Source organism: Cryobacterium sp. Sr8 (assembly GCF_004403225.1).
Taxonomy (GTDB): domain Bacteria; phylum Actinomycetota; class Actinomycetes; order Actinomycetales; family Microbacteriaceae; genus Cryobacterium; species Cryobacterium psychrotolerans.
Genome location: NZ_SOHO01000043.1, coordinates 54,670 through 167,395 on the forward strand (window position 1 = coordinate 54,670; position 112,726 = coordinate 167,395).

102 protein-coding genes, 4 tRNA genes and 2 riboswitches (2 of these 108 running past the window's edge) are annotated in these 112,726 nt (G+C 69.5%); of the genes, 43 read left to right on the forward strand and 63 right to left on the reverse strand.

Features of this window, described 5'->3' with window-relative positions:
- On the forward strand, positions 1-86 hold the 3' portion of the coding sequence (locus tag E3T54_RS08760; RefSeq protein WP_241977138.1) for a GNAT family N-acetyltransferase. 397 nt of this gene lie to the left of the window's left edge; the window shows 86 of its 483 coding nt (coding positions 398-483); the start codon falls outside the window, past its left edge; its stop codon occupies positions 84-86.
- 112 nt (positions 87-198) lie between these two features.
- On the opposite strand, the gene E3T54_RS08765 is transcribed toward E3T54_RS08760, so the two are convergent.
- Complete coding sequence (locus E3T54_RS08765; RefSeq protein ID WP_092322430.1) at positions 199-786, reverse strand: NUDIX hydrolase family protein; 588 nt, start codon at positions 784-786, stop codon at positions 199-201.
- 161 nt (positions 787-947) lie between these two features.
- Between E3T54_RS08765 and E3T54_RS08770 the strand changes: the two genes are divergently transcribed.
- Positions 948-1,607: an alpha/beta hydrolase gene (locus E3T54_RS08770; protein WP_134475358.1), complete on the forward strand. Its 660-nt coding sequence runs from the start codon at positions 948-950 to the stop codon at positions 1,605-1,607.
- Here E3T54_RS08770 and E3T54_RS08775 read toward each other — a convergent pair.
- A complete protein-coding gene (locus tag E3T54_RS08775) occupies positions 1,604-2,068 on the reverse strand; it encodes a DUF5997 family protein (RefSeq protein ID WP_166784356.1) in 465 nt (154 codons plus the stop codon). The two genes, E3T54_RS08770 and E3T54_RS08775, sit on opposite strands and share 4 nt — an antisense overlap.
- A 66-nt stretch (positions 2,069-2,134) precedes the next feature.
- Here E3T54_RS08775 and E3T54_RS08780 point away from each other — a divergent pair, with 66 nt between their 5' ends.
- Entirely contained in the window at positions 2,135-2,926 is a 792-nt protein-coding gene (locus E3T54_RS08780) for a LysR family substrate-binding domain-containing protein (RefSeq protein ID WP_134475359.1), read from the forward strand.
- A 30-nt stretch (positions 2,927-2,956) separates the two neighbouring features.
- On the opposite strand, the gene E3T54_RS08785 is transcribed toward E3T54_RS08780, so the two are convergent.
- The 3 genes from E3T54_RS08785 to E3T54_RS08795 form a co-directional block, all read right to left on the reverse strand.
- On the reverse strand, positions 2,957-3,742 hold the full coding sequence (locus E3T54_RS08785; protein ID WP_092322435.1) for an ABC transporter permease: 786 nt from the start codon (positions 3,740-3,742) through the stop codon (positions 2,957-2,959).
- Between the two features lie 38 nt (positions 3,743-3,780).
- Positions 3,781-4,779, reverse strand: coding sequence for an ATP-binding cassette domain-containing protein (locus tag E3T54_RS08790; protein WP_134475360.1), 999 nt, complete (start codon positions 4,777-4,779; stop codon positions 3,781-3,783).
- Between the two features lie 83 nt (positions 4,780-4,862).
- Positions 4,863-5,378: a hypothetical protein gene (locus tag E3T54_RS08795; protein ID WP_134475361.1), complete on the reverse strand. Its 516-nt coding sequence runs from the start codon at positions 5,376-5,378 to the stop codon at positions 4,863-4,865.
- A 170-nt stretch (positions 5,379-5,548) separates the two neighbouring features.
- On the opposite strand from E3T54_RS08795, the gene E3T54_RS08800 reads away from it, so the two are divergent.
- On the forward strand, positions 5,549-5,728 hold the full coding sequence (locus E3T54_RS08800) for a hypothetical protein (protein WP_134475362.1): 180 nt from the start codon (positions 5,549-5,551) through the stop codon (positions 5,726-5,728).
- A gap of 96 nt (positions 5,729-5,824) precedes the next feature.
- Here the strand turns inward: E3T54_RS08800 and E3T54_RS08805 are convergent, their stop codons facing one another.
- The 3 genes from E3T54_RS08805 to E3T54_RS08815 form a co-directional block, all read right to left on the reverse strand.
- On the reverse strand, positions 5,825-7,234 hold the full coding sequence (locus E3T54_RS08805) for a chromosome partitioning protein (protein ID WP_134475363.1): 1,410 nt from the start codon (positions 7,232-7,234) through the stop codon (positions 5,825-5,827).
- A 114-nt stretch (positions 7,235-7,348) separates the two neighbouring features.
- Positions 7,349-7,690: a hypothetical protein gene (locus E3T54_RS08810; protein WP_134475364.1), complete on the reverse strand. Its 342-nt coding sequence runs from the start codon at positions 7,688-7,690 to the stop codon at positions 7,349-7,351.
- A gap of 67 nt (positions 7,691-7,757) precedes the next feature.
- A complete protein-coding gene (locus E3T54_RS08815; RefSeq protein ID WP_241977153.1) occupies positions 7,758-8,975 on the reverse strand; it encodes an acyl-CoA dehydrogenase family protein in 1,218 nt (405 codons plus the stop codon).
- A gap of 133 nt (positions 8,976-9,108) precedes the next feature.
- Between E3T54_RS08815 and E3T54_RS08820 the strand changes: the two genes are divergently transcribed.
- Positions 9,109-9,717: a TetR/AcrR family transcriptional regulator gene (locus E3T54_RS08820; RefSeq protein ID WP_241977139.1), complete on the forward strand. Its 609-nt coding sequence runs from the start codon at positions 9,109-9,111 to the stop codon at positions 9,715-9,717.
- A gap of 105 nt (positions 9,718-9,822) precedes the next feature.
- On the opposite strand, the gene E3T54_RS08825 is transcribed toward E3T54_RS08820, so the two are convergent.
- The 10 genes from E3T54_RS08825 to thiO all read right to left on the reverse strand — a co-directional run bounded on the left by E3T54_RS08825 (position 9,823) and on the right by thiO (position 20,936).
- The gene (locus E3T54_RS08825) at positions 9,823-11,298 is read right to left on the reverse strand and encodes an HNH endonuclease signature motif containing protein (protein WP_134475366.1); all 1,476 of its coding nucleotides are present in this window, start codon (positions 11,296-11,298) and stop codon (positions 9,823-9,825) included.
- Between the two features lie 169 nt (positions 11,299-11,467).
- Positions 11,468-11,710, reverse strand: coding sequence for an acyl carrier protein (locus E3T54_RS08830; protein ID WP_092323437.1), 243 nt, complete (start codon positions 11,708-11,710; stop codon positions 11,468-11,470).
- Positions 11,707-13,143: a dihydrolipoamide acetyltransferase family protein gene (locus tag E3T54_RS08835; RefSeq protein WP_134475367.1), complete on the reverse strand. Its 1,437-nt coding sequence runs from the start codon at positions 13,141-13,143 to the stop codon at positions 11,707-11,709. Before E3T54_RS08835 ends, E3T54_RS08830 begins: the two co-directional genes overlap by 4 nt.
- The gene (locus E3T54_RS08840; RefSeq protein ID WP_134475368.1) at positions 13,136-14,116 is read right to left on the reverse strand and encodes an alpha-ketoacid dehydrogenase subunit beta; all 981 of its coding nucleotides are present in this window, start codon (positions 14,114-14,116) and stop codon (positions 13,136-13,138) included. Before E3T54_RS08840 ends, E3T54_RS08835 begins: the two co-directional genes overlap by 8 nt.
- Before the next feature lie 13 nt (positions 14,117-14,129).
- The gene (gene pdhA / locus E3T54_RS08845; RefSeq protein WP_241977140.1) at positions 14,130-15,131 is read right to left on the reverse strand and encodes a pyruvate dehydrogenase (acetyl-transferring) E1 component subunit alpha; all 1,002 of its coding nucleotides are present in this window, start codon (positions 15,129-15,131) and stop codon (positions 14,130-14,132) included.
- Complete coding sequence (acsA, locus tag E3T54_RS08850) at positions 15,128-16,933, reverse strand: acetate--CoA ligase (RefSeq protein WP_134475369.1); 1,806 nt, start codon at positions 16,931-16,933, stop codon at positions 15,128-15,130. The genes pdhA and acsA overlap by 4 nt, the downstream gene beginning before the upstream one ends.
- A 520-nt stretch (positions 16,934-17,453) precedes the next feature.
- Entirely contained in the window at positions 17,454-18,623 is a 1,170-nt protein-coding gene (gene moeB, locus E3T54_RS08855) for a molybdopterin-synthase adenylyltransferase MoeB (protein WP_134475477.1), read from the reverse strand.
- Between the two features lie 35 nt (positions 18,624-18,658).
- Entirely contained in the window at positions 18,659-19,450 is a 792-nt protein-coding gene (locus tag E3T54_RS08860; protein WP_092323445.1) for a thiazole synthase, read from the reverse strand.
- Positions 19,451-19,452: 2 nt separating this feature from the next.
- Positions 19,453-19,707: a sulfur carrier protein ThiS gene (gene thiS / locus E3T54_RS08865; protein WP_134475370.1), complete on the reverse strand. Its 255-nt coding sequence runs from the start codon at positions 19,705-19,707 to the stop codon at positions 19,453-19,455.
- Positions 19,704-20,936, reverse strand: coding sequence for a glycine oxidase ThiO (gene thiO, locus E3T54_RS08870; protein ID WP_134475371.1), 1,233 nt, complete (start codon positions 20,934-20,936; stop codon positions 19,704-19,706). Before thiO ends, thiS begins: the two co-directional genes overlap by 4 nt.
- A gap of 70 nt (positions 20,937-21,006) precedes the next feature.
- On the opposite strand from thiO, the gene thiE reads away from it, so the two are divergent.
- On the forward strand, positions 21,007-21,651 hold the full coding sequence (gene thiE / locus E3T54_RS08875; protein WP_241977141.1) for a thiamine phosphate synthase: 645 nt from the start codon (positions 21,007-21,009) through the stop codon (positions 21,649-21,651).
- A gap of 14 nt (positions 21,652-21,665) precedes the next feature.
- On the opposite strand, the gene thiD is transcribed toward thiE, so the two are convergent.
- The 4 genes from thiD to E3T54_RS08895 form a co-directional block, all read right to left on the reverse strand.
- Entirely contained in the window at positions 21,666-23,189 is a 1,524-nt protein-coding gene (gene thiD / locus E3T54_RS08880; RefSeq protein WP_134475373.1) for a bifunctional hydroxymethylpyrimidine kinase/phosphomethylpyrimidine kinase, read from the reverse strand.
- A riboswitch (TPP riboswitch) is annotated at positions 23,181-23,279 on the reverse strand. It overlaps the preceding gene by 9 nt.
- Before the next feature lie 37 nt (positions 23,280-23,316).
- Entirely contained in the window at positions 23,317-25,632 is a 2,316-nt protein-coding gene (locus E3T54_RS08885) for an ATP-binding cassette domain-containing protein (protein WP_166804871.1), read from the reverse strand.
- Between the two features lie 55 nt (positions 25,633-25,687).
- The gene (locus tag E3T54_RS08890; RefSeq protein WP_134475375.1) at positions 25,688-26,239 is read right to left on the reverse strand and encodes an ECF transporter S component; all 552 of its coding nucleotides are present in this window, start codon (positions 26,237-26,239) and stop codon (positions 25,688-25,690) included.
- Between the two features lie 202 nt (positions 26,240-26,441).
- A riboswitch (TPP riboswitch) is annotated at positions 26,442-26,546 on the reverse strand.
- A gap of 389 nt (positions 26,547-26,935) precedes the next feature.
- Positions 26,936-27,025 (reverse strand) — tRNA-Ser (locus tag E3T54_RS08895).
- Positions 27,026-27,128: 103 nt separating this feature from the next.
- Between E3T54_RS08895 and E3T54_RS08900 the strand changes: the two genes are divergently transcribed.
- On the forward strand, positions 27,129-27,935 hold the full coding sequence (locus E3T54_RS08900; protein WP_241977142.1) for an SGNH/GDSL hydrolase family protein: 807 nt from the start codon (positions 27,129-27,131) through the stop codon (positions 27,933-27,935).
- A gap of 10 nt (positions 27,936-27,945) precedes the next feature.
- Positions 27,946-29,307: a DNA repair protein RadA gene (radA, locus tag E3T54_RS08905; protein WP_134475377.1), complete on the forward strand. Its 1,362-nt coding sequence runs from the start codon at positions 27,946-27,948 to the stop codon at positions 29,305-29,307.
- Here radA and E3T54_RS08910 read toward each other — a convergent pair.
- The 5 genes from E3T54_RS08910 to E3T54_RS08930 all read right to left on the reverse strand — a co-directional run bounded on the left by E3T54_RS08910 (position 29,304) and on the right by E3T54_RS08930 (position 35,468).
- Complete coding sequence (locus E3T54_RS08910) at positions 29,304-30,890, reverse strand: diguanylate cyclase (RefSeq protein WP_134475378.1); 1,587 nt, start codon at positions 30,888-30,890, stop codon at positions 29,304-29,306. The genes radA and E3T54_RS08910 overlap by 4 nt on opposite strands.
- A 181-nt stretch (positions 30,891-31,071) precedes the next feature.
- On the reverse strand, positions 31,072-31,482 hold the full coding sequence (locus E3T54_RS08915; protein ID WP_241977143.1) for a dehydrogenase: 411 nt from the start codon (positions 31,480-31,482) through the stop codon (positions 31,072-31,074).
- 88 nt (positions 31,483-31,570) lie between these two features.
- A complete protein-coding gene (locus E3T54_RS08920; protein ID WP_134475379.1) occupies positions 31,571-32,209 on the reverse strand; it encodes a hypothetical protein in 639 nt (212 codons plus the stop codon).
- Between the two features lie 63 nt (positions 32,210-32,272).
- Entirely contained in the window at positions 32,273-32,800 is a 528-nt protein-coding gene (locus E3T54_RS08925; protein WP_370255268.1) for an amino-acid N-acetyltransferase, read from the reverse strand.
- A 142-nt stretch (positions 32,801-32,942) separates the two neighbouring features.
- Entirely contained in the window at positions 32,943-35,468 is a 2,526-nt protein-coding gene (locus tag E3T54_RS08930; protein ID WP_092323461.1) for an ATP-dependent Clp protease ATP-binding subunit, read from the reverse strand.
- Positions 35,469-35,685: 217 nt separating this feature from the next.
- On the opposite strand from E3T54_RS08930, the gene E3T54_RS08935 reads away from it, so the two are divergent.
- A complete protein-coding gene (locus E3T54_RS08935) occupies positions 35,686-37,074 on the forward strand; it encodes a hypothetical protein (RefSeq protein WP_134475381.1) in 1,389 nt (462 codons plus the stop codon).
- Positions 37,075-37,085: 11 nt separating this feature from the next.
- Here the strand turns inward: E3T54_RS08935 and cls are convergent, their stop codons facing one another.
- The 16 genes from cls to tilS form a co-directional block, all read right to left on the reverse strand.
- The gene (gene cls / locus E3T54_RS08940) at positions 37,086-38,549 is read right to left on the reverse strand and encodes a cardiolipin synthase (RefSeq protein WP_092323464.1); all 1,464 of its coding nucleotides are present in this window, start codon (positions 38,547-38,549) and stop codon (positions 37,086-37,088) included.
- Between the two features lie 6 nt (positions 38,550-38,555).
- Positions 38,556-38,741, reverse strand: coding sequence for a hypothetical protein (locus E3T54_RS08945; RefSeq protein WP_092323466.1), 186 nt, complete (start codon positions 38,739-38,741; stop codon positions 38,556-38,558).
- 90 nt (positions 38,742-38,831) lie between these two features.
- Positions 38,832-38,975, reverse strand: a complete 144-nt coding sequence (locus E3T54_RS16785; protein ID WP_166784453.1) for a hypothetical protein — start codon at positions 38,973-38,975, stop codon at positions 38,832-38,834.
- 7 nt (positions 38,976-38,982) lie between these two features.
- A complete protein-coding gene (gene lysS / locus E3T54_RS08950; protein ID WP_134475382.1) occupies positions 38,983-40,509 on the reverse strand; it encodes a lysine--tRNA ligase in 1,527 nt (508 codons plus the stop codon).
- A 56-nt stretch (positions 40,510-40,565) separates the two neighbouring features.
- Complete coding sequence (panC, locus tag E3T54_RS17080) at positions 40,566-41,444, reverse strand: pantoate--beta-alanine ligase (RefSeq protein ID WP_198414454.1); 879 nt, start codon at positions 41,442-41,444, stop codon at positions 40,566-40,568.
- The gene (locus E3T54_RS17085) at positions 41,441-42,181 is read right to left on the reverse strand and encodes a Rossmann-like and DUF2520 domain-containing protein (RefSeq protein ID WP_092323469.1); all 741 of its coding nucleotides are present in this window, start codon (positions 42,179-42,181) and stop codon (positions 41,441-41,443) included. Before E3T54_RS17085 ends, panC begins: the two co-directional genes overlap by 4 nt.
- Positions 42,178-43,722, reverse strand: a complete 1,545-nt coding sequence (locus tag E3T54_RS08965; protein WP_134475383.1) for a PH domain-containing protein — start codon at positions 43,720-43,722, stop codon at positions 42,178-42,180. Before E3T54_RS08965 ends, E3T54_RS17085 begins: the two co-directional genes overlap by 4 nt.
- Positions 43,719-44,216, reverse strand: a complete 498-nt coding sequence (locus E3T54_RS08970; protein ID WP_092323471.1) for a PH domain-containing protein — start codon at positions 44,214-44,216, stop codon at positions 43,719-43,721. The genes E3T54_RS08965 and E3T54_RS08970 overlap by 4 nt, the downstream gene beginning before the upstream one ends.
- Positions 44,209-44,709 carry a DUF3180 domain-containing protein gene (locus E3T54_RS08975; protein ID WP_134475384.1) on the reverse strand — a complete coding sequence of 167 codons (501 nt, stop codon included), beginning with the start codon at positions 44,707-44,709 and terminating at the stop codon, positions 44,209-44,211. Before E3T54_RS08975 ends, E3T54_RS08970 begins: the two co-directional genes overlap by 8 nt.
- Complete coding sequence (gene folK / locus E3T54_RS08980; RefSeq protein ID WP_134475385.1) at positions 44,706-45,242, reverse strand: 2-amino-4-hydroxy-6-hydroxymethyldihydropteridine diphosphokinase; 537 nt, start codon at positions 45,240-45,242, stop codon at positions 44,706-44,708. The genes E3T54_RS08975 and folK overlap by 4 nt, the downstream gene beginning before the upstream one ends.
- Positions 45,239-45,598: a dihydroneopterin aldolase gene (gene folB / locus E3T54_RS08985; RefSeq protein WP_092323474.1), complete on the reverse strand. Its 360-nt coding sequence runs from the start codon at positions 45,596-45,598 to the stop codon at positions 45,239-45,241. The genes folK and folB overlap by 4 nt, the downstream gene beginning before the upstream one ends.
- On the reverse strand, positions 45,595-46,401 hold the full coding sequence (gene folP, locus E3T54_RS08990) for a dihydropteroate synthase (protein ID WP_092323475.1): 807 nt from the start codon (positions 46,399-46,401) through the stop codon (positions 45,595-45,597). The genes folB and folP overlap by 4 nt, the downstream gene beginning before the upstream one ends.
- Positions 46,398-46,967 carry a GTP cyclohydrolase I FolE gene (gene folE / locus E3T54_RS08995; RefSeq protein ID WP_134475386.1) on the reverse strand — a complete coding sequence of 190 codons (570 nt, stop codon included), beginning with the start codon at positions 46,965-46,967 and terminating at the stop codon, positions 46,398-46,400. The genes folP and folE overlap by 4 nt, the downstream gene beginning before the upstream one ends.
- Positions 46,968-46,975: 8 nt before the next feature.
- Positions 46,976-48,979, reverse strand: a complete 2,004-nt coding sequence (gene ftsH / locus E3T54_RS09000; RefSeq protein ID WP_134475387.1) for an ATP-dependent zinc metalloprotease FtsH — start codon at positions 48,977-48,979, stop codon at positions 46,976-46,978.
- Positions 48,980-49,052: 73 nt separating this feature from the next.
- On the reverse strand, positions 49,053-49,625 hold the full coding sequence (gene hpt / locus E3T54_RS09005) for a hypoxanthine phosphoribosyltransferase (RefSeq protein WP_134475388.1): 573 nt from the start codon (positions 49,623-49,625) through the stop codon (positions 49,053-49,055).
- Positions 49,606-50,646 (reverse strand): tRNA lysidine(34) synthetase TilS, encoded by a 1,041-nt coding sequence (tilS, locus tag E3T54_RS09010; RefSeq protein WP_134475389.1) that lies wholly within the window; start codon positions 50,644-50,646, stop codon positions 49,606-49,608. The genes hpt and tilS overlap by 20 nt, the downstream gene beginning before the upstream one ends.
- Before the next feature lie 47 nt (positions 50,647-50,693).
- Here tilS and ppa point away from each other — a divergent pair, with 47 nt between their 5' ends.
- The gene (gene ppa, locus E3T54_RS09015; protein ID WP_092323482.1) at positions 50,694-51,185 is read left to right on the forward strand and encodes an inorganic diphosphatase; all 492 of its coding nucleotides are present in this window, start codon (positions 50,694-50,696) and stop codon (positions 51,183-51,185) included.
- A 96-nt stretch (positions 51,186-51,281) separates the two neighbouring features.
- Here the strand turns inward: ppa and E3T54_RS09020 are convergent, their stop codons facing one another.
- Positions 51,282-52,649 carry a M23 family metallopeptidase gene (locus E3T54_RS09020; protein WP_241977144.1) on the reverse strand — a complete coding sequence of 456 codons (1,368 nt, stop codon included), beginning with the start codon at positions 52,647-52,649 and terminating at the stop codon, positions 51,282-51,284.
- A gap of 259 nt (positions 52,650-52,908) precedes the next feature.
- Here E3T54_RS09020 and E3T54_RS09025 point away from each other — a divergent pair.
- From E3T54_RS09025 to E3T54_RS09060, 8 genes are all read left to right on the forward strand, one after another.
- Positions 52,909-52,981: transfer RNA gene (locus E3T54_RS09025), tRNA-Glu, on the forward strand.
- Positions 52,982-53,026: 45 nt separating this feature from the next.
- Positions 53,027-53,100: transfer RNA gene (locus E3T54_RS09030), tRNA-Asp, on the forward strand.
- 68 nt (positions 53,101-53,168) lie between these two features.
- A tRNA-Phe gene (locus tag E3T54_RS09035) sits at positions 53,169-53,241 on the forward strand.
- A gap of 250 nt (positions 53,242-53,491) precedes the next feature.
- Positions 53,492-55,120, forward strand: a complete 1,629-nt coding sequence (locus E3T54_RS09040; protein ID WP_241977145.1) for a sugar transferase — start codon at positions 53,492-53,494, stop codon at positions 55,118-55,120.
- On the forward strand, positions 55,120-55,761 hold the full coding sequence (locus tag E3T54_RS09045; RefSeq protein ID WP_134475392.1) for an acyltransferase: 642 nt from the start codon (positions 55,120-55,122) through the stop codon (positions 55,759-55,761). Before E3T54_RS09040 ends, E3T54_RS09045 begins: the two co-directional genes overlap by 1 nt.
- Before the next feature lie 392 nt (positions 55,762-56,153).
- Positions 56,154-57,701, forward strand: a complete 1,548-nt coding sequence (locus tag E3T54_RS09050) for a sugar transferase (RefSeq protein ID WP_134475393.1) — start codon at positions 56,154-56,156, stop codon at positions 57,699-57,701.
- Between the two features lie 32 nt (positions 57,702-57,733).
- Complete coding sequence (locus E3T54_RS09055; protein ID WP_092323487.1) at positions 57,734-58,189, forward strand: adenylyltransferase/cytidyltransferase family protein; 456 nt, start codon at positions 57,734-57,736, stop codon at positions 58,187-58,189.
- 199 nt (positions 58,190-58,388) lie between these two features.
- Positions 58,389-59,348, forward strand: coding sequence for a family 16 glycosylhydrolase (locus E3T54_RS09060; RefSeq protein ID WP_134475394.1), 960 nt, complete (start codon positions 58,389-58,391; stop codon positions 59,346-59,348).
- 53 nt (positions 59,349-59,401) lie between these two features.
- Here E3T54_RS09060 and E3T54_RS09065 read toward each other — a convergent pair whose 3' ends face one another.
- Positions 59,402-60,337, reverse strand: coding sequence for a glycosyltransferase family 2 protein (locus tag E3T54_RS09065; protein WP_134475395.1), 936 nt, complete (start codon positions 60,335-60,337; stop codon positions 59,402-59,404).
- Positions 60,337-61,632, reverse strand: coding sequence for an O-antigen ligase (locus tag E3T54_RS09070; protein WP_134475396.1), 1,296 nt, complete (start codon positions 61,630-61,632; stop codon positions 60,337-60,339). Before E3T54_RS09070 ends, E3T54_RS09065 begins: the two co-directional genes overlap by 1 nt.
- A 139-nt stretch (positions 61,633-61,771) precedes the next feature.
- Between E3T54_RS09070 and E3T54_RS09075 the strand changes: the two genes are divergently transcribed.
- The 5 genes from E3T54_RS09075 to E3T54_RS09095 all read left to right on the forward strand — a co-directional run bounded on the left by E3T54_RS09075 (position 61,772) and on the right by E3T54_RS09095 (position 68,677).
- A complete protein-coding gene (locus E3T54_RS09075; RefSeq protein ID WP_134475397.1) occupies positions 61,772-62,593 on the forward strand; it encodes a WecB/TagA/CpsF family glycosyltransferase in 822 nt (273 codons plus the stop codon).
- Positions 62,590-64,122 (forward strand): polysaccharide biosynthesis C-terminal domain-containing protein, encoded by a 1,533-nt coding sequence (locus tag E3T54_RS09080; protein ID WP_166784509.1) that lies wholly within the window; start codon positions 62,590-62,592, stop codon positions 64,120-64,122. The genes E3T54_RS09075 and E3T54_RS09080 overlap by 4 nt, the downstream gene beginning before the upstream one ends.
- A 186-nt stretch (positions 64,123-64,308) precedes the next feature.
- Positions 64,309-65,010, forward strand: coding sequence for a hypothetical protein (locus E3T54_RS09085; protein WP_134475399.1), 702 nt, complete (start codon positions 64,309-64,311; stop codon positions 65,008-65,010).
- Positions 65,011-65,054: 44 nt separating this feature from the next.
- A complete protein-coding gene (locus E3T54_RS09090; protein ID WP_134475400.1) occupies positions 65,055-67,904 on the forward strand; it encodes a fibrinogen-like YCDxxxxGGGW domain-containing protein in 2,850 nt (949 codons plus the stop codon).
- 11 nt (positions 67,905-67,915) lie between these two features.
- Complete coding sequence (locus E3T54_RS09095; RefSeq protein ID WP_134475401.1) at positions 67,916-68,677, forward strand: CDP-alcohol phosphatidyltransferase family protein; 762 nt, start codon at positions 67,916-67,918, stop codon at positions 68,675-68,677.
- A 27-nt stretch (positions 68,678-68,704) separates the two neighbouring features.
- On the opposite strand, the gene E3T54_RS09100 is transcribed toward E3T54_RS09095, so the two are convergent.
- From E3T54_RS09100 to recQ, 7 genes are all read right to left on the reverse strand, one after another.
- A complete protein-coding gene (locus tag E3T54_RS09100) occupies positions 68,705-69,580 on the reverse strand; it encodes a neutral zinc metallopeptidase (protein WP_092323500.1) in 876 nt (291 codons plus the stop codon).
- Positions 69,581-69,589: 9 nt separating this feature from the next.
- On the reverse strand, positions 69,590-70,546 hold the full coding sequence (gene pip, locus E3T54_RS09105; RefSeq protein WP_134475402.1) for a prolyl aminopeptidase: 957 nt from the start codon (positions 70,544-70,546) through the stop codon (positions 69,590-69,592).
- A 39-nt stretch (positions 70,547-70,585) separates the two neighbouring features.
- Positions 70,586-71,425 carry an ABC transporter permease subunit gene (locus E3T54_RS09110; protein WP_134475403.1) on the reverse strand — a complete coding sequence of 280 codons (840 nt, stop codon included), beginning with the start codon at positions 71,423-71,425 and terminating at the stop codon, positions 70,586-70,588.
- Complete coding sequence (locus E3T54_RS09115) at positions 71,422-72,369, reverse strand: ABC transporter ATP-binding protein (RefSeq protein ID WP_134475404.1); 948 nt, start codon at positions 72,367-72,369, stop codon at positions 71,422-71,424. The genes E3T54_RS09110 and E3T54_RS09115 overlap by 4 nt, the downstream gene beginning before the upstream one ends.
- Positions 72,370-72,521: 152 nt before the next feature.
- Positions 72,522-74,639 carry an acyl-CoA dehydrogenase gene (locus tag E3T54_RS09120; protein WP_134475405.1) on the reverse strand — a complete coding sequence of 706 codons (2,118 nt, stop codon included), beginning with the start codon at positions 74,637-74,639 and terminating at the stop codon, positions 72,522-72,524.
- 179 nt (positions 74,640-74,818) lie between these two features.
- Complete coding sequence (locus tag E3T54_RS09125; protein WP_134475406.1) at positions 74,819-75,403, reverse strand: trans-aconitate 2-methyltransferase; 585 nt, start codon at positions 75,401-75,403, stop codon at positions 74,819-74,821.
- A gap of 3 nt (positions 75,404-75,406) precedes the next feature.
- Positions 75,407-77,278: a DNA helicase RecQ gene (gene recQ / locus E3T54_RS09130; RefSeq protein WP_241977155.1), complete on the reverse strand. Its 1,872-nt coding sequence runs from the start codon at positions 77,276-77,278 to the stop codon at positions 75,407-75,409.
- Between the two features lie 330 nt (positions 77,279-77,608).
- On the opposite strand from recQ, the gene E3T54_RS09135 reads away from it, so the two are divergent.
- The gene (locus tag E3T54_RS09135; protein ID WP_134475407.1) at positions 77,609-78,265 is read left to right on the forward strand and encodes a fasciclin domain-containing protein; all 657 of its coding nucleotides are present in this window, start codon (positions 77,609-77,611) and stop codon (positions 78,263-78,265) included.
- Between the two features lie 162 nt (positions 78,266-78,427).
- On the opposite strand, the gene E3T54_RS09140 is transcribed toward E3T54_RS09135, so the two are convergent.
- On the reverse strand, positions 78,428-82,162 hold the full coding sequence (locus E3T54_RS09140) for an ExeM/NucH family extracellular endonuclease (protein ID WP_134475408.1): 3,735 nt from the start codon (positions 82,160-82,162) through the stop codon (positions 78,428-78,430).
- A 211-nt stretch (positions 82,163-82,373) separates the two neighbouring features.
- On the opposite strand from E3T54_RS09140, the gene E3T54_RS09145 reads away from it, so the two are divergent.
- The 5 genes from E3T54_RS09145 to E3T54_RS09165 all read left to right on the forward strand — a co-directional run bounded on the left by E3T54_RS09145 (position 82,374) and on the right by E3T54_RS09165 (position 88,306).
- Positions 82,374-83,267, forward strand: a complete 894-nt coding sequence (locus E3T54_RS09145; protein ID WP_134475409.1) for a DMT family transporter — start codon at positions 82,374-82,376, stop codon at positions 83,265-83,267.
- A gap of 354 nt (positions 83,268-83,621) precedes the next feature.
- Positions 83,622-84,806 (forward strand): ABC transporter substrate-binding protein, encoded by a 1,185-nt coding sequence (locus E3T54_RS09150; protein WP_092323514.1) that lies wholly within the window; start codon positions 83,622-83,624, stop codon positions 84,804-84,806.
- A gap of 2 nt (positions 84,807-84,808) precedes the next feature.
- Positions 84,809-85,681, forward strand: coding sequence for a branched-chain amino acid ABC transporter permease (locus E3T54_RS09155; RefSeq protein ID WP_166784508.1), 873 nt, complete (start codon positions 84,809-84,811; stop codon positions 85,679-85,681).
- Positions 85,682-85,685: 4 nt separating this feature from the next.
- Positions 85,686-87,602 (forward strand): ATP-binding cassette domain-containing protein, encoded by a 1,917-nt coding sequence (locus E3T54_RS09160; RefSeq protein ID WP_092323517.1) that lies wholly within the window; start codon positions 85,686-85,688, stop codon positions 87,600-87,602.
- Positions 87,599-88,306: an ABC transporter ATP-binding protein gene (locus tag E3T54_RS09165; protein WP_134475410.1), complete on the forward strand. Its 708-nt coding sequence runs from the start codon at positions 87,599-87,601 to the stop codon at positions 88,304-88,306. Before E3T54_RS09160 ends, E3T54_RS09165 begins: the two co-directional genes overlap by 4 nt.
- Positions 88,307-88,460: 154 nt before the next feature.
- On the opposite strand, the gene E3T54_RS09170 is transcribed toward E3T54_RS09165, so the two are convergent.
- The 6 genes from E3T54_RS09170 to paaA are packed head-to-tail and all read right to left on the reverse strand — an operon-like array spanning position 88,461 to position 93,069.
- Positions 88,461-89,234, reverse strand: a complete 774-nt coding sequence (locus E3T54_RS09170; RefSeq protein ID WP_134475411.1) for an enoyl-CoA hydratase/isomerase family protein — start codon at positions 89,232-89,234, stop codon at positions 88,461-88,463.
- Positions 89,235-89,260: 26 nt separating this feature from the next.
- The gene (paaE, locus tag E3T54_RS09175) at positions 89,261-90,391 is read right to left on the reverse strand and encodes a 1,2-phenylacetyl-CoA epoxidase subunit PaaE (RefSeq protein WP_134475412.1); all 1,131 of its coding nucleotides are present in this window, start codon (positions 90,389-90,391) and stop codon (positions 89,261-89,263) included.
- Between the two features lie 2 nt (positions 90,392-90,393).
- Positions 90,394-90,921, reverse strand: a complete 528-nt coding sequence (gene paaD / locus E3T54_RS09180) for a 1,2-phenylacetyl-CoA epoxidase subunit PaaD (RefSeq protein WP_277870651.1) — start codon at positions 90,919-90,921, stop codon at positions 90,394-90,396.
- On the reverse strand, positions 90,918-91,775 hold the full coding sequence (gene paaC / locus E3T54_RS09185; protein ID WP_174844409.1) for a 1,2-phenylacetyl-CoA epoxidase subunit PaaC: 858 nt from the start codon (positions 91,773-91,775) through the stop codon (positions 90,918-90,920). The genes paaD and paaC overlap by 4 nt, the downstream gene beginning before the upstream one ends.
- Complete coding sequence (gene paaB / locus E3T54_RS09190) at positions 91,772-92,077, reverse strand: 1,2-phenylacetyl-CoA epoxidase subunit PaaB (protein ID WP_134475479.1); 306 nt, start codon at positions 92,075-92,077, stop codon at positions 91,772-91,774. The genes paaC and paaB overlap by 4 nt, the downstream gene beginning before the upstream one ends.
- Complete coding sequence (gene paaA, locus E3T54_RS09195; protein ID WP_134475413.1) at positions 92,077-93,069, reverse strand: 1,2-phenylacetyl-CoA epoxidase subunit PaaA; 993 nt, start codon at positions 93,067-93,069, stop codon at positions 92,077-92,079. The genes paaB and paaA overlap by 1 nt, the downstream gene beginning before the upstream one ends.
- Before the next feature lie 128 nt (positions 93,070-93,197).
- Here paaA and paaI point away from each other — a divergent pair, with 128 nt between their 5' ends.
- The 3 genes from paaI to E3T54_RS09210 are packed head-to-tail and all read left to right on the forward strand — an operon-like array spanning position 93,198 to position 95,626.
- Positions 93,198-93,623, forward strand: a complete 426-nt coding sequence (gene paaI / locus E3T54_RS09200) for a hydroxyphenylacetyl-CoA thioesterase PaaI (RefSeq protein WP_198414455.1) — start codon at positions 93,198-93,200, stop codon at positions 93,621-93,623.
- Between the two features lie 24 nt (positions 93,624-93,647).
- The gene (paaK, locus tag E3T54_RS09205) at positions 93,648-94,967 is read left to right on the forward strand and encodes a phenylacetate--CoA ligase PaaK (RefSeq protein ID WP_134475414.1); all 1,320 of its coding nucleotides are present in this window, start codon (positions 93,648-93,650) and stop codon (positions 94,965-94,967) included.
- Positions 94,968-94,999: 32 nt separating this feature from the next.
- The gene (locus tag E3T54_RS09210) at positions 95,000-95,626 is read left to right on the forward strand and encodes a TetR/AcrR family transcriptional regulator (protein ID WP_134475415.1); all 627 of its coding nucleotides are present in this window, start codon (positions 95,000-95,002) and stop codon (positions 95,624-95,626) included.
- Positions 95,627-95,788: 162 nt separating this feature from the next.
- Here the strand turns inward: E3T54_RS09210 and E3T54_RS09215 are convergent, their stop codons facing one another.
- Positions 95,789-97,924, reverse strand: coding sequence for a DEAD/DEAH box helicase (locus E3T54_RS09215; RefSeq protein WP_134475416.1), 2,136 nt, complete (start codon positions 97,922-97,924; stop codon positions 95,789-95,791).
- A gap of 260 nt (positions 97,925-98,184) precedes the next feature.
- Between E3T54_RS09215 and E3T54_RS09220 the strand changes: the two genes are divergently transcribed.
- The 3 genes from E3T54_RS09220 to E3T54_RS09230 are packed head-to-tail and all read left to right on the forward strand — an operon-like array spanning position 98,185 to position 100,839.
- Positions 98,185-98,643, forward strand: coding sequence for a GNAT family N-acetyltransferase (locus E3T54_RS09220; protein WP_134475417.1), 459 nt, complete (start codon positions 98,185-98,187; stop codon positions 98,641-98,643).
- On the forward strand, positions 98,618-99,763 hold the full coding sequence (locus E3T54_RS09225) for an aromatic acid exporter family protein (RefSeq protein ID WP_134475418.1): 1,146 nt from the start codon (positions 98,618-98,620) through the stop codon (positions 99,761-99,763). Before E3T54_RS09220 ends, E3T54_RS09225 begins: the two co-directional genes overlap by 26 nt.
- A gap of 20 nt (positions 99,764-99,783) precedes the next feature.
- Complete coding sequence (locus E3T54_RS09230; RefSeq protein ID WP_134475419.1) at positions 99,784-100,839, forward strand: alpha/beta hydrolase; 1,056 nt, start codon at positions 99,784-99,786, stop codon at positions 100,837-100,839.
- Positions 100,840-100,930: 91 nt separating this feature from the next.
- Here E3T54_RS09230 and E3T54_RS09235 read toward each other — a convergent pair whose 3' ends face one another.
- Positions 100,931-101,758, reverse strand: coding sequence for an IclR family transcriptional regulator (locus E3T54_RS09235; protein ID WP_134475420.1), 828 nt, complete (start codon positions 101,756-101,758; stop codon positions 100,931-100,933).
- 97 nt (positions 101,759-101,855) lie between these two features.
- On the opposite strand from E3T54_RS09235, the gene hutH reads away from it, so the two are divergent.
- From hutH to E3T54_RS09275, 8 genes are all read left to right on the forward strand, one after another.
- On the forward strand, positions 101,856-103,406 hold the full coding sequence (gene hutH / locus E3T54_RS09240; protein WP_134475421.1) for a histidine ammonia-lyase: 1,551 nt from the start codon (positions 101,856-101,858) through the stop codon (positions 103,404-103,406).
- A gap of 52 nt (positions 103,407-103,458) precedes the next feature.
- Complete coding sequence (locus tag E3T54_RS09245) at positions 103,459-105,252, forward strand: peptidoglycan DD-metalloendopeptidase family protein (protein WP_166804872.1); 1,794 nt, start codon at positions 103,459-103,461, stop codon at positions 105,250-105,252.
- A gap of 174 nt (positions 105,253-105,426) precedes the next feature.
- A complete protein-coding gene (locus E3T54_RS09250) occupies positions 105,427-106,113 on the forward strand; it encodes an IclR family transcriptional regulator (protein ID WP_134475423.1) in 687 nt (228 codons plus the stop codon).
- 75 nt (positions 106,114-106,188) lie between these two features.
- A complete protein-coding gene (hutU, locus tag E3T54_RS09255) occupies positions 106,189-107,844 on the forward strand; it encodes a urocanate hydratase (RefSeq protein WP_134475424.1) in 1,656 nt (551 codons plus the stop codon).
- A gap of 103 nt (positions 107,845-107,947) precedes the next feature.
- The gene (locus E3T54_RS09260; RefSeq protein WP_174844410.1) at positions 107,948-109,162 is read left to right on the forward strand and encodes an allantoate amidohydrolase; all 1,215 of its coding nucleotides are present in this window, start codon (positions 107,948-107,950) and stop codon (positions 109,160-109,162) included.
- Entirely contained in the window at positions 109,159-110,673 is a 1,515-nt protein-coding gene (locus E3T54_RS09265) for a formimidoylglutamate deiminase (protein WP_134475425.1), read from the forward strand. The genes E3T54_RS09260 and E3T54_RS09265 overlap by 4 nt, the downstream gene beginning before the upstream one ends.
- Positions 110,670-111,848: an imidazolonepropionase gene (gene hutI / locus E3T54_RS09270; RefSeq protein WP_134475426.1), complete on the forward strand. Its 1,179-nt coding sequence runs from the start codon at positions 110,670-110,672 to the stop codon at positions 111,846-111,848. Before E3T54_RS09265 ends, hutI begins: the two co-directional genes overlap by 4 nt.
- On the forward strand, positions 111,841-112,419 hold the full coding sequence (locus E3T54_RS09275) for a HutD family protein (protein ID WP_166804873.1): 579 nt from the start codon (positions 111,841-111,843) through the stop codon (positions 112,417-112,419). Before hutI ends, E3T54_RS09275 begins: the two co-directional genes overlap by 8 nt.
- A 96-nt stretch (positions 112,420-112,515) precedes the next feature.
- Here the strand turns inward: E3T54_RS09275 and E3T54_RS09280 are convergent, their stop codons facing one another.
- Positions 112,516-112,726, reverse strand: the 3' portion of a protein-coding gene (locus tag E3T54_RS09280; protein ID WP_134475428.1) for a glycosyltransferase family 2 protein. 527 nt of this gene lie beyond the right edge of the window; the window shows 211 of its 738 coding nt (coding positions 528-738); its start codon lies off the right edge, out of view; the stop codon is at positions 112,516-112,518.

Here is a 112,726-nt window from a genome sequence, read left to right on the forward strand (position 1 = left end):
GGCGCAACGGCTTCGAGTTCGACGGCACGCAGAAGGTCGCGCCGTTCTTCGGCGAGATGCTGCGCGAATCCCGCATGATCCGCTAGCTCGTTCGTACTCCGGGCTGAGTTGCGGAAAAAGCACCTTCCTGCGCGAAACAAAGGGTGCTTGTCCGCATCTCAAAGGTGAAACGCCCTCGTGACACGGAACCCTGCAGAGCTAGCGCAGCTGGCCGACCGAGGCGAGCGCCGTGCGCAGCAGGGAACCGCGGCCGCCCTCCATCTCCGCGGAGACGGCGTCGGATGCGGCCTCCTCCGGCGACATCCAGGTGAGCTCGAGGGCGTCCTGCCTCGGGTCGCAGGTGCCGGTGACCGGAACGACGTAGGCCAGTGAGACGGCGTGCTGGCGGTCATCCGTGAAGGCCGTCAGCCCGGGCAGCGGGAAGTACTCGGCCACCGAAAACGGCACCGGGCTCGCGGGCAGCTGCGGAAACGCCATCGGCCCGAGGTCCTTCTCGAGGTGGCGGAACAGCGCGTCGCGCAGGGTCTCGCCGTACATGACGCGCCCCGAGACGAGGGTGCGGGTCATTTTGCCCTCCGGCGTCGCGCGGAGCAGCACCCCGATTTCGACGACCTGGCCGAGGCCGTCAACGCGCACCGGAACGGCCTCCACGTAGAGCAGCGGCAGCCGACGGCGGATCTGGGTGAGCTCGACGTCGCTGAGCCAGCCCGGGTTCGTGTTGACCGGTGGACCGTCCTCGGGGCCAGGGGTCCAGTCCGGATCGGGGTCAGGGGTGCGCACGCTCATGTCTTCATTGTGACTCACCCGGGGCCCGGATGTGCGCCCGGGGCGGAAGTCGAGCCCAGGGCCGGAAGTCGAAACCGGGCCGCGGCAGTGAAAGGATGTAACGACCGGTTGCCCGGCCCCCGGCCTGCACCCCCGACTCCGCAACGAACGCGAGGACCCCGATGGACAACAGCGACCGCATCGAGCCGATCGACACGGATGCCGTGCTCTGGTCCGCCGGCGAGCACGACCGGGAGGGCCGCCCCCTCCTGCTCATCCTGCACGGCTTCGGCTCGCACGAGGGCGACCTGTTTGCGCTCGCCCCGCACCTTCCGCTGGAGCCGGTGATCGCCGCCCTGCGCGCCCCGCTCACCGCCGGGCAGGGCTGGTCCTGGTTCCCGATCGGGGAGCCCGGCGACCCCGGGCCAGAGGCTCTCGACGCGGCGGCGGCCGGCGTGCTGGAGTGGCTCGACGCGCTGCCGGAGCAGCCGGCCTCCATCGGCCTGCTCGGCTTCTCCCAGGGCGGCGCGATGGCGCTGCAGCTGATGCGCCACGCTCCGGAGCGCTTCGCCTTCGCCGTTCAGCTGTCGGGTTTCGTCGCGAGCGGCGAGCGCCCGGGCGATGCGCGCCTGGCCGAGCTGCGTCCGCCGGTGTTCTGGGGGCGGGGCACGGCCGACCAGATCATTCCGCAAACGGCCGTCGCCCGCACCCAGGACTGGCTTCCGGATCACTCGACGCTCACGGAGCGCATTTACGAGGGCATGGCGCACTCGGTGTCGCAGACCGAACTCGACGAGATCGTCGAGTTCCTCCGGGAGCGGTACGCCGCCCCTCGCGCCTAGCGGCGGTTCTTGCCCCTGGGCTTTTCCTTGACCGGCTTGCCCTCGATCTGAGCCGCCTGACGGGCGACGTGCGCGGCCTTGCGTGCGCGCTCGGCGTCACGGTCCTTGACCCGGATCTGCTCTTCCCGCACCTCGTGCTGGGTGGCGCGCTCTGTGACGAGCCAGGCAGGGGGCTGCTGCAGCAGGGCGCTGATCTCAGCCGTCGTCAGCGACTCGGTCATCTCGCCGCGGGCGAGGCCGGAAATCGATACGCCGAGCTTGGCTGCGACGACCTGCTTGGGGTGCGGCCCGTTGGCGCGGAGGTCGACCAGCCAGGCCGGCGGGTTCTCTTCGAGCTCGGCCAGGTCGGTGCGCGAAATGGCGGAGTTCTGGAACTCCTCCGGAGCTGCCTCGAGCAGAATCCCGAGCTTCTGGGCCGCCGTGGCGGGCTTCATGGTCTGGGTCTTCTTCTCGGAACTCATCTATCAAGCGTATAGCCTGAGAGCACCCGCTGAACGGCGGGTTCGACACCGTGAGAAAGGACGCCCATGACCCTCGTCATTGGCTTCGCCGCCGGTGTCACGCCGACCAAGTGGACGCGCATCTGGGCCGACCGCCGGCCGGACGTTCCGCTCGAGGTCTTCCGCACCGACCCGGCCGAGCAGGATGCCGTGCTGCGCGACGGCCGAGCCACCGTCAGCCTGGTGCGCCTGCCGATCGACGAGACCGACCTGAGCGTGATCGGGCTCTACAACGAGATCCCCGTGGTCGTCGCCGCGAAGGATCACGCCCTCGGCTCCGCCGAAACCGTGACCGTGGCCGAACTGGCCGACGAGCACCTGCTGCAGGACCCCGACGCGGTGCCGGAGTGGCGGGACATCGCCACCGAAGTTCACGACGGCACCCGCCGGGGCCTCCCCGCCATGCCGGGCCTGGACGAGGTGATGGAACAGGTCGCGGCCGGCGTCGGCATCGCCATCCTCCCCCACTCCCTCGCCCGCCTGCACAGCCGCAAGGACGTCATCTCGGTGCCCGTGCAGGGCGTCGCCGAGACCCGGATCGCGCTGGCCTGGCTCACCGCCGAGACCACCGAAGACATCGAGGAGTTCGTCGGAATTGTGCGGGGGCGCACGAAGGGCAGCTCACGCGCCGACTCCCCCGCGGCTCAGGCCGACGGCGACAAGCCGGTGAAGAAGGCGAAGAAGACCGATAAGGCCAAGGCCGCCGCGAAGGCCGTCAGGGCCGCCGCCGCGCAGGCCAAGCCGGCTTCCGCGAAGAAGACCCAGAATGCGCCCGGCCGCACTCGCAATGCCCCGAACCCGCGGCGACGACGCAGCTGAGCACTGCGTTGCCGATCACCGCGGGCCGGATCACCGCGAGCTGATCGAGGCGAACTTCCTGATGCACAGCGGCACGAAGACAACGAGCATCACCGAAATGCCGATCAGCACCGTGGCGAACGGATGCTGCATGGTCCAGACATCCGGAACCGGCGCGGTGCCGACGTTGCCGAACAACTCCCGGGCCGCCTGAACGAGCGAGGACACCGGGTTCCACTCGGCGAAGGTGCGCAGCGGTTCCGGCAGGGTGTCGCTGGGCACGAACGCATTCGAGATGAACGTCAGGGGGAACAGGATGAGGAAGGAGGCGTTGTTGATGACCTCGGGGCTGGTCACCATCATCCCGAGCAGCGCCATCACCCAGCTGAACGAGTAGCTGAACAGCAGGAGCAGGCCGATCCCGGCCATGAACTCCGGGAACGACGAGTTCACGCGCCAGCCCACCGCCAGGCCCGTCAGCATCATGATGACCATGGAGATGGTGTTGAGCGCGAGGTCGCTGTTCGTTCGCCCGATCAAAACCGCCGACCCGCTCATCGGCAGGCTGCGGAAGCGGTCGATGATTCCCTCCTTGAGGTCCTGGGCCATCGCCGAACCGGAGAACGTCGAGCCGAACACCACGGTCTGAGCGAAGATCCCGGCCATCAGGAACTGGGTGTAGTCCGTCCCCTGCACCTGGATGGCGCCCCCGTAGACCTGGCTGAACAGCAGCACGAACATGATCGGCTGGATCACCGCGAAGACGAGCATGTCGGGCGACCGCTTGATCTTGGTCAGGTTGCGCTTGGTCACGGTCCAGCCGTCGGAGTACCACATGGTCAGCGGATTCCACGTGGGCAGTGTCGAGGCGGCGCTCACTTCGCCTTCCCCAGCGCAAGGTCGGGGGCATCGCCCTCGGCGGCCTGGTCGGCCATGTGCCCGGTGAGCTTGAGGAACACGTCGTCGAGGGTCGGCCGGCGCATGCCGGCGTCGTGCAGGGCGATTCCTGCCGCGCCGAGGTCCGCCAGCACGTGCTGGAGGGCCCAGGGCCCGTCTCCTACGGCGACCTCGATCCCCCGGCCGTCGCCGGACACCGTGGGCTCGCCCTCGCCGTACCGGCCCAGGACCCCCCGGGCGGCGGGACCGTGGCCCGCGTCGATGAGGGCGACCACGACCCGGTGCCCTCCGATCTGCGCCTTGAGCTGGTCGGAGGTTCCCTCCGCGATCACGCGGCCGTCGTCGATGACGGCGATGTCGTCGGCGAGCTGGTCGGCCTCCTCCAGGTACTGCGTGGTCAGGAGCACGGTCGTGCCGTCCGTGACCAACTGCTTGATCACGCTCCAAAGGGCGAGCCGGCTGCGGGGGTCCAGCCCCGTCGTCGGCTCGTCGAGAAAGAGGATCTTCGGGTTGATGACGAGCGCGCCGGCGAGGTCGATTCGTCGCCGCATCCCGCCGGAGAAGCCCTTCACCGGCCGGTTGCCCGCCTCCGTCAGGTCGAAGAGGTCGATCAGCTCGTGGGCGCGACGTTTCGCCGCGGTTCCGCCCAGGTGGTAGAGCCGACCGACCATCACGAGGTTTTCAAAGCCGGTGAGGTTCTCGTCGACGGCCGCATACTGGCCGGAGACCCCGATGACCCGGCGCACGGCCTTCGGATCCTGGACGACATCAATCCCGTCGACGATCGCCCGGCCGGAATCCGGCCGGATCAGGGTCGTGAGCATCTTGACGACGGTGGTCTTGCCGGCGCCGTTCGGACCGAGCAGGGCCTTGACGGTTCCCCGCGGAACGGCGAGGTCGAGGCCGGCCAGCGCGTGCACCGGCCCGCTCTTCGATTTATACGTTTTGGTCAGGCCGGTGGCCTCGATGATGCTCATTCGAATGTTCCCTGCGTGTGGGGTTCCGGGTGCGTTCCGGCGAGTACTGAGTCAACGCTAATACGGCTCGTGGCCCGAGGCTACTAGCGTTCGAGGCTCGCTCGTGACGTGGTGACCAGCGCGTGCAGCTCGGCGTCCCCGGCCTCCGTGCGAGCGGCTCCGAGCGGGAGCGAGACGGCCAGGTCGCGCGCGAAGACGAGGGTGAGCCGGATACTGCCCGGCCAGGGGGTTGTCTGGTCGAAGGCGTCGTGGTCGCAGGAGAGGCGCATCGACGTGAGGGACGAACGCGACAGCGCCGTGACCGATGGCTCGGCCCGGTCGCCGCTCTCCGTGCCCTGGGTGCCGGTTACCGTCGCCCGAACATACAGTTTGTTGGTGAAGAGCGCCGCGTTGAGCGAGAAGGCGCTCCCCTCAAGCAGGTACGAGGCCGAGAGATAGAGCACGTGGGCGTTGCCCGTCGCGAGGATGAGCGACGACAGCAGGCGCCCGTACCAGCCGGGAACCACGGCGGCGAAGACGCTTTCGAGTTCTGCTTCCCAGCGCAGCCGCTGATCGAGCTCTCCGACCAGGGTCAACTGCTGTTCATTCAAAAGTCCCACGCCAGCCTCCCTCACCTGTGAGGATAGCGCCGAACCCCCGCGTTCGGCAGGGCAGGCACGGATTCGTCCATCTGTAAAGGGGGTGGAGTCTAGTGCCAGGCCCAGTTATATTTTTGACATCAGGCGCGTGTCGCGGAAAATCGGTCGCAACGAAACGAGGCTACGACGTCATGAGGATAACCTGCCCGTACTGCCACTCCCAGGCCAACCTCACACCGAACCCCGCCCACGCCGACCGGATCTCCTTGCCGCTGTACCTGCTCGCGTGCTCAGGATGCGACCGCACCTCAGTACGCCGCGACCCTGTTCGTCGCGACCCCGTGCGGCTGCCGCGCGTCGCCTTCAGCTGACCGAAGCGCGCTGACCCAGCGCTGACCAGAGCGCTGACCAGAGCGCTGACCAGAGCGCTGACCAGAGCGCTGACCGGCGCGGCCCGGGGGTTGCGGCTACAGCCCCTCGGCGATCGCGGCCGTGGCCCGGAGCCACGCCTCGCGGGTCTGCGGGGCCAGCGCATCGATGTTCAGCGGGCCTCCCGCGACCAGGGACGGGTCGTAGGGGACATCGAGCACCGTGCGGGTCAGCTGCTGGAAGTGATCGTGCAGGCGGCGAGACAGCTTGTTGTCGACGCGTTTCGCCGGCGAAGCCAGCAGCGTGACGGCCTGGGCCACCTTGTCCGCGTGGCCCTTCTGCCGGAGCCCGTCGAGAAGCGAGGCCGCGCCGTAGCCGGTGTCCTCACGGATGGTGGACACGACGACGAGTTGGTCGGCCGTCTCGACGGCCGCCTCCCAGTTGGACGCGCGCATGTTGTTGCCGGTGTCGATGACCAGGATGCGGTAGAAGCGGCTGAGCGTGGAATGAAGCTTGCGGAAGGCGACATCGTCGATACTGGCCGCGCCGGCCGGATCCTGGTCCGAGGCCAGGGCGTCGAACCGGGAGTCCCCCTGGTTGCGCACGTACCGGTCCACGTCGGCCACGCTCACCGTGCGGTCGCCGTCCAGGCGGTCGAGATCCCGGAGCAGATCGACGGCGGTGTTATTGTGGGCGGCGCCCTGCGCCCGCACGCCGAGCGTGCCCATGGTCTCGTTGTTGTCCCAGGCGAGCGTGTAGCCGCCGCGGTGGATGCCGAAGGTCGCCGCGATCAGCAGCGTCGCCGTGGTCTTGTGGGCTCCGCCCTTGGGGTTGAGCACCACGATCGTGCGGGGGCCGCTGAGCCCGCGCTGGACCGCTGCGATGGCGGCACGGTGTGTGACCTCGATCCGGCTGGGCGAAGGAGAGACGCGCCCGCCGGTCATCCGGCTCACCGTCCCCTGCCAGCCCCGCTCTGCGGGGCCCGCGGTTTCTTGAGGCCGGGACTTGAGGAAGTCGGCGAGATCGGGTGTCGTGGAGCCGGACGTCGGCAGTGAAACGGGCGGCATGCGCGTCTCCGTTGGCTTGGTGATGGGAGCAGCGGCCACGGCGGCCACGGGGGCGGCAGTTACCGCCGCGAGGATCGAGAGAATGGGGTCGGCAACCGGTGCCGCTTCGGGCTCCGGTTCGGGCTCGGCCTCCAGCTCGGGGAGCGCGTCCGCGAGCGTCGACCGACGCTCGGAGGCGGGGACGAAATCCCCGTCCGACTCGACGCGACCGTCCGGGTACACGATCAGCGGCGACTGGCCCTGCGAGTCTTCGGCCACGAGCCGCACCGGCCCGCCGATCCTGATCGCCGCGCTGGTGACCCGAGCGATGATTTCCTCGCGCACGCCGGCTTCGTCGGGCGCGGCCACCAGCTGGCGCACGCCGTCGATGGTCACCTCGCCGGTGGAGTCATCCCCCACGAAAGCAATGATGCGGGGGAGGAGCGGTGTGTGCTGTGTCATGGTGCTCTTTCTCCTATCCCGGGCCGTGCCTCTGCAGTTTATGGCCAGACGGCCCCCGTTCGGGCATCCGGGCCACTCGTTGCTCGGGCGAATGTCCCGGTGAACCGTGCCGGGCTAGCCCATCCCGGGGATTTGCAGCCAGCCGGCCGAGGTCAGCACGACCACCGTGTTCACGACCAGGGCAATGATGATTAGGGTCGGTGCGCCCTTGCGTCCGCGGCCCGGCAGCACGAGCAGCAGCACGAGAACGGCCTCGAGGGCCAGGGCGAAGAAGAAGGTGGTGAACGGGGCCGGCAGGGCGGTGAAGGCCGAGACCAGCATCAGGGCCGCGACGGCGACTTCCGCGATGGCGAGGATCGAGTTATTGCGCGAGCCGCGCAACCGGATGATTCCGTCCGCGAGCGCGAGTCCGGCGGCCAGGACGGTGACGATGATGAGCCAGGACAGGGTGATCATTCTTCTGCTTTCGGAAGGGGTCGTTGCGGGTGCCGAGCGCGTCGCCGCGTCCCAAGGCTACCGGCCGTCAGGAAAACGCCGAGATTCCGGTGACGGCCCGGCCGACGAGGAGCGCGTTGATCTCGTAGCTGCCCTCGTAGGAGTAAATCGCTTCGGCGTCGGCGAAGATCTTGGCCATCTCGAAGTCGGTGCTGATGCCGTTGCCACCGAGGATGCCCCGGCCGAGTGCCACCGTTTCGCGCATGAGTGACGTGCAGGAGGCCTTCGCGAGCGCCGCCTGATCCATGCTCAGGCTGCCCGATTCCTGGAGCCGGGCCAGCTGGATCATCAGCGACAGGGACAGGGTGGCGTTGCCGATCATCCGCGTCAGTTGCTCCTGGATCAGCTGGAACGAGGCGATCGGCTTGCCGAACTGCCGCCGGTCGAGGGCGTAGGCGCGCGCGACGTCGAACGCAGCGAACTGCTGGCCGACCGATTGCCAGGCGACCCACACGCGCGAGTTACGCAGCAGCTGGTTCGTGTCCCGGAAGCTGCCGGTTCCCGGCAGCCAGTTCTCGAGGGGGATCCGCACGTCCCGGAGGGTCAGGTCCGCGTTCTGCACAATGCGCACGGCGATCTTGTTCTCGATCGTGGACGCGGAGAACCCGGCCCGTCCCTTCTCGACGATGAAGCCCTTGATCTGCTGGTCGGCCGTGTCACGGGCCCAGACGAGCACGTGGTCGGCCATGGCGCCGTTTCCGATCCACCGCTTCTGCCCGTTCAGCACCCATTCGTCACCGTCGCGGGTCGCGGTGGTCTGCATGTCCCGCGAGATGTCGGACCCGTGCCCGGGTTCCGTCAGGGCGAAGGCGCCGATCGTCTTCAGCGCGAGGAGGTCGGGAAGGAGCCGGGCCCGCTGGTCATCAGAGCCGAGCGTTTCGATCGCGGTCGCGAACAACTCGTGATGCACGCCGAAAAACGTCGAGATCGACGTGTCTGCCCGCGCGAGCTCCATCTGGAGGAGCCCGGACAGGAGGGGCCCCGTGCCCCCGGCGCCGACCCCGCTGAGGTTCTGGCTCGCCAGCTTCGGCAGGATCGCGAAGGGGAACTCGGCGCGGTTCCAGTGCTCCACCGCGATCGGACGCACCTCGGCCTGGAAGAACGCCCGGGCCGCGGCGAGCCGTCGGCGTTCGGCATCCGAGAGCAGCTGATCGACGAAGAGCAGGTCGGCATCCGGGTAGGGCGGCTGGTCCGGGGCCGTCGGGCCCGTCTGGGTGGCCGGCGCGGCCGGGTTCTCTGCCGTGATCGTCACTGTGTGCCTCGCGTTCATTCGCATCGTCAATGATACGATTTCGAGTACGAGCGTACACTGGAACTTAAAAACGTTGGAATTCACAAGCTGGAGTCCGCGCGCCGACCTGGACGAGAGTGAGACGACCGTGACCGCCATCCCCCTCGGCAGCCCGCGGCGGCGCTGGTCGGCCCGGCAGGACGAGCTCTTCGGCCAGCTCGTGGAACTGTTCCTGCGGGAAGGCTTCTCGGACATCACCCTCGGCGAGGCGGCGAATCGGCTGCACTGCTCGAAGACCACGATCTACTCGCTGGCGAGCAGCCGCGAGCAGTTGGTCCGCACGGCGGTCGTGCATTTCTTCAAGGGCGCCGCGGACCGGGTCGAACAGAAGCTGTCGGCCGCTGCCGATCCGGCCGATCGGATCGCCGTCTACCTGAGGGCGGTCGGCGACGAGCTGCGTCCGGCATCCGCCGCCTTCGTCGACGATGTCGCGGCCTTCCCGCCGGCGAACGAGATCTACGAACGCAACACCCAGATCGCCGCGGACCGGGTGCGGGAACTCATCTCCGCGGGGGTCGAACGCGGCGCGTTCCGCCCGGTTCCCGCCGCGTTCATCGCCGAAGCGGTGACGGCCGTCATGGTGCGCATCCAGCAACGCCAGATCGCCGACAGCACGGGTCTCACCGACGCCGAGGCGTACGACGAGCTGGCCACCCTGATCGTGCAGGGCATCCGACTTCCCCAAGCCCGGGCTTAGCCCAGCCGACACCCAGTCCGGCTGGCGCCTGGTCCGGCTGGCCCTCAGTCCAGCTGGCCCCTGGCCCAGCTACCTGGCCCGGCTGGCACCTGGTCCGGCTGACACTCAGTCCGATTGGGCCAGGCGGAGGTCGAGGGTATCCGCGATCCTTGTGCGGGAGGTGGTGACGTAGCGCCATTTGCCGCCGCCGGGGTCGAGCCAGGGTGGCGCCTTGAGCTGGGGGACGCCTCGGAGCATGCGGATCTTCCAGCCGGAGGTCTCGATCGTTCGGTGATGGAACCAACAGAGAAGCACCCCGTTGTCGGTGTGAGTGTCTCCGCCGAAGGCATCCGGGATGACGTGATGGATCTCGCTCCAGCTGGCCGGGATCTGGCAGCCAGGGATGATGCAGCCACCGTCCCGGGCGGAGATCGCCCGGCGTTGCTCCCGATTGAAGCAGCGGTCGGGCACACCGAGCGAGCAGATCGCGTTTTCGTCGCCGAAGACGACGGGCTGGATGCCGCCGGTGCAGACCTTCTGCTTCACGGCCCGCATCGACAGCGGAACCTCGATGCCGTCGATCCAGCCCACTCCCCGTTCCTGAAGAAGGTCTTTCTGCCGGACGGTGACGAGAACGGTGGGGGCGGCGCCTCCGATGGTGGGGGCCTCGGCGCTGCGCGCCGCGACGTCGAGGATGACAGCGAGCACGTCGTGCCGCCGCTGGTCGAAGGTGCGGTCGTCGCGCTCAAGCACCGACCGTTCGAGTTCTTCCTGCGCCTGCTCCTGGGTGAGGAACGCGACCGGGGCGGACTTGGGCGAGAGATACGCGTCGAAGAGGCGCTGCAGCTGCCCGCCGATCTCGGGCAGCAACCGGCCGGAGACCGGGATCGTTCCGCCCTGCGCGCGCCCGAGGCGCAGCCCGCGTTCCTGGAAGGCACGCTCGTCGTCGGGGCGGGCGCCGTCGGGATCGAGCACCGGCTTCCACACCGATGCCTGCAACCGGATCTCATCGGCCGTGGCCGGCACGCAGGTGTCCATGCTCTGCCCGGTCGCCGCGGCGACGAGTTCGGTTTCGGCCAGCTGCACGTTTTCGAGGTTTGCGCGGTTCAGGGTCGGGGTGAGGGCGCCGAGGATGGCCTCGGCCGCGTCGAGGCCGAGCGCCCCGGTCGCCAGGCCCGCCGCGGTCGCCGGGAACTTCGGCGGCAGAGCCTGACCGACGATGGAGAAATCGGTGCGCACCTGCGAGCCGAGCCGCATCCGCCGGTTCGCGGTCGACCCGGACACCAGGGTCATCCGCTGCACCAGCTCCGACGGGGTGCGGCAGCCCTTCTTCGCCGAGAGCCGGCCGGTGCCGAGCTCGAATCGGGACCGGTCGGCGATCTCCGCGGCCGCGGCCACCCGCAGTGCATCGACCCGGCGGCCCGCGTCTTCGATCGCCGCGGTCACCATCAACAGAGGGTCGTCATCGAGGGCCCGCACAGCCGAACACCGCAGCGCGTCACCGATCTGGGCGCTGATCGCCGCGAACGACGCGAGCGCATCCGCACCGTCGGCGGGGGCCGATCCGGCGGGCGCCTGCGGGGTTTCGGTGGGGGTGTCCATGCGTTAAGTCTCCACCGAACCACCGACATTCCTGCCGACAAAGGGCCGGTCAGCCGCATTTTCTGTGGATAACTCCGGCGAGGCGGCCCCTGTGGAGGAATGGACCCCACCTCGCCTCCCCTCACCCTGGCAGCGGCGGCAGTTGTGGGCGAAGTCGGCACGGCGCGTTTCAGCCGTGGGCGGCGACGTACTCGACGAGCCCCTTCACCGTCGACACCTGGGTGTAGTCGCGCTCGGGGACGTCGACGCCGGTCGCCTGCGAAATCGTCTCGATCAGCCGCAGGAAGTCGAGCGAGTCGAGTTCGAGGTCCTGCCTCAGCCGGGAGGTCTCCACGAGGTCTTCCGTGTCGACATCCGGCGCCACCTGGCCGATCGCGGCGTGCACGGCCGCTCGGGCGTCCTGCTCGTTCATAGTTCCTCCGGTTTCTGCAGCAGCTCGTCGACCCGCGCCAGGAATCTTCCTCCGCGCAAGCCGTCGCTCACGCGATGGTCGGCGGACAGGGTCGCGGTGACGGCGGGGCGCACTCCGATCAGGCCATTCTGCGCCCAGGGCTGCTCGACCACCCGGCCGAAGCCGACCAGCGCAACCTGCGGCGGGTAGATGACGCCGAAGACGCTCTCGACACCGAGGTCGCCGAGGTTTGTGACGGTGATGGTCGGGTCGGCCATCTCCGCACGCTGCAGCCGCCCCGCGCGGGCGCGGCTGACCAGGTCGCGCAGGCGCTCCATCAGCAGGTCGATCGACAGGGTGTCTGCGTCGTGGATCGCGGGCGCGACCAGTCCCCCCTGGCGCAGCGCCACCGCCACGCCGAGGTGCACCGCGTCGCTCGGCTGGTAGGCGTCGTCGGTGAAGAACCCGTTGACCTCCGGCACGTCCCGGGCGGCCAGCGCGGATGCCTTCAGCAGCAGCGCCGCGGGGACAAGCCGGGACGCGATGGGCCGGCCGGTGTTGGTCGACTCCATCCAGGCGAGGGCGGCACGCAGGTCAATGGTCGTGCTGAGGTAGTAGTGCGGGATCTCCCTCTTCGACCGGGACATCAGCGACCCGATGGCCCGGCGCAGGCTCGCAGACCGCTCCGCGGCCTCGGCCGGTGTCGGGCCGGGGCGCACTGTCGGCGCCTCCGGCCCGGCGGCCCGCGCTGCCGGGAGCGGCGGCGGTGCGGCCGCGGTTGCGGCCCGTCGGACGTCGGTCTCGGTGATCGCGCCTTCGGGGCCCGTCCCCGACACGGCGGCCAGGTCGACGCCGAGCTCGTCGGCGACCCGCCGGGCACGCGGCGAGGAGCGGACTCGGCCGGCGGCGGCTGCGGGCAGGGCCGGGGCGGCCTGGGCCCGGGCCGCTTCGGGCCCAAGCTCCGCCGCGGCGCGCTCGACGTCGGCGTGGGTGATCGCGCCGTGCTTGCCGGTGCCGCGGAGCCGGGCCGTATCGACGCCGAGCTGGCGCGCGAGGTGGCGCACCGGAGGAGAGACGAAGCCGAGTGCCGGCTCCTTCGCGGGCGGCTTCTCTGCGGGCGGCTTCTCGGGCTTCCTGGTGAGCTTCTCGGCGGCTTTCTCGGCGGGCTTCTCCGCCCGCGCCCGAGGTGCCGGCCGGGCCGGTTCGGCACCCTCGGCGGGGGTACCCGTGATCCGCGCCAGCGGGGTGCCGATCGGAACTGTCGTGCCGACCTCGACGAGCAGGTCGGCGACCACGCCCTCCTCGAAGGTCTCCACGTCCATCACGGTCTTCTGAGTGTCGACGACGGCGACGATGTCGCCGCGGTGCACGTAGTCGCCCGGCTTGACCAGCCATTCGATGATCTTGCCGCTCTCCATGTCGGAGCCGAGTGAGGGCATCCGGAAGTCACCCATGCGCCCCCACCGCCTGCCGTGCCGCGGCGACTACTCGCTCCACCGAGGGCACCGCGGCCAGCTCGAGGTGCCTGGCGTAGGGCGTCGGCACCTCGGCGCTGCAGACCCGGCCCACCGGGGCGTCCAGGTCGAAGAACGCGGCCTCGGTGATCCGGGCGCTGATCTCGGCGGAGATACTGCCGCTGCGCCAGCCCTCGTCGACCACGACGGCGCGGTGCGTTTTTGCCACGGTGGCAAGGATCGCCGCGTCGTCGAGCGGACGCAGGGTGCGGAGGTCCAGCACCTCGGCGTCGATGCCCTCCTCCGCCAGCTGATCCGCGGCGTCGAGGGTCGTCTGCAGCGTTCCGCCGTAGGTGATCAGGGACACGTCGGTGCCCGTTCGGCGCACGGCGGCGGTGTGGATGTCCACCGCGCCGGCGTCATCGTCGAGGTCGCCGGCCATGTTGTAGAGCGAGCCGTGCTCGAAGATCAGCACCGGGTCGGGATCCTCGAGCGCCGTCCAGAGCATCCCGCGGGCATCCGCGAGGGTCGCCGGGGCGAGGATGCGCAGCCCGGGGATGTGCGCGTACCAGCCCTCGAGGCTGTGCGAGTGCTGGGCGGCGAGCTGGCGGCCGGCGCCCGTGGCCATCCGGATGACGACCGGCACGCTGAATTGCCCGCCCGACATGTGCGAGAGGGTCGCCGCGTTGTTCATGATCTGGTCCAGCGCGAGCAGGCTGAAGTTGACGGTCATGATCTCGACGATCGGGCGCATCCCGCCGAGGGCCGCGCCGATCCCGGCCCCGACGAATCCGGCCTCCGAGAGCGGGGTGTCGCGGATCCGCTCGGGTCCGAACTCCTCCAGCAGCCCGAGGCTCACCGCGAAGCATCCGCCGTATTCGCCGACGTCTTCGCCCATCAGGAACACCCGGTCGTCACGCTGCATCGCGTCGCGCATGGCGGCGCGCATCGCCTCACGGTAGGTCGTCTTCATGGCAGCACCCCGTTCATGGTGCGCCCCGTTCGCTGTAGACGAAGCGGGTGAGCTCGTCGACTGGTTCCGGGGTGCCCGCCTCGGCGAAATCCACGGCCGCCTGCACCTCCGCGTCCACCTCCCGCTGCATGGCGTCCCAATCCTTCTTGCGGAGCTGGCCGGCGGCCTCGAGGGCCGTCCGGAGGTGGTCGATCGGGTCACGCTCGAGCCACTGGGCGACCTCGGCCTTCTCCCGGTACCGCTCGGGATCGAACATCGAGTGCGCCCGGAAACGGTAGGTGCGCAGTTCGAGGAAATGCGGTCCTCCTCCGGCGCGCACGGCGTCCGTCGCCCGGCGCGCGGCCTCCTCCACCGCGAGCACGTCCATCCCGTCCACGGCCCAGGCCGGGATTTCGTAGGCGGCCGCCTTCAGGGCGATGTCGGTCTGCGACTCCGAGCGATTCAGCGCGGTGCCCATGGCGTAGAGGTTGTTCTCGCAGCAGAACAGCACCGGCAGCTGCCAGAGCGCGGCGAGGTTGAGGCTCTCGTGGAACTCCCCCTCGGCGACGGCGCCTTCGCCGAAGAAGCATGCGGTGACCCGCCGGCGCCCCGCCATCTTGTCGGCCAGGGCCAGGCCGACCGCGAGGGGCAGGCCGCCGGCCACGATGGCGTTGCCGCCGTAGAACCGGGTGGCCGCGTCGAACAGGTGCATCGACCCGCCGCGCCCGCGGCAGCATCCCTCGGCCTTGCCGTACATCTCGGCCAGGATCACACCGGCGGAAACGCCCTTCAGGAGCGCATGGCCGTGCTCGCGGTAGGTCGCCAGCACGGCGTCGTCCGGTTGCAGGGTCGCCATCACGCCGGTCGCGACCGCTTCCTCGCCGATGTACACGTGCAGGAACCCGCGGATCTTCGCCTCGCTGTAGAGCTCCACACACTTCTCTTCCAGCCGCCTCACCCGGAGCATCTGGTGGAGCAGATGACGGGCGTGCTCCGGGTCGGCGAAGTGCGGCGCCTCGGCCGCCTTGCCGGTCACCGCGGCACCTCCACCGTCGACGTGTCCCCCTCGGGCAGGCCGAGTTCGCGGGCCTTCAGCAGCCGGCGCAGGATCTTGCCGCTGCGGGTGCGAGGCAGCGACTCGGCGAACTCGAGCAAGCGCGGCGCCACGGCGGGGCCGAGCCGCTTGCGGGCGAAGCCGATGATCTCCAGGCGCAGCGCATCCGTGGGTTCGAACCCCGCGTGCAGTTCGACGAAGGCCTTGACGATCTCGCCGGCGACGGGGTCGGGGACTCCGATCACGCCGGCCTCGGCCACGGCCTCGTGCTCCATCAGCGAACTCTCCACCTCGAACGGTCCGATGAGATGGCCCGACGATTTGATCACGTCGTCCCCGCGGCCGACGAACCAGTAGTAGCCGTCGGCGTCCCGCTTGGCGAGGTCGCCGGTGAGGTACCAGCCGCCGACGAAACAGCGCTGGTAGCGCGCCTCCTCGTTGAGGTAGCCGCGGAACATGGACGGCCAGCCGGGGCGCAGGGCCAGCTCGCCCACGACATCCGGATCGGTCACCAGCACGGCGGTGATGTTGTGCAGCACCGGCTTGCCCTGCTCGTCGCGCGCGACCAGCGCGGCCTCGACGCCGGGCAGCGGCCGTCCCATCGAGCCGGGCCGGATTTCGGTGGCCGCGTAGTTCGAGATCATGATGCCGCCGGTTTCGGTCTGCCACCAGTTGTCGTGCACCGGCTGGCCGAACGACTCCTGGCCCCAGACCACGACCTCGGGGTTGAGCGGCTCGCCCACGCTGGCCACGAAACGGAGTGCCGACAGGTCGTGGCCCCGTGCCCGCTCGGCGCCGGCCTTCATGAGCATCCGCAGCGCCGTCGGTGCCGTGTACCAGACCGTGACCCGCTGCTCGGCGAGGATGCGGTACCACCGGTCGGCGTCCAGCTCCTCCTCGTCGACGATGCTGGTCACGCCGTGCACGAGCGGCGCGATCAGCCCGTAGGAGGTGCCGGTGACCCAGCCCGGGTCGGCGGTGCACCAGTAGATGTCGTCGGGGTGCAGGTCGAGCGCGAAGCGCCCGGTGGCGTAGTGCGCGGTCACGGCGTCGTGCACGTGGATCGCTCCCTTGGGCGTTCCGGTCGTGCCGCTCGTGAAGTGCAGCAGTGCCATGTCCTCGCGGTGCGTGGTCGCGATCCCGCCGAACTCCGGGGCGTTGCGCATGAGCTCGGCCAGGTCGAGGGTGCCCGGTTCCGGGGCGCCGTCGGCGTCGACGAGGAGCACGTGCAGCAGCTCGGGAAGTTCGGCGCGGATCGGCGCGACCTTCTTGCGATAGAGCGCCCGGGTCGTGATCAGCGCCCGGCCGGCGCCGAGGTGCAGCCGCTGGCGCACCGGCTCCGGTCCGAAGGCGGAGAAGAGCGGGCAGAAGACGCTCGCGTTCTTCAGGGTGCCGAGCATCGCCACGTACAGCTCGGGGATGCGCCCGAGGAGCGAGAAGACGCGCTCCCCCCGCTCGACGCCGAGTGCGCGCAGCACACTGGCGAAGCGGTTGGTCTGCTCGAAGAGATCCGCGTAGGTCAGCGAGCGGGTCGTGCCGTCGGCCCGGACGAAGCGCAACGCCTCGCGGGCGGCGTGCGCGCCGGCCGCGTGCCGGTCCACCGCCTCATACGCGATGTTGAGGCCCCGGCCGCCGGGCAGCCCGGACAACCCGCGCCGGGCCGAGTCCCAGGTGAAGGCAGCGCACGTCGCGTCGTAGTCGACGAGATTCGGCTGCACCGGGAAGCCGGCGATGTCCTTGTGGATTGTGGGCCAGCGGGTGGCCGACTCTATTCCTGCCGTCATGCCCACATCAAACTCCCGGCGGAGCCTCTGGCATAGGGCACGGAGACCCCCTCGTTCCGGGGTCCCCCGAAATGATGACTTTCGGATTCGGCTCCGCACCTGCAGTATTAGCTACGAAAGCTCCCCGGTTCTTCGTAACCGGAGCTGAGGCAGGGTGACATTCGGGTTGTCGCCCTGCCTCCTTTTTTTGCCCCGGCCGCCGCGCGCCAGGGAACGAGAAAATCCTCCGCCTAAGATCGCAGCCATCGGCATCGACCTGGACTCGCTTCACGAAGTCCTCAGACGGCGTTGAAGTGCGTTCCGCTCTACCGACTCAAGGAACGGAATCCGACCGCCTTCAAGATCGAGAACTGCCACCCTCCCGAGTACCCAGAAGGTCACCGGCGAGGGCAGAGGCCGACCGTTCCCCGCATGCGCTGAGTATGCGAGCAGCGAAATCACTGGCAGCAGCATTGCCCTCACTAACCGACGACGTCCTCGACACCGTCACCATCTGGCTTCGAAACGCAGTAGTCACGCCTTAGTACAGGGGCAGGGACGGATCGATTTCCTTCGCCCACGCCAACACGCCTCCCTGCACATGCTGAATACGGCTGTAGCCCTGCCGTCGCAGCTCAGAGAGTGCCTCAGCCGACCGGATTCCCGCCTTGCAGTACAGCACGATGTTCTGGTCCAGCCGTACCTGCGACACGGCGCCCCCGCCGAGGATGAGAGCCACAGGGATGAGCCGCGACCCGGGGATGCGCACGATCTCGTGCTCCCCCGGCTCCCGCACGTCGATGAGCTCGAAGTCGCAGTCACCGCGCCCTCGCGCGGCCAGCATGCCAGCCAGCTCGCGAACAGACAGACCGGCGCTGGCATCCGTGTCCGGCCGGTGGGATGTTCCGCAGAAGAGCTCATAGTCCACGAGTTCGGTGACCGGTTCGCCGGCGGGGTCCCTGGCGACCGTGATTTCGCGCCAAGACGCGCCCAGCGCATTGAAGAGCAAAACCCGTCCGAGCAATGTACGTCCTACGCCGGTGATCAGTTTCACCGCCTCCGACACCATCATCGCGCCGACCACGCCGCACAGCATGCCGAAGACCCCGCCCTCGCCGCAGCTCCGGACCGATCCAGCCGGCGGAGCCTCCGGGTACAGGTCGCGGTAGCTGGGGCCGTGCTTCGCCCAGAACACGCTGACCTGCCCATCAAAGCGGGAAACGGATCCCCAGACATACGGTTTGCCCAGAATCGCCGCGGCGTCATTGACCAGATACCTGGTGGCGAAGGTGTCCGAACCGTCCACGATCAGGTCGTAGTCGGCGAACAACGTCAGCGCGTTCGTGCTGTCCAGCCGGGCGTGGTGAAGCCGCACTGCCACCAGCGGGTTGAGCTCGGCAACGGCGTCGCGAGCCGACTCCAGTTTCGACCGCCCGACATCCGCGACGCCGTGGATCACCTGGCGCTGTAGGTTGCTGAGGTCGACGATGTCGTCGTCGATGATGCCGAGAGTGCCGACGCCGGCGGCCGCCAGGTAGAGCAGCACCGGCGAGCCCAGGCCGCCCGCGCCGACCATGAGCACCCGCGAGTTCTTCAACCGGCGCTGGCCGACGGCGCCGATCTCGGGGATGATGATGTGCCGCGAGTAGCGTTCGGTCTCCGCCACGGTGAGATCGGCGGCCGGTTCGACCAGCGGCGCCACGGCCGACATAGACGCGGCGAGCGCGGATGCTGTGGTGGCAGCGTTCACAGGTCCGGCCGTCCGTCCATCGCCGACGAGGCCAGCGCATGTTTCCGTTTGGGGATGCGCCCGGCCTGCGAGGCCATCCGGCCTGCGATGACGGCGTGCCTGAAGGCGTCGGCCATCCTGACCGGGTCCTGCGCGCGCGTGACGGCTGTGGCCAGCAGCACGGCGTGGCAGCCCAGCTCCATGGCGAGCGCAGCGTCAGAGGCGGTGCCGATTCCGGCGTCGAGCACCACCGGGACTCCGGCGCGGGCAACGATGAGCTCGATGTTGTGCGGGTTGAGAATGCCGAGGCCCGTGCCGATCGGCGCGCCGAGCGGCATCACGGCGACGGCGCCGAGGTGCTCGAGCCTCAACGCCAGCACCGGGTCGTCGTTCGTGTACGCGAACACCTTGAAACCGCGCGCCACCAGCTGTTCGGTCGCATCCACCAACTCGACGGCGTCGGGGAGGAGCGTCTGCTCGTCGGCGATGACCTCGAGTTTCACCCAGTCGGTTTCGAGGGCCTCCCTGGCCAGTTCCGCCGTCAGCACCGCTTCCCTGGCGGTGAAGCAGCCGGCGGTGTTGGGCAGAACGCGGATTCCGTGCTCGACCAGCAGCTCGAACAGAGACCCGGCGGCGCCCGGGCTGTGCCGGCGCATGGCCACCGTGGTGAGCTCCGTGCCGGACGCCAGCAGGGCCGCGCCGAGCCCGTCCAGGCTGGGTGCGCCGCCTGTGCCCATGATCAGGCGGGAGGTCAACGGGATGCCGTCGATCACCAGCGGATCTGGGCCCGGTTGCGTGGTCAGCGTCATGGCTAGCCTCCCTGCGCCGCGGTGACGATCTCGACGTCGTCGCCGGGCATGAGTGTGGTTGTGGCCCACTGGCTTCTCGGCACCACGCCGGCGTTCCGGGCGACGGCGACACCGAGTCGCTTCCCGTCAGTCGCCTGCCCGTTCCCCGCGATCCGGCGGCCGGTGATTTCGCCGACCAGTTCGGTGACGGTCTCGCCCTTCGCCAGGATCCGGGCCGAGCCATTGACGGTGATCTCGGCGGGTTGGGGTTCAGTCATGGGCGGACTCCTTCTGGCTGGGCGGCGGGAACGGGGTGGGCTGAGAAACGGTCGGGGAGGAAACGAGCCCATCTGGCGTCCGCCGTGCCGTCGAGCAGGTGCAGGCAATGCTCGGCCGCGATGGGGGTGAGCAGAACGCCGTGGCGAAAGAATCCGGTGGCGATGACCAGGCCCGGAATGTCGCCGGCTGCCCGCCCGGGGCCGCGGGCGACCCGTCCGAGCAGCGGCGCGTTGTCCGGTGTCCCCGGGCGGGCGCGGGCGGTGACCTCGATGAGTTCCAGTTCGGCCACCGCCGGCACCAGCACCTGGGCATCCCGCAGCAGCTGGTGCACACCTCCCGCAGACACCGCGGCTGACCCGTCTTCGCGTTGGGTGGCACCGAGAACGACCGTTCCGTCGGAGCGCGGAACGAGGTAGACGGGAAGGCCGCGAACGAGGCCGCGGATGGTGGCGGTGAGGAGAGGGCGGAGATGCTCCGGGACGCGCAGCCGGAGGATCTCGCCGTAGACCGGGCGCAGCGGCAGCGCCAGCCAATCCGGCAGCCCGCCCAGCCGGGCGGCGGCCAGGCCGTTGGCAACGATGACCTCGCCCGCCGTGACCGTGGAGCCGTCCGCCAGGGTGACCCCGACAACGCGGGAGGAAGCATCCGCCGGATTCTCGTGCACGAGCCCGGCCGCGTTCTGCCTGAGGAACGCGTCGTGGGTCCAGTGGTTCGCCGCCGCGGCCTGGCCAATGGCGGATTCCAGCCGGTGCGCCAGCAGCCGGGGGTCGACCTGGTGGTCCTGCGGGGTGTTGAATGCGCTTGACAGCTGCGGGCTGAGCAGGGGTTCGTGGGCGCGTGCTGCGCGGATGGTCAGCGGTTCCACGGCCAGACCGTGCCTGAGTTGCGCCTCGCGCAGGTCGGCCAGCGACCGCCGGTCTGCCGCGTCGGCGCCAACGGTGATGGTCCTGGTCGTCCGGTAGCCGGCGTCAGCGGCGGCCACACCCAGGGACTCGACAAATGCCGGGTACAACGCCGCGGAAGCCAGCGTGAGCTCGAGCAGGTCTTCCTCCTGATAATGCAGCTCGCTGACGGGAGCCAGCATCCCTGCGGCGGCATACGTAGCCCCGGTGGCGGGCGCGGGGTCGAGGACGGTGACGGTGCGGCCGGATCGCGCGGCCGTCCAGGCTATCCCCAGCCCGATGATGCCGGCGCCAATGACGACGACGTCCACGGCGCGCTCAGCCATGAACCCGGTGCATTTCGGTCTGGGTCCGGAATGGGGCCGACTCGCGGAAATCGCCTTTATGGTGGGTCACATGGATCATGATCACGCCCGGCTGTACCTGTGCACCGACGCCCGGAAGTCGCGCGGCGATTTCGCCGAGTTCCTCGATGCCGCCTTCGCCGGGGGTGTGGACATCATCCAGCTCAGGGACAAAACCATCGAGGCTGCGGAGGAACTGGAGCTCCTCGAGATCCTCCGTGACACCGCAGAGCGTCACGGGAAGCTCTGGGCCGTCAACGACCGGGCCGACATCGCAGTCCTGGCCGAGGCCCCGGTTTTCCACATCGGGCAGAAGGACCTGCCGCTGGCCTCCGCCCGCAAGCTGCTCGGTGAGACGGCCGCGATCGGCCTCTCCAGCCACACGCCGGAGCAGATCGACGCCGCCCTGGCCGCCGAGGCGCTGGACTACTTCTGTGTCGGTCCGGTCTGGGCCACGCCGACGAAACCGGGGCGTGCCGCGGTGGGGACCGCGCTGGCCGGGTACGCGACTGAGAGGATCAGAGCGACGGGAAGCAACCTGCCCTGGTACGCAATTGGCGGCATTGACCTGACCAACATCGAGCAGGTCGTGGTGGCCGGCGCGACTCGCGTCGTCGTGGTTCGCGCGATCACCGAGGCGGATGACCCGACGGATGCCGCGCAGCGGCTGCTCGCTCACCTGCCCCCGCTGCGCTAGCCGCTCGTCCGCTCTCATGACGAGGCGCCCGCATGCAGCCGGGGCGCGTCGAAGAAGTCCAGCTCGCACCGCGAGGACTGGGCAAACGCCGTTCTCATGGCCGCTCGCTCCTGGGCCGAGGCGTTGCCCGCCGCCTCGTCGGTGAAGGCGATGGCCTGCCGGGTGGCCGCGGCGAAACCCTCGTCGGCGTAGGTCTCGAGCCACGCCGCGTAGGGGTGCACGCTGCCGTCGCCGCGAGCAAGGAACCGGGCATGGAGCCGGTCGCCCACGTCCGCGTAGAGCCAGTAGCACGGCAGGATCGCGGCCACCAGGACCGCATAGCTGCCCTGCACGCTGGCGGCCAACAGGTGGTCCAGGTAGCCCTTGGTGACGGGGCCGAGTTTCCGCGGCGCGGTGTCAGCGCCCAGCCAGGTGCGGTGCAGGTCTGATTCAACTTCCAGGCACACCCGGGCGGAGTTGGCCCAGAACAGCTGGGCGGACTCGGTCGGGGCCAGGGCGCTGGCCCGGGCAAGCACGCGCGAGTAGGTGTTCAGGTAGAGCGCATCCTGCGCCAGGTAGTAGGAGAACTCCGCTTCGTCGAGGGTCCCGTCGCCGAGCGCCTCGATGAACGGCAGGTCGAAGATGGCCGTCCGGGTGGGTTCGATGTCCTGCCAGAGACTCCGGCTGAATTCCTGCCCGACCGGAGCCTTCCCGGCGAAGAGCCGGTGGAAGTGGTGGATCGGCCCGTTGCCTGCGCCGACCTCCAGGTCGTCCGCGTGCACCAGGGCGTCGTGCAGCCAGGCCTTGACCTGCGCCAGCGAGTCGGCCCAGTCCCCGGTCCGCGCCTGCACCGTGGCCATGGCGGAGGACAGCGAACAGCCGGTGCCGTGCGTGTTGCTCGTCTCCACCCGGGGCAAGGCGAACTCCACCACGGTGTCCGCCAACAGCCCGTGGCTGTTGACCAGGGCGTCGGGGCAGCTCTCGCCGGTGAGGTGTCCCCCCTTGACCAGCACAGTGACCCCGGTCGCCGCCGACAGGCGCCGGGCCTGCTCCACCGCCTCCGACCAGTTTTCGGCCGGCGGCTCCCCCAGCAGCACGGCCAGCTCCGGCAGGTTGGGCGTGACCAGGTCGACGAGCGGCACCAGATTCCGCAGGGCCTGCTCCGCGGAGGGCTCCAGCAGCCGGTCGCCGCTGGTGGCCACCATGACCGGGTCGAGCACGACGAGCGGTGGGCGGTTGGCCTCCAGCCAGGACCGCACCTCCCGGATGACTGCGACGTCTGCCAGCATCCCGATCTTGACCGCATCGATCGACACGTCCTCGCTCACCGCGTCCAACTGTTGCCGGAGGAACTCCACCGGGGGAGTGTGCACGGCGCGTACCCCGCACGTGTTCTGCGCCACGAGGGCGGTGACCACGGCCATCCCGTAGCCGCCGTTCGCGGCGATGCTCTTCAGGTCGGCCTGGATGCCCGCGCCGCCCGTCGGATCGGTCCCGGCGATGCTCAGCACCCTCGGCGTGGCTCTCAACTCGAGGCCTGGGGCGGCGTGCGTGTTCATCTGCGACATCCCTTCGCTAGTGCTAACTAGACAGGTTCAACGGGTTTCATCTCAGCTCCCGCATCCGGCGGAGCACCCCGTGTCAATCTGGAAAGCCTACAAGACCGTTCCCCGGGAGCGGCGCGGATTACGGCCAGGCGGCCTGGAGCAGGATCGGCGTGCCGGCCACGATGAGCCCCAGGGCGAGCAGAGCGGAGTCAGCCGGCAGCCAGGGTGCGGGCTCGGCCCAGGTCCGGCGGACGCCTGCGCTGCGGCCGGCCGAGAAGCCGCGCGCCTCCATTGCCACGGCCATCCGGCCCGCCTGGCGCAGCGACTGCACCAGCAGGGCGAAGGTCATGGCCGCCGCTTGCCGGCTCCTGGTGCTCGGTCCACGCCCGGCGTCCAGTCCCCGCACCCGCCGGATGCGGCGCAGCTGGTCCCACTGCCGGCCCAGGCCCTCGAAGCGTTGCAGCGCGGCGACGGCCGCGACAACGGGTCGCGCGGGCAGCCGGAGTCGCTGGGCGAGGTGGTCACCGAGCGCGAACGGATCCGCGGAGCCCGCGAGCAGAACTCCGGGCAGCACGAAGAAGGCCACCCGCAGGCCGGCCGTGACGCCCGCCAGCGGGTCCTGTCCCGTGCTGAGCAGCCAATTCGAGAACCCCACGGATGCGACGGCGAGCAACCCGGGGATCAGCCGGACGGACGGACGAGCCCAGCCGAAGACCAGCGGAGCCAGGAGCAACTCGACCGCGACGCACGCCGCGGCCACACGGACATCGGTGATGGCCAGCCCGCCGACGATCAGCAACAGGGATGACCCGAGCAGCGACAACGGCCCACAGCGTCTCGCGAGGCCGGTGGGGCGGGGCCGGCGGCGGGGCACAGGTGCCGGTGTGTGCGCGTCGCCGCTGCCCTCGGCCACGGCGGATGCCCCGACCGGCGTCGCCGCGGCATCCGTCAACGCCCCCCTGCCGTGCTCGAGGTGGATCCTTCGGTCGGCCAGTGCGATGAGCAGAGGATCGTGGGTGGCGACGACGACGGCGACGCCGGCGGCCCGGGCGGACAGGATCAGCCCGGTCACGGCAGCCCAGGTGTCACGGTCCTGCCCGACCGTCGGCTCGTCGAGCACCAGCACCGACGGCCCGTGGGCGAGCGCTCCGGCGAGCGCAAGCCGCCGGAGCTCGCCACCGGAGAGCTCGTGCGGGTCGGCGTCCCGCAGCGCCGACAGGCCGAGCGCCTCGATCAGGCCGTCGGCTCGCTGCGCGGACGCCTTTTCGTCCAGGCCGAGCGCCCGGCTCGTGCTCAGCACATCATTCAGGACCGTGCGGGCGACCACGGCGAGTTCGGCATGTTGCGGCACCCAGCCGACACGACGTGCGAGGTCCGTGGACGACCACCGGGCCGGGTGCGGGCCGACGCCGGCGGCCAGCTCCCGTCCCGCGCTCACCGTCCCGGAGGTGGGCAGCTCGAGGCCGGCCAGCAGCGCAGTGAGCGTCGACTTGCCTGCTCCGCTGACGCCGACGATTGCCAGGACCTCGCCGGAACGAACGCTGGCGTCGACGCGCGAGAGCGCCTGCACCGAGGCAGGCACGGCCTGGCCCCCGGGCGACGCAAGCCCGGCGCGCGGACGGCGGACCACGCCGACGGCATCCGCCCGGATCACAACCGAACCGACCGGCCCGCCCGGCAAAGCCGGAAGGCACAACTCCGGAGGCAACCCGCGGGGAACAGGGGCCGGGAGGCCCGGAGCCCAGACACCCTGCAATGCCGGCGCCGCGCCGCGCTCCAGCAGCGTCTCCGCAACGGTGCCGTCTGCGCTGATTCGTCCGTCGGCGTCCAGGATGATCACCCGGTCGACCTCGTCGAGCCAGGGGTCGAGGTGGTGTTCGACCAGCACCATCGTGGCGCCCGAGGCGCGGCCCGCCACCCAGATCGCCGCGCGCACCGTGTCCGCGGCCGAGCGGTCGAGCATCGAGGTGGGTTCGTCGAGCAGCACGAGCCGGGGGCCCAGTGCGAGCACGCCGGCGAGCGCGAGGCGTTGCGCCTCGCCGCCGGACACCGCGTCCACCGGATGGTCCGGGCCATAGGGGAACCCGACCGCGTCCAGCGCCTGCTGCACCGCGGTCCAGATCTGCTCCAGGGGCAGGCCGGCGTTCTCCGGGCAGAAGGCCACCTCGCGTCCCACTCGAGGGGCGACCATCGCGTCCGCCGGGTCCTGCACGAGCAGCCCGGCCGGGGCGCCATGCAGGTGCGGGTCCCGGCCGTCGACGCCGATCGATCCGGCGAGGTCGCCGGCATCCGTCGTGGTGAGCACGCCGGCCAGCGCGCGCAGCAGGGTCGACTTACCGGAGCCGCTCGGTCCGGCCAGCAGGATGCGCTGCCCCTCCTCGATCTGCAGGGTCACGTCGTGCAGGACCGGCGTTGCACGCCCGAACGGGCGCCAGGTCAGCTCGTGCACCTCCACCCGCGCTCCGCGCGCGCGCGGCGGGCGGTGCGGCGGAGCGGCGGGCGCGGGCCGGTCAGCGGGTCGCGCGGGACTCACGGAATTCCTGGCCGGCAGGGAAGGCATTGAGGGCACCGGAGCGGGCGAGCGCCCGCACGAGTGCCAGGCCGCCGAGGCCCGCGATCAGGGCGCCGGACGCGACACCGCAGGCGAGGTAGGCGAGCTTCCATGCCGGGGAGTAATCGGCCGTGTACGCCCACCATTCGTAGCCGACGATTTCCAGGATCGCGGCGGCGACGCCGCCGAGCACGGCCGTTGCGGCGCCAAAGCGCCGCCAGCGAACCAGGGCGAGCACCAGCTCGACGCCGAGGCCCTGCAGCAGTCCGGACAGGAGCACGGCGACTCCCCACCCGTTGCCCAGCAATAGCTCGACATTGGCCGCGACGAGCTCGGTGAAGAGCGCGGCGCCTGGGCGCCGGATGACCAGTCCGCCGACGACGGCAGGGATCAGCCAGACGCCGAGCGAGAGCTCACCCGCCGGGGGAAAGCCGACGGTCACGACGCTGAGCAGCGGGTAGACGAACGTGTCGAATCCCCAGAAGGCGACACCGAACGCCACGGCGAGCATGGCGGCGGTGATCAGGTCGACCCCGCGCCAGGCGGTCAGCCGGCCGGAGGCGAGTATGGTGCTCTTGGGTGCACCGGGCGACGATGCGTCCCGAACGTCGTGTCTTGCGTAGTCATGTTGTTCCTGTTCCCGTGGATTCCGCGGGGACGTTCCCTCAGGCCGCGCTCGCCCGGGCAAGCCCGGCGGGGCACGGCACGAAGGCACGTGAGATTTCCCGACTCCCTTCGCCGGTGCTAACCGGAGCAGGTTCGAGGGTCTGCGGCTTCCCGCACTCTCAGCGCAGTGAAGCGCTCCCCTGTCGTTCACCGATGATGTTACATGGGCACTCGCGCGACGGGACCGGCCGTGCGGCGCATTTCACTATGTGACGTGCCCGAGTCAGCCGCACCCTCGGTGGTCGATGTACGCAGAAAAACGAGCAACCTCGTGCGGGGAAGTCCACCGGCAAACCGCGAGACGCTGGACAGCCCCGGCTGGGATGATGCCGGACCGGCCTCAGCCGGCTGAGATAGCCCTGGCCGCTGAAGCTATAGCCCGGTTCTGCAAAAGGTGCGGAATTTACGCGGGCCAGCGGACAAGCTTGAAGATCATCCGCTCCCCGTATCCGGAACGACGAATGGCCTCCGAAACCTCGGAGGCCATTCGTTTTGGGACGAGTTCCCGGAACAGAATCAGCCAGTTGCAGGAACAACCCCGTGGCGGTACCGGTGGGATTTGAACCCACGGTGGAGTCTCCCCCACACAACTTTTCGAGAGTTGCACCTTCGGCCGCTCGGACACGGTACCGGGGTCGATTGTAGTTGAGTCGGACGTCCCGGCGCGAATCCGCGCGAGCACGCGCCCAGCCGCCAATCAGCGGATGCCCAGAGCAGGGTTGTATTCTCGGCGGGTGATATCCCTGAACCAGCGACTCCGCTCCCTCGTCCTGACCGCCGGCACCGTGGCTGCGGCGGCAGGAATCGGTGCTGCCGCCACGTTCAACTACAAGAAGTTCCGCCTCCGGCTGGCCGAGAACGCGGCAGTGCTGAACGAGACCCTGCCGATCCACTCGCAGTGGTGGAGGGATCACGCCAAGGAGAAGGGCGAGCTGCTCTACGTCGCCATCGGTGACAGCGCGGCGCAGGGCATCGGCGCGAGCAAGCCCAACCGGGGGTACGTCGGGATCCTGGCCGATCACATCCGCCTGAGCACCGAGCGCACCGTGCGGGTGATCAACCTCAGCGTGTCCGGCGCCACCGTGCACCTGGCCGTGCGCGACCAGCTGCCGCGCTTCGTGAAACTCGACCCCGACGTTGTCACGATCGCCATCGGAGCAAACGACATCGCGCTGTGGGATGCCACGCTCTTCGAGACCGGGATCCGGCAGATCTTCTCAGCCCTCCCCGCCCATGCGATCGTCGCCGACCTGCCGTGCTTCCACCTGCCCCACAACGAGCGCAAGGTGGCCGTGGCCAACGGCATCCTGCGCGGCGTGGCGGCGGAGTTCGGGCTGAGCGTCGTTCCGCTGCACACGACGACCAAACGGCAGGGCCTGCGGAGCGTCGCCACCCAGTTCGCAAACGACTTCTTCCACCCCAACGACCGCGGCTACCGGGTCTGGGCCGAAGCGTTCCTGCCCGAACTCAGCGCCGACATCGCGCGTCGGATTCCCCAGGCCAGCGCCGACGCGCAACCCGGCGTCGGTGGCCCCGGCTAGGCTCGCTGGCATGGCCAAGCCCCTCTCGACTTTCCGCTGCACAGAGTGCGGCTGGACCACCCCGAAATGGGCGGGTCGCTGCGGCGAGTGCCAGCAGTGGGGCACCGTTCTCGACGCCGCAGAGAAGGCCGGGATCGGCCGCTCCGTCAAGCCGACGACGGTAACCGGCGACGGCATCGCCCGGCCCATCACGCACGTCGACACGACCTCGGTCGCGCACTGGCCCACCGGCATCAACGAATTCGACCGGGTGCTCGGCGGCGGCATCGTTCCCGGCTCGGTGATCCTGCTGAGCGGTGAGCCCGGCGTCGGCAAGTCCACGCTCCTGCTCGAGGTCGCGTCGAAGGCGGCGGCCGCCAAGTCCCGCGTGCTCTACGTGAGCGCCGAGGAGTCCGTGAGCCAGGTGCGCCTCCGGGCCGAACGCACCGGCGCGCTCCAGCCCGAGCTGTACATCGCCGCCGAGACCGACCTCGCCACCATCCTCGGCCAGATCGACGCGGTGAAGCCCGACCTCGTCATCGTCGACTCGGTGCAGACGGTCGCCAGTTCGCTCTCCGACGGCCTCGCGGGCATGCCCAGCCAGGTGCGGGAGGTGGCATCCACCCTCATTCGCGTGGCCAAGGACCGCAACCTGCCCATCCTGCTCGTGGGCCATGTGACCAAGGACGGCTCGATCGCGGGGCCGCGGCTGCTCGAACACCTGGTCGACGTGGTCTGCCAGTTCGAGGGCGATCGGCCGAGCGCGCTGCGATTCGTGCGCGCCCTCAAGAACCGGTTCGGGCCCACCGACGAAGTGGGCTGCTTCGAGATGACCGGCGACGGGATCGCCGAGGTGCCCGACCCGAGCGGGCTCTTCCTCAGCCGAGGCACCGATCCGGTCTCCGGCACCTGCGTGACGGTCGCCCTCGAGGGTCGTCGGGCGATGCCCGTCCAGGTGCAGGCCCTCGTCGTGGCGAGCCAGGCTCCGAACCCTCGGCGGGTGACGAACGGCGTCGACCCCTCACGGGTGGCCATGCTCCTGGCCGTGCTCGAGAAACGCGCCGGCCTGCAACTGGGCGGAATGGATGTCTACGTGTCGACGGTCGGCGGCATCCGTCTCACCGAGCCTGCCGCCGACCTGGCGATCGCCCTGGCCATCGCGTCGGCGGTGAAGGACCGTCCGATCTCGCACACCGTGGCCGCGTTCGGGGAGATCAGCCTGGCCGGCGAGATCCGCGCCGTCTCCGCGGCGACGCAGCGCGCCGGCGAGGGCGTGCGGCTGGGCTTCACGACCCGCATCGACGTCGCCAGCGGCTCGATCGCCACCGCCGTCGGCCAGGCGCTGGCAACCGGCGTGCCCGACCGCGAGGCCGAGCTCGACCGGGCCTTCTAGACCGACGCCGCCACCAGGGATCCGAGCGGCACAGCCTCGGGGACGGCCGCGCTTTCATCCCCGATGAAGCTCGAAATGGCTGCCGAGTGCACGACGCGATTGCGCCCATTGCGCTTGGCCACATACAGTCGCAGGTCGGCGGTGCGCAGCAAGTCGGAGTTCTGCTCGCCGTCGGCCGGCGCCAGGGCGACGCCGATGCTGGCCGTCACCGGGAGGCCGTGCGTGATCGGCGGCCAATCATAGGTCGCGATCGTGCGACACAGGTCCTCGGAGAGTTTGTAGGCCCTCGCCGCGTCGGTCTCGGGGAGGATCAACAGGAACTCCTCCCCGCCCAGGCGTGCCGCGATGCCGCCGGCGACGGGCTCCACGGCTTCGGCCAGGAGGCGGCCGAGTGTTCGCAGCACCTCGTCGCCGACCCCGTGGGAGAGCGTGTCGTTGACGCGTTTGAAATGGTCCAGGTCGATCATCGCGATCGCGAGGGACGGCCCGCCCTCCCGCAGCTGCAGCAGGGCTCCGCCGAGGTGCTCGTCGACGAACCTCCGGTTGTGCAGGCCGGTGAGGGGATCGCGTTCGGCCAGTTCCCGATAGCGCTCGCTTTCTCGGCGCGATTCCGCCGTCTGGAACATGGCCTCGAGAATGCGACCCTTGGCCTCATTCTCGCTGGCGCCGAGCGCAACGGACTGCTCGTGATAGGTCCGATAGGCCTCGAAGGCCGCCCGGTAATTCTCCTGCGCCGCGTAGACCTCGGCCTGCTCGCGCGCCGCCTCCGTCGTCCACCGAATCAGGCCGTTGCGCTGGGCGAGGTCGCGGCACCGGTCGATGACGACCTGTGCCTGGTCCAGGCGCCCCTGCGTGCGGTAAAGCTGCGTCAGGGCCACCAGGGCCGCCGCCGAGCTGTCCGGGTGCGCATCGCTGAACGCCGCGTCCAGGGCCGGGATCAGCATCGTCTCCGCCTCGGGGAGCCGGCCGGCGGCCATGTACACCCGGGCGATGGTGTCGCGCGCGGACATCCCGATTTGGCGGTCGCTCAGCTCCGAGAGGCCAACCAGGCGTTCGACCGTGGCGAGTGCCTCGACGTTGTTGTGGGCCAGGTGTTCCGTGTAGGCCAGGTTGTTGAGGATGATGTACCGGATGTTGGTTTCCGGGTCGTCGATGACGAGTTTCAGCGCATCGTCATATCGCCTCCTGGCCTCATCCAGGGAGCCCGCCGACCCGAGCGCGTCGGCGAGGCATTTTCGGGCGGCCGCTCGCATCAGCGGAATCTCCGACTCGGCGAGGAGGTCGTTCGCGGCGACGGCGTGCTCCAGCGCCAACGCCCGGTCGCCAACCATCTCGAAAACCGAACCGAGGACGTCGTGGCAGCGGGACTGCAGGGCGACTTCGCCATGCTGTTCGGCCCAGCCCAGAATCTGTTGCACATCGATGGCGCTCGGGCTGGGATCCGTGCGGTGGATTCGCACGGCCGCGATCAGAACGCGCAGGCGACGAGAGGTCGCCCCGTGCTCTCCGTCGCCGAGTTGCCCGAGCCACTCCTCCGCGGCGTGCAGCGCAACGTCCCGGTCGATCCAGAACTGGCGTTCCACGCTCGCGAGACGAGCGTCGACAGGATCGTCCCCGGTCCCCACCACTGCGGCCCACTCTCAGACAGGTACGTGACCCCGGCGCAGATTCCGCAGACCGAGACCCTCTCAGAGAGAGGTTCGACGCTATCGAAAGTCAGCCTAGTGGGTACAGACCCAACGCGGTCCCCACCCGTGGGGGCGATTATTCCCCGCCCTCGCCTTCCGCGGGGAGCGGTCCGAGCGCCCGCATCAGGTCCGCCGGGGCGGCCTGCATCACATGCGGACCGGCGATGTCGAAGAACACCATTTCAAGCGTCTGCTCGTGCACGGTGAGGAACTCGCGCAGCCACTGCGCGTCGCCGACCATGACCCGAGGGTCGGGGTCGTCCGGCAGCATCCGGGCGTAGTTCTCGGTCGACGAGAAGAGCAGCAGCATCCGCTTGTCCGAGCCTTCGCGGCCGAAGACCCGAACCTGCTCGGCCCGACCGTTGACGACGAGTTGCGGAACGATGATCACGTCGTTGCGCAGGGCGTAGGCCACGGCGACGACGTCCTGCGCGGCGAGGGCCGCGGCGAGGGGCTCGGAGCGGGTGGGAGGAGTGGGTTCGGTCACCAATCCATTCAACCAGCCGGCGCCGCTGCAGGTCCAAGCGAAAGCACCTGCCGTGAGCGAACGATCGCTCGGTGCAGCGGCACGGACCTCAGTACAGCAGGAACTGCTTCGGCGTCTCGGATTCGATTCCGTCGACGCTGACCCGCAGGTGGTACGACGCACCACCGGCCGGCGCCGCGTCGCGGGTGGCCGCGTCGCAGGTGTCCTTCGCCGAGCGCACACGCTGCCAGACGACAGGCGTGGTCGAGCTGATCGGGTCGCCGGGCTCGAGCAGGACCGCCTGGTCGGCCGAGTCCTGCTGGCAGTCGGTGGATGTCCAGTAAACGTCCTTGCCGCTCGAGATCGTGAAGACCTGCTTGGAGGTTCCGGCGTTGATGGTGCAGGAGGTGTCGCCGGTGTTGGTGACACTCAGGGAGAGCTGGGGCAACTTGCCCGGCTCATACTTGACCGCATCGGTAATCGCTTCGACCTGCACATGGGCGGCAACGCAGGGGGCGCCCGCGACCGCGGGTTCCGGGGTCGGCTTCGGCGCGGCATCCGTCGCGGGGGCGGAAGCGGACGCGGCCGGCGGCGTGGGGTCGACCGGTTCGCCGCGGCTGGAACCGGGCTTCACGATGATGAGGACGATGATGACGAGCACGGCCAGCAGGCCCAGCCCCACCATGAGGCGGCGGCGCCGGTACACGGTGCTGGACTGGCGACCACCGGGGTTCTTTGTCGTCGACATGCCCCAAGGTTAACGAGCCGGCGCGCCGCTGCCCGGTAATGGCGTGCGTGTCGGCGGAATGGTTCAGGCCAGACGCTTGACCATGCGGGTGTTGCCGAGCGTGTTCGGCTTGACCCGCGCGAGGTCGAGGAATTCCGCGACGCCCTCATCGTGTGATCGCACGAGTTCGGCGTACACGGCGGGATCGACGGTCTCGGAGCCCATGTCGACGAAACCGTGCCGGCTGAAGAACGGCACCTCGAAGGTCAGGCAGAACAGACGGCTCAGGCCGAGTTCGCGGGCATCCGCCTCGAGGCGGTCCAGCAGCGCGTGGCCGACGCCGTGGCCGAGCCAGTCCGCCGACACGGCCAGGGTGCGCACCTCGGCGAGGTCCTCCCACATCACGTGCAGGGCGCCGCAGCCGATGAGGCGCCCCTCGGCGTCCTCGGCCACCCGGAATTCCTGGACGGCTTCGTAGAAGACGACCCGGTCTTTACCGAGCAGGATGCCCTCCTGGATGAGCGGCTCGACGAGCGCCTGGATGCGCGGCACATCACTGGTGCGCGCCCGGCGCACCGAGTAGCCCTGCACTGCGTGGTCCTGCGCTGGCACGCTCGGCCCTCTCTCGTCGTTCTCACCCGGAACGTCCAGTCTACGGATTCCGCTCCGCTCCCCCGCCCTCATGACGAAAGCCGAAGGGGCCCGGCGGATTGCTCCGCCGGGCCCCTTCCCGTGAGTTGCCCCGGGTGCCGGACTACTCGCTGGTCACCGCGAGGTCGGGTGTGCCCGACCCGGTGCCAATGCTGGCGGTCGCGTTGACGCCGATCCCGACGGCCGACTCGCGCACAGTCGTCGTGAAGACGAACTCGCCGGCCTGGAAGTCCACGTGCACGTGGTCGCCCGCATTGAGCTCGCCCTGCAGGATTTTCTCCGACAAGCGGTCCTCGATTTCGTGCTGCACCGCGCGGCGCAGCGGCCGGGCGCCGAGCGCGGGGTCGAAGCCGACCTCGATCAGCCGCTCCTTGGCGGGGAGGGTGAGCTCGACGGTCATGTCGCGGTCGAGCAGGCGGTCGCTCAGGCGCTTGATGAACAGGTCCACGATCTGCAGCAGTTCCGGCTTGGACAGCTGAGGGAAGACGATGATCTCGTCGACGCGGTTGAGGAACTCGGGCTTGAAGTTCTTCTTCAGCTCTTCCTTCACCTTGCCGGCCATCCGGTCGTAGCCCGTCGAGGTGTCGCCCTCAAGCTGGAAACCGACGGGTCCGCCGCTGATGTCCTTCGTGCCGAGGTTGGTCGTCATGATGATCACGGTGTTCTTGAAGTCGACGACGCGACCCTGGCCATCCGTCAGCCGGCCCTCTTCCAGAATCTGGAGGAGCGAGTTGAAGATGTCCGGGTGTGCCTTCTCGATCTCGTCGAACAGCACCACGCTGAACGGCTTGCGGCGCACCTTCTCGGTGAGCTGCCCGCCCTCTTCGAAACCGACGAACCCGGGAGGGGCACCGAACAGCCGGGAGACGGTGTGCTTCTCGCCGTACTCGCTCATGTCGAGCGAGATCATGGCGGCCTCGTCGTCGAACAGGAACTCGGCGAGCGCCTTGGCCAGCTCGGTCTTGCCGACGCCGGTGGGGCCGGCGAAGATGAACGAACCGCTCGGGCGCTTCGGGTCCTTCAGGCCGGCGCGGGTGCGACGGATCGTCTTGGCGAGGGCCGAGATGGCCTCCTCCTGGCCGATGACGCGCTGGTGCAGGGCCTTCTCCATGAAGACGAGCCGCGAGGACTCTTCCTCGGTGAGCTTGAAGACCGGGATGCCGGTGGCCTGCGCGAGAACCTCGGCGATCAGGCCCTCGTCGACGACCGCGGTCGTCTTGACGTCGCCCGACTTCCACTTCTTCTCGAGGCGCAGACGCTCGCCGAGGAGGTTTTTCTCCTCGTCGCGCAGGCTTGCGGCCTTCTCGAAGTCCTGTTCCTCGATGGCGGTTTCCTTGGCGGCACGGACCACGGCGATCTTCTCGTCGAATTCGCGCAGCTCGGGCGGGCTCGACAGGATCGAGAGGCGGAGGCGTGCGCCGGCCTCGTCGATCAGGTCGATGGCCTTGTCCGGCAGGAAGCGGTCGGAGACGTAGCGGTCGGCGAGGTTCGCGGCGGCCACGAGGGCGCCGTCGGTGATGGACACCTTGTGGTGCGCCTCGTACCGGTCGCGCAGCCCCTTGAGGATATTGATCGTGTGCGGCAACGACGGCTCGTTGACCTGGATCGGCTGGAAGCGACGCTCGAGGGCGGCATCCTTCTCGAAGTGCTTGCGGTACTCATCGAGCGTGGTCGCGCCGATGGTCTGCAACTCACCGCGGGCGAGCAGCGGCTTGAGGATGGAGGCCGCGTCGATCGCGCCCTCGGCGGCTCCCGCACCGACGAGGGTGTGGATCTCGTCGATGAAGACGATGATGTCGCCGCGGGTGCGGATCTCCTTGGTGACCTTCTTCAGGCGCTCCTCGAAGTCACCGCGGTAGCGGCTGCCGGCGATGAGCGAACCGAGGTCGAGCGAGTAGAGCTGCTTGTCCTTCAGCGTCTCCGGGACATCGCCCTTGACGATGGCCTGGGCGAGGCCCTCGACCACGGCTGTCTTGCCGACGCCGGGTTCACCGATCAGCACGGGGTTGTTCTTGGTGCGACGGGAGAGGATCTGCATGACCCGCTCGATTTCCTTCTCGCGTCCGATGACCGGGTCGAGCTTGTTGTCGCGTGCGGACTGGGTGAGGTTGCGGCCGAACTGGTCGAGGATCTGGCTGCCCGCGGCGCCGGCCGGCTGCTCGTTGGCACCCACCTGCACCTGCTCCTTGCCCTGGTAGCCGGAGAGGAGCTGGATGACCTGCTGGCGCACCCGGTTGAGGTCGGCGCCGAGTTTGACCAGCACCTGGGCGGCAACGCCTTCGCCCTCGCGGATGAGGCCGAGCAGGATGTGCTCGGTGCCGATGTAGTTGTGGCCGAGCTGCAGCGCCTCGCGGAGGCTGAGCTCGAGCACCTTCTTGGCGCGCGGCGTGAACGGGATGTGCCCGGTCGGCTGCTGCTGGCCCTGGCCGATGATGTCCTGCACCTGCTCGCGCACGGCGTCGAGCGAAATGCCCAGGCTCTCGAGGGCCTTCGCGGCGACGCCTTCACCCTCGTGGATCAGCCCGAGCAGGATGTGCTCGGTGCCGATGTAATTGTGGTTGAGCATCTTGGCCTCTTCCTGGGCCAAAACGACGACGCGACGAGCTCGGTCGGTGAATCTCTCGAACATGATTACTCCCTTGGCGCCAGGGGCAGTTGTGGCGCCGATACATCGAGAGTAACCAGCGAAACTGGGTTGCAGGCGCTTGTTCGCCCTAGGCGTGACGGATGACGCTCGCGCGGAGCCGAGGCCACGGTCGGCCGCGGGCCCCGTCTGCCCTTGCGAGCAGCCGTACCCACGCAAATAATGGCGCGACGAAGCGTGGGGCAAGCGCGAGAGTGCTGCGATGAATCGCACCGAGAACCCCGAGCATGAGATCCCCCGCCTGACCGCAGAGAACGCCCGCGTCCGGGGACAGGTGGAATCCGGGGCGCTCGCGGCGCGGCCCCGCACGCGAGCGCGGGGCAGGGTTCGCGGGTTCTTCGCCATTCTGCTGATTGCGCTGGGGGCCCTGCTCGCGCCCGTCGCGGTGGTCGCGTTCTGGACGAAGGCGGAGGTCACGGACACCTCCCGCTTTGTGGCGACCCTCGCCCCGCTCGCCGAAGACCCCGCCTTTCAGGCATTCCTCGTCGACGAGATCGTCGTGGCGATCGAAAGACAGGTGGACTTCGAAACGGTCACGTCCGACCTCTTCGACGGGCTCTCGGCGCTCGACCTTCCGCCCCGCGCCGAAGCCGCACTCCGGCTGCTCGAGCAACCTGCCGTGGCGGGCGTCCGCTCCCTCATCCGCAGGGCGGCCGAGAAGGTCGTCACCCCCGAGGCCTTCGCGCGGGTCTGGGAGGAGGCGCTGCGGGTCAGCCACAGCCAGCTCGTGGCAGCCCTGCAAGGCGACGAGTCGGCTGCCCTGGTGATCGGCGAGGCCGGCGAAGTGGGCATCCAGCTGGCGCCCGTCCTGGGCGCGGTCAAGAAGCAACTCGTCGCGCGGGGTTTCACGCTGGCCGAGAGGATCCCCGAGGTCGACCGCACCATTCCGATCGCCCAGTCGGATGCGCTGGTGCAGGTACGCACGGCCTACCAGCTCCTCAACATCCTCGGCTTCGTACTCCCCTGGGCCAGCGTCCTGCTCCTCGCAGCCGGCGTCATCGTCGCCCGGCGCCGGACCCGGGCCTTGATCTGGGCCGGCCTCAGCCTCGCCCTCGCGATGGTGCTCCTGCGCGCCGGCATCGTGATCGGTCGCATCCTCTTCCTGGGCGCCGTCTCGCCGGCGTACATACCGAAGGGGGTGGCCGAGTCGCTCTACGACGCCGCCACGCCCTTCATCACCGGTTCCGCGCTGTCGATCGGCCTGGTCGGCGGCACGGTCGCCGTGGTCGGCTACCTCGCGGGCCCGTTCCGCGGAGCAACCGTCGTGCGCCGGTTCGCCACGGGCACGGCCGCGCGCATTCGCGCCTCGATGGAGAGCAGCGGGGTGAGCACCGGTCCCTTCGGCGAGTGGCTGCACCGGGCGAGCCGTTACGTGCGGATCGCGGTGGCGCTTGCGGCCGGCGCGGTGGCGCTGTTCGTACGGCCGTTGACGCCCGCCATCATCCTGTGGACCGCCGTCCTGGCCCTGATTGTCATCCTGCTGCTCGAGGTGCTGCGGCGCCCGCCGGTGGAGCCGTACGTGCCGGTCACGGCGGCCCCCGGGGCCGCGGAGCCGATCCTCACCCCGGGCCCACCCGACGCCCGCGGCTGAGCGGCCGCCCGCTACTGGACGGCGGAGGTCAGCCGGGCGAGATTGTCGAGCACGGTGGAGCGCAGCGGCTGCCGCATCCACTCCTCAAGGGTGAGTTCGCGGCTGTCGGCCCGGTAGCCGTCTTCCACTGAGCGCATTTCCTGAACGAACGACTTGCCGCGCACCATGAGCGAGATCTCGAAGTTGAGGCTGAACGATCGCATGTCCATGTTGCTGGACCCGATCACCGCGACGTCGTCATCGATCGTGAAGTGCTTGGCGTGCAGCACGTAGGGCGCCTTGTAGAGGTAGACGTGCACTCCGGCGCGCAGTAACTCCTCGTAGTACGAGCGCTGGGCGTGGTGGACGAGCGCCTGGTCGCCGATCTCGGAGACGAACAACTCGACATGCAGCCCCCGCTGCGTGGCCGTCGTGATCGCGTACATGATCGACTCGTCCGGCACGAAGTACGGGCTGGTGATGATGATGCGTTCCTGTGCGTAGTAGAGCAGGGCCAGGAACAGCCGGAGGTTGTTCTCGCGCACGAAGCCGGGCCCGCTGGGCACGAGCTGGCAGTCCAGCGCCTGGGACAGTGGTTGCTGCCGCACCGGGTGGATTTCCCGGGTCAGCAGGTCGTTCGTTTCGCTGTACCAGTCGGTGATGAAGATCGCGTTGAGCCCGGCGACAATCGGCCCCTCGAGGCGGGTCATCAGGTCTTTCCACTTGAGCCCGCGCCGGATGTTCCGGGGCGCGTTGTAGGTGCGGTCGATGATGTTCTGCGATCCCATGAACCCGACCGTGCCGTCCACGATCAGCAGCTTGCGGTGGTTGCGCAGGTCGGGCCGCTGCCACTTCCCCTTGAGCGGCTGCAGCGGCAGCATCAGCTCCCATTCGACACCGGCCTCGGTGAGCCAGCGGATGGTTTCCTTGTAGCCGACCTGGCGCTTGGATTGGATGTGGTCCATCAGCACGCGCACGGTGACGCCCCGGTCGACGGCCCGCTTGAGCGAGTCGAAGAACGGCGCGGTGGTGGGATCGAGGGCGAGGATGTAGAACTCGACGTTGACGTACTTGCGGGCCTTGTCGATGTCGCTGACCATCGCGGCGAATGTGGCCTCGTAGTCGCCGAGCAGCCGGGCGGTGTTGTCTCCGACGAGCGGCATGGCGCCCAGGTTGCGGTTCAGCTCGACAACGGATTCCAGCCAGGTCGGCCACACATGGTCGCGCCGCACCAGTTCCATGCCGTCGGTGCTGTCGATGATGAACTGGTTGATTTCCGCCTGCATGGCCAGGCGCCGCCTGGGCAGGGTGCGGTAGCCGATCAGGAGGAAAAGCAGAATGCCGATGTAGGGGAGGAAGAAGATGGCGAGCAGCCAGGCCATGCCCGAGGTGGGCCGGCGATTGCGGGGCACGACGATGATGGCGATGACGCGGATGACGAAGTCCACGAGCACGGCCAGCGCGACGATGATTGTCGTGCCGTTGATGTCGGGCATGCGGGCCTAGTTGGCGGGTTTGTCGTGCGAGGCGAGGCCGAGTTTGGCGCGCTCTTCGGCTTCGATCTGCGCGTAGGCCTTCCGTTCGGTGCGGTCGGCATGGATGATGGCGCGCATCACGAACCAGAAAACGAGTCCGATCAAAACGGTGGGCGCGAGCGACCCCAGTGCGTTGGCCCAGAAATCATCCATAGTCCTCCTAGGGTACCCCGCGAAAACGCAGTTGTGCGCGCTAAAACGTCGCTATAACGCGAACAACTGCGGGTTCGCGGGGTGTCGTCGTTACTTGGTCAGGATCCCGTAGACGCCGGAAACGATCAGGTAGAGGCCGACGCCGCTGACGACCACCCAGACGATGATCCGGTTCGTCGACGGCCCCTTTTTGCCGTCTTCCGGCTTCAGCTCGTCCTTGGGCAGATAGCTCATCAGAATCTCACTTCACTAGCGGGAACAGGATTGTCTCCCGGATGCCGAGGCCGGTCAGGGCCATCAGCAGCCGGTCGATGCCCATCCCCATACCGCCGGTCGGGGGCATGCCGTATTCCAGCGCGCGCAGGAACTCCTCGTCGAGGCGCATCGCTTCGGGGTCGCCGCCGGCGGCCAGCCTGGCCTGCTCGACGAATCGCTCCCGCTGCACGACCGGGTCGACGAGCTCGGAGTAGCCGGTTGCCAGCTCGAAGCCGCGCACGTACAGGTCCCACTTCTCCACGACTCCGGCGATGCTGCGGTGGCCGCGCACCAGCGGGCTCGTGTCGACGGGGAAGTCCATCACGAACGTGGGGCGGGTGAGCCCGCCCTTGACGAAGTGCTCCCACAGCTCCTCGACGTACTTGCCGTGGATGGGGTGGTCAATGTCGACACCCTCGCGGTCGGCGAGGGCCTTGAGCTGGGCGATCGACGTCTCCGGGGAGATCGCGACACCCACCGCTGCGGAGAGGCTGTCGTACATGCTGATCCGGTCCCAGTCGCCGCCGAGGTCGAACTCGGTGCCGTCGGCCCAGGCCACGACGTGCGAACCGGAGATCGCGAACGCGGCATCCTGGATCAGGGTCTGCGTCAGGTCCGCGATCGAGTTGTAGTCGCCGTACGCCTCGTACGCCTCGAGCATCGAGAACTCCGGCGAGTGCGTGGAGTCGGCGCCCTCGTTGCGGAAGTTGCGGTTGATTTCGTAGACGCGGTCGATACCGCCGACGACGGCGCGCTTGAGGAAGAGCTCCGGCGCGATGCGCAGGAACAACTCGGTGTCGAACGCGTTGCTGTGGGTGGCGAACGGGCGGGCGGATGCTCCGCCGTGCATGACCTGCAGCATCGGCGTCTCGATCTCGATGAAGTCGCGCGCGGTGAACGTCGCCCGGAGGCTGGCCACGGCCTGCGAGCGCTGCACCACGTTGCGGCGGGCCTGCTCCCTGGCGATGAGGTCGAGGTAGCGGCTGCGCACCCGGGTCTCCTCGCTCAGCTCGCTGTGCAGGTTCGGCAACGGCAGCACGGCCTTGGCTGCGACCTGCCACTCGGTGACCATGATCGACAGCTCGCCGCGGCGGGAGGAGATCACCTCGCCGGAGACGAAGACGTGGTCGCCCAGGTCGACGAGGTCCTTCCAGTCGGCCAGCGAGGCCTCCCCCACCTCGCCGAGCGAGACCATGGCCTGGATCCGGCTGCCGTCGCCGGCCTGCAGGCTCGCGAAGCACAGCTTGCCGGTGTTGCGCAGGTGCACGATCCGGCCGGCGAGGCCGACCGTGACGCCGGTTGTGGCATCCGCTTCGAGCTCGCCGTAGCGCGCGCGCACGGCCGGGATGGTGTCGGTCACGGGCACCGAGACCGGGTACGCGCCGCCGCCGGGGCCCGTCGCGGCGGCGTTCAACCGCTCGCGCTTGGCCAGGCGCACGGCCTTCTGCTCGGTGATTTCGTCGGTGATCTCGTCGGTGCTGACCGCAGGGGCTGCGTCGTGGTGCTCGCTCATGGTTCTCCGTCGGCCTGCGGCACGGGCGGGGCCCGGCCGGTCGGCAGTGGTGGTGGTTAGGTGATGTCGAGGGGGACGTTGTCGATGAGCCTGGTGGTGCCGACCAGCGCGGCAACCAGCATCCTGGCCGGCCCGCGGTAGTCGTCGTCGACCGGAAGGAAGGTCTGCGGGTGCACGACAACGAGATAGTCAAGCTTAACGAGTGGTTGGGCGTCGATGACCGCGTGCGCGGCGGCGAGCGCGGCCGGGGCGCCCTGGGAGGCGACGGATGCCGCCGCGGCGAGGCCGGCCGAGAGCGAGCGGGCGCTCTCCCGCTGCACGGGGTCGAGGTACTGATTGCGGCTGGAGAGAGCCAGGCCGCCCTCCTCACGCACCGTCGGCACCACATCGACGGACGCCCGGAAGTTGAGCTCGGCGACCATCCGTTCGATCAGGTGAACCTGCTGCGCGTCCTTCTGCCCGAACACGACGGCGTCGGGATCGACGATGTTGATCAGCTTGGCGACGACCGTGAGCATCCCGTCGAAGTGTCCCGGCCGTGCGGCGCCCTCGTAGAGCGACCCGACGGGCCCGGCGCCCACCCGCGTCTCGGCCGCGCCGTCCGGGTACATCTCCTGCGCGGTCGGAGCGAACACGTAGGGCACCCCCAGCTCGGCCAGGGCTGACACGTCCGCGTCGAGCGTGCGCGGATACTGGTCGAGGTCTTCGCCGGCACCGAACTGCAGCGGGTTCACGAAGACCGATACGACCACAGTGTCGCCCAGTTCGCGGGCCCGACGGGCGAGGGCCAGGTGGCCGGCGTGCAGGGCGCCCATGGTCGGCACCAGCACCACCCGGGTATCGGCTCCGGCCACGGCGAAGTTCTGCGTCGTGAGGCTGAGTCGGTCGCGGAGCTCGGCGATCGTGCCGATCACCTCTGGTATGGGCAGGCTCACTCGTCCTCCGGGTAGTTCGGATCGGGGCTGAAATCGGACAGGTCGAGGGTGTCGGGGCTCGTGCGCGCCAGCGCATTCTCGATGGCGGACCGAACGAGCGGTGCGATGACCGCGCCCGGCCGTTCGATTCCGATCCCCTCCAGTATGCGCGTAGCCTGCTCGACGATCGCGGTCGAGAACGCGGTCGCGGTCTCCACCGCCTCGGCGTAGCTCGGCCGGTCCCCTTCGGAGACGACCACGGGTTCGCCGCCCATCTCCACGACGAGCGCCTGCGCGATCGGCAGCACCGGAGTCGGGGCCGTCACGGCGAAGTAGCTGTCGGCCAGGCGCGCGATGTCGATGCTCGTTCCGGTGAAGGTCATGGCCGGGTGGATCGCCAGCGGGATGGCGCCGCCCGCCCGGGCAGGGGCGAGGACGGCCGTGCCGAATCGCGCCGAGGTGTGCAGCACGAGCTGCCCCGGCTGCCAGGTGTCCGTGGCCGCGAGGCCCGCGATGAGGCTTTCGAGCTGGGCGTCCGGCACGGCGATGATCACGAGCTCGCTGCGCTCGACGATCTGCGGCACGGTCAGGATCGGCACGAGCGGGAGAATCGCTTCCGCCCGGTCGCGGCTCTCCTGCGAGATGGCGGAAATGCCGACGATGGCATGGCCGGCGCCGGCCAGGGCCGCGCCGAGGATGGGGCCGACGCGGCCGGCGCCGATGATGCCGACTCCGAGTCGTCCGGGGCGTTGGGTCATTCGAAGACTCCTGTCGGGTGGTTCCAGCGATGGCTGGTGTCGGAGGTGGCGCAGCTGACCGCGCCCGCCGCGACCGCCTCGAACAGACGCACCGCCTCCTCGGCATCGACGACGGCGAGGGATGCCGACACGGGGCCGGCCACGGTGTGCAGGCGTGCGGACGCGAGGCCGAGCATCCGCCTCACCGGTCCCTGGTCGATGCGCACGCTCTGCAGCCGGGCCAGCGGCACGAGGATGAGTTCGCGGGAGACGATCCCGCGGCGGAGCACCACTGCGCCGGCGGAGAGCGTGTACCCGGTGCGCCGCCAGGAGAACGGCCGCAGCCAGGCGGCGCGCCGCGGGGCATTGATGAAGCCGTCGCTGCCGCCCCTCGAGTGCATCCCGCTCTCGATCACGGCGCCCTGCTCCTCGCCGGTGTACCCGGGAAGGATGAGTTCGAGCACCCTGGCGACGTCGGCTGCGGTGCCGACCGGCAGCACCGTGGTGCCGGCCTCGCCGGCAGCGCCCTGGCTCACGGAACGGCCGGCCTTGTTGATCCGCACCTGCCACCAGCCGAAGGGCCGCCAGAGCAGCGGTTGCGAGATCCCGATCGCGTGGACCCGACCCGGCGGAAGGGTCTCGTTGCTCGTGGAGAGGAGGCCGAAGCCCACCCGCACGCCGTCCGGGGTGCCCGCGATGCTGAAGCGCAGCGACCTGGTCAGCCGGGAGAGGAAGTACCCCGCGCTGCCGATCAGGGCGGGAACGATCGCGATCTGCAGCCACCCGCTGCTGCCGATTGCGCCGCCGACCGCGAGCGCGATGACCCCGACGAGGAGGAAGACGGTGAAGCCGCTGAGCACGATCGAACCGAACAGCCTGGCGGGAGGGATCCGCACGACGGACTCCGGCGGGGCGGCATCCGGGTCGAGCTCCGGCGCCAGGAACTCGACGACGCGGTCGCGGGCGAAGCCGCCCACCGTCACCCCGGGTTCCGAGGGGCCCTCGCCCGGCTCCCGAGCAGGCTCGACGGACTCCGCGGCGGGTCGGCGGGCGCCGGACGCGAGGCGCAGGATGTCGCGGCGGAGCTCGTCCGCCCGGGCCGAGCCGAGGTACGCCAGCGGGACATTGGCGTCCTGCCCGGCGACGCTCACTTCGAGCTTGGCGGCGCCGAACAGCCGCGGGATGAGGGGGCGTTCGATGTTGACGCCCTGGATCCGGTCGAGCCGCGCCTTGCGGTTGCTCCGGAAGACGATCCCGCTGCGCACCTCGACGATCTCGTCGTTCACCCGGAAGGTGTGCGCCCGCCAACTGAGCGAGAACGCGATCAGGATGACGACGAGAGCGCCGGCCACGGCGAGCAGGGCCCAGCCGACCGACCCGCGGCGGTAGATCTCCTCCAGCGGATCGGCGCTGCCGACCGGGATGCCGAAGACGACGTCGAGTACGCGTTCGCGCAGGTTCGCCAGGATGAATCCGATGGCCGCGAAAACGAAGATGCCCCCGCGGAGGAGCGGAGTCGCCGGGTGGAGTCGATGCCACTCGCCGTCGGCCAGCGAGCTCACAGTCCGGCCCGGCGGCTTTCGGCCAGGTCGACGAGCCGATCGCGGAGGCTCTCCGCGTCTTCCTCGGTGAGGCCGGGGATCGCGACGCCGGTTGTCGCCGCCGCGGTCACGAGTTTGAGATCGGCCAGGCCCAGCCAGCGGGCGACCGGGCCGCGCGTGATGTCGACCAGCTGCATCCGACCGTACGGCACTGCCACGAATCGCTGGAACATGATGCCGCGGCGGAACAGGAGGTCGTCCTGACGCAGCTGGTAGCCGATGGATCGGACCCGGCGCGGCTCGAGGATCAGGGTCACCAGGGCGATCACGGCCACGCCGGCACCCGCGTACAACGCCCACTGAAACTCGAACATCAGCCAGAGCGCAGCCGCCGCGGCGCAGGCGAGGAGTCCGCCGACGATCGTGCCGACGATCTCCACCACCACATAGCGGGGGGAGACGCGCTGCCAGCCGGCGCCGGCGGCGAGGTCGAGGCGCCCGGACTGGTCAGGCATGGAGCCCTCCGGCCTCTTCCTGCCGCTCGTCTTCCGGTTTGTCCGGCGGGAGGGTGCAGAAGTGTTCGGCGACGAGACCGCCGGCGAGCAGAATGGCCGCGCCGACTGTCGTGCCGATGGCGAGCCACAGCGAGGACAGGTTCGGCACCACCGTGCGGGTAAGGACGTACAAGAGGACTCCGAGGCCGCCGCCGAGGAAGAGCGAGCCGCTGAAGCTGGAGGACTTGGCGAGCACCGCGACCCGCATGGACCTGAAGGGGTCGACGCGGCGCTTCACGGTACCTTTCGTCGCTATCGTCGCTTTCGTCGCCTGGCGGATCGGCCAGGCGAGCACGACCACGATGATGCCGATCACCGCGAGGGTGGCGGCCATCGACGGGGGCGGCAGGAGGATGGGCGCCCCGGATGCCGCCGCGGTGACTTCCAGGAGGAAGCCGACGACACTGCCGAGCAGCCAGAGGGCGATCAGCGGGGTGGGACTACTGCGTTTCATGGCCGGCCGTCCAAGCCCGGCGCGCTACCCTGCCGACGCACGCTGCTCGCGGCCGCCGCGAGCAGCTCGTCGACGCGGCCGCGGCCCGGGATGGCGGCGTCAGGGTCGAGCGCAAGCCACGGCGCGAGCACGAAGTCGCGCTGCCAGGCCCGGGGGTGAGGAATCGTGAGCCGGTCGTCGGAGAGTTCCAGCTCGCCGAAGACAATGATGTCGATGTCCAGGGTGCGGTCCCCCCACCGCTCGGTGCGCACCCGGCCATGGGCGTCCTCGATGCCGTTGATCGCGTCAAGCAGCTCGTGCGGGTCGCCGGTGTAGCGTGCGGTGACCACCGCGTTGAGGTACGGCGGCGCGGCGGGGTCCACCCCGTCCGGCTTCACGGCGGCGCTCTCGAAGACGGGTGAGACGCCGGCCACTTCGAGCCTCTCGAGGTCGGCGATGACCCTCGCCGCGTCGACCAGGATCGCGGCGCGGTCGCCGAGATTGCTGCCGAGGGCGAGCACGACGGATACCGGCGCGTCGGGCGCGGGGGTCATGAGCGCGTTCTCTCGATGCGCACCGCGACGTCCGTGAACGGCACCGAGATCGGCGCGTCGGGCTTGTGCACCGTCACCTGCACCCGCTCGGCCGCCTCGTGGGCGAGCACCACGGCGGCGATCCGCTCGGCGACGGTTTCGATCAAGTCGACCGGGTCGCGTGTTGCGGCTTCGGTGACCTCGACGGCCAGCTCGCCATAGTGGATCGTCTGGCTGACGTCGTCGCCCACCCGGGCGAGGTCCAGCCAGACCGTGACGTCGATGACGAAATCCTGGCCTTTCTCCTTCTCGAACTCGTAGACGCCGTGGTGTGCGTTGACTCGCAGCCCGGTGAGAATGATCGAGTCGGTGCTCATGGGACCATTCTGTCGGAACCGGCGAGGGCGAGCACGTTCAAGGCCGCCCGCGTGCCGGCAACGTCGTGCACGCGAACCCCCCACGCCCCGGCCTGGGCCGCCAGCACGCTGACCACGGCGGTCGGCAGGTCGCGGGCGAGGACGGGCGCGTCGGCCGGGAGCGCCGTGGCGAGGAACCGCTTTCGTGAGGCGCCGATGAGCACCGGAAGGCCGAGCTCGTCGAAAGCGGCGAGGTGGGCGAGGACCTGCCAGTTGTGTTCGGGCCGCTTGGAGAAACCGAGGCCGGGGTCGAGCAGGATGCGCTCCCGGGCCACGCCGGCTCGCACGAGCGCGCCGACCCGCTCTGCGAGTTCGTCCCGCACGTCGGTGACGACGTTCGTGTAGGAGGCCAGCGCCTCCATCTCGTGGGCGTGCCCCCGCCAGTGCATCGCCACGAAGCGCAACCCCGTGCGAGCCGCGACGGACGCCATCTCCGGGTCGGCGAGGCCGCCGGACACGTCGTTGATGATGCTCGCGCCGGCCGTCGCGGCGGCGAGGGCTGTTTCCGAGTTCAGTGTGTCGACGCTCACCGTGATTCCGGCACGGGTGAGCTCGGTGATGACCGGGATCACCCGGGATTGTTCCTCGGCGGGCGACACCCGGGTCGCACCGGGCCGGGTGGACTCACCACCGACGTCAATGATGTCCGCGCCCTGGCCCTGGAGGGTCAGGGCGTGCCGGATGGCGGCGTCCGTGCTCGACCACCTGCCCCCGTCGCTGAAGGAATCCGGTGTGACGTTGAGCACCCCCATGACCAGAGTCACCCTCCGGCTCCGATCAGCGCGATGATTTCGGCACGGGCCACCGGGTCGGTGAGTTCGCCTCGGGATGCCATCGTGACGGTCGAGCTGCCGACCTGCCGCTGGCCCCTGGCGCTCACGCAGCCGTGGACGGCATCGAGGACGACGAGGATTCCCCGGGGCCGCAGGCCGACCTGCAGCGCCTCCGCGATCTCCTCGGTCAGCCGTTCCTGCACCTGGGGGCGCGCCGCGAGGATCTCGACGACGGCGGGCAGCCGGCCGAGGCCGACCACGCGGTCGCTCGGCAGGTAAGCCAGGTGGGCCGTGCCGATGAACGGAAGCAGGTGGTGCTCGCAGGTGGAACGGAACGAGATGTTGCGCAGGAGCACAAGTTCCCCCGTGTCCGGTCCGACCGGGATGGTGTCCCGCAGGGGCGCCAGCGGGTCCTGCTCCAGCCCGGCAAAGATCTCAGCGTAGGCCTCCGCGACCCGCTGCGGCGTCGTCTCCAGGCCCGGCCGGGCCGGATCCTCCCCGATGGCAGCGAGGATCTCGGCGACGGCGGCCTCGATGCGCGCCTTGTCCACTGCCACAGTGCGGCCTAGGCGGTCGCGGGGCGCGGGGCGCGGGTGGGCTCGCGCTTGGGTTTGCCCGAGCCTTCGCCGGCGTCCGTCGACGCCGCGGCGCCCTCGAGGGCAACCTTCGGTGCGGGCATCGCGATCGGCGGCCGATCGGAGACGGGGCGCTTGTCGCTGGAGAGCCACTGCGGGCGCGGCGGCAGCTTGACGACGTTCGCGAAAATCGCGGCGAGGGCAGTCTGGTCGAGCGTTTCGTGCTCGAGCAGCTCGGCGGCCAGCTTGTCGAGAATGTCGCGGTTGGTGACCAGCACCTCGTAGGCCTCGTCGTGCGAGTCCTCGATGAGCTGGCGGACCTCTTCGTCGACGCGCTCTGCCATCCGTTCGGAGTAGTCGCGCCCGTGACCCATGTCACGGCCGAGGAAGACCTCGCCCGAGCCCTGGCCGAGCTTGATCGGGCCGACGGCCGCGCTCATCCCGAACTCGGTGACCATCTTGCGCGCGGTGGCGGTGGCCTTCTCGATGTCGTTGGAGGCGCCGGAGGTGGGGTCGTGGAAGATGATCTCCTCGGCGACGCGGCCGCCCATGGCGTAGGCCAGCTGGTCGAGCAGTTCGTTGCGGGTGACGGAATAGCGGTCTTCGGTGGGCATGACCATCGTGTAGCCGAGGGCACGGCCGCGGGGCAGGATCGTGATCTTGGTCACCGGGTCGGTGTTGCGCATCGCGGTCGCCACGAGCGCGTGTCCGCCCTCGTGGTACGCCGTGATCAGCTTTTCCTTGTCGCGCATCACGCGACTGCGGCGCTGCGGACCGGCCATCACCCGGTCGACGGCTTCGTCGAGGGCGCGGTTGTCGATCAGCTGGGCGTTGGAGCGCGCCGTGAGCAGCGCGGCCTCGTTGAGCACGTTGGCCAGGTCGGCGCCCGTGAAGCCGGGCGTCTTGCGGGCGAGCACCTCGAGGTCGACGCCGGCAGCCATCGGCTTGCCCTTGGCGTGCACTTCGAGGATGTGCTTGCGGCCGAGCATGTCGGGGGCGTCGACACCGATCTGGCGGTCGAAGCGGCCCGGGCGCAGCAGCGCGGGGTCGAGGATGTCCGGGCGGTTCGTCGCCGCGATCAGGATGACGTTGGCCTTGACGTCGAAGCCGTCCATCTCGACCAGCAACTGGTTGAGAGTCTGTTCGCGTTCGTCGTGTCCGCCGCCCATGCCGGCGCCGCGGTGGCGGCCGACGGCGTCGATCTCGTCGATGAAGATGATCGCGGGGGCGTTCTCCTTGGCCTGCTGGAACAGGTCGCGAACACGGCTCGCGCCGACGCCGACGAACATTTCGACGAAGTCGGAACCCGAGATGGAGTAGAACGGCACGCCGGCCTCGCCGGCGACGGCTCGGGCGAGCAGCGTCTTACCGGTGCCGGGAGGGCCATAGAGCAGCACGCCCTTCGGAATTCGCGCGCCCACGGCCTGGAACTTCGCGGGCTCCTTGAGGAAGTCCTTGATCTCCTCGAGTTCCTCGATTGCCTCGTCGGCTCCGGCGACATCCGCGAAGGTGACCTGCGGGCTCTCCTTGGAGACGAGTTTGGCCTTGGATTTTCCGAACTGCATGATCTTGTTGCCGCCGCCCTGCATTCCGGACAGCATCAGCCAGAAGAACGCGCCGATCAGGAGCAGGGGCAGCAGGAAGCCGAGCATGGAGAGGAACCAGTTCGGCTGCGGCACCTCGTCGGTGAAGCCCTTCGTGGGGTTCGCCTCGGTCACCGCCGCCACGACTTCCTCGCCACGCGGGGCGACGTAGTAGAACTGGACTTCCTTGCCCAGCTCCCCGTCGGCCTCGGTGAGGGTGAGGTCGACCCGCTGCTCGCCGTCGACGATCTTCGCCTCGGCGACCTTCCCGTCCTTCAGGAACTCGAGTCCCTCCTGGGTCGAGACCTCGCGGAATCCGGACATGGTGATCAGGCTCGACCCGACCCAGACGGCGATAACCGCCAGGACGATGTAGAGAATGGGCCCGCGCAGAAGCTTCTTGACGTTCATGATGCTCACAGGCTATCGCGCACGCACTGGGCAAAGGCCGTGTGTTCGCCTAAAGGTGAACTGATCGGTCGCTTCAGGCGGTGGCCGGCTCGACCACGGCATACACGTGGCTGGCCAGCACGCCGACCGAACGCAGGTTGCGGTACTTCTCCGCGTAGTCGAGGCCATAGCCGACGACGAACTGGTTCGGGATCTCGAAACCCACGTATTTCACGTCGATCTCGACCCGCGCGGCCTCGGGCTTGCGGAGCAGGGCGCAGATTTCAACGGATGCCGGACCGCGGGAATTCAGGTTGGCCAGCAACCAGGACAGGGTGAGCCCCGAGTCGATGATGTCCTCGACGATGAGCACGTGGCGCCCGGTCAGGTCGGTGTCCAGGTCCTTGAGGATGCGCACTACCCCGCTGGACGCGGTGCCGGAGCCGTAGGAGCTGACCGCCATCCAGTCCATCGCGATGGGGTGCTTGAGTTCCCTGGCCAGGTCGGCCATGACCATCACGGCGCCCTTGAGGACTCCGACGAGCAGCAGGTCCTTGCCCGCGTAGTCATCCTCGATCCGCCGGGAGAGCTCGGCGAGTCGATCGCGGATCTGCTCCTCCTCGATCAGGATTTCGGTGAGGTCGCCATCAATGTCGCGAGGTTCCATGGGAGCGAGAAGGTCCTTTGCTGTGAGCGTGTCCGGGTCTGCTGAGAATCAGCCAGCCGTGCTGCCTGACAACTCTAACGCCTGGCAGGTCGAGCGCCCCCTGCCCGTGCCAGTCGGTCACCAGGCGGGCGACGGCGAGCGTGTGGACACGTTCGAGGGAGACGCCGAACTCGCTTTCGGCCACGAAGCGAATGATCCGCTGCCGCAGGGCGGGCGGGTTCGCCGCGAGCGCGGCCACCGAGATCGCGATCCCGGCCTCGGCCGGTTCGCAGATCTCCGGGGCGAGTTCACGCACGAGCGCGTCGAGGGCCTCGGCGTCTTCCCGGAGCTGATCGGCCGTCCGGGCGAGGGCGCCCGCGACCCCGGGACCCAGCTCGCGTTCGAGGATCGGCAGCACCGTGTCGCGCACGCGAACGCGCCCGTAGCGCGGATCGGAATTGTGCGGGTCTTCCCAGGGGACGAGGCCCGCGTCGAGGCAGGCCTGGCGGGTTTGCCGGCGACGGATGCCGAGCAGGGGACGCAGGTACGGGCCGTTCTGCGCGGCCATGCCCGAGAGGCTCGTCGGACCCGATCCCCGGGCGAGCCCGAGCAGCACGGTCTCGGCCTGGTCGTCGAGGGTGTGCCCGAGCAGGATGTGGCGTGCACCGGTCTCCGCGAGCGCCCGGCCGAAGGCGGCGTACCGGGCCGAGCGCGCCGCAGCCTCCGGCCCCTCCCCCGCACCCTCGGCCTGGACCGTCACCGGCAGCACGAGCACCGGGCCGAGGCCGAGTTCCCGGGCCAGGCGCGCCGCGGCCTCCGCCACCTCCGCCGACCCGTGCTGCAAGCCGTGGTCCACGATGACTGCGCCGGCGCCGAGGCCCGCACGGGGCGCCTCGAAGGCCGTGGCCGCGGCGAGGGCGAGGGAATCCGCGCCGCCGCTCAGCCCCACCAGCACCAGCCCGTCCGCTGGAAGCAGGCCGCGTACCGCTCGGCGCACATCGGCGATCGCCGGGGACAACCGCGGGCGCTGTGCAGACTCCATCCAGTAACGTTATCCGCAGACTTAGACCACCGAGGAGATATCAGGCCATGGCCGAATACGACGCAGTCATCGAAATCCCCCGCGGGAGCCGAAACAAGTACGAGGTTGACCACCAGACCGGGCGCGTGTACCTGGACCGGGTGCTCTACACGAGCTTCATGTACCCCACCGACTACGGCTACTTCGAGAACACGCTCGGCCTTGACGGCGACCCCGTCGACGTGCTCGTGCTCCTCGACTACCCGCTGTTCCCCGGCGTCGGAGTGTCGGTTCGGCCCGTCGGTGTGTTCAACATGACCGATGACGGCGGTTCCGACGCCAAGGTCATCGCCGTCCCCGCCGGCGACCCGCGCTGGGCGCACATCCAGGACGTCACCGACATCCCGGAGTACACCCGCAAGGAAATCGAGCACTTCTTCGAGCACTACAAGGACCTCGAACCGAACAAGTGGGTCAAGACCGAGGGCTGGGGCGACGCGGCCGAGGCCGAGCAGATCGTGATCGACGGCATCGCGAAGCTTGCCGCCGAGGGGCACTAACCCCTCTCACCATCGCGCCTCGGGCTGAGTTGCGGAGAAAGAACCTTCGTTCGGAAATTGAAGGGTCTTTGTCCGCAACTCAACCTGGGCGTCAGGTCAGCCGAGCCAGGCGCCGCGGGCGCCCATGAACGGCACGGGGTTGATGCGGCCGCCGTTGACGCGCACCTCGAAGTGCAGGTGGCAGGCGGTGGACGCCCCCGTGCTTCCCGTGCTCGCGATTGCCTGTCCCGTCCCGACCCGCTGGCCGTTGCGGACGAAGATTCCGCCGTCGCGGATGTGCGCGTAGCCGGTCGAGACGCCGCCGCCGTGGTCGATGAGCACGTAGTTGCCGTAGGTGCCGAGCCGGCCGGCGTAAACGACCCGGCCGGAGTGCGCCGCGGAAATCGGAGCGTAGCAGCCCGTGGCCAGGTCGGTGCCGGAGTGGTAGCTGGAACTGCACCCTCCGCTGCTGCAGATCCTCGGGCGCGGCCCGTACCCGGCGGTGATCCGGCCGTACGCGGGCGAAACCCAGTCTCCGCCGCCTCCACCGCCGCCGCTTGAACCGCCGCCTCCGCCGGCTGCCGCTGCCGCAGCAGCCGCGGCCGCCCGCGCCGCGGCGACCCGTGCGGCCTCGATCGCGGCCAGGCGCTTGCGCTCGGCGACGCCGGCCCGGTAGCCCTCGGCGGTCTTGGCTTCCGTGTCCTGCATGAACGTCAGCTGCGCGGCGAGCTCGACGCCCTTGTCCTCGGATTCGGCCAGCGCACCGGCCGCGGCGTCCGCCGCGGCCTGGGCCGCGACGAGGGCGTCCTCGGCGGCACGGCGGAGCTTCTCCCGCTCCGCCTTCGCGACCTTCGCCTGGTCCCCCAGCGCCTGGGCCGTGTTCTTGGCGGTCTGGGCCTGGTCGTAAATATCCGCACTGCGCTCGACCAGTTTGCTCATGCTGCCCAGCTTCGACAGCAACTCGTCGGCGCCCTTGCCGGAAGCCTCGCCCTCGAGGAACAGGTTGACGCTGAGGTCGGTGCCGCCGGTTCGGTAGAGCTGGGCGGCCAGCTGGCCGGCCTGCCGGGTCGCGGCATCCGCAGTCTTCTTGCTCTCGTCGGCCTGCGCCTGGAGGGACTCGGCGCGACGCGTGGCCTCGTCCAGGTCGTCCTGGGCGACTTCGAGTTCGGCCGCACGCGCATCGGATGCCGCCCGGGTCTCCGCGACCTGCGTCTGCAGGCCGGCAATGAGGCTCCTGATCTCGGCCACCTGGGCCCGCGCGGCGGAGGTGTTCGACTTCGCGTTCTGCAGGTCCTGCCAGCTCGGGTACTTGGCGGCCTGGGCCGGAGCGACCGGGCTGGCCAGGGTCACGGCCATGACCAGTGCGGCGGTGAATCCGATGACGGTCATGATGCGGCGCCTGGTCACCCCGGCCCGCGCTGCGCTTCGGCGGCCGATCAGGCGCGCCGCGGGCCCGGACTCGATCGCAGTTCTCGTGCGCTTCATAATTCCCCGATCAACTGCTCAAAAATCACATACGTCACTGTGTTAACTCCGTTCACAGTAACAAACCGGTCCCGCGTCCGGTACCCAGCCCGGCGCCGGACCGAGTGCCGGACCCGAATCTAACCCGCGGAACCGGCGAAACCGCGACCATTCGCGGGCGCGGTGGGAAGCGCGGCGCGCCGTGTGCGACTCGATTTGGGCAAACGAGCATCCGGAACGTATGCTTACTCGTCGGAAGTCATGCGGTTCGTGACGACACGGCCCCATCGTTTAGCGGCCTAGGACGGCGCCCTTTCACGGCGTTAACACGGGTTCGAATCCCGTTGGGGCTACACAATTGAAAATAGAAATACACTATAAAATGGTTCTCATAACGAGGCCCTGTAGCGCAGTTGGTTAGCGCGCCGCCCTGTCACGGCGGAGGTCGCCGGTTCAAGTCCGGTCAGGGTCGCAAAGCAACAAGCCCTTTCGAAAGGAAGGGCTTTTGCCTTAGAAAGTCACCTCTCGAGGTCTCTTTCTGGCCCTGTAGCTCAGTTGGTAGAGCGTTCGACTGAAAATCGAAAGGTCACCGGATCGACGCCGGTCGGGGCCACGAAGGCCACTCCCAGGCTTCTACTCGGGGGTGGCCTTTTTTGTGCCCGCGGCGGCTCCGGTCCGGGCGAGACTCGCCCCCGAAGTGGCTACAGCACGTCCCCGCGGATTCGGGGTATGTTCGGCACGTGAGCAGCTGAGTTTCTGTCATGTTCCCCGGCTGCTTCCGGCGTGAGTCCCCGAAGCTCTCGCCCGATGGACCGCGAGGTCCCACACGCCCGCACCTGAACCTGTAACCCGAACTGCAGGGAATGACCGATGACACCACCGACAATTCGTCGACCCCTCCGTCGACCGTGCGCACCCGACCGCCCCCGGGCGGTGAGTGCGCGATGACCGATCCCACGCCGCGCCTGCCGGTGATCGGCCCTCTGCCCCTCGGGCGTCGCCCGAAGCTGAGGCTCGTCGACCCCGCCACCGAGCTCGCGCCCCGGCCGTCCGTGGACGCCCAGGCCTCCGGACTCCGCTGGGCCAGGCAGTACCGGGCCAGGCTTCGTGTGACGGACGTCGGCATCATTGTGGTGGCCGTTTCGGTGGCCCTGGTCGCACGCTTCGGTGTCGAGGGCGCCCAGGCTTCCATCGGAAGCCTCCGCGCGGACTACTGGGCGGTGGCCCTCCTGATCGCGGCCACCTGGGTCGCCACGCTCGGTGCGCTCCACACCCGGGATTCCCGGGTCGTGGGGATCGGGGCCTCGGAATACAAGCAGGTCGCCAACGCGAGCGCGCTCACCTTCGGGCTGCTCGCCATCGCCTTTCTCGTGTTCAAGGTCGATATAGCCCGCGGTTTCTTCATCCTGGCCCTGCCCCTGGGCGTCGTCGGACTCCTGCTTGAGCGCTGGCTCTGGCGCAAATGGCTTCTCCACCAGCGGCACTTCGGCCACTATCTGGCCCGGGTGATCGTCGTCGGCAAACGCGATGACGTGGAGTACGTGGCCAATCAGATCGATGAGAAATCCGGCGCCGCGTATCACGTCGTGGGCGCCGCGCTCGAGGAGGGCACCGGGGGAACCGTCAACGCCGGCGACCATGAGGTGCCGGTCGTTGCCGACCTCGATCACGTGGCCGAAGCCGCGGCGGCCATGGGGGTCGACACCGTCATCGTGGCCGGGCATCCCCAGGGTGGGAGCCACTACATCCGCAACCTGGGCTGGGAGCTGGAGGGGACATCCGCCGAGCTGGTGCTCTCGAGCCGGCTGACGGATGTTGCCGGCCCCCGCATCCACTTCCGCCCGGTCGAAGGCCTGCCGCTCATCCACGTGGAGATCCCCCAGTTCGAAGGCGGAAAGCACGTGCTCAAGCGAGCCCTCGACGTTGCCGTCTGCGGCGTGGCGATCGTGCTGTTGATGCCCCTCCTGGCCGCGGTGGCGATCGCGATTCGGGCAGAGAGCCCCGGGGCGGTCATCTTCCGCCAGGAAAGGGTCGGGCGTAACGGCCGCACCTTTCCGATGCTCAAATTCCGGTCGATGGTGCACAATGCCGAAGACCACCTGTCGGTGCTTCGGGATCTCAATCAGGGCTCCGGACTGTTGTTCAAGATGAAGGACGACCCGCGCGTGACCCGGGTGGGCCGGGTGCTGCGCAAGTACTCACTCGACGAGCTTCCCCAGCTGTGGAACGTGCTCGTCGGGGACATGAGCCTGGTCGGCCCTCGCCCGCCGTTGCCCGCCGAGGTACGCGGCTACGAGAACCACGTTCACCGCCGCCTCTACATCAAGCCGGGGCTCACCGGAATGTGGCAGGTCAACGGCCGCTCCGACCTCAGCTGGGAGGAGAGCGTGCGACTCGACCTCTACTACGTCGAGAACTGGTCGCTCACGGGCGACCTGATGATCATCTGGCGCACCTTCAAGGTCGTCATCAATCCGGTGGGGGCGTACTGATGAGCAATCTGACTGCCGGCCCGGGCACAGCAGCGACCCCGAACCCCGGCCATCCGCCACGGATTGCGGCGACGGCCGACGTCGACCCCAGCGCGATCATCGAACCCGACACCGTGATCTGGCACCTCGCGCAGGTCCGCGAGTACGCTCGACTCGGCCCGGGCTGCATCCTCGGGCGAGGTGCCTACGTCGGGCCGGGAGTCATCCTCGGCAAGAACTGCAAGGTGCAGAATTACGCGCTCGTCTATGAGCCGGCCCTCATCGAGGACGGGGTCTTCATCGGACCGGCTGCCGTGTTCACAAACGACCTTTTCCCCCGCGCGGTCAACGTCGACGGCACCCAGAAGGCAGCCGTCGATTGGGAAATGGTCGGCGTGACGGTGCGCACGGGTGCCTCCATCGGCGCCGGTGCGGTCTGCGTCGCGCCCCTCACCATCGGACGTTGGGCGATGGTGGCCGCCGGCGCGGTGGTGACACGGGACGTGCCCGACTACGCGCTCGTTGCCGGGGTTCCCGCCCGGCGCATCGGCTGGGTCGGCCGCAGCGGCGCCCGCTTGCAGGACGCAGGCGACGGGACGTACGTCTGCCCCGCCACCGGAGAGCGGTACGTGGAGAACAAGGGTGTGCTCAGTCATACCTGAGCACCGGGCGACGGCGCAATGACGACCACCACCAGGATCTCAATCGGCGGCCAGGCGGTCACGACCTGCGGCACACACAGGGGGCACCGTCGCGCCCCCGAACGGGGCGTGCACCCACGCTCCGGGGACTCCCCCACCTGGCCCCCGTAGGGGTTACAGCGCCGCTCCCCCCGATCGGGGTATGTTCGCCGTGTGCAGAGCTGAGAATTCATCAGGTCTGCACAACAAGACACTGACCTGTAAACCCGAAATGCAGGGAATGCCCGTGAATACGTCGCTTTTGCGTCGACTCTTCGTCGACCCCGTGGATCCAGCCCCCGCCCGGGCGGGAGCACCCGCTCCGGCACCCACGGCGCCTCGCTGCGCCTCGCGGCGGGGACGGTGAGGGCGCGATGACCGACCCGAAGCCCCGGCTTCCGTTCATCACGGCGGCGCCGGCCTGGCACATCCCGCGACTGAGGCTCGTGGACAGCGAGGCGCCTCCGAGTCCGGCCCGCAGCGTCGACAGGCACTCCTCCGGACTGGCCTGGGCCAGGCGATACCGGACCACGCTCCTCCTGACCGACGCCGGGGTCATCGCGGCCGCCGTCGCAACGGGGCTGGCTGCGCACCTGGGCTCCGAGGGCGCTTCCGCGGCCGACCTCGGTCAGCACGCCGAGTACTGGGGAGTCTCCCTGCTCATCATCGCCACCTGGATCCTCACCCTCGGCACGTTCCACACCAGGGACTCGCGAGTCGTGGGGGTCGGCGCTACCGAGTACAAGCGGGTGATCAACGCGAGCGCACTGGCCTTCGGGCTGCTCGCGATCGGCTTCCTGCTCTTCCAGGTCCACTCCGCGCGCGATTACTTCCTCGTCGCCCTGCCCCTCGGCCTGGCCGCCCTCACGCTCGAACGCTGGCTGTGGCGAAAATGGCTGTTGCACCAACGGCTCTTCGGACACTATCTCTCGCGGGTCATCGTGGTCGGCAAACGCGAGGACGTTGACTACGTGATCGGCCAGATCGACGCCAAGTCCGGCGCTGCCTACTGCGTGGTGGGTGCGGCGCTGGAGAGCGACGGCGGCCCCGCGGTGATGGCCGGGCAGCACGAGGTGCCCGTCGTCGCCGACTTGAGCCGGGTCGCGAGCGCGGCGGCGAGCATGGGTGTCGACAGCGTGATCGTGGCCGGAGCCCCCGAGGGCGGAAGCCAGTACATCCGCAACCTCGCCTGGGACCTGGAAGGCACCTCGGCCGAGCTGGTGCTGTCGAGCCGGTTGACGGATGTCGCCGGACCCCGCATCCATTTTCGTCCGGTTGAAGGCCTGCCGTTGATCCACGTGGAGATCCCGCACTTCGATGGCGCCAGGCACGCACTCAAGCGAATGCTCGACCTGGTGGCCTCCGGACTGGGGCTCCTCGTGCTGTTGCCCCTGCTCCTGGCGATCGGCATCCTGGTCAGAGTCGAAAGCCCGGGTCCCGCGCTGTTCCTGCAGGAGCGCTGTGGCCGCAACGGGCGCACGTTCACCATGGTCAAGTTCCGCTCGATGGTCCGGACCGCGGAGGAGGACCTGGCCGGCCTCCGCGAACTGAACGAAGCATCCGGTGCGCTGTTCAAGATCCGCCATGACCCGAGGATCACCCGGGTGGGGCGCGTGATCCGCAAGTACTCCCTCGACGAATTGCCCCAGCTCTGGAACGTCTTCGTCGGGGACATGAGCCTGGTGGGCCCGCGCCCGCCGCTGCCGACCGAGGTGGAGTGCTACGAGCGACATGTACATCGCCGTCTCTACATCAAACCGGGGCTGACCGGCATGTGGCAGGTCAACGGCCGCTCGGACCTGTCCTGGGACGAGAGCGTACGGCTCGACCTGTTCTACGTCGAAAACTGGTCCCTCCCCGGAGACCTGCTCATCCTGTGGCGCACCGTCAAGGTCGTCCTCCGCCCGACGGGGGCGTACTGATCATGCCCCTCACCCGATCCCAAGGAGCACACATGTCACATCGAATCGGCTACGCCGGCGGCGCCTTCGACCTGTTCCATGTCGGCCACCTGAACATCCTCAAGCATGCCAAGAGCCAGTGCGACTACCTCATCGCGGGAGTCGTGTCCGATGAACTTCTCGAGCTCGTCAAAGGCCGGCGCCCGATTGTCCCCCTCTCGGAGCGGCTGGAAATCGTGCGCCACGTCTCGTTTGTTGATGAGGCCGTGGAGGAAACCTTTCTGGACAAGCTGGACACCTGGCGTTCGGTGCACTTCGATATCTACTTCAAGGGAGACGACTGGAAGGGAACCGAACGGGGGCTGCGCCTCGAGCAAGCGTTCGCCGAGGTGGGTGTCGAGGTGGTCTACTTCCCCTACACGATGAGCACCTCGAGCACCGCGCTCCGCCACGCGCTCGACGCGTTGTCGGCGCCCCCGCGCGAGGCCGAGGCGGTGCGCCGGCGCTAGCAGTCGGCGCCCTGGCGCCCGCCGCACCAACCTGAGAGTCCCCCCAGAGGGGGAATACTTGACTAACGCTCAGCTACTGGTCCGTGTGACGATTGTCCTGGGCGTTCCAAATCTTATGTAGCCACCGAGCCATACCCGCTTGTCATGCATACTGCTCTGCCGCTCACCACCTACTCACAACAGCGGCAAGGAGTGACTCATGTCACCATTCGGATTCACGCGCTCCCGGAGGGCGCCCGGCAGCACCCCGGACGGGCGCCGCGGCGTCGCACGAACGATCGGAGTGTCGACAGCGACCCTCACGGTTCTGGCCCTGTCGGCCGTGAGTCTCCCCGCCCAGGCGGCACCGGCGGCCCAGCCGACGGTGAGCCTCGCCTCGGCCGCGACCGCCCCGGCCGGATGGAAGCTGGCCTGGGCCGACGAGTTCTCCGGCACCACGCTCAATCGCGCCGTATGGAACGTCGCGAACAGATCGACCTACGGCGACGGGAACAAGGAGCTCGCCTGCCTGATGGACCGGCCGCAGAACGTCAAGGTATCCAGCGGCCTCCTCACGATCGCGGCGCGCAAAGAGGCGACTCCGATCACGTGCGGCACGCGCGACACGCGTTTCCCCGCCGGGCGCACGTACACCTCGGCCATGCTGCACACGAAGAACAAGCTTGCCTTCCAGTACGGACGGTTCGAGATCCGCGCGAAGATGCCGACCACACAGGGAACCTCGAAGGGACTGTGGCCGGCCTACTGGATGCGCCCGGCCGCCGGCGGGATCGGCGAGCTCGACATCCTCGAGCTGATCGGCACCGGCAAGAGCGACCCGTACAGCGCCGACAAGGTTTCCCAGACCATCCACTACGACTACGTGGGAACCCACCGGAAGCAGTCCCATGTGCACAAGCTCGCCAGCGGCAACTTCGCCGATGGTTTCCACAACTACGCGGTCGAATGGGCGCCGGGTTCGATCAAGTGGTTCGTCGACGGGACGCTGACCTACACGCGCACCCTCAGCACGACGTCGTGGATTGACAAGGCGTTCGTGGGCAAGTTCTACCTCCGGCTCAACATGGCCGTCGGCGGCACGTGGCCCGGCTCGCCCGATGCCAACACGGCCTTCCCCGCGAACTACCAGGTCGACTACGTCAGGGTCTTCAGGCGCTGACGTGCGCAAGCGCCGACGTTCAGAAGCGCCGACGCAGTCGCAGCGGCCGCGCCTCAGAGGCCGCGGCCGCGGCGGTTGACGGCGTTGACCAGCGGCCCGGCGGGCACCAGGCGCGCGGCGATGGCCATCGCCGCGTAGGCGCGCAGTTGGGAGCGGTCGTGCCGGATGGCGCGACCGGCCCAGCTGCGCGCGCCGGCCAGCTGCCCGAGGGCGGCCAGCGCGAAGGCGATCTGGCCCTCGATCCGGGCTGACCCGGCGGCGCTGCCGGCGAATTCCGGATGCTTGTCGAGCAGGTAGCTGAGTCCGTCCGCGATCCCCTGCCACTTCCCCGAGAAGAACGAGGCTCGGTTCCAATGGATGATGACCAGCGGCTCCCGTATTCCCAGGATGTGGCCGACGCGGGTGGCCCGGAGCAGAAGGTCGTAATCCTCCCCATAGGACGTCGGCAGCACCTCGTCGACCAGGCCGATGCGGCCGAGCAGATCGGCACGCCGGAGCAGGAACGAGGACGGGTGGATTTCGGTGATCCGCGACGCCAACAGGGCGGCGAATTCCGTGCGTTCGGGGGGCAGCCGATCGACCGTCCGGCCTGGCGTCACAATGCGGATGCCGGTGGCCACGAGAACCGCAGCCGGGTCCTCTCGCCACGCCTGGACCTGCCTGATCAGTTTGGTGGGGAGCCACTCGTCGTCATCGTCGCAGAATGAGGTGAGCTCTCCGCCGGCGGCGAGGATCCCCGTGTTACGGCCCCCGGCCAGTCCCGGCGTGCGGTCGTTCGACATCGTGCGGAGCGCTCGCGGACCGGCCGGCACGACGACATCCTCGAGGGGATCGATAGCCACCTGGTCGAAGACGACGATCACCTCGATCTCGCCCGCGTACTCCTGTCCGAGTGCGGCCCGCACCGCCGACCGGAGCAGCTCGGGCCGCCCGCGGGTCGCGATGACGACGCTCACGCTGGGTAACGTCGCACTCGACTGCGCCGGCATCAGACGAACCTTCCCAACCGGTGCTTGTGCAGACCGGAGGGCAGGACATCCGGACGCATGGTCAGCGCCGCGGCGATCATGGCGATCGCAAGTCCCGCAGTCATGATCCCGTAGTAGAGCGACTCGACGAGCACGACCAGCAGCACGGTGTTGAGGGCCAGGCCTGCCGGGTCACGTTCGCGGATCGACCTGATGTAGGCCCAGGCCAGCCACCCCATGAACAGAACCACCCCGGGGAACCCGTGCGAGAACATGACCATCCAGATCTGGCCCTGGGTGCCAACGGATGGCGCGTCATCCTTTTCGGAGGGGCGCGGGGCCCCGTAGCCGAGCCAGGGCGAATCGAGGGTGCGGTCGAATGCCTCCTGGTAGAGGTTCGCGCGGTCCTCGGTCGACGAGCTGGCCGTGATCCTGTGGGTGAGTCGCTCGGCGATGGGCAGGGTCGCGAACGCGACCGCGACGACGGCCGCGAGCGCGAGCAGGCCGAGGAGCGCTTTGCCGTTGCCGCGGATGACCAGGCGAACGGCCACGTAGACCAGCGCGAGTCCGAGCCCCAGGAACATCCCCCGGTTGAGGGTGAGGAAGGCCGGCACCAGGGACACCGGGATGGCCAGGAGGAGCCACCAGAACCGCCGCTCCCCCCGCACCTCGACGAGGTAGGCGATCACGATGGGCAGGAGCATGGAATAGGCGTTGCCCCAGCCGTTCGTGTAGAGGAACGGGGCGCTGGGCCGGGGATCGAGCTTGGCCCATCCGTCCGGGTTGTACTGGGAGACCCGCCGGACGATCATGTCCTGGACCATCTCGTTGGAACTGATCGGGGCCGGGAGCACGAGGCCCAGCGGCGTGTGGATCGACAACAGGGGGAAGATCACGCCGATATACCCACCCGCGACGATGACAAGCCAGAACACGGTCAACACGCCGAGGACGTACCGCGTTGTGAGCGAGGCCCCGGCGTTGTAGACGTAGAGAAAAATGATCGTGACGCTCAGGTAGAGCAGGGCGCGATAGGCGAACCCAACGAGGCGATCACCGGTGTCAATTCCGATCACCGAGATGCCCATCCAGACCAGGAAGAACAGCCAGATGGCGAGCCCGCGCGGGAAACTGATGCCACCGCGGCGAACGAGAAGGAAGAGCATCACGGCGGCCAGCGCTATCCACACGGCCTCACCGAGGCCGAGCAGCCACCAGGCCGGGAACAGCACGAACATGGCCGCAAACGGCCAGCGCGGGAGGGGCTGCCGCAGAACAACGTCGGAGCCCAGCGTGGCCGGAGCGAGTGCCCGCATACTTTGCTCCTTCTCCGGTCGGCCCAGCCGATGCGCCGGTTGCCATGTCACGCGCGTTCAGTATAGGTAGCAACGCGGCACAAGATTGAACCCCGAACGGGGGTAGGTGCCCCCGCCCTGTTGTGCCAGTGTGTGCAGCATGAGGATAGCTCACCTACCAGCCGACGGAACCCCCGACCGACCCGTCCCCTCCGGCGGCCTGTCGACCGCACGCCGCGTCGACGTCGTCGGCGTGGCCGTCGACACCCTGACCATGGCGGAGGTCGTCGAGACGATCCTGCGGTGGACGGATTCCACCACGGTCCACGTCGCCGTTGGCGTCAATGCCGATGTGTGCAACCAGGCTGCCGCGGATCGGGTCCTGTGCGGTGTACTGGCCTCCGCCGACCTCACCTACGCGGACGGTCAGTCGATCGTCTGGGCGGCGCGATTCCTCGGCCGGATCATCCCTGAGCGCGTCGCCACGACCGATCTCATCTACCCGCTGTCCGCGGCGTGCGCGCAGCAGGGAAAGAAACTCTTCCTGTACGGGGGGCAGGCCGGGGTCGCCGAGCGAGCCGCCGCCCGCCTGGCAGCCGGGTCGCCTGGGCTTCTGATCGATACGCACGACGGCTTCGTGCTGGAGCAGCACATGGACCGGCTGGTGCGGGAGATCAACGAGTCGGGGGCCGACATCCTTCTGGTCGGGCTCGGCGATCCCCTCCAGCAGCGCTGGGTTTCCAGCCATCGCAGCGAGCTCACCGTTCCGGTCGTGCTGACCTGCGGCGGCCTGTTCGACTGGACGAGCGGGGCACACCGGCGCGCTCCCGCCTGGATGATCGGCGCGGGCCTCGAATGGCTGTGGCGCCTCATGATCGAACCGCGACGACTCGCGAAGCGATACCTGCTGGGCAATCCCGCCTTCCTGCTCCGACTGGGCCTGGAAATCCTGCGCAATCACCGACGGGCCACGGTGTCGTGAGCAGCAGGACGCAGCTCGTCGCCACCGATTCCACCAACCTTGCCAGGGGCGCGGTCGCGGGCTTCGCCGGCGCGGCCACAAGCGCTGTGATGGGTTTCGTGCTGATGGTCGTCCTGGCCCGCACGCTCGGCGACACCGGCTCGGGCGTGGTCTTGCAGGCCATCGCGGTCTTCTCGATCGTGCTGAGCCTGGCCAGGGCCGGCATGGATTCCGCCGCCGTGTGGATCATGCCCCGCCTGGTCGCGCACGATCCGGCACGGATCCGCAGCGCGCTGACGGTCATGTTCGCGGCGACGGCAGCCGCCGGCGTCCTCTGCGGCGCGGCAACCGTGATCCTCGCGCCAGGTTTCGCGTTGACCGGGGACTCCCACGCCAGTGACGTGGCGGATGCCGTGGCCGTCGCCGGATGGTTCCTTCCGGTCGCGGCGCTCCTGCTGGTGGGGCTTGCGGCCACCCGGGGTCTGGGCGGCGTCCTGCCGTACGTGAGCGTGGGCAGCATCGGCCTTCCCGTAGTGCGTCCCATCGTCGTCTGGCTGGTCGCTGCCGGCGGCGGATCCTTCGTTGCCGTCACCCTGGCCTGGGCCGCCCCGCTCCCGGTCGCCCTGATCGCCGCCGCCCTCGTGCTGCGGGTCCAGGTTCGCCGTCACGAAGGGGCGGCCGGGGTGCGCGGGCTCTGGCGCCCTGATCCCTCCCTGCGGAAGGGCATCGTGTCCTACGCCTTGCCTCGAACGCTGTCGGCCGGCCTGGAACAGTCGGTGATTTGGCTCGACGTTGTGCTCGTGGGCATCCTTGCCGGGTCGGCTTCGGCCGGTGTCTACGGCGGCGCCAGCCGTTTCGTGGCCGCCGGACTCATCATCGACACGGCACTTCGCCTCGTCGTGTCCACTCGATTCAGCACCCTCCTGTTCCAGGAAAAGGTCGCCCAGGTCCAGGCGCTCTACCGGGTGGCGGCCACCTGGCTCGTGCTGTTCGGCACACCGATCTACCTCGTCCTGGCCGTTTTCGCGCCGGTGGTCCTCCAGCTGCTGGGACCAGGCTTCACCGAAGGATCGACGGCGCTCATGATCCTGTGCGCCGGCGGAATCATCAGCTTCACGGCCGGCAACGTGCAGTCGGTGCTCCTGATGAGCGGGCGGAGCGGCTGGGCGGCATTCAACAAGGCAATCGTGCTCGTCGTCAATGTGGCCGGGAACCTCGTGCTCGTGCCGCTCATCGGCATCAATGGCGCCGCGATCTCGTGGGCACTCAGCATGCTCATCGATGCCGCCCTCGCGACCGTGGAGGTCCGACGGTTCATCGGCATCCGGCTGGATGCGCGCGCCGTGGCGTACGCACTCATGGTGCCGGTGATCACGGTCGGCATCCCGGCCCTGGCCCTGCGGCTCACGGTCGGTGACACCCTGGCCGCGTTGCTCATCGCCCTCCCCCTGTGCGCGGCACTGTTCTTCGGCTGGTGCGCCCTGGACCGCCGGAGGTTGCAGCTGCATGACCTGGCGCTCCTCGCACGCCGCCGGGCCCCGGTGAAGTGATGCCAGCCGAATGCGGGGGGTTCACTTCAGTGTTCGCTCGGGGTACTGTGCGACGTAGTCGGAGCTCTCCCACCCCCGGAGGCACCCGGCTGACGTGGGAACCAACCTGTACACCCGAAATGCAGGAGATGATCCAGTGAACCCGACCCTTGCGCTTGCGTGCGCTCCCGCACCCGGGAGTCCGTCATGACGAAGTCCACGCACGCCCCCCGGCCCGGCGGCGAGCCGTCGGGCGAGCGACGGCCGCCCCGCTCACGGCGCCGAGCCATGCTTGTCGGGCTGGCGGCCGCGGTGACACTTCCGCTCTGCCTGGCAGCCTGGGCTTCCTTGCCCGCCCCGGCGACGGGCGCGGCCGAGAAAGCGGCGCCTCCGGCGGCGGCGGAGGGCGGCACGATCAGCGCGGCCGCCCCGGCGGCCCCGTCCCCCACCGCGACGCCTCCCGGGGCCCCGAAGACCGCCCCGCTGGGAGCCCTCAACAAGGAGCTGGCGACATCGGCTGTCAAGGGATTCCTGGATTCTGTCGCAGCCATTGATCCGACGTCCAGGAGCCTGGGTGCCAAGCTGTCCGCCGTGGCCAGGGGCGCGATCGTCGACGAGCTCGAGAACGAGCAGCAGGAGTTGGAGTCGAACGGCTGGACGCAACGAGGCAAGGCCAGCGTGAAATCCGTCACCATCATCAGCACCAACCTGACCGCGACGCCCCCGACGGCGGTCGCACAGGCCTGCGTCGACTCCAGCAAGGTCGTGACGCTCGATGCCGACGGCCGGCCGCTGGCCGGCACGGATCCGGCTGCCGCGCACGCCGCCCTGAACATCTACTCGCTGCAGCAGGACGGCGGAACGTGGCGCATCACGGCCCGGACGTTCCCGGACGACCCGGCCTGCTGATGCGTCGATCACGGCCAACCCCATCACTCACGAGGAGAACCGACATGCAGCGCTCAGCTACCGGACCCGCCGCCACGCGACGTGCCGCCTGGCTCACCGCCGGCGTCCTGCTGGCGTCCGTCCTGACGCCGACCGCCGCGAATGCCGCGAGCCTGCCGGTGCCCAACGGGCTGACGGCAGCGAGCGCCGCGGCATCCTGCTGGGAAATCAAGCAGGTCACTCCCTCCGCTCCGAGCGGAGTCTACTGGCTGGGCACGCCCGCGCTGGGGGCTCCGGACCGCTTCTACTGCGACCAGTCGACCAGCGGGGGTGGCTGGGTGCTCGTCGGACGCGGCCGGGAGGACTGGTCTCAGTCCGACGAGGGCAAGGGCAGCCCGGCCACCGTGAGCGGAACCATCACCGGGCAGGCCGCCTTCGCCCCGGCCCAGCTTTCGGCCGCCGTGATCCGAGCGCTCCTGAATGGGGCCGCCGTCACGTCTCTCTCGGACGGGGTCCGGCTGCGGCGCGCAACGAACGTCTCCGGGACCGCCTGGCAGGAATCCACATTCACGTTCTCCTCGCCGCGCGACGACTGGTCCTGGCTGTTCAACAACGAGCAGCGCCTCGGCTCCTGGAAGATCGGCGCGGCCTCCGGCACCGGCGGCCAAACGTCGGCCTTCGGATCCGGCACCGGCCTGGAGCGCATCGAGACGATCACGACCGTCAAGCAGGGCTGGAAGCCCGGCTTCGGCTTCGGCACGGCCTCCCGCGGCACGACCAGTGCGAGCAGCTACCTCTGGGCACCGAGTTCGACCGCCCCCAATCCGCGCCCGTTCACGCAGGTGTACCTGAGGCCGAAGCTGCTGAGCTCCACCACCTTCTCGGCCATCCCCGACTCGGGCACCGTGCAGTCCGAAAACGCGGGGGTGGCGCAGAGCTTCGCCGCGCCAACCGTCTGGGGAGTCACCGGGCTGGGCGCCGGGCCGTCCACGACCGAGGGCAGCAACGAGGTCTCCGCCTTCGCGGAAGGAAACGGCATCATCTACGTCGGCGGGAACTTCCTCGCGGTACAGCGGACCTCGGCCGGAAGCGGGAAGGTCACGCAGTCCTACCTCGCTGCCTTCGACGTGCGGACCGGGGAATGGATCTCCTCGTTCCGGCCGACCTTCAACAACCAGGTCAAGGCGCTCGCCGTGCTGCCCAACGGACGCCTGGCCGTCGGCGGCTACTTCAGCACGGTGAACGGGGCTTCCCGCGCCGCCTTCGTCGTGCTCGATCCGAACACGGGGGCCACCGATGCGAGCTACACCACGCAAATCTTCAACAACATCTCCGGCGGCGTGCCCGTCGTTCGTTCGCTCGACGTACAGGACAACTGGCTCTATGTCGGCGGGGCCTTCACCCACATAACTGGAGGTACCGCGACATCCCAGACGTACGTGCGGTCCGCGGGCCGGATGGCCGCGAACAGCGGCACCCCCGACCGCACCTGGAACCCGGAATTCAACGGGACCGTGATCTCGCTCGACGCTTCGGCCCGGGGAGACCGCGCCTATTACGCCGGGTACTTCACGACGTCGAAGACCACAACCGCCGTGAAGGGCGCCGTGATCACAACCTCGGACGCCAGGGTGGTGCCGTGGACCATCGACTTCTCGAGTCCGACCAACTACCAGCAGGCCGTCAAGGAGGTCGGCAACAGGGTGTGGATCGGCGGATCCAACCACATGCTGTACAGCTACGACCGCACGGCGATGTCCGAGCTGAGCACCAACATCACCAAATCGGGAGGTGACTTCCAGGCGATCTCCAGTGACGGATCCGTTGTCTACGGCGGCTGCCACTGCTTCCACTCGAACTACTCCGGGGCGCGGAGGTATCCGACGATCGGCACGAGCTGGACCCAGGCATCGAAGATCAGCAGCGCCGGGGCCTGGGACAACGCGACGGGCAAGTACCTCAACGCCTTCAGCCCCATCGTGAGCCAGCGCGCCGGCGCCGGGGCATGGGCCCTGTTCAACGACTCGACCGGGACCACCTGGTTCGGCGGCGACTACAACAAGTCGTTCAAGGCCGGGTTCGTGTCCCAGTGGTCGGGCGGTTTCGTGCGCTTCGCCCATAACGACACCGAGGCGCCCACCGTCCCGTCGCGGCTCACTGCCGCGGTGACCGCCGGGGGTGACGTGCTGGGCTGGAGTGGTTCGACGGACAACCGTGGTTCCGTGACGTACCAGGTGCTGCGTCAGGACCGCGTCATCGCGGCGACCACGTCGACATCGCTGACCGTTCCGGCCGCGCCGGCGGGGACGAAGTATTTCGTTCGCGCCGTCGATCCCTCCGGCAACCGCTCGGCCAGCACCGCGGCGGTCACGGCCGACACGGCTGCGCCGCCGCCTCCGCCGCCGCCCGCGGACGCAACGCTGATCGGCGCGGGAAGCTCCTGGAGCTACTACTACTCCGCGACCGACCCGGCGCCGGGCTGGCAAGCGCCGACGTATGACGCATCGAGCTGGCCGACCGGCCCCGCGCCTCTCGGCTGGGGCCAGGCGACCCTGGGGACGACCCTGACCGCCGCGACCCCCAAGCCGCTCACGTCCTACTACCGCAAGGCCTTCACGGTCGCCGATCCGGCCCAGGTCGGAACGGTCGAGGTGACGACGCGGGCAGACGACGGCATCGTCGTGTACCTGAACGGCGTGGAGATCACCCGGGTGAACATGCCGTCCGGCACCGTGACGAGCGGCACCTATGCCATCTCGGCCATCTCGGCGAGCACTGCCCTGGCCAACCCGGTCGTCGTCCAGGTCCCCGGCTCTGACCTCGTCGCGGGCACCAATGTGATCACCGCGGAGGTCCACTCAAATTACCGGGCCACACCAAGCGCCAGCTTCGAGCTGTCGGCCGTCGTGAAATAGAGGGTCCCCGGATGTCCCACGCCCACTCATCCACCTTCGAGGCGGCTCAAACCAGCGCCGGGAGTGACAGACGGTTCAGCTTGGCCCTGGCCCGGCTCGGATCGGCCCAGAAGCCGGCAAGCGGGGTGCCGGCCTATACTCGCTGGGTCAACCGGCGCCTCGCCCGGTTCGCGGCCGCGGCCGCATATTCCGCCGGCTGGTCGGCGAACGCCGTCACGGCGGCATCCGCGGCACTGTCTTTCGTCGCGCTTGCGCTCATGGTCACGGTGCCGACGACCGCCCCGCTCGGAGTCGCGGTCGGGGTGCTGCTCGCCGCCGGCTACGTGCTCGACTCCGCCGACGGGCAGGTCGCCCGGCTCGGCGGCGGCGGGAGCGCTGCCGGCGAATGGCTCGACCATGTTGTCGACGCGATCCGCACCCCTGCGCTGCACCTGGCAACCCTGATCGGGCTGAGCGCCGTGCCGGGGATCGGCATCTGGCCCCTGCTGATCGCGATCGGCTACTGCCTCGTCAGCGTCGGCCAGTTCATGAGCCAGATCCTGGCCGAGCAGCTCTCCGGCGCGGCCGCACCTCGGTCCGATGCTTCCGGGATCAGGCAGTCGCTCCTCTTAATACCGACGGATAACGGAACGTTGTGCTGGATCTTCCTGCTCTGGGGGATGCCGTCGATCTTCGTGTGGGTCTACGCGGCCATGTTCCTGGCCAACACCGTCCATGCGGCCGTGTCCATGCGCCGCAAGTACGTGCGGCTGACCGTGCTGCGGAAGCACTGAACCGCGGCTCCTCGGTTTCTGCGGCGCTCAGAGCGCGGCGTCGCCCGGTGCGAACGTGTCGCAGCCGTCCGCGCCCTGCTCGAAACCGGTCATGAACCAGCGCTGCCGCTGCTCGCTCGAACCGTGCGTCCAGCCCTCCGGATTGACCTGGCCCTGCGTGGCCTGCTGGATCCGGTCGTCACCGACGGCGGATGCGGCGCTCAGCGCGTCCCGGATCTGCGCCGGGGTGATCGGCTCGAGGAACGGGACTCCGCTCGGATCTTCCGTCGTCGATGCGGAGCCGGCCCAGGCGCCGGCGTAGCAGTCGGCCTGCAGCTCGACGCGAACCGCGTTGGAGCCGGCTCCGGTGCGCCCGTCCTGGGACTTCTCGAGGACCCCCGTGATGTTCTGGATGTGGTGGCCCCACTCATGCGAGACGACATACATCTCGGCCAGCGGCCCCCCGGAGGAGCCGAAACGCGTGCGCAGTTCGTCGTAGAACGCCGTGTCGATGTAGATCGTGGCGTCGGGCGGACAGTAGAACGGGCCGGTCGCGCTCGAGGCGCCGCCGCAGCCGGTGCTGACGCTGTCGGTGAACAGCGAGAGGTCCTGCGGCGGCTGGTAGTCCACGCCGAGTGCGGGCAGCTCGTTGGCCCAGTAGGAGTCGAGCGAAGCCGCAGCCCCCTTCATCCGGCAGTCGATGTCGGCATTGGCGTCGGCGCCGGTCTGGCAGTTCTCGAGGGAGGAGCCGGTGGGCTGCGGTCCGGCGCCGCCGACCAGTCCGGTCAGGTCGACGCCGAGGATCTGCGACAGGATGATCAGGGCGACGACGCCCAGGCCACCTCCACCGACGGCGATGCCGGTGTTGCGCCCGCGCTTGCTCGCCCTGCCGCCGCCGATGTTGGCATTGTCGTTGAACGTCATCTGGACAGGCTACGCCGCGAAGCGGTCGGTCGCCGCGATGATGGCGTCGAGGTTGCCGGGCTGGTCGAAGGCGTGGCCGGCATCCGGAATCATCTGAAACTCGGCCTCGGGCCACGCCTTGTGCAGCTCCCAGGCGGTGAACGCCGGGGTGCACATGTCGTAGCGGCCCTGCACGATCACCCCGGGGATGTCCTTCAGCTTGCCCGCGTCCCGGATCAGCTGGTTCGGCTCGAACCAGCCGCCGTTTTGGAAATAGTGGTTTTCGATCCGGGCGAACGCAACCGCGAAAGCGGGCTCGGTGAAGTGCGCGATCGTCTCCGGCTGCTGCAGCAGCGTGATCGTGGACGACTCCCACGTGGACCAGGCGATGCCGGCGCGTTCGCGAACGGCCTGGTCCGGGTCGTTCAGCAGTCGGCCGTAGGCCTCGATCAGGTGGCCGCGTACGTCGACCGGCACCGGGGCCAGGAAGCTTTCCCACAGGTCAGGGTAAATCGCCGCGGCGCCGCCCTCGTAAAACCAGTCCAGCTCGACTGGGCGCAGGGTGAAGATGCCGCGAACGACGAGCTCGGTGACGTGCTCTGTGTGGGTCTGTGCGTAGGCCAGGGCGAGGGCGCTGCCCCACGAGCCGCCGCAGACCAGCCAGCTGTCGATGCCGAGGTGCGCGCGGAGCCTCTCCAGGTCGGCCACGAGGTGCCAGGTGGTGTTCGCCTCGAGGTCCGCGGCCGGCTCACTCGCATGCGGCGTGCTCAGGCCGCATCCGCGCTGGTCGAAGAGGATGATCCGGTACTTCTCCGGGTTGAAGACGCGGCGCTGTTTGGCGCTCGACGCGCCTCCGGGGCCGCCGTGGAGGTAGACCGCCGGCTTGCCGTCGGGGTTTCCGGATGCCTCCCAGTACAGGGTCTGGCCGTCCCCCACGTCAAGCATGCCGGTCTCGTACGGTTCGATTTCGGGATAGAACTCTCGCATGGGAAGAGCCTATTGCCCGCTGCTGCTGCTTGCCCGCCGCTACGCGTCGCGACGCTTCAGCAGCAGGGCCGCACCGGCCAGGCTCGCCACCAGCCAGCCCAGCACGACGAGCAGCGCCTGCCACGGCTCCAGGATCGCCGGAGCAGGCCCGCCCGAAGCCATCATGCCGGCGCCGGCGTTGGAGATCAGATACGGCATCAGATCGGTCGCCCAGGTGGCCGGGATCATCGACAGCACAATCGGCAGCAGCAGGAGCATCCCGAGGGTCGCCGCGATTCCGCCGGCGCTGCTCCGCAGGATGGCGCCCACGCCGAGGGCGAAGACGGCCACCAGGGCCAGGTAGAGGGCGCCGGCCAGCAGGGGGATGATCACGGCGCCGTCGAACAGGCTCGCGTGGATCCCTTTCCCGGCCAGGATCGGCGCGGCCACCAGGAACGATCCGACGTTGGCGACGGAGCCGACCAGCACGGTGGCCGTGAACAGCACGGTCGCCTTCGCCCAGAGCGCGGGCAGCCGACGAGGCACCGCGGTGAGCGTCGACCTGATCATTCCGGTGGAGTACTCCCCGCTCACGACGAGCACGCCGAGCACGGCGAGGACGAGTTGGCCGAAGAAGACACCGAACGTCGAGGCCTGCACGACGAAGCTGGTCTGCAGGGCCGCCGGCAAGTCCGCCCCGCCGGGCAGGTCCAGGGCGAGGGACATGATCGCCGCCATGCCGAGCGAGATGACCACGACGATGGCGTACGACCACGAGGTGGAGCGAACCGTACGCAGCTTGATCCACTCGGAGCGGAGGATGCCGGCGAAGGTCAGGCCGGAAGCGGTCGGCAGCCGTGCGGCGGAGGGCGCTGCCGGGGGTGCGGTCGTGGTGCTCATCGTGCGGCCTCCTGCAGTTCGGGCGCGTTGGAATCCGGGGAGCCGGCCGTGCGGTACTCCACCTCGTTCTGAGTGAGGGTCATGTACGCCTCTTCGAGGGAGGCGGAGAGCGGGGTCAGCTCGTGCAGCACGATGCCCGCGGAGGCCGCCCGATCGCCGATTTCCGACGCGGCGATGCCGACGATCTCCAGCGCGTCCGGCTCCAGGACGGTGACGGTGACGTCCGGCCGGGTGAGCAGGGTGGACAGGTGGCCGGCGTGAGGGCTCCGAACCCGCACCGTGCTGCGCGTGGCGGCTCCGATGATGTCGGCCACCGGGGCATCCGCAATCACGCGGCCTCGCCCGAGCACGATGAGGTGGTCGGCGGTGAGCGCCATCTCGCTCATCAGGTGCGAGGACAGCAGCACTGTCCGGCCCTCGGCCGCGAAATGGCGTACGAGACGACGCACCCACTGGACGCCCTCGGGGTCGAGGCCGTTGATCGGCTCGTCGAGGATGAGCGTCGCCGGGTCGCCGAGCAGGGCCGCGGCAATGCCCAGGCGCTGTCCCATGCCGAGGGAGAATCCGCCCACACGCTTGCGCGCCACGGTCTCGAGGCCGGTCAGCTCGATGACCTCCCGAACCCGGCGGGCCGGGATGCCGTGCGTGGCGCCCATGGCGAGCAGGTGATTGTAGGCCGAGCGCCCGGTGTGCACGGCCTTGGCGTCGAGGAGGACCCCCACCTCGCGGAGCGGGGCCGAGTGCTCGTGGTAGTGCTTGCCGTTCACCGTGACCGACCCGGCGGTGGGGCGGCTCAGCCCCACAATCATGCGCATGGTCGTGGACTTGCCCGCGCCGTTCGGCCCCAGGAAACCAGTGACCTTGCCGGATTGCACCGTGAAGTCGACCGCGTCGACCGCCGTCTTGCTCCCGTAGTGCTTGGTCAGGGATTGTGCCTGGATCATCGCTGTCCTCGTTCGTCTATCAGTGGGGGCGGTGGGCGTGGCGATCGGCGCGCGGCTGACCAGCCTCGACACTACCGCCGCAACCCGAACGCCGGCCGAGGGGAGGCCGGGGCGGGGATGGTAGCCTGCCCCGGCAGGCGGGCGGGCGCGTTCTACTTCGCCTTCACGGCCTTCACGGCCTTCACTGCCTTCTCCTGGACCGGTGCCCTGCCGCTGTCCCGAAGCTTCCGGTAGTACTCGCGCGCCTCGTTCTGGCGCTCGAGCTCGATGCCACTGGCGATCGGGGCGCGCAGGTGCTCCTGGGTGTAGCCGAAGGCGTCGACGAGGTCCTGCGCGTGCGGACGCAGTCGGGCGATGAGGCGGTCGATGTAGGCCGTCACCGATTGCGCACGCTGCGCGGACAACCGGCCGTGGATGAGGTACCAGGCCAGGTTCTTCTCGACCAGGCCAAGCCCGAACAGGTCGCGCAGCCAGGTGAGCACCTGCCGGGTGCCCGCGTCATCCGTCGTCTCGACGGCCCGGGTGAAGGCCTCCCACTGCAAGAGTTGGCCGTGCGCGCGGGCGGCCTCGATCAGCTCGTTCTGGTGGGAATTGAACAGGTCGGCGGCCTGCTTTCGCGGCAGCTTGTTCGCCGAGCGGAGCTTCCCGGCGACGTCGGCGATCATTGTTTCGACCCGGTCGGTGAGCAGCTGCCGCTGCACGTTCGTGTCGCGCAGCTGCCCGACCGAGCGGGCGGTGGAGCCGAAGTCCCGGGCGGCCTGGGCCAGGGTGCGGAGGCCCGTGCCGTGGTAGGCCCGGTCCGCGGCCTGCTGCACGACGTACCGGGCCAGGGCGCCGACATCCGCCGAGGCGAACTTCTTGCTGTAGTCGGTGAGCAGTCGCTTGGCGACCAGCTGCAGGAGCACGTTGTTGTCGCCCTCGAATGTGGCGTAGACGTCGAGGTCGGCACGCAGGCCGACGAGGCGGTTCGCCGCCATGAAGCCCGCGCCGCCGCAGGCCTCGCGAGTCTCCTGGAGCGTGTCGAGGGCGTGCCAGGTGGAGAGGGGCTTGAGCACGGCGGCGAGGGTCTCGAGGTCCTGGCGATCGTCATCGGTATCGGCCTTGCCGCTGAAGACCTTGTCGAAGGTGACCAGGAACTCGTCGTGCGCGAAGGTCTGGGCGTAGGTGGTGGCCAGGCGCGGCAGCAGCCGGCGCTGATGCCGCTGGTAGTCGAGGACGACCTCTTCATCGGTCTCGCTGCCGGCCGTGAACTGCCGGCGCTGGCCGCCGTAGGTGATGGCGATGGTCAGCGCGAGTGCGGATGCCTGGGTCGCCGCGCCGTCGAGGGACACCCGCCCCTGCACGAGCGTGCCGAGCATGGTGAAGAAGCGGCGGCCCGGGCTGTCGATCGAACTCGTGTACGTGCCGTCAGCGTCGACGTTTCCGTACCGGTTGAGAAGGCTCGCGCGCGGGATGCGCACGTTCGTGAAGTGCAGCCGTCCGTTGTCGATGCCGTTCAGGCCGCCCTTGAGGCCGTCGTCCTCACCGCCGACGCCCGGCAGGAAGGCGCCGTCCTCGCCGCGGATCGGCACGTAGAAGGCGTGGACCCCATGGTTCACCCCCCGGGTGATCAGCTGGGCGAAGACGACGGCGGCGACGCCGTCCTTCGCGGCATTGCCGAGGTAGTCCTTCCACGCGGCCCGGAACGGGGTGTGGATGGCGAACTCGTCGGTTTCGGAATCGAAGGTCGCCGTCGTACCGATGCTCGCGACATCCGAGCCGTGCCCGATCTCGGTCATGGCGAAGGCGCCGGGGATCTTCAGGCTCATGATGTCCGGCAGCCAGGCGTCGTGGTGCGGCTTCGTGCCGAGGTGGAGGACGGCGGCACCGAAAAGGCCCCACTGCACGCCGCCCTTGATCTGCAGGCTGGGGTCGGCGGTGACGAGCTCTTCGAAGGCGGCGATATTGCCGCCCTGGTCGTCCTGGCCGCCGAGGTGTTTCGGGTAGGCGCGGTGGACGTGGCCGAGGTCGGCGAGCACCTTCAACTGGCCGAAGACGCGACTGCGGTGTTCGTCCATGGAGAGTCCCTCGATGCGCTGCATCTCCGGCCGTGCGGTGAGCTCGCGCGCCGCGAGGCGCACGTCGGCCCAGGTGCCGAGGAGCTGCCGGTTGAGGGTCGGCAGGTCGATTGCCGGGGCACTCGGGTCGCCGGCGATCTTGATCGGTCCGGTGTCGACGCTGGCGTCGGTCGAGGTGGTGGGGGTGGTGGGGCGCTGGGCGGTGTCAACCATCGTCGGTCCTTCGTCTTTCGCGCGGAACAGGAATTTTCTCCACGTTAGGGCGGGCTCGGAGTCGGCGGAAATGGTGCGTGACGGGGCTACAAAGAAGCCCGCTGCGCCCGGCATCCGTTTTGTAGGTTCCCACAGCTCATGGCCGTTTGCACCTGCGACCGTCCACAATCGTGGTTCGATCAGGCGGGGTTGTGGGCGATGATGTGGAAGACGTGCCAGTGCCGGGGGCCGAAGGCGGACTGGCCCGTCCGGTCGTCTTCATCGAGGGTATGCACGGTCAGTCCGGCGAGCAGCGCCTGCACGTCGGCGCGGTCGTGGAAGTTCATGTCGGCGCGGCCGGACCAGGAGCCGTGCGGGCCGAACAGTTCGCCGGCGAACCAGGCGCCGGGCTTCAGCGCGGCACGGATGCCCGACCACACTGTCGGGAACGCCACCGATTCGCAGAACGGCAGCGCGAAGGTCGAGTAGACGAGGTCGGCGGCGGGGAGCACGCCGACGTCTTCGAATCGGGCGCGGCGGAAGGTCAGGCGGGCGAGCTGTTCGGGCGTAAGGCCCGCGCGCACGCGCGCCTCGGAGGTGGGGTCCGCGTCGATCGCGAGCACGCGCCATCCGTTCGCGAGCAGGTGACGGGTCTCGGTTCCCTCGCCGCAGCCGATGTCGATCGCCACGCCGGGTGGGGCGTCGTCCCGACTGGCGAGGGCCTGAAGCACGACCGACCGCACGGCGCGACCGGCCTGCGCGTCGTAGTAGCCGGTCCAGTCCATGCGCTACGCCGCGCCCACGCCCGTCGCGACCACGCCCAGCAGCGCCTCACCGTAGGCCTCGAGCTTCTTCGCGCCGATGCCGCTGATGCCGTCGAGCTCGCCGAGTGTCGCCGGGCCGGCGGCCGCGACGGCGATCAGGGTGGCGTCGCCGAAGACGATGTAGGCGGGGACGCCCTGCTCCTTCGCCGCGGCCGAGCGCCAGGCACGCAGCGCCTCGAACAGCGCCTCCTGCCCGGGGGTGAGGTCGGCGACGCCGGCCCTGGCCACGCTCTTCGCGGCCGCGGACCGGCGAGCGGGGCGGTCGGGACGGTCGGGCTCGGTGCGGAGTTGCACGGGGCGGGTGCCGGCGAGCACGTCGGCCGCGGCATCCGTGAGGGCCAGCGTGCCGTATTCGCCCTCGGGGGCGAGGAACCCCTGGGCCAGCAGCTGGCGCACGATGCCGCGCCACTGCTGGTCGCTCAGGTCGGCGCCGATGCCCCAGGTGGCGAGCTGCTCGTGCTTGTGCTGGGTGCTGCGCGGGGTCGTCTTGCCGCGGAGGATGTCGATGAGGTGCCCGGCGCCGAAGCGCTGATTGCGCTCCCGCAGCAGGCGCACGACGGTGGAAAGCAGTTTCTGGGCGGGGACGGTGCCGTCCCAGCCGACGGGCGGCTCGAGGCAGGTGTCGCAGTTGCCGCAGGGCTCGCTCGGCTGGCCGAAGTAGCGCAGCAGGTTGACCCGTCGGCAGTGCACGGTTTCGCAGAGCGCGAGCATGGCGTCGAGGTGCGCGGAGAGCTTGCGGCGGTGCGCCATGTCGCCGGGCGACTGGTCGATCATGCGTCGCAACTGCACGACGTCCTGCAGGCCGTAGGCGAGCCAGGCCGTCGCGGGGGCACCGTCGCGGCCGGCGCGGCCGGTCTCCTGGTAGTAGCCCTCGACCGACTTGGGCAGGTCGATGTGGGCGACGAAACGCACGTCGGGCTTGTCAATTCCCATGCCGAACGCGATCGTGGCGACGATGACGACGCCCTCCTCGCGCAGGAACCGCGACTGGGTGCGGGCGCGCAGGCCGGCGTCGAGTCCCGCGTGGTACGGCATCGCATTGACGCCGTTGGCCCGCAGGAACTCGGCGGTCTGTTCGACGGTCTTGCGGCTGAGGGCGTAGACGATGCCCGCGTCGTCCGCGTGCTCCGAACGGATGAATGCGAGGAGCTGCTTGCGCACCTCGAGCTTGCTCACGATGCGGTACTGGATGTTCGGCCGGTCGAAGCTCGCGACGAAGTGCTTCGCGTCGCCCAGCTGCAGGCGGGTGGTGATCTCCTTGTGCGTGGCATCCGTGGCCGTGGCCGTGAGCGCGATGCGCGGCACGTCGGGCCACCGGTCGGCCAGCTCGGACAGGGCGAGGTAGTCGGGGCGGAAGTCATGCCCCCACTGCGACACGCAGTGGGCTTCGTCGATGGCGAAGAGGGAGATGGCGCCCCGGTCGAGGAACCGTTTGGTGGCCTCGGAGGAGAGCCGCTCCGGGGCGACGTAGAGCAGGTCGAGGTTGCCGGCGAGGTAGTCGCGTTCGACCTGGCCGCGGGAGGCGGCATCCTGGCTGGAATTGAGGAACGCCGCCCGCACGCCGACGGCGGTGAGGGCGTCGACCTGGTCCTGCATGAGGGCGATCAGCGGGGAGACGACGATGCCGGTGCCAGCCCGCACGAGCGACGGGATCTGGTAGCAGAGGCTCTTGCCGCCGCCGGTGGGCATGAGCACGACCGCGTCGCCGCCGCCGATGAGCTGGTCGATGATGGCGGCCTGCTCGCCGCGGAACGAGTCGTAGCCGAAGACGGTGTGCAGCGCCTCGGCCGCGGTCGCGAACTTCACGGTCGCCGCGGTCGGCGCGGGCGGGGCCATTCGCGCGGCGCCGGGGCCGCCGGCGCCGGCGCCGGGAGCATCCATCGGCCCGGATGCCTGGTCGGAGTAGGTGTCCGGCGGGGGCGGCGCGTCGAAGTCCTCGGGTGGTTCGAACTCGTCAGGATCCCACGGTGTTTCGGCGTTCCAGCTCACCCGGCCACTCTACCCGGGACCCCCGGCGCCATCCCCCGGCGCCTGTCGGAGGGTGTTCGGAGGAGACCGGTTTTGAGATTGCCTTCCACATTCCCCCAAACCGGATCGGCAGGGGCTCCGAATGAAGCTGTGAAGGCCGCACACCAGGTGGGCCACCTCATCCAAGGAGAATCTCCAATGCGACTCATTACACGTAAGACGCTGACGGCAGTGTCCATTGCTTCGATCGCAGTGCTCGGCTTGTCCGCATGTTCCATGGGCGCGTCAAGCGCCGACACGGCGAAGGAGCCCAAGTCCACTACGAGCGAAGCCCCCGCCATGGAGAACGACCCGGCAGCCAACCTCGTCGGAACCGGCTGCGCCGCCTACGGCGAGGCCGTTCCGGATGGTGCCGGCTCGATCGACGGCATGTCGGCCGACCCCGTCGCGGTCGCCGCATCCAACAACCCGCTCCTGAAGACGCTGGCTGCCGCGGTCTCCGGTCAGATCAACAAGGACGTCAACCTGGTCGACACCCTCAACGGTGACGAGTTCACCGTCTTCGCTCCGGTTGATGAGGCATTCGCCAAGATCGACGCCGCGACCCTCGAGACCCTGAAGACCCCCGAGGGCGCAGCGACGCTCAGCAGCATCCTGACCTACCACGTGGTTCCCGGCCAGATCGCCCCTGACGCCATCGCCGGCATGCAGACGACCGTCCAGGGCGGCACCGTCGAGGTCACCGGAAGCGGCGACAACCTCAAGGTCAACGACGCGAACGTGATCTGCGGTGGCGTTCAGACCGCCAACGCGACCGTGTACCTCATCGACTCGGTGCTGATGCCGACCAAGTAGTCCCCCACATGCGAGAGGCCCGCCACCCCCAGGGGGTGGCGGGCCTCTCGCATTATCCCGTCGCCCCTCCTGGCTGAGTTGCGGAGAAAGTACCCTCGTTGCGAAAGTGAAGGTACTTTGTCCGCAACTCAACCTGAGGTGTGGGGGCGGGCAGGCTCACACCTACGGCGCGGTGATGGTGATCGGGACGACTGCCCTGGTACCGGCGCCCGGGACGGTCACCAGGAGCTGCTGGGCTCCGGTGACGCCGCCCGGGATGGTGATCGACACGGTTGCCCGGCCCACCTCATCCGTCCCGGTCACGATCGCCGGATCGATCGGTGCGGTGCCCAGCGAGTTTCCGGCGAGCGCAACGCCCACGAGGCCCAGAACCGGCTCGCCCGCGCTGAACAACAGCGAGGACAACGTGACCGTCACGATGTCCCCGGCGCTGTACCCGTTGGCATCGGCGGCGGAGAGCTTCACACCGACCGCGCGCTGCGCGTAGTCCGGTGAAGCCGTTCCGGATGCGGCGAAGTAGTCGACCATCGACTGGAGGTCGACTTTGCCGGAGTCGGCCCGTACCGTTCCGGATGCGAGCGTGGTGAAGTTGTCTCCGCCGGAGGCGAGGAACGAGTTCACGACGACCCGGTGAGTGTCGGCCGGCTGCACTTGGGTCCCGTTGAGGAAGACGTGCGTGATTCTGCCGCCCGCCGCCGCCGTGGGATCGTACGTGTAGGTCAGTTCCTTCGACACACCGAGCTTGAGGAACGGCCGGCTGGAGCCCGCGGGCTGCCACTGCTGTTCCAGGACCTGCCGGATTTGCGCACCGGTGAGGTCCATGGTGACCAGCGTGTTGGCGAACGGCTGGACGGCCGCGGCCTCCTTGTAGGTGACGTTGCCGTCGGGGTCGCCGGCTCCCGAGCTCAGGAACTTCAGGTCGGCCCGGAGCCCACCGGGGTTCATGAACGCGATCTCGGCTCCCGCCGGCGCCGTCGCCCAGAGCTGCACGTCGGCGACGAAGTTGCCGAGTGTGGACTCCCCGCCGCGGTTCTCGCTGCCGCTGGACTGCTTGGCCCGGTTGAAATCGGCCGTGACCTGGCCGACCTTGACCGCGCCGAGCGGTGCCGCCTGGGCCACGGCGGCTGCGACCACCTGGGCGACCGCGGCGTCTGCCGGGTAGAGGGCTACCGGCGGGTTCTTCGTCGAATCCATCAGCGGCAGGATGGAGTTGTTGATCGAGACCAGCTTCTTGACCACCGGGTCCCAGGAGATGTTCATCTGACCGAAGAACTCACCGTACTGCCCGGACGAGACGACCGGCCGACCGTTGATGACGTGGTTGTACGCAAGGTGAGTGTGCCCGGAGACGATGGCGTTGACGTCGGCATCGACGCCCATCACGATCCGACCGAACGACGAATCGTCGGTGGCCGTGCTCACATTCGTCGTCGCGGCACCCTCGTGCACGAGCAGGATGACGACGTCGGCCTCGCCGTTGTCGGGGTTCTTGTCGCGGAGATTGTCGGCGACGCGGTTGGTTTCCACGGTGACGTCTCGGATCTCGAGGTCAGCGATGCCGGACGGGCTCACCAGCGAGGGCAGCTCGTTCGTGACCGCCCCGATAAAGCCGACGGAGACGCCGTTGAAGTCCTCCACGTAGTACTCGGGGAGGGCCGGCTTTCCGGTGTTCTTGTCATAGACGTTGGCACCCAGGTACTCCCATTGGGCCCGCGGCATGACCCGGTTCTTCAGGTCGGCGAAGCCCTGGTCGAACTCGTGGTTGCCGACCGCGGAGACGTCGAGCCCGGCCAGGTTGAGCGCGTCGATGGTCGGGTTGTCCTGCTGGATGAAGGAGGTGAACGTCGACGCCCCGATCAGGTCGCCGGCGGCGGCGAAGACCGTGTTGGGGTTCTTGGCGCGCACCTGCTTCACCGCTCCGGCGAGCGTCGCGGCGCCGCCGGAGGCTCCGCTCTGCTCGAGTCGACCGTGGAAGTCGTTGACGGTGACGACGCTGACCTCCACCGGGAGCACTTTCTTGGAGATGCCCACCTTGATCGGGTCGTGGTCGCTGGAGCGGAACGGGGTGCCGGCCTCGGCCGCCGGGTATGCGTAGCCGCGGTCACCCCACTCGGCCGCGTTGATCCCCCACACGCCGGCGCCCGTGACCGAGGCGGCCAGGCTGGGCGTCGCGACCGCGTGGTCGAGCGAGCCGAGCTCGCCGTCGAAGGTGTAGGTGTACTGGCCGGTGGTCTTCGCCCTCACCAGGTCGACGTAGCCCGCCTGGGTGAAAACGTTCATCGGGTCTTCCTGCGAGTAGGCGTTGAAGTCGCCGAGCAGCAGCACATCGTCGCTTTCCGAGGAGTCCTGCAGGTCGCCGACGAACGTCACGAGGGCCTGGGCCTGCTCGACGCGCTCGGCGTTGAATTTCCCCTGGCCGTCGGCCGGCTCGGCGCCGGATCCGCTCTTCGACTTGAAGTGATTGGCCACGACGGTGACGACCTTCGGGCCGAAGGTGAACGTCTGGGCGATGGGTTCGCGCGCGATGTCCCAGACGGATTCGTCGATCTGGGTGCGGCTGGCACCGCGCGGCGTGAGCTCCGACTTCTTGTAGATGATCGCGTTGGTGATCGCGTCGGTGATCGCGTCGGTGATCGCCGGGTCGCCCAGCGCGGCCGGCGTGCGAACGTAATCCCAGACGTTCTTCTTCCCGAGCGCGGCGTTCAGCCCTCCGACCAGGTCGGCCAGGGCACTGTCGATCGGCTTGCCGAGCTTGACCGAGTTCTCGATCTCCATCAGGCTGACCACGTCAGCGTCGAGGCCGTTGATGGCCGCAACGATCTTGGACTTCTGGATGTCGAACTGTGCCTGGGTGGCGGCGCCGCGGGCGGCCGGGTTCTCGCTGCTCAGGGTCGTGAAGTAGTTGAAGACGTTGAAGGCTGCGGCCTGGATGTCTCCGCCCACCTCGGGGGCGGCGGCCGGGCGCGGGTTCGACGCGGCGAAGACCGGCTTGTCCTCGGCGTCGCTGGCATCGGTGATCGGCATGGACGGCTGCAGCCGCCAGTCGTCGAAACCATAGGACAGCACGGCGGGCCCGCCGGGGAAGGTGACCGTGTCACCGACGCGCACGACCTGGCCGGCCGTGAAGAACGGCTGGTCGCCGATGTGGGCGGCATTGCCGATCTGGATGTTGTAACCGTCGTCGAGGAGGATCCGGTTGGCCCGGTTCGCGGTCGCGATCGCGGTCGCGTCGGGTCCGGGCGGCACCTGCTCGGTGCTCTTGACGAGCGGCCTGGTGCCGGCCGACAGCCAGAGCGTGCCGAAGTTGTAGAGCTGGTGACTCGAGCTGACCCGGTAGGTTCCGGCCGGCGCGACGAGCATGCCTTCCAGCTGCTCCCGGCCGCTGCCGACGAGGGTGTCGGGCAGGGCGGTTGCCGCCGGCACGCCGACCGCGGCGGTGACGAGCTCAACCGCGCCCGCCGCAGAGCCGGTGACCTGGGTCAGGCCGAAGTACTCGCTCACCGGACCGGTCACCCGCACCAGGTCGCCGAGGGCGACGGCCGGGTTGGCCGATCCGAGGAAGATGAAGACGCCGTCTGAGGCGCCCGGCGTCGCGTCCGTTGGCCCACCGGAACCGGCGCTCTGCAGGTAGACGCCCCGGTAGCCGCCGACGCGGTGGTCGGCCGTGATAATGCCCGCCACGGTGACGGTCGCTCCGACCAGCGGGCTCGCCGCTCCGGGGCCCTGGACCGCGGCAATCGTGTGGGTGACCGTGGCCGCGTGCGCGGGAGTGGCCGCGAGCATGGACAGGCCGAGCGCCGCGGCCGTCGCCAGGGCGACGGCCCGGCCCCGGCGGGCGCGACGTGCGGCGCCCTGCGGGAGCGATTCGATGGGGGTACGTGGGACGACGTGACTCATAACCTTGAGCTCCTTGGGTGGGTGACCATGGGTGTCGGGCGCCCACGGACCGTCGCCCCTTGTAGGGCCACCCGGCTGGGGGTAGCCAGAGTCTAGGGACGAGCGCCCAGCGGGTCTACGGATGCGCAACGTTCGTCGTCTGCTCTTAAGTTGCCGGACGCCGTACGGTGCGCAAATGCGGGTGCCCGCCGACGCTCTAGGCTGAACCTCTATGCTCACCGCTTTCTACGGCCTCACCGGGGCACTCATCTTCGGTGCCGCCGACTTCCTGGGCGGCCTCGCCGCGAAGCGCATCAGCGCCATGCTGGCGACGGCCGTCGCCGCGCTCACCGGCCTGGTGGTGCTCCTCCTGGCATTCCCCATCGTCGGCGGAACCTGGTCGGCCGAGGCCGTTGCCTGGGGCGCGCTCTCCGGCGTCAGCGGCGCGATCGCGATTTCGCTGCTGTACGCCTGCCTCGCGGTCGGACCGATGAGCATCCTCTCCCCGCTGACCGCCGTCGTGTCGGCGGTCGTGCCGGCGACCGTCGGCCTGATCGGGGGCGACCTGCTCGCCCCGATCGGCTACTGGGCGCTGGGGCTCGCCCTGGTCGCGGTGGTGCTGGTCGGCTTCGTGCCGGAGCGGGGCGCCGTGCGGCCGAGCCTTACCGGCGTGCTGATGGCGATCGGCTCGGGGATCATGATTGGCGCCTTCATCATCATGATCGACCTCACCCCAAATGACAGCGGGCTGGTGCCGCTCGTGCTCAACCGGGCGGTGAATGGTGGGATCATGCTCTGCGTGCTCGGAGTCATCGCCTTCGTGGCGTGGAACCGGCGCCGATCCCTGCGGGTTGCGCCGCCGCCCCGCTCCCCCGAGGCGACGGCCACCCTCCGGGCGGGACTCGCGCTGGCGGTGGCATGCGGCGTGGTCGACGTGGTCGCCAACTTCCTGCTGCTCCTCGGGATCCGGGCCGGCGAACTGAGCGTGATGAGCGTGCTCACCGCGATGTATCCGGCCGGAACGATCCTGCTCGCCGCGCTCGTGCTCCGGGAGCGCATCGCCCCCGTGCAGTGGGCGGGACTGGCCCTGGCGCTGGCCGCTGCCGCGATGCTCTCCGTCGCGTAAGGCGAAGGTCCACGGGAGCGCTCACCTGGGGCGGGATTGCACCTGTGGGGCGCTCGGCGCCCCACAGATGTTGATCGTTTGCTCTTTCGACCACAAACCCGAATTGTGGCGGAGAGGCGAACGGGTGTCCCCGTCCCGCATGCGGACCGGTGATACATGGATGTTATTGCGCGCGTCCGGGCGAAACGCGCAGCAACACGCCGGAACAATGCCGGGCCTTCCGTCACCAACTCGTTACCCGCCGGGGGTGCTCAACGCTTGCACCCGGCGATTGGCCACGGCTACTGTGAAAGCACGCCAATTAGTGACCGACTGTTCGGTCACTAATTGCCCGTCCCCACCGAAGGAGATTCAATGAAGAAGTCTCGCCTGCGCGTTATCGCGCCGCTTGCGCTCGTCACGGCCCTCGCCCTGTCCGGATGCAGCACCGCCAACCTCGGCGGCGACAGCGCCCCCGACGGCGACGCGGAGAAGGGGCCGATCAAGATCGGCGCGGTGCTCGACGTCACGGGAGTGGGTGCCAGCCTGGGCGTCCCCGAGCAGAACACACTCAACATGCTGGCCGAACAGCTCAACGACGACGGCGGCATTGACGGCCGCGAGGTCGAGCTCACCATCGTGGACAACCAGTCGACCGAGGATGGCGCCGCCAAGGCCACGAGCAAGCTGATCGAGAGCGACAAGGTCGACATCATCATCGGCGCGTCACGCACCGGCCCCAGCCTGGCCATGCGCCCCATTGCCGAAGCCGCGAAGATCCCGATGATCTCCGTCGCCGCCAATGTGGCCATCGTCGAGGGTTCCGAGTGGGTCTTCAAGACCGCGCAGAACGATGTCGTCGTGCTCGAGACCATCCTCAATGACGCCAAGGAAAAGGGCTACACGAAGCTGGCCCTCGTCCGCGACGCCACCGGATTCGGCGAAGGGATCGCGGACTACATCACCGCACTCGGCTCCGAGCGCGGCATCACCCTCGTCACGACCGAGTCCTTCGAGCCGAGCGCGACTGACTTCACCCCGCAGATGACCGGCGTTCGCTCCTCCGACGCCGACGCCGTCATCATCTGGGGCATCAACCCCTCGGCCGGACTGGCCCAGAAGGCATACGTGCAGCTCGGCGTGAACAAGCCGGTCTACCACTCGCACGGCATCTCCAACCAGGCGTTCTTCGACGCGGCCGGTGACGCGGCCAACGGCGTCATCGCGCCGATGGGCCGTCTGCTCGTCGCCGACCAGCTGGATGCCGACAACCCCCAGCGCGAGGTCATCGAAAAGTTCAAAGCCGACTACAGCGAGGCGTACGGTGAGCAGCCCTCCGGCTTCGCCGGCCACGCGTTCGACGCCTGGCACATCGCGGTCAACGCGATCAAGGAAGCCGGCACCGACGCCGACGCCCTGCGCGACGAGCTCGAGAAGGCCGAGTTCACCGGAATTTCCGGCGTCTTCACGATGAGCCCGGAGAACCACTCGGGCCTCGACGCATCCGCACTGATCCTCGCTGAGGCGCAGGACGGCCGCTGGAACCTCGTCAAGGACTGACCGTGCTCACTGATTTCCTGCAACTGACGGTGGCAGGGCTGTCACAGGGATCTGTGTACGCCCTGCTCGCCGTCGGCCTGATCGCCGTCTACACCGTGCGCCATGTGATCAACATTGCCCAGGGTGAGTTCGCGATGCTCGCCGGCCTGGGCTCCATCTGGCTGGTGTCGGCGGGCATGCCGCTCATCGTCGCGATCCTGGTCGCCATCCTCTCGGTCACCCTCGTGGCGATCGCGATGGAACGGCTGGTCATATCGCGGGTGAAGAACCTGACTCCGCTCCTGTCCATCATCCTGACCCTCGGAATCTCCACGCTCCTGCAGGCGATCATGCTGCTGGCGTGGGGCCCGGAGGCCCGGGGGGTACCCCTGTTCCCGGGGACGAACCTCCTCATCGGCGGGGTGAGCATCCGCTCGCAGGAGTTCTGGATGATGGGCGCGCTCATCGTGGTCGGTGGCGGCATCGTGCTCTTCTACGAGAAATCGCGCTGGGGCAAGGCGCTGCGGGCGTGCGCGGAGCAGCCGGTTGCGGCGCGCATCGTGGGGATCTCCCCCGTTGCCGCGTCCGTGCTGGCCTTCGCGATTGCGGGTTTCGTCGGGGGTGTCGCCGGCGTGGTGGCCTCCCCGATCTACCTCTCGCTCTGGTCGGGCGGCGTGCTGCTCGGCCTCAAGGGCTTCGTCGCCGCCGTCCTCGGCGGCTTCGTCTCCTTCCGCGCGGCGATCATCGGAGCCCTCCTGCTCGGCGTGATCGAGGCCTACGTGGCCGGCTATGTCGGCTCGGGCCTGAGGGACGGCGCGGCCTTCCTCATCCTCATCCTTGTGCTGGTCGTCCGGCCACAGGGTCTCGTTCTCAAGCCCACAGCGGTCAGGGTGTAGCGACATGACAGATTCCACCAAACCAACCTTCGTGGGCAAACTCGCCCCCCGGGCCAGCTTCTGGACGAACAACAAGGGCACGCTCATCGGTGGCGGCATCCTCGTCGCCCTGATGCTCGTGATCCCCTTCACGGCCAGCTCCTCGATGATGAACATCGTCGTCTTCGCGATGATCTTCGCGCTGCCCGCCATCGGGCTCAATCTGCTGATGGGACTGGCCGGACAGGTCAGCCTCGGGCAGGCGGCGTTCTTCGCGATCGGCGCGTACACGCACGCGATCATGCTGACCAAACTCGACCTCCCCGGCCCGGTCGCGGCAGCCATCGGCGTGGCAGCCGCCATGCTGGTCGCCCTGCTCGTCGGGCTTCCGCTGATGCGCCTCCGCGGCCACTACCTCGCCCTGGCCACGCTCGGGCTCGGCTTCATCGTGATGATCGCGGTGCGCGAATGGGACGTCACCGGTCGAACGACAGGCATCTACGGCATCCCCCGGCCGACGGTGTTCGGCATCCCCATCGACAACAGCGGCTTCTTCCTCTGGTTCATCACGCCGTTCGTCGTGATCGGGCTGGTCCTGGCCCTCAACCTGACCCGCAGCCGCGCCGGACGTGCGCTCTCGGCGGTCAACGACTCCGAACTCGCGGCGGAGAGCCTCGGCGTCAACACGTATGCGCTGCGGCTCAAGGTGTTCGTGTTGTCCGCCGGATTCGCCGCACTCGGCGGCGTCTTCTACGCCTACCAGGTCGCGATTGTGAGCCCGACAACGGCCGAGTTCCACCTGTCGGTCTCGATCCTGCTGATGGTGGTCATCGGCGGTCTCGGGTCGGTCTGGGGCGCGGTCGCGGGCGCGTTCCTCGTGCAGTTCCTCGGAGAGGGCATGCGCGAGGTCATCCCGGCCATCTTCCCCGGCGCGACCGGCGAGGTGCAGCTGCTCGGCTACGGCATCGTGCTCATCCTGGTGATCCTGCTCCTGCCCGGCGGCCTCTACCAGGCGACAATCACGCTCTGGCGGAAGCTGCCCTTCGCCCGCAACCGCCGGGCCGCTGACGCACATGCCACCGCCGCCGAGGACGACACGACGATCCCGCAGCTCCCGGCGGTGAGCACGCCGGTCGCAGCCGGCGAACCGATCCTCGTGATCTCCGGCCTGACCAAGCGGTACGGGGGCGTCGTCGCCGTCAACGACGTGAGCCTCACCGTGCCGGCCGGTACCATCCTGGGCCTGATCGGCCCGAACGGCGCCGGGAAGACGACCTGCTTCAACATGATCTCCGGGGCGCTGACGCCGACTGCGGGCACGGTCACCTTCCTAGGCCAGGTCATCTCGGGCAAAAAGCCGCACGTGGCGGCCTCGCACGGCCTGACCCGCACCTTCCAGAACCTGCAGGTGTTCACCTCGACGGATGTCGTCGGCAACGTGTACATGGGCCGGTACCGCAAGGGACGCGCCGGCGTTCTCCGCGGAATGCTGGGGTTGCAGGCGCACGAGCAGGGCGCCCACCGGGCCGCATCCTACGAAATCCTGAAGTCGATGAGGCTGACGGATGCCGCGGACGACTCGGCCTCCGCGCTGCCGTTCGGCAAGCAGCGCATGATGGAAGTCTGCCGGGCCCTGGCCGCGGAGCCGGCGCTGCTGCTGCTCGACGAGCCCATGGCCGGACTGTCCGGCCACGAGCGCGACGTGATGGCCGAGCTCCTGCGCCGGCTGCGGACGGCCGGGCTCACGATCGTGCTCGTCGAGCACGATGTGGCCCAGGTGATGTCACTCGCCGACCATGTCGCGGTGCTCGACGACGGAGTGCTCATCGCGCACGGGGATCCGGAGACGGTGCGTAATGATCCGGCCGTTGTCGTCGCCTATCTCGGCACTGACCTCGACGAGGCCGAAGCCGAACTGAACGAGTTGGAGGAGCACGCATGACGCTCATCGTTTCCGGTCTCAACGCCGGCTATGGGCAGCTCGCGGTGCTGCACGAGGTCGGGTTCGAGGTGAGCCGAGGGGAAATCCTCGCCGTCGTGGGTTCGAACGGGGCCGGAAAGACGACCCTGCTTCGCGCCGTGAGCGGCCTCATCCGACCCACCGCGGGCACCGTGACCCTCGAGGGACGCACCATCACGGGCAAGCCTACGGAGAAGATGGCGGGCTTCGGCCTGACGCACGTCCCCGAGAACCGGCTGGTCTTCCCGACCCTGTCGGTGCGCGACAACCTGATGCTGGGCGCCTGGACGAAGAAGGGCCACGGCGACGTCGACTCGGTGCTCGAGTTGTTCCCCCGGCTCAAGGCACGCATGGGACAGGCCGCCGGCACCCTCTCGGGCGGCGAACAGCAGATGGTCGCCATCGGGCGCGGCCTGATGGCGGATCCGACGGCGATCATGCTCGACGAACCGTCCATCGGCCTCGCGCCGAAGGTCGTCTCCGAGATCATGGAGGTGCTCTCCCGGCTCTGCGTCGAGAAGCAGCTCGCCGTGCTGCTCGTCGAACAGAACGTGCGCGCCTCGTTCAAGATCGCGCACCGCGCCGTGGTCATGCACCGCGGACGGGTCGCGCTCACGGGCACGCCGGCCGAACTCGTCGAACTGCCCGAGGTGCACAACGCCTACCTCGGCGGCGCCGCGGTGTAGCTCTTCGCGCGCGGCGCCACCGCACGCCGCGGTTCATAACTCCGCCAGATCGGCGGCGATCGCCCCAACAGCCGCGTGATTTCGCAGGCTCAGGTCGCGCTTCCGATTTTCTGGAGGAGTTATGCGCAGACGTCCGGCGCGGAGTGTGAGCCGGTCAGCCGCGGCCGGTGAACGCGGGTGTGCGTTTCTGCTGGAAGGCGGCGAAGCCCTCCCGGTAATCCGCGGTCGCGCAGAGGGCCGCCTGGGCCGCGTTCTCGGCGGACATGCTCTGCCAGAGGCCCAGGCGCTCGTCGCGGAGCGCCCGCACAAGCTCCTTGCTCGCGAGGAACGCCTGCGTGGCCCCTGAGGCCGCCCGGGTGGCCGCCCGGACCGTCGCCGCCAGGACCTCATCGGCCGGGAAGACCTGGCTGAACAGGCCGGAGGCGACGGCCTCCGTTCCGGACATGAGCCGTCCGGTGTAGATCAGGTCGAGCGTCTTGTGCGCGCCGAGCCGTTCGACGAAGAGGGCATGGCCGCCCGAATCGAGCGTGGCCCCCAGATTCGCGAACGGGGAACCGATCTTCGCGGTGTCGGCGACGTAGACGACGTCCGTCGCGATCAGGAGGCCGAGGCCGACGCCCAGGCAGGCCCCGTGGGCGATCGCGAAGGTGGGCGCGGGGAACGCGCTCATCCGCTCGAGCAACGGGGTCACGAGTCCGCCGAGGTAGCCCATCACGTCGTCGGTCGCGGGGTCGACGCCGGAGATGTCCCGGCCGGCGCAGAAGGCGCGGCCCTCGCCGCGCAGCACCAGGGCGCGCACTCCGGCGGCCTCTGCGCTCGCGTAGGCGGCCTCGAGCTCGGCGAGGGCCGCCGGATCGAGCGAGTTCATCTTCTCGGGCGCGTTCAGCACCACGTGGGCAACGTCGTCCTGGATGGTCAGGTCGATCACGGCATCCGCCTTACTGCGCCTTCGCGCTATCCGTCGTAGTCGACGACGACCTTGTCGGTGGTCGGGTGTGACTGGCAGGTGAGCACGTAGCCGCGGGCCAGCTCCTCGGGTTCGAGGGCGTAGTTCTCGGTCATCGTCACGTCACCGCTGACGAGTTTGGCACGGCAGGTGCCGCAGACCCCGCCGGCGCAGGCGAACGGCACGTCGGGGCGAACGCGGAGGGCGGCGTTCAGGATGCTCTCGTTCGCGTTGACCGGCGTGGTGACGGTGGCGCTCTCCCCGTCGAGGGTGAACTCGATCTCGTACGTCTTGTCGCCGGGGGCGACGATGACCGGTCGCCCGGTGTCACCGCCGGCGGCCGAGGGCTCGCCGGTGGTGAACAGTTCGAACCGCACGTGCTCGGGCTCTACCTCGGCGCTCTCGAGCGTGTCGCGGCACAGCTGCACCAGCTCGAAGGGTCCGCAGAGGAACCACTCGTCGACCGAGGCGGGGCGGATGATCGTGTCGAGCATCAGCCGGAGCTTCTCCTCGTCGATCCGCCCGGACAGCAGGGTGGAGGAACGCTGCTGGCGGGAGAGCACGTGGTGCAGCGCCAGCCGCGCGGGGTACCTGTCCTTGAGGTCGGCCAGTTCGTCGAGGAACATGACGTCGAGGGCGGTGCGGTTCGTGTAGACGAGGGTGAACCGGGAGCTGTCGGAGTGCGCGAGCACCGTGTGGGCGAGCGACATCAGCGGGGTGATGCCGGACCCGGCGGCGATGCCGACGATGTGCTTGCCGTCGAGCTCGTGCAGCGCGGTCGTGAAGGTGCCCTGCGGGCTCATCACGTCGAGGCGCTGCCCCACGGCCAGTTCGCTGTTGGCCCAGGTGGAGAAGGCTCCGCCGAGGTCGCGCTTGATGGCCACGCTGACCGAGCCGGAGGTCGGCGGCCGGCAGATCGAGTAGCTGCGCCGCAGCTCGTGGCCGTCGACCGTGGCCCGGAGCGCGAGGTGCTGCCCCGGCACGTAGTCGAACTCGTCCTGCAGGTCCTCCGGCACCGCGAAGGTCACCTCGACGCTGTCGGCCGTCAACGGACGGATCTCGGCGACGGACAGGGTGTGGAACTTCGCGCGGTGCTTCGTTGCACCGGAGCGCGGGGCGCCGAGATTTGTTGCTGCCATGGTTAGAGCACCTTGAAGTAGTCGAACGGTTCGAGGCAGTCGCGGCACTCATAGAGGGCCTTGCACGACGTCGAGCCGAAGCGGGCGAGTTCCCGCGTGTTCAGGGACGAGCACCGGGGGCACTTGACGGCCAGCTGCAGCCGCACGGCGCCGGAAGGGCGAACGGACGAGTGCCCGGTCGGGGCCGCGATTCCGTACTCCTGCAATTTCGCCTTCCCCTCCTCGCTCATCCAATCGGTGGTCCAGGCCGGGGCGAGCACCAGGTCGACGGACACGTCGGCGTACCCGGCGGCGCGGAGGGCGGAGGTGACGTCGTCGCGCATGGCCTCGAGGGCCGGACATCCGCTGTAGGTAGGCGTCAGGGAAACCGTGACCGCGCCGCCCTCGCCGACGGCCACGGAGCGGAGCACGCCGAGGTCCTCGATGGTCAGCACGGGGATCTCCGGGTCCACGACCTGCGCCGCGATGTCCCAGGCACGGCGCGAGGCCTCGTCGACGGGGCGAGGTCGGGCAACCGAGGGCAGGGTCACCAGGACGCTCCGGGGTGCGCCCGGGCGAGCACCTGCATCTCGGCGAGGATGAAACCGAGGTTCTCGGAGTGCTTGCCGCCCCGGCCGCCGCCGGAGGAGATGAAGCCGCGGGGTACCTCGAGTTCCGCCTCGGCCAGCACCGGGACGATCGCGTCGTCGAAGGCCTGGCGGAGCGAGGACGGCCTGACGGCGACGCCCTCGAGCCGGTCGATGAGCGGCTCGTCGGCGAACAGCTCTTCGACGTAGGGCCACAGGTCGGACAGAGCCGTGATCATGCGCCGGCGGGATTCCTCGGTGCCGAGGGAGAGCCGGAGGATCCACTGCACGGAGTGGTCGCGGTGGTAATCGACCTCCTTGACCGACTTGGCGGCGATCGCGGCCAGGGTGGCGTCGCCGGATGCCTGCAGCCGCGTGTACAGCTCGAACAGGTAGTGCGCGGCGATGAACTGGCGCGCGATCGTGTGCGCGAAGTCGCCGTTGGGCTGCTCGAACAGGTGCGCGGAGCGGAACTGGGGTTCGTCGCGCCAGTAGGCCAGGTCGTCTTCGCTGCGGCCCGATTCGGCGCCGGCGTAATGCAGCAGCGAGCGAGCGTGCCCGAGCAGGTCGAGGCCGATGTTGCCGAGCGCGACGTCTTCCTCGAGTTCGGGGGCGCGGGAGATCCACCAGCCCAGCTGCTGGGCGATGATCAGGGCGTCGTCACCGAGCCACAGGGCGTACTCGGCCACGTCGTGCGAGGCGACGGATGCGCCCTCGACCAGTTCGGCGGAGAGGGTGACGGAATCGACCTCGACGTGTCCGTGTCCGTGTCCGTGGTCGGCGTTGGTGGCGGCATCCGCCGTGTTCGTCCCGGTCACAGGTGCTTCACCCCTTCGCTCTTGGAGTAGTAGCTGGCGTGACGGTAGTTCTTGCCGGCGGGCGATTCGAAGAAGGCGCCCTTCGCGTCGGGGTCGCTGGTGGTGATCGCGTCGGCGGGCACGACCCACACCGAAACGCCCTCGCCTCGGCGGGTGTACAGGTCACGCGCATTGCGCACGGCCAGGGTGGCGTCGGGAGCATGCAGGGAGCCAACGTGGGTGTGGCTGATTCCGCGGCTGGCGCGCACGAAGACCTCCCAGAGGGGCCAGATCTCCTTCTCGGACGTTCCGGGGGCGCTCATCATGCCACCGCCTTCGACCGGACGGCCTGCTTGCGGGCGTACGCGGCGGCGGCTTCCCGCACCCACGCACCGTCCTCGTGGGCCTCGCGGCGCCGCTGCAGGCGGCGGGCGTTGGCCGGGCCGCGGCCGGCGAGCACCTCGTGGAATTCGGTCCAGTCGATTTCGCCCATGTCGTATTGTTTCGTTTCCTCGTTGTAGCGCAGGTCGGGATCGGGCAGGGTCACGCCGAGCACCTCGGCCTGCGGGACGCACATGCCGACGAAGCGCTGGCGAAGTTCGTCATTGGAGAATCGCTTGATGTTCCAGGCCATGGACTGCGCCGAGTTGGGCGAGTCGTTGTCGGGCGGGCCGAACATCTGCAGCGCCGGCCAGTACCAGCGGTTGACGGCGTCCTGGGCCATCTCCCGCTGCGCGGGCGTGCCGTTCATCAGTTCGAGCAGGATCTCGAAGCCCTGCCGCTGGTGGAAGGACTCTTCCTTGCAGATGCGCACCATGGCGCGACCGTACGGTCCGTAGGAGGCCCGGCAGAGGGGCACCTGATTGCAGATGGCGGCGCCGTCGACGAGCCAGCCGATCGCGCCCATGTCGGCCCAGGTGGGACTCGGGTAATTGAAGATCGAGGAGTAGCGGGCCTTGCCGGCGATGAGGGCATCCGTCATCTCATCCCGGGTGGTGCCGAGGGTCTGCGCCGCGGAGTAGAGGTACAAACCGTGGCCGGCCTCGTCCTGCACCTTGGCCATCAGGATGGCCTTGCGCTTGAGGCTGGGCGCGCGGGTGATCCAGTTCGCCTCCGGCTGCATGCCGATGATCTCGGAGTGGGCGTGCTGGGAGATCTGGCGCACCAGCGTCTTCCGGTAGCCCTCCGGCATCCAGTCGCGAGGTTCGATCCGCGAGTCGGCCGCGATCAGTTCGTTGAACTGGTGCTCCTCGGCGGAAACCTCGACGGAGGCTTCCGTGGGCAGTGCGTAAGGCTCTGCTGGGGTGGTCATCATCGACTCCTGGTCTCTCCCGGTCCGGCTATCATTACCAACCGATCGTTCAGTTAGTATATGGTGTCACCAACGGCACGGCAACCGTCTGTTGCCGCGCGTACGGTCACTCAACGAGGAGAACCAGATACATGGATGCTTCACCCACCGGCAACCTCGCCATGATGGAGCGGGACCGGGCATCCGCCGGCCTCGGCATGATTGTCCAGCGCACTGAACCCGGGCTCGCGGTCGTTTCCATGATCATCAGGGACGACATGCTCAACGGCTTCGACGTCACCCACGGCGGGATCGTCTTCGCGCTCGCGGACACCGCCTTCGCCATCTGCTGCAATGACAGCCACCACGTCACCCTCGCGGCCGGGGCCGACATCGCGTTCCTCAAGCCCACGACCAGCGGCCAGACCCTCACCGCCACCGCCATGCTCCGCACGAAGAGCGGGCGATCCGGCATCTACGACGTGAGCGTCACCGACGACGACAACGCGCCGGTGGCAGAATTCCGCGGCCGCAGCCGCACCACCAACCTTCCCGTGCCCGAACGGGCACGCGACTAAATCCCCACGACGCCCGGAGGCACCATGTCAACGCTGACCAAGACCCGCCTGCACGCGCCCGCCACGGACGAGCTCGATCCGGAAGAGCGCATGTCCCGCGACGAGATCCAGTCGCTGCAGCTCACTCGCCTGCAGCACACCGTGCGGCACGCCTACGCGAACGTTCCCCTGTACACCCGCAAGTTCGACGAGGTCGGCGTGCACCCGGACGACATCCGCACGCTTGACGATGTGCACAAGCTGCCGTTCACCACGAAGGAAGACCTGCGCGTGTCCTACCCGTTCGGGATGTTCGCTGTGCCGATGGACCAGGTCGCGCGCATCCACACCTCGTCGGGGACCACGGGCCTCCCCACGGTGGTCGGCTATACGAAGAACGACCTGCGGATGTGGTCCGGCCTCGTCGCACGGAGCCTGCGCGCCTCGGGGGTACGGCCGGGCATGAAGGTGCACAACGCCTACGGTTACGGCCTGTTCACCGGCGGGCTGGGCGCCCACGCCGGCATCGAGGCGCTCGGCGCCGTCGCCATCCCGATGTCGGGCGGCCAGACGAACAAGCAGGTGCAGATGATCCGGGACTTCGAGCCCGACGTCATCATGAGCACCCCCAGCTACCTGCTGACCATCACGGATGCGATGGTCGCGGCCGGCATGGACCCCCGTCTCTCCAGCCTCAAGGCCGGCGTGCTCGGCGCGGAGCCGTGGACGAACCAGATGCGCCGCGAGCTCGAGGAACGACTCGACTTCGACGCCCTCGACATCTACGGCCTGAGCGAGGTCATGGGCCCGGGCGTCGGCAACGAGTGCATCGAGTCGAAGGACGGCCCGCACCTCTGGGAGGACAATTTCCTGCCCGAGATCATCGACGGCGACACGGGGCACGTGCTGGACGACGGTGAAACGGGCGAACTCGTGTTCACCTCGCTGACCAAGGAAGCGTTCCCGGTGATCCGCTACCGCACCCGCGACCTGACCCGGCTTCTGCCCGGCACCGCCCGGCCCGGCATGCGCCGGATGGAAAAGGTCACCGGACGCAACGACGACATGATCATCCTGCGCGGGGTCAACCTGTTCCCGACCCAGATCGAGGAGATCGTGCTCGGGATCGAGCACCTCTCCCCCCACTTCATCCTCGAACTCACGAGGCCGGGCCGGATGGACGAGCTGACCGTGCGCATCGAACGGCACGAGAACTCGGATGCCTCCACCTCCGACCGGGCGTGCGCGATCCTGATCGAGCGGGTGAAGGACCAGATCGGCTCGAGCGTGAACGTGCTGATCGTCGAACCCGGCTCGCTCGAACGCAGCACGGGCAAGCACAAGCGTGTCTACGACCTGCGGTAATCGGCCACAGGCTCGTGAGAGACTGATCGGCGATGTCTGAGCAACCAGCAAGCAAGCGCGGGCGCCCCGGTTACGACCAGCGCGCCATCCTCGAGATCGCCGTCGACGCCTTCAACGAATTCGGCTACGACGCCACGTCGATGGGGGTTCTGGCGTCCCGACTCGCCCTGTCGAAGTCCGCGATCTACCACCACTTCGCGTCGAAGGAGGAGCTGCTCGAGCTCGCCCTGAACGAGGCCCTCGACGCGCTGGAGGGCGTGCTGCAAGACCGGGAATCCCAGACCGGCCGGGCGATCGACCGGCTCGCGCACGTGCTCCGCGGCGCGGTCGAGGTGCTGGCCGCCAATCTTCCGTTTGTGACTCTCCTGCTGCGGGTGCGGGGCAACACGGTCGTCGAGCGCGCCGCCCTCGAGCGTCGCCGCGCCTTCGACCGGGCGGTATCCGGCCTCGTCGTCGAGGCCCGCAACGAGGGCTCGCTGCGCAGCGACATCGATCCGCGGATCGTGACCCGGCTACTGTTCGGCATGGTCAACTCGATCGTGGAGTGGTATCGGCCGGAGGGCGCGGAGGACCCGGCTCACCTGGCCGACGACGTGCTTGCCGTGGCGCTCGACGGTCTGCGGATGCCGACCATGAACCGCGTCGAAGACCTGACCTGACCTGACCTGACCTGATGGCATTTCTCGCCCGGTGAGGGGTCGCAAATCGACCTTCCCGTACGCCGGGAAGGTCGATTTGCGACCCCTCAGGGCGGGAAGCGGGCGTTAAAGAGATCAGGGGCATCCCCCCAATGGTGGATGCCCCTGATCGGTGAGCGGGTGCTAGATGTTCGCGAGCTCCCTGACGGCCGAGTCACCAGGCGTGGCGGAGTCGAAGCTGGCTTCGATCTCGGCGCGGCCCAGCAGCTCGTCCATGCGGCGGCGACGCTGCTTCGGGATGAGCGTCACAACCGTGCCGTTCTTGCCGGCGCGGCCGGTGCGGCCGGCGCGGTGCAGGTACGTCTTGTACTCGTCGGGAGCGTCGGCCTGGATGACCAGGTCGATGTCGTCCACGTGGATGCCGCGGGCTGCGACATCCGTTGCCACCAGCACGTTGACGCGACCGCTGGTCAGCATGGCCAGGTTGCGGGTACGGCGGGCCTGGTTCAGGTCGCCGTGCAGGCTGGTCGCCTTCACGCCGGCGTCTTCGAGCTGGTCGGCGAGCTGCTCGGCGTACGCACGGGTGCGGCTGAAGATGAGCGTCTTGCCCTGGCGGTCGACGAGCTGGCCGATGATGGCGCTCTTGTCGCGGTGCTCGATCATGAGCACGCGGTGGTCGATCGTGGAGGAGGCCTGGTCTTCACCGGCAACCTCGTGCACCGCCGGGTTGGTCAGGAATTCCTTGACCAGCTGGGCGACGCCCTTGTCGAGCGTGGCCGAGAAGAGCAGCTTCTGGCCGCCCTTTTTGGTCTGGCGCAGGATGCGCTGCACCGGCTCGAGGAAGCCCAGGTCGCACATGTAGTCGGCCTCGTCGAGGACGGTGACGATGACCTCGCTGAGGTCGAGACGACCCTGTTCGATCAGGTCCTCGATGCGGCCCGCGGTGCCGATGATGATGTCCACGCCGCGCTGGAGCGCGCTGACCTGGCGGTACTGCGGGACGCCGCCGTAGATCTGGGTGGTGAAGAGGCCGACGCTGCGGGCGATGGGCTGGATGGTGCGGTCGATCTGCAGGGCCAGCTCACGGGTCGGGGCCAGGATGAGCGCGCGGGGCTTGCGCGCCATCTTGCGGTCCTTGGCGCCGTTGTTCTCCAGCAGCTTCTCCACGAGGGGAGCGCCGAAGGCAATGGTCTTGCCGGAACCGGTCTTGCCGCGGCCGAGCACGTCGCGGCCGGCGAGCACATCCGGGATGGTCGCGGCCTGGATCGGGAACGGCGCCGAGGCGCCGAGCAGTCCGAGCTCACGCACGATGTTCTCGCCGAGGCCGAGGTCTGCGAAGGTCACGCCAACGACATCGGATGCCGTCGTCGCGATGGCTTCGAGACGCTCGAGTACGACGTCGTCACCGGCGGCGAATTTGGGCTTGGAGTCGCGGTCCGGGTAGAAGTTGCTGGAGTGGCCGCCGTCGCGCTCCGAGCGGGCCGGACGGTCGGTGCGGGCCGGACGGTCGCCATAGGAGGGGCGCTCAGTGCGGGCCGGACGGTCGTTGTTGTACGCCGGACGGTCGGTGCGGGCCGGACGGTCACCGTAGGAGGGACGCTCGGTGCGGGCCGGACGGTCGTTGTTGTACGCCGGACGGTCTGTGCGGGCCGGACGGTCGCCGTACGAGGGGCGGTCGTTGTTGTACGACGGGCGCTCGGTGCGGTTGGGGCGATCGCCGTAGGACGGACGGTCGTTGTTGTACGCCGGACGGTCGGTGCGTGCCGGACGGTCGCCGTACGACGGACGCTCGGTGCGTGCCGGGCGGTCACCGTAGGAGGGACGGTCGTTGTTGTACGCGGGACGGTCGGTGCGCGCCGGACGGTCGCCGTACGACGGGCGCTCGGTGCGGTTCGGACGGTCGCCGTAGGACGGACGGTCATTGTTGTACGCGGGGCGGTCGGTGCGCGGGGCGCGGTCGCCGTACGCGGGACGGTCCTTGTTGTAGGCGGGGCGGTCCGTGCGCGGGGCGCGGTCGCCGTAGGCCGGACGCTCGGTGCGGTTCGGGCGGTCGCCGTAGGCAGGACGCTCGTTACGCTGGCCGGTGGCCGGACGCTCGTTGCGGGTGCCGTAGGCCGGACGATCGCCGGACGGACGCTCCGAGGCGCGGGCTGCGCGCTCGTCCGCGTTCCAACGCTGCTTCTTGGGCGCACCCTCGTCAGCACGGTAGCCGCGATGACCGGGGCTCTTGCTGCCCGAGTTGGACCCGCCCCTGCTGGGGCCGCCCTTCGAGGCGTACTTCGGGTCGAAATTCTTTGCTGGCTTCTTGTCAAAAGGCATAACGGTATTTCTGGGTTGTGTTGAGTACATGGCAGAACGACGACGCACATACGCGACGCAACCTGAGCACCCGGGCAGTCGATGGCCGGGCCGTTCACATACAGTGATTTTTCACCAGCGGATTACTGGGAAACCGGCCCATCCTGACTTACAAACCCATCCGCGCACACGTGAAAATAGCGCGGTGTCAAGAGCCGACTTGTCTACGTTACCCGATTGTTGCCCGAAAGTCACGGACAATCGTGGTTTACCCTGTATCAATGCGTACGACGATCGCCATCGAATCACCCCGGCATCACGATATCGAGGCCCTCCTGGGTCTGAGCGCGGAGTACGCCGAGTCGCTCTATCCGCCGGAGAGCAACTTCCTGCTCGGAGTCGACGAGCTCGAGCAGCGGGGCGTGACCTTCTATGCGGCACGGGACGAAACCGGCCGGGCGCTCGGCATCGCCGCCCTCGTTCCGAGCCCCGGCGACACGGCCGAGCTCAAGCGCATGTTCGTGCATCCGGAGGGCCGCGGGCGCGGTCTCGGCGCCGCCCTGCTCGTCCGGATCGAAGCGGATGCCGCCGCCCGCGGCATCCGCGAAGTCGTGCTCGAAACCGGGCCGCTGCACGCCGCCGCCCTCGCGCTCTACCGCCGGCAGGGCTACCGGGAGATCGCCCAGTTCGGCCAGTACATCGGGGAGGAATTCAGTGTCTGTTTCGCAAAAAGCCTCTGACCGGGAGGAGGACGGCCGCCGCAAGCGGGCCGCCGCATGGCTGAAAGCCGGGGTGCGGCATCCGGAGCTTCTCCTGGCGGCAAAGGCCGCCCTCGCCGTCGGGATCGCGTGGTCGATCGCGCCGTATCTGCCGGGCGTCGCCAACGACTACCCGTACTACGCCCCGCTCGGGGCGCTGGTGAGCATGGCTCCCACGTTGATGGGTTCGGTGAAGAACGGCCTGCAGACCGTGGCCGGGCTGGCCATCGGCGTGCTCCTGGCGGGCGCGGTCATCCTGTTGAGCGAGCCGAATGTTTTCACGATTTCGCTCGTGGTCGGCATTGGATTCCTGATCTCGGGAAGCCGCCGGATCACCACGGCCCGGGAGTTCGTGCCCGTCACCGCGTTGTTCGTGCTGATCGTGGGAGGGCCGAACGCGGACTCGTACTCGATCGGGTACCTGGTGCAGGTGTGCCTCGGCATTTCCGTCGGCCTGGCCGTCAACCTGCTGATCCTGCCGCCGCTCAGGCAGGACGCCGCCGCGGCAGAGCTCTCGCGCTTCCGCACCACCCTGGCCCGACACCTCCGCGAGATCAGTGAAGCCCTGACCGAGAGCTGGCCGCCGGAGCACGAAGCCTGGGCGACACGCGGCGACATGCTCAGCCGGACGGCGAGCGAGGTGCGTGCGGCGGTGATGCAGGCGGACGAAAGCCGCAAGGGCAACCCGCGCGCACTCATCCACCGCCGGGACCTGCTGGCCGCTTATGACGACGTGGCAGCGCTGGAGACGGTGTCTTTCCATGTGCGGAACCTGACCGACGTGCTCGCCGGGGCGGTCTGGGGCGACCCGCTCCCGGTCGAGGTGCCCGCCGAACTGCGGCCTTCCCTCGGCGCCGCCATCCGCTCGGTGGCCCGGATCCTGGACGAGTGGGACTCCGGCACCGGGGTGCTGGCGCCGCCCCGCGACGAGGCCGAGGCGGGACTGAAATCGCTCAGGGCCGAGCTGGAGCGGCAGCGGCACTCCGGAGCCGAGACGATCAGCGCCGCGTCCGCGATCGACATGGACCTGCGGCGCATCCTCGTCGCCCTGCGCCCCAGCGTCGAGCGCGACGCCGAGGACATCCCCACCCCTGCCCCCTGAAGGGGATTCGCGGTTGGGGCATGAGGGGAACTATCCTCATCTCACCCGCCCCCACCATTCACCCCGGAGCAGCCGTGAGACCTGGTCGTCGCCCGTCCCGCCGCATCCGGCTTCTCGCCATCGCCTGCGCGGGCGGAATCGCCGTGGCGGCCACGGTCCTCCTCGGCGGGTTCCACACCGAACTGCACCCGGTCACGCCCGACGAGCCCGGCGCCACCCGGAGCGAACTCGTCACGACCGAGGTCGTCGGCATCCGCACCTTCAGCCGGCCCGACGGCATCAGCGTGGCCACGGATGTCGTGTACGGCACCCAGTCGGACGGCGCGCTGCTCACCCTCGACGTCTGCTCGCCCACCGGCGACGCCGAGGCGGGTGGGTTGCGCCCGGCCGTCGTCTCCATCCACGGCGGCAGCTGGGCTCGCGGCGACAAGGGCAACTCCGACTGGCGGGCCGTGTGCACCTGGCTCGCAAGCGAGGGATTCGTCGCCTACTCGGTGAACTACCGCCTCGTGCCGGATGCCCTGTTCCCGGCCGCCATCGACGACCTGGGCCTCGCGGTCGAGTGGATCCGCCAGGCGGAGAACGCCGCGCAGTACGGCATCGACCCCGACCGCATCGGCGCGTTCGGCGGCTCGGCCGGCGGCAATCTGGCCGCCCTCCTCGGCGCGCGCGGATCGGGGTCCCTGACCGAGGGCGCGCGCGTCGCCGCGGTCGCAGAGCTCTCCGGTCCGACCGACCTGGGCCACGAGGCGCTCGTGGTCGGCAACGCGCCCGCCGGGCTGCAGCGGATCGTGCAGAGCTACCTCGGCTGCGACTCGCTGGCCGACTGCCCGCAGGCCGGCGCCGCATCGCCGCTTCGCGAACTCGACCCGAGCGACCCACCCGTCTTCATCGGCGCGGCCGCAGAGGAGTTCATCCCGCTCGCCCAGTCCATCGGGTACGCCTCCAGGCTCGACCGGCTCGGCATCCCGAACGAGCTGGTGACCGTGCCCGGCACCCTGCACTCGATCGGCATCCTCGACGCGGCCATGCGCGTGAAGGTCGCCGCGTTCCTGCACCGGCACCTCGGCACCTAATACGGGTTGAGTCGCGGAGAAAGTACCTTCGTTGTGAAATTGAAGGTACTTGGTCCGCAACTGAGCGGGGAGACTCCCGGGGGCGTTCCCCTCAGACCGGCTGCCGGCCACGGATGCGCCGGGAGAGCTCGGCCGCCGTGCCCGAGATCCTCTCGGCCAGGGCCGGCCACTCCGACTCCGCGATCGCGTCGCGGGGAAAGGTCACCGCGATGCTCGCGGCCGGCCAGCCGGCGTGGTCGCGCACGGCCACCGCGACCGAGGCCATGCCGGCGGTGATCTCGCCGTCCTCCTGCGCGTACCCCTGGCGGCGCACCTGGTCGAGCAGGCGGCGCAGCTCGGTCGAGGTGCGCGGCCCCCGGCCGTCCCGCTCCTGGAAGGCGGCCGCATTGGGGTACAGCGCCCGCAGCTGGGCCGCCGGCAGCGCGGCCAGGAGCGCGCGGCCGCTCGCGGTGAGGTGTCCGGGCAGGCGCACCCCGACATCCGTCACCAGCGACGGTCGACGGGGCGCGCGTTCCTCGACCAGGTAGATGACGTCGCGGCCGTGCAGCACGACGAGGTGCGCGCTCTCGCCGAGCCGGTCAACGAGCTGCGCGACCAGCGGGCGGCCGAGGTGCGAGAGCGGCTCCTGGCGGGAGAACCCCGTGCTCAGCTCGAAGGCGGCCAGGCCCAGCCCGTAGCGCCGTTCCTCGGGCAGGTGCACGACGAAGCCGCGCTCGGCGAGCACGGCGAGCAGCTGGTAGACGGTCGACCGGGGCAGGCCGAGCGCGGTCGCAATGGCGGAGGCGGGCACCGGCCCGCGCTGGGTCGCGAGGTGGGACAGGATGCGCAGCGTGCCCTCCGCCGCGGGAACCTTGGAGTGCGCGGGAACCTTGGACCGTGCCGACCCCTGGGGCGGTGTCGATTCCTCCGCCTGCGCCATCCGTTCGCCCTGCCCGGTCCGTGAAGTGTCCGGGATACCGGACGGTTCCGAGTCTAGACACGTCCTGACGGGGCCGTCGGTGGTGTGCAATCGGAGTATGACCTTCTCCGCAGCATCCGTCACCGTGGGCACAGGCCCGGTGTCCTTCGCCGACGTCGTCGCCGTGGCCCGTCATGGCGCCCCGATCACGCTCGACCCGACCGCGCTCGAGGGGGTCGCCGCCACCCGGCGCATCATCGACGCGCTGGCCGAGGACGTCGACCCGCACTACGGCATCTCGACCGGCTTCGGCGCCCTCGCCACGACCTTCATCACCGCGGATCGCCGCGCCCAGCTGCAGGCGAGCCTCGTGCGGTCGCACGCGGCCGGCAGCGGGCCGGAGGTCGAACGCGAGGTCGTGCGCGCGCTCATGCTGCTGCGGCTCTCGACGCTGATGACCGGGCGCACGGGCGTGCGCCCCGCCACGGCGCAGACCTACGCCGCCCTGCTCAATGCCGGAATCACCCCGATCGTGCGCGAATACGGCTCGCTCGGCTGCTCGGGCGACCTCGCCCCCCTGGCTCACTGCGCGCTGGCGATCATGGGCGAGGGCGAGGTGCGGGATGCCGCCGGCACCTGGCTGCACGCCGGCGACGCCCTGCGGGCGGCCGGCATCGAACCGGTCGTGCTCGCCGAAAAGGAAGGGCTGGCCCTGATCAATGGCACCGACGGCATGCTCGGCATGCTGGTGCTCGCCCTCGACGACCTCGCCCTGCTGCTGACGACCGCCGACATCGCCGCGGCGATGAGCGTCGAGGCACTCTTCGGCACGGATGCCACGTTCGCCGCCGACCTGCAGGCCCTCCGCCCCCAAGTGGGCCAGGCCCTGAGCGCGGCGAACCTGCGCGCCCTGCTTGCCGGCTCCCCCCTGCTCGCCAGCCACGCCGGGCCCGAGGACCCGACCGTGCAGGATGCGTACTCGCTGCGCTGCTCGCCGCAGGTGCACGGCGCGGCCAGGGACACTGCCGGCCACGCCGCGATGATCGCCGGCCGGGAGCTCGAGAGCGCGGTGGACAACCCGGTCGTGACGCTCGACGGCCGCGTCGAGTCCAACGGCAACTTCCACGGCGCCCCGGTAGGCTACGTGCTCGACTTCCTCGCCATCGCCGCGGCGGATGTCGCCAGCATGAGCGAGCGCCGCACCGACCGCCACCTCGACGCGTCCAGGAACAAGGGCCTCCCCCCGTTCCTCGCCCACGAGGTCGGCGTCGACTCCGGCCTGATGATCGCGCAGTACACGGCGGCCGGAATCGTGTCGGAGCTGAAGCGGCTGGCGGCGCCGGCATCCGTCGACTCGATCCCCTCGTCGGCCATGCAGGAGGACCACGTGTCGATGGGCTGGGCGGCCGCACGCAAGCTCCGCAAGTCGATCGACGGCCTGGGCCGCGTGCTGGCGATCGAGATCATGACCGCCGCCCGGTCGCTCGACCTGCGGGCGCCCCTGCTGCCCGGCCCGGCAACCGCGACCGTGCGCGACCTGGTGCGCACGGTCGCCGACGGGCCGGGTCACGACCGGTTCCTGTCGCCGGAAATCGAGGCGATCGTCGGGCTGGTCCAGACCGGTGCGGTGCGGGATGCCGCCGGGCAGGTTGCCCCCGCCCTGCACTGACGGACGTCGCCGGGGGGACCGCCAGACGGGTGGTTGTGCCCCCCATGCCCCCATGCGATACTGGCGCCACGCCGGCCTGTCCTGCTCCGGCGCACCGAACCATCCATACCCCGAAGATGGATTGACGATCGTGATGTTGCAGCAGCCGAACGGTATCCCCCAGCGCCTCCCGGGCGTCGGGATGTCGCGCCGCATGGGCTTTCCGATCGCAGTCGTTCTCGCGGTATCGCTCGTGGTCTTCGGGGCCCCCGCGATGGCGAGCGCAGCGGATTCCGCGCCCGACCCTGCGCCGACGGCAGCCTCGGACCCGGCGATTTCCGACCCGGCGATTTCCGACCCGGCTGTCGTACCGACGACCCCGGACCTGTCGGGCGCCGACCCGACGGCGCCTCTCGTCGACGCGGCCCCCGTGCCGGCGCCCGTCACCGACACCCCACCCGTCGTGGAGCCGGATCCCAGTGGCGATCCCGGCCCCGGCGGAGAGCCTGACCCCGGGACGGACCCCGAACCCGTCGCAGACCCGGCCCCCAGCGGCAATCCGACACCGACTGTCGATCCCGAACCCACTGTCGAACCCGCGGTGGATCCCGAACCCACGGTCGATCCCGGCGCAGACCCCGATCCCGCGGGGGAGCCGGATCCCGACCCCGCGCCCGGCACGCCCAATGCGCCGGCCCCGCCGGCTCCACCTTCCCCGCCAACTCCGGCGGCCGAAGTCGACCCCATCCCTCAGCAAGTCAACCGGCCGTCAGCGTCCCTGCTCGCGGAGCGCGCCGCCGCCGCAGCCGCCGCCCGCGCCGAGGCCGAACGCGCAGCGCAGGAACAGGCAGCAGCAGCACGGACTGCGGCGGAGCGGGCGGCAGCGTATGCCGCAGCGCTGGCCGAGGTGGCGAGCGCCCAGGCCGCCTACGACGCAGCGAAGCTCGGCTACGCGTCGGCCAAGGCCGAGTTCGACGCCGCCCTGGCCCGGGTCGACCTGGTCCACGCGCTGGCCGAGGAGGCCGCTGCCACCGCTGATGCGTCCAAGCGTGTCCTGGCCGCGTTGATTCGATCCCTGGCGCAGCACCAGTCCGGCACAGCGACCGCCGACGTCCTGCTCGGCGCGCAGAACGGCGCCGACCTGCTGTACCAGTTGGGCACACTCGACAAACTGGCGCAGCTGACCGGCAGCATCGACGCCATCCGCGCTCGCTCTGAGGCCGACACCCTGCGGGCGCTTTCCCTGTCCGAGCAGGAGGCCACGGCCCAGCAGACCGTGCAGAACGTCCCGATCGCAGAAACCCTCACCGCCATGCAGGCGGCCGAGGCCGCCCTGCAGGCCGCCACCGCGCGGCTAACCCTCCTGTCCGTCAGCGCTCCGGTCGGGATGTCCGGGCTGACCCCGATCGCCAACACGCTCGCGGCGATGCCGGCCGGACGACCGACCGCGCAGGGCTGGGTGACGCCCGCCGTCGGCAGCATCAACGACGTCTTCGGCCCCAGGCCCACGCGACCCGTTCCCGGGGTGGGCGCCGTTCACTACGGCACCGACATCGGGGCATCCTGCGGAGCGGCGATCTACGCGGCGAACTCCGGGGTGGTCGTGGCCGTCGGTTCCGTGGGCACCTACGGCAACTGGATCCTCATCGACCACGGCAACGGGGTGGAGACCGGGTACGCGCACGTGGCCCCCGGCCAGACCCTCGTGGCGGTCGGCGACGCCGTCATCGCCGGAGAGGTCATTGCCGGCGTCGGCAGCACCGGCGCATCCACCGGATGCCACCTGCACTTCGAAGTGAGGGTGAACGGCTCGCGGGTCGATGGCCAGGCGTATCTGGCCGAGCGCGGAGTCGTTCTCGGCCGCTGACCCGACGCGACCGGTTTCGGCGGTCGGCGTTCGGCGTCGGTAGGGCGCGTTCGGCGTCGGCGTGGCGCCGGCGCCTCATCCGCGGAGCGGGGCACGGTGCGCGGCCCACGTCTTGCCATTGCGTGACATTTGTATTTTACTAGGTGACAGACCAAGCATCGAAGGAGCAGCACCGTGGCCGAGTCATCCACCCGCACCGTGGAACGCGCCCTCAGCCTGCTCGCCGTGATCTGCGATGGGGACGGCCTCACCCTGTCCGCGAGTTCCCGCGCCGTCGACCTCTCGCCGAGCACCGCGCTTCGCCTGTTGCGCACCCTCGAGACGAGCGGGTTTGTTCGGAAGGACGATGACGGCGGCTACCGGCCGGGCAGCCGTTTGATCCAACTCGGCGCACAGTCCCTGAGCAACGAGTCCCTCGCCCCGCTCTGTCGCCCGGTGATGGAAGACCTCGTCGCCGCGACCGGCGAATCCGTCTACCTGAGTGTCGAAGGCCACGCCCACACCGCGTTGTACCTCGCCATCGTCGAGGGCACGCACTCGGTCCGGCACGCCAGCTGGGTCGGCCGAACGGTTCCGCTCGACCAGTCGGCCTCCGGCCAGGTGCTGGCCGGCCGGACGCCCGCCGAGGGCTATGTCGTCGTTGAACGCGGCGTCGAAACCGATGTCACCGCAATCGCCGCCCCGATCCGCTCCGCCGATCGCGTCGTGGCCGCCCTCAGCCTGGTCATCCCGAGCTACCGGGTCGCCCCCGCCGATATCGAACGCTACGGCCCCCTGCTCGTCACCGCGGCCGCCCGCGTATCCGCCGGCCTCGGCGCATCCACCCCCATCCCCGCCCCCGCCCCACCCGCCGAACTGTGAGTTTGGCACCTTCATTGGGCCAACGAAGGTGCCAAACTCACAGTTCGGCGGACTGAAAACCCCAAGGAGACACCGATGTCTGAATCCCGCCCCGTACGCGCCGCCCGCGGAACCGAGCTGACCGCGAAGAGCTGGCAGACCGAGGGTGCGCTGCGGATGCTGATGAACAACCTCGACCCCGAGGTCGCCGAGCACCCGGAGAACCTCGTCGTCTATGGCGGAACGGGCAAGGCCGCCCGGAACTGGGAGGCCTACGACGCCATCGTGCGCACCCTCACCACACTGGAGAAGGACGAGACCCTGCTCGTGCAGTCCGGCAAGCCGGTGGGCGTGTTCCGCACCAACGAGTGGGCGCCTCGGGTGCTCATCGCCAATTCCAACCTCGTGGGCGACTGGGCCACCTGGCCGGAGTTCCGCCGGCTCGAGGCCCTCGGCCTGACGATGTACGGCCAGATGACGGCCGGCTCCTGGATCTACATCGGCACCCAGGGCATCCTGCAGGGCACCTACGAGACGTTCGCCGCCGTCGCCGCCAAACGGTTCGGTGGAACGCTGGCCGGCACCCTCACCCTCACCGGCGGCGCCGGCGGCATGGGCGGCGCGCAGCCGCTCGCCGTCACGATGAACGAGGGCGCCGTGCTGATCGTCGACGTCGACGAGTCCCGGCTGCAGCGCCGCGTCGACCACGGGTACCTCGACGAACTGGCCACCGACCAGGGCGACGCCATCGCCCGGGTGCTCGCCGCCAAGTCCGAGAAGCGAGCCCTCTCGGTCGGCCTGGTCGGCAACGCCGCGACCGTGTTCCCCGAGCTGCTCGCCCGCAAGGTTCCGATCGACATCGTCACCGACCAGACCAGCGCGCACGACCCGCTCTCCTACCTGCCGGAGGGCGTCAGCGTGGAGGAATGGCACAGCTACGCGGCCGCCCAGCCCGAGGAGTTCACCGAGCGGGCACGGGCATCCATGGCGAAGCAGGTGAAGGCCATGGTCGAGTTCCAGGATGCCGGCGCCGAGGTCTTCGACTATGGCAACTCGATCCGCGCCGAGGCCGAACTCGGCGGCTACGACCGCGCGTTCGCGTTCCCCGGGTTCGTGCCCGCGTACATCCGCCCGCTCTTCGCCGAGGGCAAGGGGCCGTTCCGCTGGGTGGCGCTGTCGGGCGACCCGGCCGACATCGCGGCCACCGACAAGGCCATCGTCGAACTGTTCCCGGAGGACGAGCACCTGCGCCGGTGGATCACGAAGGCGCGGGAGTTGGTGCACTTCGAGGGCCTGCCGGCCCGGATCTGCTGGCTCGGCTACAAGGAACGCCACCTCGCCGGGCTCAAGTTCAACGAGATGGTCGCCTCGGGCGAGCTCAGCGCACCGATCGTGATCGGCCGCGACCACCTCGACTCCGGCTCGGTCGCCTCGCCGTACCGGGAGACCGAGGGCATGAAGGACGGCTCCGACGCGATCGCCGACTGGCCGCTGCTGAACGCCCTGCTGAACACCGCGTCGGGCGCCACCTGGGTCTCGATCCACCACGGCGGCGGCGTCGGCATCGGCCGCAGCATCCACGCCGGCCAGGTCATCGTCGCCGACGGCACCGCGCTGGCCGCCGAGAAGATCGAGCGCGTGCTCACCAACGACCCCGGCACCGGCGTGATGCGCCACGTCGACGCCGGCTACGGGCGAGCCGAAGAGGTCGCCAGGGAACGGGGCCTCCGCGTGCCGATGATGGAGTCCTGATGACCACGCCGGCTCGTTTCCCTCGTGAGGGGTCGCATATCGACGTTCCCGGGGCCAACGAAGGTCGATATGCGACCCCTCACGGGATTAAGGCGGTCCACCGATGAGCGAGCTCCTCGCGGACGGCATGCTGGCCGGCCTCGACGAGATCGCCGGGACCGGCCGGGATGCCCGCCGCGGCGGCTACTCCCGGCACGTCTGGCAGGCCGCCGAGCTCGAACTGCGCGCCTGGTTCGTCGAACGCGCCGGGCGCATCGGGCTCGATGTCGAGACTGACCGCAACGGCAACATCTGGGCCTGGTGGGGAACTCCCGGCCCGGATGCCGTCGTCACCGGCAGCCACCTCGACTCCGTCCCCGGCGGCGGCGCCTACGACGGCCCGCTCGGCGTCGTGTCGGCGCTCGACGCCATCGCCCGGCTGCAGGCGGCCGGCTTCACGCCGTCGCGCCCCTGCGCCATCCTCGTCTTCGCGGAGGAGGAGGGGTCCCGGTTCGGCATCGCCTGCCTCGGCTCGAGGCTCATGACCGGGGCGCTGGGCGCAGACCGCGCCCGGGCCCTCGTCGACGCCGACGGGGTGACGCTCGCCGAGGCAGCCGTTCGCGCCGGACTCGACCCCGCGCACCTCGGAACCGACCGGGAGGCCCTGGAGCGGATCGGCCTGTTCGTCGAACTGCACGTCGAGCAGGGCCGCGGCCTGATCGACCTCGGGCAGCCCGTGGCCGTGGCCTCGTCGATCCTCGCCCACGGCCGCTGGCGCCTCACCGTGACCGGCCAGGGCAACCACGCCGGCGCCACCCTGATGGCCGACCGGCGCGACCCGATGGTGGCGGCCGCCCGCGCCGTGCTCGCGGTGCAGGACGCGGCCTCGGCTCGCCCGGGCACGCGCGCCACCGTCGGCCGGATGAACATCGTCCCCGGCGGCACGAACGTGATCGCGTCGAGCGTGCAGGCCTGGCTTGACGCCCGGGCCGAGACCGACGAGGAGACCCGCGCGCTGCTGGGCGAGATCACCGCCTTGGTCGACGAGGCCGTGGCGGAAAACGGATGCTCCGTCGCCGTTGTCGAGGAATCCTGGGCCGGCTCGGTGCACTTCGACCCCGAGCTGCGCGACCGGTTCAGTGCGGCGCTCGGCGGCGTGCCCGCCCTGCCGACCGGGGCCGGCCACGACGCCGGGGTGCTCGCGGCGAGCGTGCCGAGCGCGATGCTCTTCGTGCGGAACCCCACCGGCATCTCGCACTCGCCGGAGGAGTTCGCCACGGCCGACGACTGCGTCGCCGGCGTCGAGGCGCTCGAGAAGCTGCTGCGGACGCTGCTGTGAGCGGGGCGGGCGCGAGCGGCGCAGGTGCGAGCGGCGCGGCTGGAAGCGGCGCGGCGAGCCCTTCGCCGCGTGACGCGACCGGCGCGCCGGAGCCGGTCGCCTATTGGTGCGAGACCCTGCTCGTCGACGGCGTGCCGACGCCCGGTGTCCGCCTCGAGGTCGGCGCCAACGGACGCTTGTCCGGCGTCACGGGCGGCGCCGAGCCGCTGCCGGGTGACGTGCGCCTCGGCACCGTGCTGCCGGGCATGGCCAACGCGCATTCGCATGCGTTCCACCGCGCGCTCCGCGGCCGCACCCACGCGGACGGGGGCGACTTCTGGCAGTGGCGGGAGGCGATGTACCTCGCCGCCGGCCGGCTCGACCCCGACCGGTACTACGCGCTCGCCCGAGCCGTGTTCGCCGAGATGCTGGTCAGCGGCTGGACCGCGGTCGGCGAGTTCCACTACGTGCACCACCGCCCGGACGGCTCCCGGTACCCGCGCAAGCACGCCATGGAGCTCGCGCTGGCGGCGGCGGCGCGCGATGTGGGCATCCGTCTCGTGCTGCTCGACACCGTCTACCTGGCCGGCGGCATCGGGCACCCGCTCGCGCCGGAGCAGCGTGCCTTCGACGACGGTTCGGCGGCGGGCTGGCTGGAACGCTGGAACGCCCTGGGCGAGGCCCTCGGCGCGGATCCGGACGCCCGGGTCAGCCTCGGCGCGGCAATCCACTCCGTGAGGGCCGTACCGCCGGACGCGATTCGGCAGGTGCTGGCCGGCCTGCCTCCGGCGGTGCCGCTGCACATCCACCTCTCCGAGCAGCCGCAGGAAAACGCGGACTGCCTGACCGAATACGGCCGGACCCCGGCCGGCGTGCTCGCCGGCCTCGGCGCGCTCACGCCGCGGCTGAGTGTCGTGCACGCCACCCACCTCAGCGACGAGGACGTGACGCTGATCGGGGCCGCCGGCGCGACTGTCGTGATGTGCCCGACCACGGAGGCCGACCTCGGCGACGGGATCGGCCCGGCGCGCCGTCTCAGCGATGCCGGCGCGCCGATCGCCCTCGGTTCCGACCAGAACGCCGTCGTCGACCCGATGCTCGAGATGCGCGGCCTCGAGGCCGGCGAACGGCTGGCCTCCGGCGAGCGCGGACGGTTCGACCCGGCCTCCCTCCTGGCCGCCGCGTCGACCAACGGCTACGCCTCCCTCGGGCTCGGCGAGAACCGGCTGCGCCCGGGCGACCTGTGCGACCTCGTCGAGCTGTCGACGCGGAGCGTCCGCACCGTCGGGTCGGCGCCGGCCCAGCTTCCGCTCACCGCGACGGCATCCGACGTGCTGCGGGTGATCGTGCACGGCGTGATCGTCGCCGACTCCGGGCGGCTCGTGCCCGCCGATCTCGTCTCCGCCGACGGCGCGGCCGACCGGTTGCCGGAGACACTGCTGCGGGAGGCCCTCGCCGCCCTCGAAACAGCCCTGCCCACCCGTGACGCAGCACTGCCCACGCATGACGCCACCTCGGGAGACACCGCATGACCACCGAATTGATCACCGGCATCCGCGAGTTGACCACCCAGGCCGATGACGGAGCGCGCCTGCGGGGTGCCGCGCTGGTCATCGAGGGTGGGCGGATCGCCTGGATGGGCCCGGCGGCCGAGGCGCCGGCGGCCGATCGACGCACGGATGTCGGCGGTCGCGCCGCACTCCCCGGCTGGGTGGACACGCACACCCACCTCGTCTTCGCGGGCGACCGGGCGGCGGAGTTCGAGGCCCGGATGGCCGGGCAGCGCTACGAGGCCGGCGGGATCAACACCACGGTGCAGGCGACGCGCGCGGCGACCGAGGAACAGCTGATCGGCAACGCGGCGCGGCTGCGCCGGGAGGCCGAAGCGCAGGGCACCACGTTCCTCGAGACCAAGACCGGCTACGGCCTCGACCTCGAGAGCGAAACCCGCTCGGCGAGCGCCGCGGCGGCCGTGGCCGACGTCGTCAGCTACCTCGGCGCGCACGTCGTGCCGCAGGGCGTCGACCGGCGCGACTACCTCGACCTCGTGACCGGCCCGATGCTCGCGGCGGTCGCCCCCTTCGTGCAGTACATCGACGCGTTCTGCGAGGCGGGCGCCTTCGACGTGGAGGAGACCCGCGAGGTGCTGCTCGCCGGCCGCGCCGCCGGCCTCGGCCTGCGCGTGCACGGCAACCAGCTCGGTTTCAGCGGCGGGGTGCGGCTCGCGGTCGAGCTGGGCGCTGCGAGCGTCGACCACTGCAACCACCTGGAGGCCGCGGACATCGACGCGCTGGCGTCGTCGTCGACGGTGGCGACGCTGCTCCCCGCCTGCGACCTGTCCACGCGCGAACCGTTCCCGCCGGCCCGGCGGCTGCTCGACGCCGGCGCGAGCATCGCCCTGGCCACCAACTGCAACCCCGGCACGTCGTACACGACATCAATGCCCTACTGCGTGGCGACGGCGGTGCTGCAGATGGGGCTGACGATCGAGGAGGCCGTCTGTGCCGCGACCCGCGGGGCCGCCCGGGCAGTGGGCCGCGAGCACGGGACGGATGCGGTGGGGTCGCTCCGCGTGGGCGGCCTGGCCGACCTGCAGGTGCTCGACGCGCCATCCGTTGCCCACCTCGCTTACCGCCCGGGGGTGCCCCTGACGGCTGCGGTGTGGCGGCGGGGAGTGCGCCTCGAGTTCGGGCACCGGGGTGTCTGAGCCGTCCGCGGTGCGGGTGCTGACCGCGGCCAGCCGAGTCGCCGAGCCGTGGCGGAACGGCGGAGGCGTGACCAGCGAGGTGGCGGCGCGCCCGCTCGGGGGCGGCCCGGCCGGGTTCGACTGGCGGCTGAGCATCGCGACCATCGCCGGGGACAACCCGTTCTCCGGCTACCCGGGCGTCGACCGGATGTTGATGGCCATCTCGCCACAGGGGCTCGACCTGGTCGACGGGGGCGTCCCTGTGCACCTCGGGCAATTCGACGTGCACCGGTTCCCGGGCGAGAACGAGGTGGCTGCCGTTGCGGTGACCTCGCCGACGCTCGACCGCAACCTCATGACCAGGCGTGGCCGGTGCGCCGGGTCGCTGCGTTCGGTGCACTTCTCCGGGCTCTGGACGGTGGAGGCCGGAGACGGGGAAGACCTCGCGCTCGTGGTTTTGGACGGGATCCTCCGCCTGGGCGAGCGCACGCTGACCGCGCTGGATGCCGTGCTGCTCGAGCACGCCGGGCGGGCCCAGCTCGAGGGAACCGCGCGCGTTGCCCTGGCCCGGGTGGCGCGCATCCGTCACTGACCTCCTCCGCCGAGATTGACGGTTCCGGTCGAGTTGCCCCGGCACACCAGTCAAACTCGACCGGAACAGGCAAAGTCGGCGCCCAACCCGAGCCGGTCAGACCAGTGACTCCGCCCCACCGGCGAGACCGTCCGCCTGCCCGCGCAGGTAGCCGGCGAACCCGTCCGGCGCGCGCCCGTCGAGCCGCCCCGAGGTCAGCACCGGGATGAGCGCGGTGCGGATCTCGCTCACCCGGCGTGCACGCAGGGCCGAGACCAGCGACACGTCCTCGTGCCGCTCGATGCAGGCGAACTCGCCGGCCTGGCGG

What these genes read in the sequence shown, in the direction of transcription:
- E3T54_RS08930 (WP_092323461.1), bottom strand. Translation starts at nt 35,468, where the DNA reads ATGTTCGAGAGATTCACCGACCGAGCTCGTCGCGTCGTCGTTTTGGCC.
- E3T54_RS09210 (WP_134475415.1), top strand. Translation starts at nt 95,000, where the DNA reads ATGTCTGAGCAACCAGCAAGCAAGCGCGGGCGCCCCGGTTACGACCAG.
- ppa (WP_092323482.1), top strand. Translation starts at nt 50,694, where the DNA reads ATGGCCGAATACGACGCAGTCATCGAAATCCCCCGCGGGAGCCGAAAC.
- E3T54_RS08805 (WP_134475363.1), bottom strand. Translation starts at nt 7,234, where the DNA reads ATGACACAGCACACACCGCTCCTCCCCCGCATCATTGCTTTCGTGGGG.
- E3T54_RS09020 (WP_241977144.1), bottom strand. Translation starts at nt 52,649, where the DNA reads ATGAAGCGCACGAGAACTGCGATCGAGTCCGGGCCCGCGGCGCGCCTG.
- tilS (WP_134475389.1), bottom strand. Translation starts at nt 50,646, where the DNA reads ATGGAGTCTGCACAGCGCCCGCGGTTGTCCCCGGCGATCGCCGATGTG.
- lysS (WP_134475382.1), bottom strand. Translation starts at nt 40,509, where the DNA reads ATGAGCGAGCACCACGACGCAGCCCCTGCGGTCAGCACCGACGAGATC.
- E3T54_RS16785 (WP_166784453.1), bottom strand. Translation starts at nt 38,975, where the DNA reads ATGAGCTATCTGCCCAAGGACGAGCTGAAGCCGGAAGACGGCAAAAAG.
- E3T54_RS08860 (WP_092323445.1), bottom strand. Translation starts at nt 19,450, where the DNA reads ATGACGCTGACCACGCAACCGGGCCCAGATCCGCTGGTGATCGACGGC.
- folB (WP_092323474.1), bottom strand. Translation starts at nt 45,598, where the DNA reads ATGAGCACCGACTCGATCATTCTCACCGGGCTGCGAGTCAACGCACAC.
- E3T54_RS08840 (WP_134475368.1), bottom strand. Translation starts at nt 14,116, where the DNA reads ATGAAGACGACCTACCGTGAGGCGATGCGCGCCGCCATGCGCGACGCG.
- paaA (WP_134475413.1), bottom strand. Translation starts at nt 93,069, where the DNA reads ATGATGACCACCCCAGCAGAGCCTTACGCACTGCCCACGGAAGCCTCC.
- E3T54_RS09095 (WP_134475401.1), top strand. Translation starts at nt 67,916, where the DNA reads ATGTCCCACGCCCACTCATCCACCTTCGAGGCGGCTCAAACCAGCGCC.
- E3T54_RS08790 (WP_134475360.1), bottom strand. Translation starts at nt 4,779, where the DNA reads ATGAGCATCATCGAGGCCACCGGCCTGACCAAAACGTATAAATCGAAG.
- E3T54_RS08945 (WP_092323466.1), bottom strand. Translation starts at nt 38,741, where the DNA reads ATGGATGATTTCTGGGCCAACGCACTGGGGTCGCTCGCGCCCACCGTT.
- E3T54_RS09090 (WP_134475400.1), top strand. Translation starts at nt 65,055, where the DNA reads ATGCAGCGCTCAGCTACCGGACCCGCCGCCACGCGACGTGCCGCCTGG.
- E3T54_RS09215 (WP_134475416.1), bottom strand. Translation starts at nt 97,924, where the DNA reads ATGCCTTTTGACAAGAAGCCAGCAAAGAATTTCGACCCGAAGTACGCC.
- E3T54_RS09145 (WP_134475409.1), top strand. Translation starts at nt 82,374, where the DNA reads ATGCTCACCGCTTTCTACGGCCTCACCGGGGCACTCATCTTCGGTGCC.
- E3T54_RS08890 (WP_134475375.1), bottom strand. Translation starts at nt 26,239, where the DNA reads ATGCTCGCCGTGGCGTTCGGTGTCGCCTTCTGGGGATTCGACACGTTC.
- E3T54_RS08785 (WP_092322435.1), bottom strand. Translation starts at nt 3,742, where the DNA reads ATGTGGTACTCCGACGGCTGGACCGTGACCAAGCGCAACCTGACCAAG.
- E3T54_RS08800 (WP_134475362.1), top strand. Translation starts at nt 5,549, where the DNA reads ATGAGGATAACCTGCCCGTACTGCCACTCCCAGGCCAACCTCACACCG.
- hutI (WP_134475426.1), top strand. Translation starts at nt 110,670, where the DNA reads ATGACCACCGAATTGATCACCGGCATCCGCGAGTTGACCACCCAGGCC.
- cls (WP_092323464.1), bottom strand. Translation starts at nt 38,549, where the DNA reads ATGCCCGACATCAACGGCACGACAATCATCGTCGCGCTGGCCGTGCTC.
- hutH (WP_134475421.1), top strand. Translation starts at nt 101,856, where the DNA reads ATGACCTTCTCCGCAGCATCCGTCACCGTGGGCACAGGCCCGGTGTCC.
- paaE (WP_134475412.1), bottom strand. Translation starts at nt 90,391, where the DNA reads ATGGCAGCAACAAATCTCGGCGCCCCGCGCTCCGGTGCAACGAAGCAC.
- E3T54_RS09220 (WP_134475417.1), top strand. Translation starts at nt 98,185, where the DNA reads ATGCGTACGACGATCGCCATCGAATCACCCCGGCATCACGATATCGAG.
- E3T54_RS09110 (WP_134475403.1), bottom strand. Translation starts at nt 71,425, where the DNA reads ATGAGCACCACGACCGCACCCCCGGCAGCGCCCTCCGCCGCACGGCTG.
- E3T54_RS09065 (WP_134475395.1), bottom strand. Translation starts at nt 60,337, where the DNA reads ATGCCGGCGCAGTCGAGTGCGACGTTACCCAGCGTGAGCGTCGTCATC.
- E3T54_RS08765 (WP_092322430.1), bottom strand. Translation starts at nt 786, where the DNA reads ATGAGCGTGCGCACCCCTGACCCCGATCCGGACTGGACCCCTGGCCCC.
- E3T54_RS08775 (WP_166784356.1), bottom strand. Translation starts at nt 2,068, where the DNA reads ATGAGTTCCGAGAAGAAGACCCAGACCATGAAGCCCGCCACGGCGGCC.
- E3T54_RS09230 (WP_134475419.1), top strand. Translation starts at nt 99,784, where the DNA reads ATGAGGGGAACTATCCTCATCTCACCCGCCCCCACCATTCACCCCGGA.
- E3T54_RS08830 (WP_092323437.1), bottom strand. Translation starts at nt 11,710, where the DNA reads ATGAACGAGCAGGACGCCCGAGCGGCCGTGCACGCCGCGATCGGCCAG.
- E3T54_RS09045 (WP_134475392.1), top strand. Translation starts at nt 55,120, where the DNA reads ATGAGCAATCTGACTGCCGGCCCGGGCACAGCAGCGACCCCGAACCCC.
- folK (WP_134475385.1), bottom strand. Translation starts at nt 45,242, where the DNA reads ATGACCCCCGCGCCCGACGCGCCGGTATCCGTCGTGCTCGCCCTCGGC.
- thiE (WP_241977141.1), top strand. Translation starts at nt 21,007, where the DNA reads ATGGATCATGATCACGCCCGGCTGTACCTGTGCACCGACGCCCGGAAG.
- hpt (WP_134475388.1), bottom strand. Translation starts at nt 49,625, where the DNA reads ATGGAACCTCGCGACATTGATGGCGACCTCACCGAAATCCTGATCGAG.
- ftsH (WP_134475387.1), bottom strand. Translation starts at nt 48,979, where the DNA reads ATGAACGTCAAGAAGCTTCTGCGCGGGCCCATTCTCTACATCGTCCTG.
- E3T54_RS09050 (WP_134475393.1), top strand. Translation starts at nt 56,154, where the DNA reads ATGACCGACCCGAAGCCCCGGCTTCCGTTCATCACGGCGGCGCCGGCC.
- paaB (WP_134475479.1), bottom strand. Translation starts at nt 92,077, where the DNA reads ATGAGCGCCCCCGGAACGTCCGAGAAGGAGATCTGGCCCCTCTGGGAG.
- acsA (WP_134475369.1), bottom strand. Translation starts at nt 16,933, where the DNA reads ATGACGGCAGGAATAGAGTCGGCCACCCGCTGGCCCACAATCCACAAG.
- E3T54_RS08780 (WP_134475359.1), top strand. Translation starts at nt 2,135, where the DNA reads ATGACCCTCGTCATTGGCTTCGCCGCCGGTGTCACGCCGACCAAGTGG.
- hutU (WP_134475424.1), top strand. Translation starts at nt 106,189, where the DNA reads ATGTCTGAATCCCGCCCCGTACGCGCCGCCCGCGGAACCGAGCTGACC.
- recQ (WP_241977155.1), bottom strand. Translation starts at nt 77,278, where the DNA reads ATGGCCCCGCCCGCGCCGACCGCGGCGACCGTGAAGTTCGCGACCGCG.
- E3T54_RS09055 (WP_092323487.1), top strand. Translation starts at nt 57,734, where the DNA reads ATGTCACATCGAATCGGCTACGCCGGCGGCGCCTTCGACCTGTTCCAT.
- moeB (WP_134475477.1), bottom strand. Translation starts at nt 18,623, where the DNA reads ATGTCGGCCGTGGCGCCGCTGGTCGAACCGGCCGCCGATCTCACCGTG.
- E3T54_RS08810 (WP_134475364.1), bottom strand. Translation starts at nt 7,690, where the DNA reads ATGATCACCCTGTCCTGGCTCATCATCGTCACCGTCCTGGCCGCCGGA.
- E3T54_RS09115 (WP_134475404.1), bottom strand. Translation starts at nt 72,369, where the DNA reads ATGATCCAGGCACAATCCCTGACCAAGCACTACGGGAGCAAGACGGCG.
- thiD (WP_134475373.1), bottom strand. Translation starts at nt 23,189, where the DNA reads ATGAACACGCACGCCGCCCCAGGCCTCGAGTTGAGAGCCACGCCGAGG.
- E3T54_RS09135 (WP_134475407.1), top strand. Translation starts at nt 77,609, where the DNA reads ATGCGACTCATTACACGTAAGACGCTGACGGCAGTGTCCATTGCTTCG.
- radA (WP_134475377.1), top strand. Translation starts at nt 27,946, where the DNA reads ATGGCCAAGCCCCTCTCGACTTTCCGCTGCACAGAGTGCGGCTGGACC.
- E3T54_RS09070 (WP_134475396.1), bottom strand. Translation starts at nt 61,632, where the DNA reads ATGCGGGCACTCGCTCCGGCCACGCTGGGCTCCGACGTTGTTCTGCGG.
- E3T54_RS09245 (WP_166804872.1), top strand. Translation starts at nt 103,459, where the DNA reads ATGCGATACTGGCGCCACGCCGGCCTGTCCTGCTCCGGCGCACCGAAC.
- E3T54_RS08770 (WP_134475358.1), top strand. Translation starts at nt 948, where the DNA reads ATGGACAACAGCGACCGCATCGAGCCGATCGACACGGATGCCGTGCTC.
- paaI (WP_198414455.1), top strand. Translation starts at nt 93,198, where the DNA reads ATGGATGCTTCACCCACCGGCAACCTCGCCATGATGGAGCGGGACCGG.
- E3T54_RS09120 (WP_134475405.1), bottom strand. Translation starts at nt 74,639, where the DNA reads ATGGTTGACACCGCCCAGCGCCCCACCACCCCCACCACCTCGACCGAC.
- E3T54_RS08825 (WP_134475366.1), bottom strand. Translation starts at nt 11,298, where the DNA reads ATGGACACCCCCACCGAAACCCCGCAGGCGCCCGCCGGATCGGCCCCC.
- paaK (WP_134475414.1), top strand. Translation starts at nt 93,648, where the DNA reads ATGTCAACGCTGACCAAGACCCGCCTGCACGCGCCCGCCACGGACGAG.
- E3T54_RS09260 (WP_174844410.1), top strand. Translation starts at nt 107,948, where the DNA reads ATGAGCGAGCTCCTCGCGGACGGCATGCTGGCCGGCCTCGACGAGATC.
- E3T54_RS09075 (WP_134475397.1), top strand. Translation starts at nt 61,772, where the DNA reads ATGAGGATAGCTCACCTACCAGCCGACGGAACCCCCGACCGACCCGTC.
- E3T54_RS09140 (WP_134475408.1), bottom strand. Translation starts at nt 82,162, where the DNA reads ATGAGTCACGTCGTCCCACGTACCCCCATCGAATCGCTCCCGCAGGGC.
- thiO (WP_134475371.1), bottom strand. Translation starts at nt 20,936, where the DNA reads ATGGCTGAGCGCGCCGTGGACGTCGTCGTCATTGGCGCCGGCATCATC.
- pip (WP_134475402.1), bottom strand. Translation starts at nt 70,546, where the DNA reads ATGCGAGAGTTCTATCCCGAAATCGAACCGTACGAGACCGGCATGCTT.
- E3T54_RS09165 (WP_134475410.1), top strand. Translation starts at nt 87,599, where the DNA reads ATGACGCTCATCGTTTCCGGTCTCAACGCCGGCTATGGGCAGCTCGCG.
- E3T54_RS09100 (WP_092323500.1), bottom strand. Translation starts at nt 69,580, where the DNA reads ATGACGTTCAACGACAATGCCAACATCGGCGGCGGCAGGGCGAGCAAG.
- E3T54_RS09040 (WP_241977145.1), top strand. Translation starts at nt 53,492, where the DNA reads ATGACCGATGACACCACCGACAATTCGTCGACCCCTCCGTCGACCGTG.
- E3T54_RS08975 (WP_134475384.1), bottom strand. Translation starts at nt 44,709, where the DNA reads ATGAAACGCAGTAGTCCCACCCCGCTGATCGCCCTCTGGCTGCTCGGC.
- E3T54_RS08935 (WP_134475381.1), top strand. Translation starts at nt 35,686, where the DNA reads ATGAATCGCACCGAGAACCCCGAGCATGAGATCCCCCGCCTGACCGCA.
- E3T54_RS09060 (WP_134475394.1), top strand. Translation starts at nt 58,389, where the DNA reads ATGTCACCATTCGGATTCACGCGCTCCCGGAGGGCGCCCGGCAGCACC.
- E3T54_RS08920 (WP_134475379.1), bottom strand. Translation starts at nt 32,209, where the DNA reads ATGTCGACGACAAAGAACCCCGGTGGTCGCCAGTCCAGCACCGTGTAC.
- E3T54_RS17085 (WP_092323469.1), bottom strand. Translation starts at nt 42,181, where the DNA reads ATGACCCAACGCCCCGGACGACTCGGAGTCGGCATCATCGGCGCCGGC.
- E3T54_RS09235 (WP_134475420.1), bottom strand. Translation starts at nt 101,758, where the DNA reads ATGGCGCAGGCGGAGGAATCGACACCGCCCCAGGGGTCGGCACGGTCC.
- thiS (WP_134475370.1), bottom strand. Translation starts at nt 19,707, where the DNA reads ATGACTGAACCCCAACCCGCCGAGATCACCGTCAATGGCTCGGCCCGG.
- E3T54_RS09125 (WP_134475406.1), bottom strand. Translation starts at nt 75,403, where the DNA reads ATGGACTGGACCGGCTACTACGACGCGCAGGCCGGTCGCGCCGTGCGG.
- E3T54_RS08835 (WP_134475367.1), bottom strand. Translation starts at nt 13,143, where the DNA reads ATGGGTGACTTCCGGATGCCCTCACTCGGCTCCGACATGGAGAGCGGC.
- E3T54_RS08970 (WP_092323471.1), bottom strand. Translation starts at nt 44,216, where the DNA reads ATGCCTGACCAGTCCGGGCGCCTCGACCTCGCCGCCGGCGCCGGCTGG.
- E3T54_RS09085 (WP_134475399.1), top strand. Translation starts at nt 64,309, where the DNA reads ATGACGAAGTCCACGCACGCCCCCCGGCCCGGCGGCGAGCCGTCGGGC.
- E3T54_RS09150 (WP_092323514.1), top strand. Translation starts at nt 83,622, where the DNA reads ATGAAGAAGTCTCGCCTGCGCGTTATCGCGCCGCTTGCGCTCGTCACG.
- E3T54_RS09160 (WP_092323517.1), top strand. Translation starts at nt 85,686, where the DNA reads ATGACAGATTCCACCAAACCAACCTTCGTGGGCAAACTCGCCCCCCGG.